Source organism: Globicatella sulfidifaciens DSM 15739, from assembly GCF_900167405.1.
Lineage (GTDB): Bacteria > Bacillota > Bacilli > Lactobacillales > Aerococcaceae > Globicatella > Globicatella sulfidifaciens.
In genome coordinates, this window is the sequence record NZ_FUWO01000001.1 from 1 (window position 1) to 115343 (window position 115343).

General features: G+C 36.3%; 103 protein-coding genes, 1 pseudogene and 1 riboswitch. Of the genes and pseudogenes, 19 read left to right on the top strand and 85 right to left on the bottom strand.

The features are described from left to right. Nucleotides 1–399: 399 nt before the first annotated feature. Nucleotides 400–1917, top strand: a complete 1518-nt coding sequence (locus tag B5D12_RS00005; protein WP_078754895.1) for a pyruvate kinase — start codon at nt 400–402, stop codon at nt 1915–1917. A gap of 138 nt (nt 1918–2055) precedes the next feature. Here the strand turns inward: B5D12_RS00005 and B5D12_RS00010 are convergent, their stop codons facing one another. The 10 genes from B5D12_RS00010 to folD form a co-directional block, all read right to left on the bottom strand. Continuing rightward, entirely contained in the window at nt 2056–3804 is a 1749-nt protein-coding gene (locus B5D12_RS00010) for an ABC transporter ATP-binding protein (protein ID WP_078754896.1), read from the bottom strand. After that, complete coding sequence (locus B5D12_RS00015; RefSeq protein WP_078754897.1) at nt 3797–5524, bottom strand: ABC transporter ATP-binding protein; 1728 nt, start codon at nt 5522–5524, stop codon at nt 3797–3799. Before B5D12_RS00015 ends, B5D12_RS00010 begins: the two co-directional genes overlap by 8 nt. Next, nucleotides 5521–6672 carry an A/G-specific adenine glycosylase gene (mutY, locus tag B5D12_RS00020; protein WP_078754898.1) on the bottom strand — a complete coding sequence of 384 codons (1152 nt, stop codon included), beginning with the start codon at nt 6670–6672 and terminating at the stop codon, nt 5521–5523. Before mutY ends, B5D12_RS00015 begins: the two co-directional genes overlap by 4 nt. A 106-nt stretch (nt 6673–6778) precedes the next feature. Further along, nucleotides 6779–7627, bottom strand: a complete 849-nt coding sequence (locus B5D12_RS00025) for a RecX family transcriptional regulator (protein WP_078754899.1) — start codon at nt 7625–7627, stop codon at nt 6779–6781. A gap of 422 nt (nt 7628–8049) precedes the next feature. Next, the gene (gene recN, locus B5D12_RS00030; RefSeq protein ID WP_078754900.1) at nt 8050–9792 is read right to left on the bottom strand and encodes a DNA repair protein RecN; all 1743 of its coding nucleotides are present in this window, start codon (nt 9790–9792) and stop codon (nt 8050–8052) included. Between the two features lie 12 nt (nt 9793–9804). Further along, nucleotides 9805–10617: a TlyA family RNA methyltransferase gene (locus B5D12_RS00035; RefSeq protein ID WP_078754901.1), complete on the bottom strand. Its 813-nt coding sequence runs from the start codon at nt 10615–10617 to the stop codon at nt 9805–9807. A 1-nt stretch (nt 10618) separates the two neighbouring features. After that, complete coding sequence (locus B5D12_RS00040) at nt 10619–11506, bottom strand: polyprenyl synthetase family protein (RefSeq protein ID WP_078754902.1); 888 nt, start codon at nt 11504–11506, stop codon at nt 10619–10621. Between the two features lie 664 nt (nt 11507–12170). Further along, complete coding sequence (gene xseB, locus B5D12_RS00045) at nt 12171–12410, bottom strand: exodeoxyribonuclease VII small subunit (RefSeq protein WP_078754903.1); 240 nt, start codon at nt 12408–12410, stop codon at nt 12171–12173. Continuing rightward, on the bottom strand, nt 12411–13760 hold the full coding sequence (gene xseA, locus B5D12_RS00050; RefSeq protein WP_078754904.1) for an exodeoxyribonuclease VII large subunit: 1350 nt from the start codon (nt 13758–13760) through the stop codon (nt 12411–12413). 15 nt (nt 13761–13775) lie between these two features. Then, entirely contained in the window at nt 13776–14645 is an 870-nt protein-coding gene (gene folD, locus B5D12_RS00055) for a bifunctional methylenetetrahydrofolate dehydrogenase/methenyltetrahydrofolate cyclohydrolase FolD (protein WP_078754905.1), read from the bottom strand. A gap of 153 nt (nt 14646–14798) precedes the next feature. On the opposite strand from folD, the gene B5D12_RS00060 reads away from it, so the two are divergent. Next, nucleotides 14799–15074, top strand: coding sequence for a hypothetical protein (locus B5D12_RS00060; RefSeq protein ID WP_078754906.1), 276 nt, complete (start codon nt 14799–14801; stop codon nt 15072–15074). A gap of 890 nt (nt 15075–15964) precedes the next feature. Here B5D12_RS00060 and B5D12_RS00065 read toward each other — a convergent pair. Then, nucleotides 15965–16768: an alpha/beta hydrolase gene (locus B5D12_RS00065; protein ID WP_078754907.1), complete on the bottom strand. Its 804-nt coding sequence runs from the start codon at nt 16766–16768 to the stop codon at nt 15965–15967. 168 nt (nt 16769–16936) lie between these two features. Between B5D12_RS00065 and B5D12_RS10145 the strand changes: the two genes are divergently transcribed. From B5D12_RS10145 to B5D12_RS00085, 5 genes are all read left to right on the top strand, one after another. After that, nucleotides 16937–17110, top strand: coding sequence for a hypothetical protein (locus B5D12_RS10145; protein ID WP_159443805.1), 174 nt, complete (start codon nt 16937–16939; stop codon nt 17108–17110). 99 nt (nt 17111–17209) lie between these two features. After that, nucleotides 17210–17521, top strand: coding sequence for a hypothetical protein (locus tag B5D12_RS00070; protein ID WP_143412002.1), 312 nt, complete (start codon nt 17210–17212; stop codon nt 17519–17521). A 144-nt stretch (nt 17522–17665) separates the two neighbouring features. Then, nucleotides 17666–18217: a Mu transposase domain-containing protein gene (locus B5D12_RS00075; protein ID WP_234982871.1), complete on the top strand. Its 552-nt coding sequence runs from the start codon at nt 17666–17668 to the stop codon at nt 18215–18217. After that, a complete protein-coding gene (gene istB / locus B5D12_RS00080) occupies nt 18201–18959 on the top strand; it encodes an IS21-like element helper ATPase IstB (protein ID WP_078754910.1) in 759 nt (252 codons plus the stop codon). Before B5D12_RS00075 ends, istB begins: the two co-directional genes overlap by 17 nt. Before the next feature lie 68 nt (nt 18960–19027). After that, nucleotides 19028–19384 carry a thioesterase family protein gene (locus tag B5D12_RS00085; protein ID WP_078754911.1) on the top strand — a complete coding sequence of 119 codons (357 nt, stop codon included), beginning with the start codon at nt 19028–19030 and terminating at the stop codon, nt 19382–19384. Between the two features lie 451 nt (nt 19385–19835). On the opposite strand, the gene B5D12_RS00090 is transcribed toward B5D12_RS00085, so the two are convergent. From B5D12_RS00090 to B5D12_RS00100, 3 genes are all read right to left on the bottom strand, one after another. Beyond that, nucleotides 19836–20510: an amino acid ABC transporter ATP-binding protein gene (locus B5D12_RS00090; protein WP_078754912.1), complete on the bottom strand. Its 675-nt coding sequence runs from the start codon at nt 20508–20510 to the stop codon at nt 19836–19838. Nucleotides 20511–20513: 3 nt separating this feature from the next. Then, nucleotides 20514–21143: an amino acid ABC transporter permease gene (locus B5D12_RS00095; RefSeq protein WP_078754913.1), complete on the bottom strand. Its 630-nt coding sequence runs from the start codon at nt 21141–21143 to the stop codon at nt 20514–20516. A gap of 347 nt (nt 21144–21490) precedes the next feature. Continuing rightward, nucleotides 21491–22279: an amino acid ABC transporter substrate-binding protein gene (locus tag B5D12_RS00100; RefSeq protein ID WP_200802965.1), complete on the bottom strand. Its 789-nt coding sequence runs from the start codon at nt 22277–22279 to the stop codon at nt 21491–21493. 419 nt (nt 22280–22698) lie between these two features. Here B5D12_RS00100 and serC point away from each other — a divergent pair, with 419 nt between their 5' ends. The 3 genes from serC to B5D12_RS00115 are packed head-to-tail and all read left to right on the top strand — an operon-like array spanning nt 22699 to nt 26117. After that, complete coding sequence (gene serC, locus B5D12_RS00105; RefSeq protein ID WP_078754914.1) at nt 22699–23781, top strand: 3-phosphoserine/phosphohydroxythreonine transaminase; 1083 nt, start codon at nt 22699–22701, stop codon at nt 23779–23781. Next, nucleotides 23744–24961 (top strand): 3-phosphoglycerate dehydrogenase family protein, encoded by a 1218-nt coding sequence (locus B5D12_RS00110; RefSeq protein ID WP_234982872.1) that lies wholly within the window; start codon nt 23744–23746, stop codon nt 24959–24961. Before serC ends, B5D12_RS00110 begins: the two co-directional genes overlap by 38 nt. Beyond that, nucleotides 24954–26117 carry a DUF1015 domain-containing protein gene (locus B5D12_RS00115; protein ID WP_159443807.1) on the top strand — a complete coding sequence of 388 codons (1164 nt, stop codon included), beginning with the start codon at nt 24954–24956 and terminating at the stop codon, nt 26115–26117. Before B5D12_RS00110 ends, B5D12_RS00115 begins: the two co-directional genes overlap by 8 nt. Nucleotides 26118–26486: 369 nt before the next feature. On the opposite strand, the gene B5D12_RS00120 is transcribed toward B5D12_RS00115, so the two are convergent. Together B5D12_RS00120 and B5D12_RS00125 are read right to left on the bottom strand one after the other, a co-directional pair. After that, on the bottom strand, nt 26487–27422 hold the full coding sequence (locus B5D12_RS00120) for a 2-keto-3-deoxygluconate permease (RefSeq protein ID WP_078754917.1): 936 nt from the start codon (nt 27420–27422) through the stop codon (nt 26487–26489). Nucleotides 27423–27432: 10 nt separating this feature from the next. After that, complete coding sequence (locus tag B5D12_RS00125; protein WP_078754918.1) at nt 27433–28617, bottom strand: amidohydrolase; 1185 nt, start codon at nt 28615–28617, stop codon at nt 27433–27435. Between the two features lie 173 nt (nt 28618–28790). Between B5D12_RS00125 and B5D12_RS00130 the strand changes: the two genes are divergently transcribed. After that, entirely contained in the window at nt 28791–31661 is a 2871-nt protein-coding gene (locus tag B5D12_RS00130) for a DEAD/DEAH box helicase (protein ID WP_078754919.1), read from the top strand. 51 nt (nt 31662–31712) lie between these two features. On the opposite strand, the gene B5D12_RS00135 is transcribed toward B5D12_RS00130, so the two are convergent. The 6 genes from B5D12_RS00135 to B5D12_RS00160 all read right to left on the bottom strand — a co-directional run bounded on the left by B5D12_RS00135 (nt 31713) and on the right by B5D12_RS00160 (nt 40119). Continuing rightward, entirely contained in the window at nt 31713–32120 is a 408-nt protein-coding gene (locus tag B5D12_RS00135; RefSeq protein WP_078754920.1) for a (deoxy)nucleoside triphosphate pyrophosphohydrolase, read from the bottom strand. A 10-nt stretch (nt 32121–32130) separates the two neighbouring features. Further along, nucleotides 32131–32412 carry a hypothetical protein gene (locus B5D12_RS00140; RefSeq protein WP_078754921.1) on the bottom strand — a complete coding sequence of 94 codons (282 nt, stop codon included), beginning with the start codon at nt 32410–32412 and terminating at the stop codon, nt 32131–32133. 2 nt (nt 32413–32414) lie between these two features. Continuing rightward, nucleotides 32415–33179: an exodeoxyribonuclease III gene (locus B5D12_RS00145; protein WP_078755096.1), complete on the bottom strand. Its 765-nt coding sequence runs from the start codon at nt 33177–33179 to the stop codon at nt 32415–32417. A 745-nt stretch (nt 33180–33924) separates the two neighbouring features. Then, a complete protein-coding gene (locus tag B5D12_RS00150; RefSeq protein WP_159443808.1) occupies nt 33925–38196 on the bottom strand; it encodes an ABC transporter permease in 4272 nt (1423 codons plus the stop codon). A gap of 9 nt (nt 38197–38205) precedes the next feature. Then, the gene (locus B5D12_RS00155) at nt 38206–38907 is read right to left on the bottom strand and encodes an ABC transporter ATP-binding protein (RefSeq protein ID WP_078754923.1); all 702 of its coding nucleotides are present in this window, start codon (nt 38905–38907) and stop codon (nt 38206–38208) included. A gap of 18 nt (nt 38908–38925) precedes the next feature. Beyond that, nucleotides 38926–40119: a class I SAM-dependent rRNA methyltransferase gene (locus B5D12_RS00160; RefSeq protein WP_078754924.1), complete on the bottom strand. Its 1194-nt coding sequence runs from the start codon at nt 40117–40119 to the stop codon at nt 38926–38928. Nucleotides 40120–40256: 137 nt separating this feature from the next. Here B5D12_RS00160 and B5D12_RS00165 point away from each other — a divergent pair, with 137 nt between their 5' ends. Then, the gene (locus B5D12_RS00165) at nt 40257–40817 is read left to right on the top strand and encodes a TetR/AcrR family transcriptional regulator (RefSeq protein ID WP_078754925.1); all 561 of its coding nucleotides are present in this window, start codon (nt 40257–40259) and stop codon (nt 40815–40817) included. 457 nt (nt 40818–41274) lie between these two features. On the opposite strand, the gene B5D12_RS00170 is transcribed toward B5D12_RS00165, so the two are convergent. Continuing rightward, nucleotides 41275–43269 (bottom strand): LysM peptidoglycan-binding domain-containing protein, encoded by a 1995-nt coding sequence (locus B5D12_RS00170; RefSeq protein WP_078754926.1) that lies wholly within the window; start codon nt 43267–43269, stop codon nt 41275–41277. A 128-nt stretch (nt 43270–43397) separates the two neighbouring features. Here B5D12_RS00170 and B5D12_RS00175 point away from each other — a divergent pair, with 128 nt between their 5' ends. Next, complete coding sequence (locus B5D12_RS00175) at nt 43398–43964, top strand: tRNA 5-(aminomethyl)-2-thiouridylate-methyltransferase MnmM (RefSeq protein ID WP_078754927.1); 567 nt, start codon at nt 43398–43400, stop codon at nt 43962–43964. Between the two features lie 55 nt (nt 43965–44019). On the opposite strand, the gene metK is transcribed toward B5D12_RS00175, so the two are convergent. After that, the gene (metK, locus tag B5D12_RS00180; protein WP_078754928.1) at nt 44020–45204 is read right to left on the bottom strand and encodes a methionine adenosyltransferase; all 1185 of its coding nucleotides are present in this window, start codon (nt 45202–45204) and stop codon (nt 44020–44022) included. Next, a riboswitch (SMK box riboswitch) is annotated at nt 45202–45294 on the bottom strand. Its footprint overlaps the gene before it by 3 nt. Before the next feature lie 77 nt (nt 45295–45371). Here metK and B5D12_RS00185 point away from each other — a divergent pair. Then, nucleotides 45372–46166, top strand: coding sequence for a hypothetical protein (locus B5D12_RS00185; protein ID WP_078754929.1), 795 nt, complete (start codon nt 45372–45374; stop codon nt 46164–46166). A gap of 972 nt (nt 46167–47138) precedes the next feature. Here the strand turns inward: B5D12_RS00185 and B5D12_RS00190 are convergent. The 8 genes from B5D12_RS00190 to B5D12_RS00225 all read right to left on the bottom strand — a co-directional run bounded on the left by B5D12_RS00190 (nt 47139) and on the right by B5D12_RS00225 (nt 55890). Then, a complete protein-coding gene (locus B5D12_RS00190; protein WP_078754930.1) occupies nt 47139–48497 on the bottom strand; it encodes an FAD-dependent oxidoreductase in 1359 nt (452 codons plus the stop codon). A 522-nt stretch (nt 48498–49019) separates the two neighbouring features. Next, nucleotides 49020–50057, bottom strand: coding sequence for a M42 family metallopeptidase (locus tag B5D12_RS00195; protein ID WP_078754931.1), 1038 nt, complete (start codon nt 50055–50057; stop codon nt 49020–49022). 24 nt (nt 50058–50081) lie between these two features. After that, on the bottom strand, nt 50082–51092 hold the full coding sequence (locus B5D12_RS00200) for an alpha/beta fold hydrolase (RefSeq protein WP_078754932.1): 1011 nt from the start codon (nt 51090–51092) through the stop codon (nt 50082–50084). A 227-nt stretch (nt 51093–51319) separates the two neighbouring features. Beyond that, complete coding sequence (gene mgtE, locus B5D12_RS00205; protein ID WP_078754933.1) at nt 51320–52681, bottom strand: magnesium transporter; 1362 nt, start codon at nt 52679–52681, stop codon at nt 51320–51322. Nucleotides 52682–52702: 21 nt separating this feature from the next. After that, on the bottom strand, nt 52703–53614 hold the full coding sequence (locus tag B5D12_RS00210; RefSeq protein WP_078754934.1) for an RluA family pseudouridine synthase: 912 nt from the start codon (nt 53612–53614) through the stop codon (nt 52703–52705). Between the two features lies 1 nt (nt 53615). Continuing rightward, entirely contained in the window at nt 53616–54371 is a 756-nt protein-coding gene (locus tag B5D12_RS00215; protein ID WP_078754935.1) for a TlpA family protein disulfide reductase, read from the bottom strand. A 13-nt stretch (nt 54372–54384) separates the two neighbouring features. After that, nucleotides 54385–55248, bottom strand: coding sequence for an NAD kinase (locus B5D12_RS00220; protein ID WP_078754936.1), 864 nt, complete (start codon nt 55246–55248; stop codon nt 54385–54387). A gap of 9 nt (nt 55249–55257) precedes the next feature. After that, nucleotides 55258–55890 (bottom strand): GTP pyrophosphokinase, encoded by a 633-nt coding sequence (locus B5D12_RS00225; RefSeq protein WP_327077572.1) that lies wholly within the window; start codon nt 55888–55890, stop codon nt 55258–55260. Nucleotides 55891–56017: 127 nt separating this feature from the next. Here B5D12_RS00225 and B5D12_RS00230 point away from each other — a divergent pair, with 127 nt between their 5' ends. Beyond that, the gene (locus B5D12_RS00230; RefSeq protein WP_078754937.1) at nt 56018–56614 is read left to right on the top strand and encodes a CYTH domain-containing protein; all 597 of its coding nucleotides are present in this window, start codon (nt 56018–56020) and stop codon (nt 56612–56614) included. A 73-nt stretch (nt 56615–56687) separates the two neighbouring features. Next, complete coding sequence (locus B5D12_RS00235; protein WP_159443809.1) at nt 56688–57365, top strand: DsbA family protein; 678 nt, start codon at nt 56688–56690, stop codon at nt 57363–57365. A 528-nt stretch (nt 57366–57893) separates the two neighbouring features. Here B5D12_RS00235 and B5D12_RS00240 read toward each other — a convergent pair. From B5D12_RS00240 to B5D12_RS00305, 14 genes are all read right to left on the bottom strand, one after another. Continuing rightward, on the bottom strand, nt 57894–58790 hold the full coding sequence (locus B5D12_RS00240) for a DMT family transporter (RefSeq protein ID WP_078754939.1): 897 nt from the start codon (nt 58788–58790) through the stop codon (nt 57894–57896). A 189-nt stretch (nt 58791–58979) separates the two neighbouring features. Then, nucleotides 58980–59159 carry a 50S ribosomal protein L32 gene (gene rpmF / locus B5D12_RS00245; RefSeq protein ID WP_078754940.1) on the bottom strand — a complete coding sequence of 60 codons (180 nt, stop codon included), beginning with the start codon at nt 59157–59159 and terminating at the stop codon, nt 58980–58982. Between the two features lie 28 nt (nt 59160–59187). Next, entirely contained in the window at nt 59188–59736 is a 549-nt protein-coding gene (locus B5D12_RS00250; RefSeq protein ID WP_078754941.1) for a YceD family protein, read from the bottom strand. A gap of 78 nt (nt 59737–59814) precedes the next feature. Further along, entirely contained in the window at nt 59815–60966 is a 1152-nt protein-coding gene (locus B5D12_RS00255; RefSeq protein WP_078754942.1) for a tRNA(Met) cytidine acetate ligase, read from the bottom strand. Continuing rightward, nucleotides 60963–61709, bottom strand: coding sequence for a class I SAM-dependent methyltransferase (locus B5D12_RS00260; protein WP_078754943.1), 747 nt, complete (start codon nt 61707–61709; stop codon nt 60963–60965). Before B5D12_RS00260 ends, B5D12_RS00255 begins: the two co-directional genes overlap by 4 nt. Next, on the bottom strand, nt 61699–62073 hold the full coding sequence (rsfS, locus tag B5D12_RS00265; protein ID WP_078754944.1) for a ribosome silencing factor: 375 nt from the start codon (nt 62071–62073) through the stop codon (nt 61699–61701). The genes B5D12_RS00260 and rsfS overlap by 11 nt, the downstream gene beginning before the upstream one ends. Then, entirely contained in the window at nt 62070–62663 is a 594-nt protein-coding gene (yqeK, locus tag B5D12_RS00270; protein WP_078754945.1) for a bis(5'-nucleosyl)-tetraphosphatase (symmetrical) YqeK, read from the bottom strand. The genes rsfS and yqeK overlap by 4 nt, the downstream gene beginning before the upstream one ends. Before the next feature lie 10 nt (nt 62664–62673). Further along, nucleotides 62674–63354, bottom strand: coding sequence for a nicotinate-nucleotide adenylyltransferase (locus B5D12_RS00275; protein ID WP_078754946.1), 681 nt, complete (start codon nt 63352–63354; stop codon nt 62674–62676). A gap of 20 nt (nt 63355–63374) precedes the next feature. Further along, on the bottom strand, nt 63375–63689 hold the full coding sequence (gene yhbY / locus B5D12_RS00280) for a ribosome assembly RNA-binding protein YhbY (RefSeq protein WP_078754947.1): 315 nt from the start codon (nt 63687–63689) through the stop codon (nt 63375–63377). Nucleotides 63690–63701: 12 nt separating this feature from the next. After that, nucleotides 63702–64814 (bottom strand): ribosome biogenesis GTPase YqeH, encoded by a 1113-nt coding sequence (gene yqeH / locus B5D12_RS00285; RefSeq protein ID WP_078754948.1) that lies wholly within the window; start codon nt 64812–64814, stop codon nt 63702–63704. A gap of 135 nt (nt 64815–64949) precedes the next feature. Next, a complete protein-coding gene (locus B5D12_RS00290) occupies nt 64950–65177 on the bottom strand; it encodes a YkuJ family protein (RefSeq protein WP_071409024.1) in 228 nt (75 codons plus the stop codon). A 140-nt stretch (nt 65178–65317) separates the two neighbouring features. Then, entirely contained in the window at nt 65318–66562 is a 1245-nt protein-coding gene (locus tag B5D12_RS00295; RefSeq protein ID WP_078754949.1) for a glycosyltransferase family 4 protein, read from the bottom strand. Between the two features lie 626 nt (nt 66563–67188). Then, the gene (ptsP, locus tag B5D12_RS00300) at nt 67189–68928 is read right to left on the bottom strand and encodes a phosphoenolpyruvate--protein phosphotransferase (RefSeq protein ID WP_078754950.1); all 1740 of its coding nucleotides are present in this window, start codon (nt 68926–68928) and stop codon (nt 67189–67191) included. 1 nt (nt 68929) lies between these two features. Then, the gene (locus B5D12_RS00305; protein ID WP_066126871.1) at nt 68930–69196 is read right to left on the bottom strand and encodes a phosphocarrier protein HPr; all 267 of its coding nucleotides are present in this window, start codon (nt 69194–69196) and stop codon (nt 68930–68932) included. A 349-nt stretch (nt 69197–69545) separates the two neighbouring features. On the opposite strand from B5D12_RS00305, the gene B5D12_RS00310 reads away from it, so the two are divergent. Then, a complete protein-coding gene (locus tag B5D12_RS00310; protein ID WP_066126872.1) occupies nt 69546–69824 on the top strand; it encodes a DUF1827 family protein in 279 nt (92 codons plus the stop codon). A gap of 101 nt (nt 69825–69925) precedes the next feature. Here the strand turns inward: B5D12_RS00310 and B5D12_RS00315 are convergent, their stop codons facing one another. From B5D12_RS00315 to B5D12_RS00345, 7 genes are all read right to left on the bottom strand, one after another. Further along, nucleotides 69926–71509, bottom strand: coding sequence for a peptide chain release factor 3 (locus tag B5D12_RS00315; RefSeq protein WP_078754951.1), 1584 nt, complete (start codon nt 71507–71509; stop codon nt 69926–69928). Between the two features lie 379 nt (nt 71510–71888). Continuing rightward, a complete protein-coding gene (locus tag B5D12_RS00320; protein WP_066126708.1) occupies nt 71889–72515 on the bottom strand; it encodes a DivIVA domain-containing protein in 627 nt (208 codons plus the stop codon). A gap of 147 nt (nt 72516–72662) precedes the next feature. Next, nucleotides 72663–73898, bottom strand: a complete 1236-nt coding sequence (locus B5D12_RS00325; protein WP_078754953.1) for an ABC transporter permease — start codon at nt 73896–73898, stop codon at nt 72663–72665. Next, nucleotides 73895–74626, bottom strand: coding sequence for an ABC transporter ATP-binding protein (locus B5D12_RS00330; protein ID WP_078754954.1), 732 nt, complete (start codon nt 74624–74626; stop codon nt 73895–73897). The genes B5D12_RS00325 and B5D12_RS00330 overlap by 4 nt, the downstream gene beginning before the upstream one ends. Next, nucleotides 74623–75129 carry a GNAT family N-acetyltransferase gene (locus tag B5D12_RS00335; protein WP_078754955.1) on the bottom strand — a complete coding sequence of 169 codons (507 nt, stop codon included), beginning with the start codon at nt 75127–75129 and terminating at the stop codon, nt 74623–74625. Before B5D12_RS00335 ends, B5D12_RS00330 begins: the two co-directional genes overlap by 4 nt. Nucleotides 75130–75137: 8 nt before the next feature. Continuing rightward, complete coding sequence (gene coaBC, locus B5D12_RS00340) at nt 75138–76340, bottom strand: bifunctional phosphopantothenoylcysteine decarboxylase/phosphopantothenate--cysteine ligase CoaBC (protein WP_078754956.1); 1203 nt, start codon at nt 76338–76340, stop codon at nt 75138–75140. A gap of 12 nt (nt 76341–76352) precedes the next feature. Then, complete coding sequence (locus tag B5D12_RS00345) at nt 76353–77717, bottom strand: TrkH family potassium uptake protein (protein ID WP_078754957.1); 1365 nt, start codon at nt 77715–77717, stop codon at nt 76353–76355. 149 nt (nt 77718–77866) lie between these two features. Between B5D12_RS00345 and B5D12_RS00350 the strand changes: the two genes are divergently transcribed. Continuing rightward, a complete protein-coding gene (locus B5D12_RS00350) occupies nt 77867–78415 on the top strand; it encodes a cysteine hydrolase family protein (protein WP_078754958.1) in 549 nt (182 codons plus the stop codon). A 478-nt stretch (nt 78416–78893) separates the two neighbouring features. On the opposite strand, the gene B5D12_RS00355 is transcribed toward B5D12_RS00350, so the two are convergent. From B5D12_RS00355 to pth, 28 genes are all read right to left on the bottom strand, one after another. Beyond that, on the bottom strand, nt 78894–79199 hold the full coding sequence (locus B5D12_RS00355; RefSeq protein ID WP_078754959.1) for a CsbD family protein: 306 nt from the start codon (nt 79197–79199) through the stop codon (nt 78894–78896). Nucleotides 79200–79259: 60 nt separating this feature from the next. Continuing rightward, entirely contained in the window at nt 79260–79586 is a 327-nt protein-coding gene (locus tag B5D12_RS00360) for a hypothetical protein (protein WP_078754960.1), read from the bottom strand. 14 nt (nt 79587–79600) lie between these two features. Then, complete coding sequence (locus B5D12_RS00365; RefSeq protein WP_078754961.1) at nt 79601–80446, bottom strand: HAD-IIB family hydrolase; 846 nt, start codon at nt 80444–80446, stop codon at nt 79601–79603. A gap of 18 nt (nt 80447–80464) precedes the next feature. Beyond that, the gene (locus tag B5D12_RS00370; protein ID WP_078754962.1) at nt 80465–81382 is read right to left on the bottom strand and encodes an aldo/keto reductase; all 918 of its coding nucleotides are present in this window, start codon (nt 81380–81382) and stop codon (nt 80465–80467) included. A 620-nt stretch (nt 81383–82002) separates the two neighbouring features. Then, nucleotides 82003–82818 carry a MetQ/NlpA family ABC transporter substrate-binding protein gene (locus B5D12_RS00375; protein WP_078754963.1) on the bottom strand — a complete coding sequence of 272 codons (816 nt, stop codon included), beginning with the start codon at nt 82816–82818 and terminating at the stop codon, nt 82003–82005. Nucleotides 82819–82832: 14 nt separating this feature from the next. Beyond that, nucleotides 82833–83513, bottom strand: coding sequence for a methionine ABC transporter permease (locus tag B5D12_RS00380; RefSeq protein ID WP_078754964.1), 681 nt, complete (start codon nt 83511–83513; stop codon nt 82833–82835). After that, nucleotides 83506–84243 carry a methionine ABC transporter ATP-binding protein gene (locus tag B5D12_RS00385; RefSeq protein ID WP_078754965.1) on the bottom strand — a complete coding sequence of 246 codons (738 nt, stop codon included), beginning with the start codon at nt 84241–84243 and terminating at the stop codon, nt 83506–83508. The genes B5D12_RS00380 and B5D12_RS00385 overlap by 8 nt, the downstream gene beginning before the upstream one ends. A gap of 425 nt (nt 84244–84668) precedes the next feature. Then, nucleotides 84669–85412 (bottom strand): alpha/beta hydrolase, encoded by a 744-nt coding sequence (locus B5D12_RS00390; RefSeq protein WP_078754966.1) that lies wholly within the window; start codon nt 85410–85412, stop codon nt 84669–84671. A 455-nt stretch (nt 85413–85867) separates the two neighbouring features. After that, the gene (locus B5D12_RS00395) at nt 85868–88144 is read right to left on the bottom strand and encodes a glycoside hydrolase family 31 protein (RefSeq protein ID WP_234982873.1); all 2277 of its coding nucleotides are present in this window, start codon (nt 88142–88144) and stop codon (nt 85868–85870) included. Between the two features lie 10 nt (nt 88145–88154). Further along, nucleotides 88155–89180 carry a LacI family DNA-binding transcriptional regulator gene (locus B5D12_RS00400; RefSeq protein WP_078754968.1) on the bottom strand — a complete coding sequence of 342 codons (1026 nt, stop codon included), beginning with the start codon at nt 89178–89180 and terminating at the stop codon, nt 88155–88157. A gap of 401 nt (nt 89181–89581) precedes the next feature. Further along, nucleotides 89582–91273, bottom strand: a complete 1692-nt coding sequence (gene argS, locus B5D12_RS00405; protein ID WP_078754969.1) for an arginine--tRNA ligase — start codon at nt 91271–91273, stop codon at nt 89582–89584. Between the two features lie 436 nt (nt 91274–91709). Continuing rightward, nucleotides 91710–92519: a phosphonate ABC transporter, permease protein PhnE gene (gene phnE / locus B5D12_RS00410; protein ID WP_078754970.1), complete on the bottom strand. Its 810-nt coding sequence runs from the start codon at nt 92517–92519 to the stop codon at nt 91710–91712. Nucleotides 92520–92529: 10 nt separating this feature from the next. After that, entirely contained in the window at nt 92530–93357 is an 828-nt protein-coding gene (gene phnE, locus B5D12_RS00415) for a phosphonate ABC transporter, permease protein PhnE (RefSeq protein WP_078754971.1), read from the bottom strand. Then, on the bottom strand, nt 93357–94115 hold the full coding sequence (phnC, locus tag B5D12_RS00420; RefSeq protein WP_066123730.1) for a phosphonate ABC transporter ATP-binding protein: 759 nt from the start codon (nt 94113–94115) through the stop codon (nt 93357–93359). The genes phnE (B5D12_RS00415) and phnC overlap by 1 nt, the downstream gene beginning before the upstream one ends. A gap of 741 nt (nt 94116–94856) precedes the next feature. Next, nucleotides 94857–95837: a phosphate acetyltransferase gene (pta, locus tag B5D12_RS00425; RefSeq protein ID WP_200802966.1), complete on the bottom strand. Its 981-nt coding sequence runs from the start codon at nt 95835–95837 to the stop codon at nt 94857–94859. A 128-nt stretch (nt 95838–95965) separates the two neighbouring features. Beyond that, complete coding sequence (locus tag B5D12_RS00430; RefSeq protein ID WP_234982874.1) at nt 95966–96442, bottom strand: S-ribosylhomocysteine lyase; 477 nt, start codon at nt 96440–96442, stop codon at nt 95966–95968. Between the two features lie 416 nt (nt 96443–96858). Next, on the bottom strand, nt 96859–98055 hold the full coding sequence (locus B5D12_RS00435) for a hypothetical protein (RefSeq protein WP_078754972.1): 1197 nt from the start codon (nt 98053–98055) through the stop codon (nt 96859–96861). After that, complete coding sequence (locus B5D12_RS00440; RefSeq protein ID WP_078754973.1) at nt 98045–98986, bottom strand: glycosyltransferase family 2 protein; 942 nt, start codon at nt 98984–98986, stop codon at nt 98045–98047. The genes B5D12_RS00435 and B5D12_RS00440 overlap by 11 nt, the downstream gene beginning before the upstream one ends. A 318-nt stretch (nt 98987–99304) precedes the next feature. Beyond that, nucleotides 99305–100348, bottom strand: a complete 1044-nt coding sequence (gene dusB, locus B5D12_RS00445; protein WP_078754974.1) for a tRNA dihydrouridine synthase DusB — start codon at nt 100346–100348, stop codon at nt 99305–99307. A 2-nt stretch (nt 100349–100350) separates the two neighbouring features. After that, nucleotides 100351–101229, bottom strand: a complete 879-nt coding sequence (hslO, locus tag B5D12_RS00450; RefSeq protein WP_078754975.1) for an Hsp33 family molecular chaperone HslO — start codon at nt 101227–101229, stop codon at nt 100351–100353. Nucleotides 101230–101489: 260 nt separating this feature from the next. Then, nucleotides 101490–103664: an ATP-dependent zinc metalloprotease FtsH gene (gene ftsH, locus B5D12_RS00455; protein WP_078754976.1), complete on the bottom strand. Its 2175-nt coding sequence runs from the start codon at nt 103662–103664 to the stop codon at nt 101490–101492. A 66-nt stretch (nt 103665–103730) separates the two neighbouring features. Continuing rightward, nucleotides 103731–104285: a hypoxanthine phosphoribosyltransferase gene (gene hpt / locus B5D12_RS00460; RefSeq protein WP_078754977.1), complete on the bottom strand. Its 555-nt coding sequence runs from the start codon at nt 104283–104285 to the stop codon at nt 103731–103733. 52 nt (nt 104286–104337) lie between these two features. Further along, nucleotides 104338–105789, bottom strand: coding sequence for a tRNA lysidine(34) synthetase TilS (gene tilS / locus B5D12_RS00465; RefSeq protein WP_078754978.1), 1452 nt, complete (start codon nt 105787–105789; stop codon nt 104338–104340). Nucleotides 105790–105869: 80 nt separating this feature from the next. After that, on the bottom strand, nt 105870–106385 hold the full coding sequence (locus tag B5D12_RS00470) for a S1 domain-containing RNA-binding protein (RefSeq protein WP_078754979.1): 516 nt from the start codon (nt 106383–106385) through the stop codon (nt 105870–105872). A 63-nt stretch (nt 106386–106448) separates the two neighbouring features. Continuing rightward, nucleotides 106449–106808, bottom strand: coding sequence for an FtsB family cell division protein (locus B5D12_RS00475; RefSeq protein ID WP_159443811.1), 360 nt, complete (start codon nt 106806–106808; stop codon nt 106449–106451). A gap of 131 nt (nt 106809–106939) precedes the next feature. Further along, nucleotides 106940–107230 (bottom strand): RNA-binding S4 domain-containing protein, encoded by a 291-nt coding sequence (locus B5D12_RS00480; protein ID WP_078754981.1) that lies wholly within the window; start codon nt 107228–107230, stop codon nt 106940–106942. Nucleotides 107231–107244: 14 nt separating this feature from the next. Further along, nucleotides 107245–110766, bottom strand: coding sequence for a transcription-repair coupling factor (gene mfd, locus B5D12_RS00485; protein ID WP_078754982.1), 3522 nt, complete (start codon nt 110764–110766; stop codon nt 107245–107247). Between the two features lie 223 nt (nt 110767–110989). Next, nucleotides 110990–111556, bottom strand: a complete 567-nt coding sequence (pth, locus tag B5D12_RS00490; protein WP_078754983.1) for an aminoacyl-tRNA hydrolase — start codon at nt 111554–111556, stop codon at nt 110990–110992. Nucleotides 111557–111771: 215 nt separating this feature from the next. Between pth and B5D12_RS00495 the strand changes: the two genes are divergently transcribed. Then, the gene (locus B5D12_RS00495; RefSeq protein ID WP_078754984.1) at nt 111772–112734 is read left to right on the top strand and encodes an L-lactate dehydrogenase; all 963 of its coding nucleotides are present in this window, start codon (nt 111772–111774) and stop codon (nt 112732–112734) included. A gap of 563 nt (nt 112735–113297) precedes the next feature. Here B5D12_RS00495 and B5D12_RS00500 read toward each other — a convergent pair. The 4 genes and pseudogenes from B5D12_RS00500 to B5D12_RS00510 all read right to left on the bottom strand — a co-directional run bounded on the left by B5D12_RS00500 (nt 113298) and on the right by B5D12_RS00510 (nt 115236). Then, complete coding sequence (locus tag B5D12_RS00500; RefSeq protein WP_268762593.1) at nt 113298–113834, bottom strand: VOC family protein; 537 nt, start codon at nt 113832–113834, stop codon at nt 113298–113300. Beyond that, nucleotides 113832–114146: pseudogene (locus tag B5D12_RS10530) on the bottom strand (VOC family protein); the annotation flags it as partial. The gene B5D12_RS00500 and the pseudogene B5D12_RS10530, both read right to left, overlap by 3 nt. Before the next feature lie 144 nt (nt 114147–114290). After that, nucleotides 114291–114968 carry a DUF1648 domain-containing protein gene (locus tag B5D12_RS00505; protein WP_078754985.1) on the bottom strand — a complete coding sequence of 226 codons (678 nt, stop codon included), beginning with the start codon at nt 114966–114968 and terminating at the stop codon, nt 114291–114293. Then, on the bottom strand, nt 114955–115236 hold the full coding sequence (locus B5D12_RS00510; protein WP_200802967.1) for an autorepressor SdpR family transcription factor: 282 nt from the start codon (nt 115234–115236) through the stop codon (nt 114955–114957). The genes B5D12_RS00505 and B5D12_RS00510 overlap by 14 nt, the downstream gene beginning before the upstream one ends. Between the last annotated feature and the right edge of the window lie 107 nt (nt 115237–115343).

A 115343-nucleotide genomic window follows, 5' to 3' on the forward strand; every position in this document is an offset into this window, starting at 1 on the left:
TAAACATAAAACAATATTCAGTAAGTGTCTACAGACCGCTTACTGATGGGGTGCCAGTCAACCATCCCTTAGTGTCTTTAAACGGTTGGAGATATGACATCGTTTGTACAACCACCATGTTTAGGACAAACTCTCGGTTTTAACGGAGAGTAGTTGATGAAATAGGTATGGCTTAACAGAATTTAAAAAATTACGCCCAGCCTCTACCCCTTTTAGATTAGCTAAGTTCTGATTGTCGGTCGGCCCCTAACTTTGATACAATCCTTCATCCCGACTGATCATATAATCCAAAAACATTGTAAGTGCTTACTATGGTTATTGTTGTCACATTCTGATATGATTAGAGTGAGACAAGGATCAATAAATTATTAAATCAATCAATGAGAAAAGAGGGATATTATGGTAAAAAATTCAAGAGAAAAGCTACAACAAATTTATCACGATGTAGACAAATTATATCAATATGTTTTAACGAATGGTCGACATTTTTATGACCGTTGGCAAGATAAAATTGAACGTCAAGAATTTATCGAACCTGCTAAAAACTTAGCCGCCTATCTTGCTTTACGACAAAAAGATTTAAGGCCTTTACAACAAAAATTAATTCCCTTAGGTTTATCGTCCATTGGTCGTTCGGAAGCTAAAACGATTGTAACGTTGCAAGCTTTAAGAGCTAGTCTAGCCAATTTATCTGGTCTTGAGACCAGTCATGACTATCCAACAGTCGAGCAATTCAATCAAGGTATCCAACTACTCGATCAACAAGCCGACAAAATTTTCGGACCTGCCCCGGATGACTATCGAACCCGTATTATGGTTACTTTACCGACTGAAGCGGCCACTGATGTTAAGCTAATCGATGAAATGCTACTGGCTGGGATGAATGTGGCCCGCATTAACTATTCTCATGATAACCCAGAAATCTGGCAACAAATGATTGAATTAGTTCGTGAACGCAGCAAAAAGCTCAATAAAACGGTTAAGATTCAAATGGATATTGCGGGTCCCAAATTAAGGGTCGATTGGGTATTTTCTTATTTTAAAAAGAATAAAGTTAAAGTAGGAGACCATGTTAAGTTACTGCCAGATATTAAACATATTGAAGCCAATTCGGACTTTGTCGTATATTTAGGTTGTCCCTTCCCTTGTGTTTACGAACAGATAAAAGAGGGCGATCGGGTATTTTTTGATGACGGAGCTTTTAGAGCTCATGTCATTGAAGTTCAAGAACATGGGGCTGTATTAAAAATTGACCAAGTAAAAGGTGGTTCTGGTCGTATTAAAGCTCAAAAAGGCATTAACTTCCCAGATACATTACTAAATATCGATATTATCGATCAAAAAGATGAGCAAGATATAGCCTTTGCAGCGAAATGGGCCGATATTATTAATCTTTCTTTTATTCGCAGTAAAAAAGATATTGAAGAGATTCAAGCTAAATTAAAAGAACTACTTGGCGATAAAGCGAATCAAATGCAATTAATGGTTAAAATTGAAAACAGCCAAGCCGTTGAAAATATTGTTGAAATTATTATGACCGCTGCCAGTAAAAACCCTACGGCGATCATGATTGCCCGTGGCGATTTGGCTGTCGAAGCAGGATATGTGCGCTTAGCAGAATTACAGCAAGAAATCATGTGGATTTGTGAAGCTGCTTCTGTTCCGGTGGTTTGGGCAACTGAAGTACTCGCTAACCACGTTGACAATGGTATTCCAGCTCGTGCAGAATTGACTGACGTGGTGGAAGGTGCTCGTAGTGAATGTGTGATGTTAAATAAAGGTGATTTTATTGTTCCGGCTATCAAATTATTAGCGAAGATATTGAAAAAAGTAGAGATTAATCAATTTAAGAAAACGCCTCAATTAAGAGCCTTGAACATTGCTAAACAAGCAGGCCAATATACTTTAGATGAATAACCGCAAAAAAACTCTCCCAGTGAAAACTTTCAGTTCATTGGGGGAGTTGTGTTTAGAATATGTCTATGTTATGTATCTAAAGACAATGATCTCAAATTAACTAATCTTACCGGGAGTTGTGTTTAGAATATATATACTTTATGCCTCTTCTACATTTCTTGTTTGTTGCATTTCATAGTATAATCCTTGTTGCTTCATCAGACTTTGATGATTACCTTGTTCCACTATTTGGCCATTTTGCATCACCAAGATTAAATCAGCTGTCTGAATGGTCGATAATCGGTGAGCAATAATAAAACTGGTACGTCCTTGCATTAATTGTTCAAAAGCACTTTGAATAAGTATTTCCGTACGGGTATCGATTGACGATGTCGCTTCATCCAAGATTAACAATTGTGGGACTCTAACAAATAAGCGAGCAATCGATAATAATTGTTGTTGCCCGATTGATAAGGCATCACCACCATTATCCAGATAGGTATCATAGCCCTGTGGTAACTGTTGAATAAAATGATCCGCATGGGCTGCTTTTGCTGCTTCTACTACTAACTCACGCGTGGCATTCGGATAACCAAAGGCGATATTTTCATGAACAGTGGCCGATTTAAGCCAAGTTTCTTGTAACACCATCCCAAAATTTTCACGATAAGATTGACGAGTATACTCCATGATAGGCGTTCCATCTAATAAAATGTGTCCTTGATTCACGTCGTAAAATCGCATTAATAAATTAATCAAGGTCGATTTACCTGCTCCGGTTGGTCCGACGATTGCTACTCTTTGACCAGCTTTTACTGCTAAATTCAAATCTTCAATTAACGGACGGTCTGGCACATAACTAAAGTCGACTTGTTGAAAGTCCACATGTCCTTCAACTGAATCGGCATTTAATTGTTGAGTACCCGTTTCTACTTCACTCGACTGGTCTAAAATTTCAAATAAGCGTTCAGCACAAGCAAAAGCACCTTGAATTTCAGCTAAGACACTCGAAATATCATTAAACGGTTTAGTGTATTGATTAACAAAATTTAAAAAGGTCGTTAACTCACCGACGGTGAAATTGCCTTTAATAATACGAGTGGCTCCTACAAAGGTTAACAATGCATAGATCGTTGCATTGATAAAGCGAGTCGCCGGATTGGTAATCGATGAATAAAAAATTGCTGATTGTGAATGATCGGCATATTGTTGATTGATCTGTTTAAAGCGTTCATTGGTTTCGGGTTGTGCATTAAATACACGTAAAATTTCAATTTGTTGAATACTTTCTTCGATCATCTGTGTTTGTTCACCACGAGATTCCGTTTGCTTTCTGAACAAGCGATAACTTTTTCCCGCAATAAACCGCGCTAAAATCAATGACAAAGGGGTTAAGGCAACGACCATTAACATCATCCGCCAATCAAGACTACCCATGGTAATAATAGTGACGACAATCGTTAGAACCCCCACAAAAAACTGATTAAAGACCATTAAAATACCGTCATTCAATTGTTCGACATCGGTTACGACACGACTCACTAAATCTCCTGTCGACAATCGATCCACATAAGCTAAAGGAAGATGGTGCAATTTTTCTAATACATGTTGTCGTAATGCGGTTGTCGTAGTATAAACTAGTCGATTATACAATAATGGAGCTAGCCACTGGATGATGGTATTCCCAATAATCACGATAGCCATTTGGAATAATATTACTTTTAATGGTTCAAATTGTACTTGTCCTGGACCTACAATCATATTAACCGCACGTCCTAATAATATCGGGATTAAAATTGAAAAAGCAACTTGTAAGACGGTCATTAATAACACCATCATTAATTGCCAACGATAGACGGTAAATAAACCTAGTAATCGTTTAAAGGTTGAAGTATTATTCTTATTCATCTTCCTTCACCTCCGCTACTTTTTGCGATTGATCAATTTCTCGATAAATCGGACACCCCACTAATAATTGAGAATGCGTTCCGAGTCCAATTTGTTTCCCCTCATTCAACACCAGAATTTGATTGGCTTTAAAAACACTGTGGGTCCGTTGTGAAATCATAATAATCGTCTTATCGGCAAAATGTTCTTGTAGTGCTTTTTGAAAATTAGCTTCTGTTAAATAATCCAAGGCAGAAGTTGAATCATCAAAAATATAGATTTCTGCTTCTTTAACTAAAGCCCGTGCTAATGTCAGACGTTGACGTTGACCACCAGAAAAATTACGTCCGAAGGCTTCTACTTTTGTATCGAGACCATTTTTCTCTTTAATAAATCCATCTGCTTGGGCAACTTTTAATGCCTGCCACATCGCTTCTTCGCTTGCATCCGGATTAGCTAATAATAAATTACTGCGTACGGTACCCTTAAACAATGTCGCCAATTGAGGAACTAAAGCAATCGATTCCCGTAATTCACTGCGGGTATCGGTCTTTAATAACTGTGAATTGACGCTAATTTGTCCAGCAGTTGGGTCATAATTTTTTGTCAATAATTCAATTAAGGTTGATTTTCCTGAACCGGTACTCCCAATAATACCAAAAAAGTCGCCTTTATTGATTGTAAAATTCAACTGTTCTAAAGCTGGGGCTTGGGTATTGGGATAATAAAATTGCACTTGATTAAATTCGTACAATGACTGCGGATTTGTAACGACATTGGATTCAAATGTTGTGGCTTCATCTTCTAAACTAAAGACTTCTACGGCTCGTTTAGCACTGGTCATTGCTTTATTCATGGTACTAATAACCATGGTTAATTTGATTAATTCTACTAAAATTTGTAATAGATAATTCACGAGTGCCACTAAGCCACCTTGCGTTAAACTACCGACATTCACCCACTGACTGCCTTGCCAAATAATCAGTACCAAGCAAATATTGACAATCACATAGGTCAATGGATTGGTTAGAACACTCCAATTCGCTGCTTTTAATTGTTCATGATTTAAGTGTTGGTTCGTACTCTTAAATTCTTCAATTTCCCTTACTTCTTGTCTAAATGCACGAATGACGCGCATCCCTTTTACTTGTTGTCGAGTCAATTGTACTAGATGATCCAGACGTTTTCTCACATTGTTAAACATCGGACTCGTTAATTTTAAGACACCTCCGACCACTACAAATAATAGGATAATCATTGTAGTAAATATTAAGGCCACGCGGCTTTCAATTTGCATCGCCATTACTAATGACCCAATGACAATAAAGGGAGAACGTAAAAATAACCTAAAAAAGATATTGACGCCGGTTTGCATTTGGAAAGTATCAGACGTCAAGCGGTTAACTAAACTGGCCGGTGAATTTTTATCCACTTCCGCTTGGGGTAATGACATAATTTTCTTAAAAAGATCATTGTTAAGCTGGCGAGTAAAACCAACCGCCGCTTTAGCCGAATAGTATTGAGCGGTGATAGCTAAAATAAATCCTACTAAGCCTACCACAATCATTAAGAATATGTATCTTAATACTTGCGAGGTCTCCCCTGAAGGAATCGCCTCATCTATGACGCGAGCGACAATCATCGGGACGGTTAATTCTAATAATGCTTCACATAGTTTAAATACAGGTCCTAAAATACTTTCTTTTTGATAGCCCTTAAAATATTGTAATAGTCGTTTCATCGATTCACCCCTTCCCATCTTGCTTGAAGTTTCTGCTGTAAAGTTGAAATAGGATGCTCTTGATCACTAGCAGTCGTTGTGAGTCCCTGACTACCTGCTATTAGAGCCTGTAAATCATCTTCTAATTGAACCGGCACCACTTGTAAGTTCCAGGTCCGATGTGAGAAAACATGCTTCACTTTCGGCAAAGCAACAATCATTTGGCTCGGGTTCATCATCAGCTTTAACTTGAGCGCCCCTAATCCTAATTGTTCAAAATAATCCTCTAAGGGTGTTAACAATTCATCTTCAGTCGCACTATCTAAAACAATATCATACTCAAAAATTGGATAATGCCATAACCCTGTTAAGAGTTCATCAGCTGTATGTTGACGGTACAACACTGAGCCTTTTAGGTCTTGAATACGATACGCCAACATTTGATGTTTAGTATTTTTGATTTTCTTTTTCTTGACCGGATATAGCGCAGCTGTTTCGTTAATAAACGATTGATCATAAGCCTTAATAGGACTGTCCTCTGGATAATAATTAGTCGGTGTCATCACCGTTGCGCCTAAATCCATCATCGCTTGATTAAAATCTCCGGGACGCTCTGGATCAATTAATTCATATAAAATTTCCGCAAAAATCTTTCTTGAACTTGGTTTTGAAATATCAGCATCTAATTCAAATATGCGGGCAGTCACTCTTAATAGATTACCATCAATTGCCGGCTCTACTAAGTCGAACGCCATGCTCCCAATCGCTGCTGCGGTATAGGGGCCAATTCCTTTTAATTTTAATAATTCCGGCATCGTTTGAGGCATCTGACCTTGATGATGTTCCATTATTTGTTGGGCGGCCACTTTTAAATTACGCGCACGAGAATAATACCCTAAACCTTGCCATAATAACAATAATTCCTGCTCATCAACATTAGCTAGTGCCTCAATTGTTGGTAATGCCTTAATAAATCGCTCAAAATAAGGAATAACAGTTGCTACTTGTGTCTGTTGTAACATAATTTCACTAATCCAAATATAATAAGGATTACGAGTGCGTCTCCATGGTAAATCACGTTTGTTTTGATCATACCAATCTAAGAGCGCGGCCCGAAATCCTTTAACTTTTTGATCATTCCATCCATATTTTGCTAAAACTTGAGTCACAAAACGCTCCTTCCTCTTGTTCAAAAAATCAAAGTGAGTGTCTGTCGAGTTATCATATCCTCTTTTTAAAGTAGCTTAGCTTCTCATTTTAAACACTCACTTAACTTTATTCTTCAATAAATGCTTCTTCATTTTCAGCCATCCACGCTTTAATTAAGTCATAATCAAAGCCCTTGCGCATCATACTTTCAGTCATTTTTTGCTTTAATTGAAACCCTGAATGTTTTCGACGCCATTTACGTAATTGCTTTTCAGCCTCTTTGGCTAATAAATCATCTTGTCGTTCTGCGCTAGCTGATAAATCCACTTCATGTATCACTTGTTGAATCAAATCATGATCATAGCCTTTGTTATGCAACATTTGTCGCGTCTTTTCAATCAGTTTTTTGGGTGGATATTGCTTTTTTATCCGCGCATATTTGTCAGCGAGTGCTTGAGCATTTTCCACTTCTAACTCAGTAGGATATTCTTGCATCGCCTCATCAATTAAATGCACTGCGACCCCTTTTTGTTGCAATTCACGCCTTAATAATGCTGGCCCTTTTTGATTTAAATTAGCATGCGTGCGCACATATGATTGACTATAAAATAAGTCATTTAAGTATTTTTGTTCCGTCAATTTCTCAATCGCTTGTTCAATATATAATGCTTCATTAGGATGCGGTTGCTCCTCTTGTTCCTTATGGCGATCGGCTAAATATTTTGTTAAATAGTCACGCGTTTCTTTTACCGTCTTCAAGCCATGGGCTAAAAATTTTATCGCTTGACTATAAATCGAATGTTGATATTCGGATTCAGCAATTTCATTTAAATCTTTAGCGGTGACCGTTTGTGCTTTAAACAAAGCAAATTTAACGAGGACGGCTTCGTTGACTCCCATCCAAAATTCATCATCCACATAAAGTGAATAGCGTTCGCTATTTTTCTTTTGCTTTTCAATTCTCGTGATTTTCATTGAAGCCACCTCCTTTAATTGTTTTTCTAGTAAAATTTAATTGATCTTGATTAACAATGACTGTTAAACTGAACATCCAAATTAGATATGGTTTTGGGGCAAGAAGCAGAAATTAGCTATTTTACTTTGCCTTCCACTATAAAAGCGGTTTTTAAAGAAATGGAATAAAACGGAATGATTTTCGCTTCGCCTGTCTATCCTCGCACAGTTGGGAGTGAACCAGAAGTAGAAAATGAAATAATTTTCGCTTCGTCTGTTCACTTTCAAACCAGTCTTTAAGACGTAGTTTGATGCCAATCAACCACTACACTTTTAATTATCTAACAATTACTTGACTGAATTAGCGACTTTTTGCCCGGTCTCCCTCAACACTAAGCTTGTCATTAACAGCCACTTACTTAACTGAATTTATCAATATTTACTTAGTTATTTTTAAAGCGAGCCATTTCAGTTAATAAATCATCCGCCATTTGTAATGATGAGTCCGTAATGGTCTTTCCGGACATCATTTGTGCTAAGATTTCGCGGCGCTCATTAGTCGTTAAAGTATTGACGACCGTTGAGGTCCGATTATTGGCGACTTGTTTTTGAATATATAATTGTTCATGGGCAATGGCCGCTACCTGTGCCAAGTGGGTAATACAAAGCACTTGATTATGAAAGGCAATTTGGGCAATTTTTTCAGCAATCGCTTGTGCTACCCGTCCCGATACACCGGTATCAATTTCATCAAAGACCATCGTATGTTCACTTAATTGGCGACTAAATACAGCTTTTAAAGCTAGCATAAAACGTGAGAGTTCGCCACCACTGGCTACTTTAACGAGTGGTTTGCTTGCTTCACCGACGTTGGTCATCGCATAAAACTCTGCCTCGTCTTGCCCTTCAATTGATAAATTAATCCACTCTACCGTTCCTAACTCATCTAATTCAATTTGTTCGGTTGCTAAAGTATTAAATCTTACTTCAAAGCGACTATGAGGCATATACAAATCTGCCAGTTCATGTTCAATCGCCGTAACTAACCCTTTGGCCAATTTTTGACGTTCGGCAGTTAATTGTTGTGCTAGTGTTAAGGCCTCTTGATAAGCTGTATTAAATTTTAAAGCTAAATCTTTTAAGTAAGCTTCGCGATTTCGAACTTGGTAAATTTCTTCAGAAATTTGATCATAATAATCCAAAATCTCGTCAATTTCCATGCCATACTTACGTTTCAATTGGCCTAACTCATTTAAACGGGCTTCGACCTCATCAATCGATTGATCCCCCGTATCAAAACTATCATTACTCATCGCCACTTGATGCGCGATTTCTTGTAAATCAATTCGAATGGATTTGACTTGGTCTAAAATCGCTGGGTATTGATCATCAAAATCTTTAATTTGATTCAATTCATCAATCACTTCACTTAAATTTCCCAAAATACTACTGTCACTATCTGACATTAAATAATTAATCGATTCCATCGCGTGGGTTATCTTTGTCGCATTTTGCAATTTGGCACTAATGGCCTCTAATTGTTCATATTCTTCTTTGACTAAATGCGCTGCCTCAATCTCATTCACTTGGAACTCTAAAAAACTCAAGCGTTGCATTTGCTCTTGTTCATTTTTTTGACTCTTAAACCATTGGCGACGAATCGCAGCATACTGTTCGTACGCGGTTTGATATTTTTCTTTTAATTGAATAAATCGTTGATCGCCTAATTGATCGACTAAACTTAAATGTTGCGTATTATCTAATAAGGCTTGGTGTTCATTTTGACCGTGTATGTCAACTAAATGACTACCGATTCTTTTAAGGGCAGTGACATTTAATAATTGACCATTCACCCGTATTAAATTTTTACCTTGATTGTTAATTTCACGGCGAATAATTAATCCATCTTCAAGTAAATGTTCCGTATCAATTGAAAGCTCTTCTAATAAATGAATAAGCGCAGTTGGTTGCTCATTAAAAGAGAATAACCCTTCGATCACCAACTTTTCACTATCTTGTCGAATGAATTCATTTGATCCACGTCCACCACATAAGATGCCTAAAGCATCAATAATAATGGATTTTCCGGCACCAGTTTCTCCTGATAAAACGGTCATTCCTTGTGAAAAATCAATCGTTACTTGATCAATTATCGCAAAAGACTCAATGGTTAAACTTTGTAGCATAGTACACCTCAATTAAAATGTTTCATGTGCTTGTTTGACTACTTCTTCAATCTTAATCTGTTGCCAACTTTGATTATTTAATTGTTTGGCATTTTTTAATTTAGCTAAAAACTCAATATTTCCTTCACCACCGGTAATCGGTGAAAAAGTTAAATCTTCAACTGTATATCCAATTGAACTAGCAAATTGTAATACTTCGGTGACCACATCAATATGCGTTTGTTGGTCTTTAACAATACCATTTTTTCCAACTCTCTCACGTCCAGCTTCAAACTGAGGTTTAATTAAGGTTAATACATAACCATCTTGCGCTAGAATATCAATCAGTGGTGGCAAAATTAGTCTTAAGGAAATAAACGAAACATCAATGCTGGCGATAGTAGGCTCTCCCCTAGTAAAATCGACTGGTGTAGAATAGCGAAAGTTTTGACGTTCCATGACTTCCACTCGTGGATCGACTCTCAATGAATAAGCGAGTTGATTGTAGCCAACATCGAGAGCATAACTCATTTCAGCGCCGAATTGTAACGCAGCATCAGTGAAACCACCAGTAGAAGCACCAATATCTAATAGCCGGTGACCGGCCATATCGATGTCAAATACCTTAATGGCCTTTTCTAATTTTAAGCCGCCTCGACTGACATAAGGCATAATTTTCCCTTTAATATGAAGTTCTGAGTCTACCGGTATTTTTTCACCGGGCTTGTCGTAGCGTTGATTATTTTGGTCGTAAATTTGTCCCGCCATAATTAAACGACGCGCTTGTTCTCTAGACTCGGTTAGACCTGCTTGGACAACTAGTTTATCTATTCTTTCTTTTTTCATTTTATTGCTCCAATGTCACAAATTGTAAGAAAACCTCAAGACTGTCGTATGGTTTTCTAGTAGTTTCAGTTAGCTCGTTCAATGCTGAGCGAGCCTTTTCTAAATCAGAATTCAAAGCCTCTTTTGCTCCCTCTAAAGTCAGTAAAGCCGGATAAGTAGCTTTATGTAATTCACTATCAGCTTGGGTTTTTTTACCCGTTTCAGTTGGCGTGCCAATTTCATCCATAATATCATTATGAATTTGGAAAGCTCGTCCAAAATGAGTAGCAAATGTTTCTAATAATTGACGTTCTGAAGCAGTTAGATTGGCAATAATAGCTGCCGCTTGCACTGCAAATAAAAAAAGTTTACCAGTTTTTAAAAAATGAATATTCGCTAGTTGTTCATGAGTAATTGTTTTATTTTCTGCTTGAATATCAAACACTTGTCCTGCCACCATACCAACAGAACCAGCCGCTTGACTTAATAAACTGATTAATTTTACTTTTTGCTCAGGCTTCAATTGGTCATCATCAGCAATCATGCCAAAGGCATCGGTTAATAAAGCGTCCCCAGCTAAAATAGCGGTCGCTTCATCAAATTTTTTGTGATTAGTCAACATACCACGGCGATAGTCATCATTATCCATCGCTGGTAAATCATCATGGATGAGCGAATAGGTATGAATGGCTTCTAAAGCATTGGCAGTGTTGAGACCTGCCTTTACCGCATCCATTGATTGAATCGCTAAGACCCATAATAACATGACGGGACGTACTCTTTTGCCGCCATTTAATAATGAATAGGTCATTGGTTCCATTAACTCTATCGGTGTCGTTTTATAACGTATATGTTGTTCTAATCCTTTTTCAAAAAACTCTGTAATGGTCTTTAATTTTAATATTTCCATTGTATTCTTTATCTTTAGCCTTATACATTAGGTACGTTAATAAAGCTAAAATCCTCCTTGTTAAAAATCGTTTGTTATCTTTTACAAACTTACAAACATGATGCTTTCGGTTATCTTGCTAAATTTGACTGTAAATATCTGTCAAAGCTAGTGATATTATAACATAATCCCCTAGTGTTCTCACACAATCAGTATATGAAATCGAAGGCATTAAAAATGTTTTTGTTTTAATATTGGAAGTTATTCCTTGATTAAGATTTATATCTTACGAAACCTAACTAGTCTCTTTATTTCGATACCATAATATTCAACAGCCATTATCGAAAATTGTTATTAAAAATGATGCTTTGTTATTTAATGACGATCTTTGAAATGAGAGGATAAGAAGTAGAAAATGGGTTTTTTCACTTCGTTTGCCGCCCTCTCACAGTCGAAGTGGGCCAAATGTAGATAATCAAAAGACTTTTGCTTCGTTTGCCCTCCCCGCATAGTTGGGCTTGAAGCAGAGTAGAAATACGAATCATTTTCGCTTCGTCTTGATCACTTCTCCAATGTATAAGGAAACTAACCTATTTATAATTAATCTTCCCCGGTCTTATACTATTTCTTTATAAAAAATAGCTAAGCAAAAAAACGATGTGCTTTTTGCCTAGCTTCAGGGAAATTATATCTCTTCTGCGTCTAAATTCACTTCACCTTGTGGTGTCATCATTTTAGCGACGGTTTGTTCTGCTTCAGTCAATGTTTTTTGACAATATTGACTCAATTCAATTCCTTCTTTAAAAGATGCCAAAGCTTCTTCTAAGGGTAATTCACCACGTTCTAATTGTTGCACAATTTGTTCTAATTGTGTTAATGCGGCTTCAAAATTTTCTGGTTGCTTTGCGGGTTTTTTAGTTGCCATTTATTTATCTCCTTTAAGTTTTTCAATAGAATTAACGGTTGCATTAATCTTGCCATCCAATAGTCGTATTTCAACGTCATCTTGCTGCTCTAAGCTCTCGACTGATTTAACGACATTTCCATCTTTAGACACAACCGAATAGCCTCTAGCTAAAATATTTAAGGGACTATAGGCTTCGAGTTGGACGACTGCTTGCTTAAACTGATGTTCTTTTTTATTTAATAAGAGTTGCATCGAATAAGCCATACGTTCAGTCATTCGCTCTACCAATTGACTTTGCTGATTGATGCGATTGGTTGGCGAAGCCGATCCTAATTTTTGACTCGCTAACTCTACTTGATGTCGTTGCTTTTGCAAATATTTTTGTTGATGTTGCCATAAAGCCGTTGTTAAATTATCCAGTTGTTGAGTGTAAGCTTGATATAACCTTTCTGGTTGGGTCAAAACATAAGATTGCTGGACATTTGATAAACGCTTTTGCTTTTGCTTAAATTGGGCATTAATAGCATAGATTAATCGTTCAGATTGACCATTTAAATAGGCTAAGATATCAGTCATAACGGGCACTGACATTTCCGCAGCTGCTGTTGGAGTGGGTGCTCTTAAATCAGCTACTAAATCAGCAATCGTCGTATCTGTTTCATGACCGATGGATGAAATGACCGGTATCGGACAATCTAATATGGCTTTTGCTACAACTTCTTCGTTAAACGGCCATAAATCTTCAATTGAGCCTCCACCACGCGCGAGAATCACCGTATCAAACTCACTGGCTAAGTTTTTGACTTTATCAAAGGCTGCCGCGATTTCACCGGCTGCTTCTTGTCCTTGTACCCTGGTTGGAAAGACAGTCACTTGAACAATCGGATAGCGCCGTTTGATCGTTGTTAAAATATCGCGAATGACCGCTCCGCTTGGACTCGTAATGACCGCAATTTTCTTAGGAAATTTTTCAATGGGTCGATTTAAAACATCAAATAAACCTTCTTTTCTAAATTTCTCTTTCAGCTGTTCTAGAGCTTGGTAAAGTGCTCCTACCCCATCAGGCTGCAAGTTTTCAATAGTGATTTGATATTGGCCACTTTTTTCATATAAACCGACTCGCCCGACCGCAAGGACTTTCATTCCTTCTTCTAGTTTGAACGGAAGTTTATTAAAGGCATGTTTGAACATGACCGCATTAATAACGGCACCATCGTCCTTTAAACTAAAATATTGATGGGCATTCGGTCGCATCCTGAAATTCGATACTTCTCCCACGACAAAAACTTTTTGTAAGTGAGGATCAACATCAAACTTTCGTTTTAAATATTGAGTGAGGGCTTTGACCGTTAAATATTTTTCGTTCAAAAGAACACCTACTTTCTAAAGCGTTTGATAATCAATATCATGTTGACGACAAGCACACTCCAATGTTTGTTCCATTAACATCGCAACCGTCATCGGTCCCACACCACCTGGAACGGGCGTAATGGCACTGACCATATCTTCAACTTCTTCAAAAGCAACATCTCCCGCTAAACGGCCATCTGGTAAACGATTAATCCCGACGTCAATGACAACAGCACCTGGTTGAATATGTTCCTTCGTTAAGAGACCCGGTTTACCGGCTGCCACGACGATAATATCTGCTTGCTTAGTATGTGCTTTTAAATCTCTCGTTTTAGTATGACAAACAGTAACGGTAGCATTCTCATGTGTTAGAAGCATTTGTAATGGTAAACCAACAATTAAGCTACGGCCAATGATAACAACATTTTTTCCTGACAAAGTAATATCATGGGCTTTTAATAAATTCAAAATCCCTTTAGGCGTGCACGGAATCACTGTCGCTTGATTGGCGATTAATTTTCCTAAATTATAAGGATGGAAACCATCGACATCTTTGTCTGGGCTAATGCGCTCGATCATCTTACGTTCATCTAAATGTTGAGGCAAAGGTAATTGAACAATCATCCCATTCACTTTTGAGTCGGCATTTAATTCATCAATCTTAGCGATTAATTCTGTTTCTGGTACCGTCTCAGGGAATTTTACCCATTCAAAATCAAAGCCGATTTGATGAGCTTTCTTTTCCTTTTGGCCGACGTAAACTTGGCTAGCTGGGTCTTCACCAACCGTTATTACTACCAATTTCGGCGTCACTTGATGATGATCTTTTAATTTTTGCGTTTTTTCTTGGAAGATGGTTAACAATTCTTTTGAACGTTTAGTTCCGCTTAGTAATTTGGTCAAATAAAGCACCTCTTTTTTATAATCATTAAGTCATATTATACACGATATAGGGAAATTTTTCATTTTTCAGTGTTGTCATTTTTAATAAAGCGCTTATTCTACTGGTTAGTTTGTGATATAATATACATACTAATAGTGAAAGGAAGTTTTTTTATGAAACAGTCAATCATTTCAATCCTTAAATACGAAACATTTATCTCACCGGGTGCTTTTTTCCATTTGAAAACCGATTGGTTCCAAACCGATCAAGAAATCAAAACCATCATTGTTGACCAAGATAATCTCTATTCGAAATTACTATCAATTTATCCTAAAGATTTTGTGATGTATTTAGAACAAGATAAAAACGGTTCACTTTATCGCACCAATATGCCTTTAACCCTATGTGAAGAAGAAGGTTATTATACGGTTGAATGGCCGAACGATTAGATAACAATCATTATTTCATCGTCTATAAAAGTTTGACTCTACTTCAAAAAACTCGTACCTTGTGCCTGCTTTTATTGCAAAACAAAGTACGAGTTTTTAATGATTGTTCGGTGATTATGACAAGGCATCAGCTCCATTAATTGCTTCTCAATAAAAGTATACAGCATGGGTTTGTTTTATTAATATACTTTGAAAATACAGAAATACGATTTTTTATTTGTTAAAATTCATCAAGTTTTTGCCCGGTCCTGACGTTGTCTGACAATCCAAAGAAAAGTCTTTTCACAAAGTTTCATTTTCAAAATGAGTTCAAATATTTTCATCTGAAACGTTATTGAACAATGTAAGCATTCCAAACGAAGTATAACATCAAAAAAGAGGCAAATTATCCAATTTTTTGTTTTCATCAATTTTCAAGGTGTCTCAAAATGAGACACGAAAACGACCCTTTTTGAGTGTTATTTTCATTTTCATAAAATTTAGAAAAATAATCCGCTAAACTTTATATATTCTTAATCATTAAGCAAAATATGTCTCAAAATGAGACACGAGCTTGTGAATGAAAATAATCTTAGCAAAATTCTCGGATGAAGGGAGTTTTCAAATTGATTTCACAAGCAATCACCATCATCAATCAAAAAAAAGCATCCGAAATTAGATTCGCATGCTAGTTGATTAATTCCTTGTTTTCTTAAGAGTATCACTTGCTTAGTTAAGTCTATTGGCTCGATAGTCAAATTTAAAATGCTATTGATGACAAACCAACACCTATCAACCGAATCATTATAAAACATCTCTTAAAGTTTTATTGTATGGACTAAAAAATCGTGGTGAATAAAAATTTTTCCGCCAATAAAAGCAAGCCTTCATATACAAAAAACAATTTTTTACTAATTGGCTGACATAAAATCGATAAATTCACCAAAATGTTGGGCCCAATATTGTTCATGATGTTTTTCTCCAACCATAATCCGTAACCAAGTATTTTCAATCGGTACACCTTGAGCCAATAAAGTCGCATAGTAATTTAAAGAACAATCTACATATTGTTGATTCCGCCTTTGTTCTAATTCAGGGTCAGCTAAACCATCGGTCTCCTCTGTTCCTACTTGAACATAAACTTTAGTATTTTTAGCTAAGGGATGGGCCTTGATAAACTCTAAAAATGCTCTTTCATTAAACCATGAAGCTAAAGAAAAAACACCTATTTTTCCAAAGACAGTTGGATATTTAGCTGCCATATAAGCAGTGATGAATCCACCCATTGAACTGCCCGCTAACCAGGTATGTTCTGCCGCTACTAAAGTGCGATATTGTTGGTCAATAAAAGGCTTCACCACCTTCACAAGCCATTCGCCATAATGGCTACCGTCTCCTCCTCCTGTTGTCATTTGACTGTGATGTGTTGGATCCAGCTGCCAAGGCGAATATTCATCCAGTCTTTTTTCAGGATGATTATCAATGCCGACAATGATCATTGGTGGGCGATGATGATACTCTTTGTACGCTTCTATCACTCGCCAAGAATGACCAACAAATGATTCCTCATCCAAAAAAACATTTTGCCCATCATGTAAATACAGTACCCCGAAGCGTTCGGTGACACTCGCTTGATATTCTTCTGGTAACCAGACACGAATGCGTCTATTTTCTTGATAATAAGCTTGATATAAATAATGTTCTTTTAAATCCATGATTCACTCCCCTTTTCTATTATTTTTAGTATACAATGGTTATAGTGAAACTGCATACTATAAAAGTTACAATAAGATTACCCAATTTGTTGCACGTAACTTTCCCCAGTTACAAAAACAATTGAGGTAATCTTTTTTGATATAATTATTCCATTAGGAGGAATGATTATGTCAGAGATTGCAAAGATCACAATAACATCATTAGATGATTTATCTAGGTTAAGTGAATGGTATCAGAAAGGAGAAATTAAATTGAATCTATCAAAGATTTCACGTGAATTAAACTGTGACCGAAAAACAGTTAAGAAGAGATTAGAAGGCGTAATACCAAAGACGACATGAAAGAGAAAAAAGTATTTAGATGATTTTAAACCACTGATGCTTTCCTACCTTTATGATTCACCGCGTCATTTCAGCTATATTGATCACCTTTTTTATTTTATGCAAAGAGAACATCATATCACCTGTGCCCGTTCTACTTTTTATCGCTATATTGTGAATGATGAAGACTTGCGTCTGTCATTCCAAAAACATAACAAAACGGAGTTCATACAACGATTTAAAAATCAACCGGGTCAACAAGCCCAATTCGATTTGAAAGAAAAAGTAAAATTAGTAACGGAAGAAGGGCAGACCATTACAGTTTATATTCCAACGTTAACTCTTTCATGGTCACGTTACAATGTTCGTCGACTGATATTAGATTTGACAACAGATAACTTACTATCATTTTTAGCAGAAGCATTTGAATAAATTGGCGGAGCACCACGAGAATTAGTCATTGATAATTTGAAAGCATTTGTCGAAAAGCCACGAACGAGCACGGGAGACAAAGCCATCCTAAACTCACGATTTTCAGAATTCTGTAAAAATTATGGTATTGAGCCACTACCTTGTATGCCGTATCGTCCTCAAACAAAAGGAAGAACGGAAACGCAAAACAAATGGGTAGAACAACTATATAACTATAACGGAACCTATGAAGGAATATTGGCAATGCATCATCGATTAAAACAACTGAATGAACAAGATAATAAAGCCGCTTCTCAAGCGACAAGGTTGCCACGGTGTTTCTTATTAGAAAAAGAAAAAGGTGATTTAGTCCCGCTACCCTCCTTGGCAGTCAGAAGACCTTATCACCTTCAACTTAAAAAAGTTCATGTTACCAACGACTCTCTCTTTCAATACCGGTACAATAAATATTCTGTTCCAAAAGAATTTATCGGTAAGCAAGTAGACATTATCGTTCAAAACAATAAACTTTATATTTATTATAACGGAAATATCATTGATAGTCATCCTATAACCAATCAACCGTTCAACATAAAACCAGAGCACCAATTGTATTATGCAAAACCACAAGAGGAAACAAGTAAAATAGAAGCAACGACAAAACCGAGTCTTATCTCAATGGAATTAGGAGAGATCCGTTATGACAATCTATCTTAAAGTACAAGAGCAATTACAGTATTTAAAATTTAAATCAGCACAGCACTATTTAGAACAATTATATCAAGAACATCAACTGAGCAATGCGGAATTATCTGGCTTATATAAAATACTAGCAAAAGAAGTGGAAGCAAAGGAAGAAAATAACCGTTTATATAATGTTAAAGTCGCTGCTTTCCCTTACTTAAAGACCATTGACGATTACGACTTCACGTTTCAACCGAGTATTGAAGAAGATCAAATAAGAACGATTATTGAATCAACCTTTTATAAAGAGGCAAAAAACGTCGTATTAGTAGGAAATCCAGGTACAGGAAAAACACATTTAGCGATAGCGATTAGCTATAGTGTCGCGATTAAACGTAATAGTGTTTATTTTATTAAATTTAATAAATTAATCCATGCCTTAAAGACAGCTTATCAGGAAGGAACGCTCGAACGAAAAATAAAGTTATTCTTCAAATATAAGTTGCTCGTGATTGATGAAGTAGGATTTAATGAAATAAGTCCCCTTGAAGCGAAATTATTCTTTCAATTAATCGATATGCGATATACAAAACGATCAACGATATTTACGAGTAACTTAACCTTCGATAAATGGCATACCATTATGGGACAAGATGAAATGTTAACAAAGGCGATTATCGATCGTATTTTACATCATTCTTTTCTAATTAATAAAACAGGACCTTCTTATCGAATTAAAGACAAACTATCTCCACGAAAAAGTGGGGAATCTTAAGTGAGACAAATTGGGATTTTTAAGTTGACTTTTATACATACAAATTGAATCGATTGGAGTGAATTAAAATGACACTTGAAAGATATTATTCAGTACTTGAGAAACATTCTGCCCACAATTTAGGTTCAGGCGGCCTGAATGTTTTAAGTACCCCGATGTTAGTGGCCTATTTAGAAAATATCAGTTATTTACATTGCCAAGAATTATTATTCGAAGACATGACGACTGTTGGTTCGCATATTGCCGTTGACCACCTTGCCCCTACCGTGATTGGAGATGAGGTTAGAATCACCATTACGGCTGTCAAAAAAACAAATCGTCGCTTTGAATTTGAACTGGAAGCTTTTGATTCAAAAAAGCAAATTGCCCGTGCAACGCATACGCGGGTCATTGTAAATAAAAATAAATTTATGGAGCGTCTGTAAATTAGTCCGGTCGAGGCTGGGCAAAAACTTTTTAAATTCTGTTCAGGCATATCTATTTAATTCAAAGCGCAGTGGTTGAGTGGCCTCAACCTTCGTCTTTCGACTTGTTTGAGACCTACTCAACTGTGCGGGGGTAGGCCTACGAAGCGAAAATTATTCAATTTTCTACTTCTGGCCAACTCCCCGCTTTTAACTATTAAATGAATAAGTCATCACTTTTAAATTATCCAGTCACTAAATCATGATGTTCAAATTAATATATTTAGCCCCTTACAAAAATTGAGTAACACTAAACAATCCCTTTTCAGACTTGTTTGATACTTACTCAATGGTAACAGGGAGGCATCATTATGGGGAGCTTTCAATAAACAATCTTTAACTTACTCAATGTAACAGAGGAGGCATACGAGCGACTCCTAATTTTTTCTATGTTAACTTTATGATAATCGCCTTAATTCGATTGGATAAATTCTTTATTAGTAATAATTTGTGCGTTTTCTTGCACTAACTCTACGAGTGTCATATCATGGGTCACGATTAACACCATAACACCTTCTCGTCGCAGTTCTTCAATGAGTTTCGAAAATTCTAGAGTATTCGCTGGATCTAAAGCCGAAGTCGGTTCATCAAAACATAATAATTGGGGGCGCATCATCATCGCGCGAATAATCGCTACTCGTTGTTTTTGTCCTCCCGATAAAGTTGAGGGATAAACATCGCACTTATCCGCTAAACCAAAGCGCTCTAGCCAGCTAATCGCTGCTGCTGTTAACTCTTTTTGGGGTGCTAACTTATTCACTCTGGGTGCAAATAATAAGTTTTCTAAGACGGTCATTTGTGGAAACAATTGGTAATCTTGAAATACTAACCCAATCGCCCGTTGATAATTTTTTTGTTCGGTTTTACTAGATTCACCATTTTCAGAAATTAAATCATAACCTGCTAACTCTATCGTGCCCTGATCCGCTGTTTCCAAAGCATTTAACATACGTAAGATGGTCGTTTTTCCACTCCCCGACTCGCCTACTAATAAAGTCAGGTCTCCCGGTTGCATCATTAAATTAAAATTTTGACAGATCAATTGGGTGCCAAAACTTTTACTTAAATTTTTTACAATTAATGTCATAGCTTACACCCCCATTTTCTTTTCGATTTGTTTTAAAATAACAGTCGTCACGCCGGTAAAGATTAAATAGATAAGCCCCACATAAACATATGGTAATAAGGATGCTTGTTGATTGGACAAAGCTTTACCGACTTTTAATAATTCTTCTAAACCTAAAACATAGATTAAAGAAGTATCTTTAATTAAAGTGATAACCTCATTTCCAATTGATGGCATCACGATGCGCCATACTTGCGGCAAAATGATTTTACGCCATCCAGCTAGTGGCGAAATCGAAAGAACTTTAATCGACTCAAATTGACCGATAGGCACTGTTTGAATGCCGCCGCGAAAGATTTCAATAAAATAAGCAGTATAATTTAAGACTAGCGTTAAAACGGCTGACTCAAAACGATCCAACACCAAACCTATTAAGGGAAGTCCAAAAAAGACAAACATCATTTGCAGTAATAAAGGTGTCCCTCTAAAAACATAAATATAGACTTGCATGAGTGCTTGTAACCACTTTGGTAAATAACGATTCAGCACCGCTAATAATAATCCTAAAGGTAAACTTAATACTAAAGTAATTACAAAAAATTGTAACGTCACACTAAAGCCTCGTCCTAGTGGCTCTAACCATTCTATCCCCATCTTAATTTCTCCTAGTCTTAAATTTTATATACTATTGACAATCATTGAAAACTGCAATCTAGTCTCCCTTGGGAAAGCAACTCTTCTCTTTTAATAATGAACGCTGTAGTCCAGCTAACCGTGCGAAAGTTCTTCCCCCGCGCTTCTCATTGATTATAATTGAACGTTGCAGTTCAGCCAACCAGTACTAATAATCATTCATTCGGCATCAACGAAACACCGAAAAAAGCTAGTTTAATCACCATATCTTTATCAAACCTATCTAGTCACTAAGCTAATCGTAATGTTCAAGATCGTGATTATATTGATACCGTTTTGGATAATGACTATTTGTTCAATGAACCTGATTATTCTTTAATCTCTACAAACCATTTAGCTTTAATTTCATCAAATGTTCCCTCTTCGGTTACTGATTTTAAAGCTGCATTGAATTCTTCTACAAATTCACTATCCGATTTTCTAAAACCAACGGCGTATTCTTCTTCACCGAAATTGTCTTCTAAAATACGGTAGCTATCGGCATTGTCTTTTTGGCTTAAATAATAAGTAGCGAGTGTTTCGTCAACGACAATCGCATCTGCTCGGCCATTGTCTAAATCAGCGAAAACTTCTACAAAAGTCGCATAGGTAATCGGTGTTGCACCATCGATGGTTTTGGTAAAGGCTTCATCTGCTAAAATTGCTTCTAAGGCGGAAGATTCTGCTTGAGTTGCGACCACTTTATCAGCTAAATCCGCTTTCGAATCAATACCATTATCAGCTTTAACAATAATGACTTGACGATTATCCATATAAGCATCAGAGAATGCAACTACTTTTTCACGTTCATCAGTAATTGTATAGCCATTCCAAATCATATCGATATTGCCGGTATTTAATTCGGTTTCTTTGGTACTCCAGTCAATCGGTTGAAATTCAAATTCCACACCCATTTTGTCAAAAACGACGCTTGCTAAATCAACATCAAAACCAACGATATTGCCTTTTTCATCTTTAAAGCCAAAGGGCGCAAAGGTATCATCAAAACCGACAACTACTTTATCTCCTTTATTAATCACGGGTTCTGCCGCCATTACAACGGGAGATGCAACCATTAAACCTAAAACCGCTACTAACATTTTTTTGATCTTTTTCATAATATATGCTCCTTTTTTCAAATTGATTGCGACAGTCGACTATCCTAAAAAAATACGCCCTCTACCCGAATATGGGTAAAGGACGTCTTAACGTGGTTCCACCTTTATTTATAATAAGCTCACACTTATTACCTCAATGAGAATACTTCTCGCGCTATAATGTTGCGACCATACATTTTATTACTGGCTGTGTCTTCATTCGTTCATCTATTTGCTCGCACCAACCGCAAACTCTCTTGAAAATATCCCGAATCTCTTTGTCCAAAAATGTTTTTATTAATTAATATGAGTTTATAATAAAATAAACATTCTATTTTGTCAACTATTTTAATCAATTTCTCATTTAAATAATAGTTTCCATTGAATTAACTGTTAGTTTACGTTATGATTATACAAAACATTATAAAGGAGTCGTCAGGATGAGAAAAACATTTAACTTTTCTGCTGGACCAGCGATGTTACCTGAAGAGGTATTGCAACAAGCGTCCCAAGAATTATTAGATTATCGAGGCAGTGGCCAATCGGTAATGGAGATGAGTCATCGCTCTTCCGTTTATAATGATATTTTTCAAGAAACAAAAACTAACTTAAAAAAATTAGTCAATATTCCAGATAATTATGAAATTATTTTTACACCTGGAGGAGCCAGTGCATTGTTTGGCATGATTGCTCAAAATTTAATGCCCAAAAAATCAGCCGACTATATCATAACCGGCAATTTTTCAAAGAAAGCTGCACAAGAAGCGAAAAAATTTGGTTATATCAATATTGTTGCTAGTTCTGAAGATAAAAATTTCACTTACATACCAGACGTTTCAAAAATTCAATTTAATGAAACAGCTGATTATGTCCACATTTGTGAAAACAATACCATTTTCGGTACTAAATTTAAACAATTACCTAACACTAACGGCATTCCATTAATTGCTGATATGTCTTCTTGTTATTTATCAGAACCGATTGATGTCACTCAATACGGCATGATATACGGTGGCGTACAAAAGAATATTGGACCTGCTGGCGTTGGATTATCCATTATTAATAAAGATATCATTCCAATTGAAATCAGTGACAATGTACCGACCATGAACCGATTCGATACTTATATTGACAATGATTCAATGTATAATACGCCACCAACTTATACGATTTATATGTGCGGACTTGTTTTTAAATGGTTGTTAGATCAAGGCGGTTTAAGCGCAATTCAACAGAAAAATATTAAAAAGGCACAATTATTATATGATTATATTGACCAGAGTGCATTATTTAGTAATCCGGTTAATAAGAACGATCGTTCATTAATGAATGTTCCGTTTGTGACTGGTGATCCACAGCTGGACAAAAAATTTATTAAAGAAGCGAGCGATCATCATTTAGTGAATTTAGCCGGTCACCGTTTAGTGGGTGGAATGCGCGCTAGTATTTATAATGCGATGCCTTTCGCAGGTGTTCAAGCATTAGTTGATTTTATGGAAAAATTTGAAAGAGAGAACCGATAGTATGTTTGATTATTATTTATTTAATCCCATTGGACAAAAAGGTCTGAACTTATTCGAAGAAGAATATCAAGAAACCACAGACTTAACAAAAGCAAAAGTAGCACTTATTCGTAGTGCTAATATTCATGATTTAGACTTTCCTGAAAAATTAGTGGCCATTGCGAGAGCCGGTGCTGGGGTCAATAATATCCCTTTAGATGAATGTACTAAAAAAGGGATTGTCGTCTTTAATACGCCCGGAGCGAATGCAAATAGTGTGAAAGAATTAGTACTCGGAGGCATGATTATCGCCTCTCGTAATGTATTGTCAAGTGTAGATTGGGTAAAAGCGTCAAAAGATGAAGCCGACATTGCCAAACTTGCTGAACAAACCAAAAAAGCTTTTACTGGCAATGAACTAGCTGGCAAAACACTTGGCGTCATCGGTTTAGGTTCTATCGGGGTTTTAGTAGCAAATGCTGCCTTAGCATTAGGGATGAGAGTCTTAGGCTACGATCCCTTTCTTTCAGTAAAATCCGCTTGGAACCTTTCACACGAAGTTGAACACATTTCAAATATTGAGGATATTTATATTCAATCGGACTATATTACCTTGCATTTACCTTTAGTCGATGCTACTGAAAAAATGATTGATGCAAGAGTGGTACAATTATTTAAAAAGGGTGTCGTATTATTAAATTATGCCCGCGATACCTTAATTGATGAAGAAGCCTTATGTCCTGCTTTAGAATCAGGGCATATTGCTAAATACGTTACTGATTTTCCTAATCCGACTTCTGCTAGTTTACCTAATACCATCATTACGCCACATATCGGCGCTACCACGACCGAATCGGAAGATAATTGTGCGAAAATGGCCGTTAGCCAATTAAGACAGTATGTTGAACATGGTAATATCGTTAATTCAGTGAATTTTCCTAATTGTTCACTCGGTCCGATTGGCGCTTATACGCGTTTATGTATTCTCCATGAGAACAAGCCTAATATGATTGGTCGTTTAACGACCTGGCTAGGCAATCGTGATATTAATATTGTGAATTTTATGAATCAAAGTAAAGATGGCTATGCCTATTCGATAATGGATATCGATGGTAATTCGATTGAACATTTTAAAGAAGACTTAGCCAATGGCGATGGTGTTTGTCGCATTCGTATTATTAAAGGAGGAGAACATGGTTAATATTTCACCCTTAAGTTTACACTTAGCACAACCTGAATTTGCTCAGCAATTGGCTTCCCTACCCTATGATGTCTTTAATGAACAAGAAGCGCGGTCCTATGTCCAACAGCATCCTTTAGCCTTTATTGGTATTGATCGACCGGAAACCTTCTTTGCTGAAGGGACTTCGCCTTATGATGCGAAAGTGTATCAAAAAGCTCATGATGAATTACAACAACGTGAATTGGCGTATTATCCTCTGCAACCAGCGCAATATTATTTATACCAATTAAAAACTAATACGCACCAACAAACCGGAATCATCGCTGGCTTTACGGCTGAAGATTATCAACATAATTTGATCAAAAAACACGAGTTAACACGTAAAGAAAAAGAAGACGATCGCGTACGCCATATCGAAAAACTAGGCGCCCAAACCGGTCCCATCTTTTTAGTTCATAAACGCAATCCCGGATTGAAAGCCGTCGTTGAAGAAATTCAAAAAACCACTCAGCCGATCATCGAGTTTAAAAGTGAAGAAGACGTCTATCAAACCATCACCATCGTTCCGCACGAATTTGAAGAGGCAATTAGCCAATATTTTGCTGAGATGCCCGCCATCTATATTGCCGACGGACATCATCGAACAGCTGCAGCCGTGAGAGCCAGCGCAACAGTCGGCAATGGCAAAGTAATGAGCGTCATTTTCCCTGAAGAAGAAATGGCGATTCTACCTTATCACCGAGTCATTAGTGATATATCGCCTTACAATCCAGAAGCACTCGTTGAAAAATTGAACCAAGAATTTAATTTGGTGTCTGTTGATGAACCTTTTCAACCGACTGAAAAAGGTACGGTGGGTTTATGGTTAAATCAACAATGGTATCAACTAGCATTAAAAACACAAGATCCACAAGCTTTAGACGCTACTTTATTGAGCCAACAAATTTTGGAGCCCATTCTTAACATTCAAGATATTAGGACCGATGAACGGATTGATTTTGTCGGTGGGAATCGTGCATTGCAAGAGTTAGAACAATACCCGCTTGCCTTTGCAATGCATCCTACTTCTATACAAGAACTCTTTAAGGTCGCTGATGAAGCAGGTATTATGCCCCCAAAAAGTACTTGGTTTGAACCTAAATTATATAGTGGCCTCTTTTACTTTAGAGGATAAAAGATTCCTCAACAAGACGTATAAAAGACACCGCCTGATAACGTTTCAGACGGTGTCTTTGTTTGTGAATCTTAAGTTCAATTGGGAATTCATTGTTATTTTAGCCGAATCTTCATTCACAAATTCAGTCTCAAATTTAGACAAAATAGACACAGATTGTGATAATAATGACGATCAGGCGAAAAAACTTCTGAAAACAACAACAGTCAAAACTCAGCAAAAAGCGTCTATAATTTAGAGAAAGCCGATAAATTATTCAAGCTCATTTCGCCATGTTTTGCTTAAAATTGGGACAGTGTGTGCAATTATGCCAAGCATAAAAACGACTGATTTTAACAAAAGAAAGTTGAATTTATAAAATTGTTTAACTTAAAACCCTTTAGTTGTTTGCTTATCTAACCAATTAATTAACATCGGTGAAATGATAGCCGTCCCGATCACGCCTAATGTCACCACCGCTGCCGCTTCCCCGCTATAGGGAATTAATTCAGGATTATTTTCAATCATCATCAGTGGCACACTCGCTGATAATCCGGCCATCGTTGAAATGGCGATACTCGAAATTCCTTTGCGCTTCAATACGGTTCTTTCAACTACAAACACTGGCAATACCGCTAACAGATAATATAAAATAACCATCAAGATACCAGGCAGTCCTGCTTTAGTGGCATCTAGCAAATTGATTTTAGCGCCAACAGACCACCCTAATAAAATAATAATGAGTCCCATGCCACTCGTTAAGAAAGCCCCTAACTCTTTATCTAAATTACCAATGGCGATGCCGATAATCAAAGGGATTACAATCGAAACCAACGACATATAATCTAATGGTGTTGGACTGATTAAACCATAAATAAACATAGGAACAATCGGGGTTGAAACAGCAGCTAAAAGCCCAAAGGCATTTTGATCAACTTCATCACCATAATCTTGAGACAATGCCAAAAAAAGTGAAGGGTTCATCGACGTAATGGCCACAATAAAGGCAATCGCACTTAAACCTAAGACACCATCAAGACCAAATAATTTAACAAACAAAATACCGGCTATTGTATTAAACAGAAGCCTTGCACTTAAAATAATGCCGTATCGCTTAAACACTTGGACGATAGAAGATAAATTCAAACTACAGCCCGATAACATCACAATCGACCCTAAAATAAAGTTTAAACCTTGACCTGAGAATAACGCTTCAGTCGGTCCGCCGATTAAAAATAATTTAGGAAAAAAAGTCCCAATTATTGATGAAATCAGCATTGGAATCAACAAGGTGCCGCCAGGAAATTTCTTCATTAACTTTAACATATGATACCTCTTACTGTTCTAAGCCTAAATAATTTAAAGTCGCAGCTCCCATTGCTTTAGCTGCAATTAACATCGAACCTTCTTCAATATCAAATTTAGGATGATGATGTGGATAGACTTCGCCTTTAGGACTCGCTCCAATATAAAAGAAACAACTAGGTCGCTCGATTGAATAATAAGCAAAGTCTTCTGATGGGTTTTGTTGACCACCATCTAATATTTCATTAACCTCTTGAATCTCAGCTTTTTGAATCGCTGCTACAACTTGTTTAGTTAACTGCGGATCATTCATCAAGACTGGATAATCATTTTGATAGTCAAGCTCGATTTCACAATGATACACTTTTGCTAGACCATCACATAAGCGTTGGATTTCTTGTTCAATCAGTTGACGATTCTCATCAGACATACAACGCACATCGCCTTCAAGTGTCACTGAATCTTTAATAATATTAAATTGACCTTTTCCATCAAAAGAACCAATTGAAATGGATGCCGCATCGAAAGGATTAATACGACGTGACACGATCGATTGTAAAGTCACTACTAATTGACTGGCAATTAAAATCGCATCATTGGCTTCATGTGGTGAGGAACCATGACCGCCAGTACCTTGAACTTTAATAATAAATTTTGCGCGAGCTTGTTGAGTTGGCCCTTCATGATAATAAATATTACCAAACTGCATTTTACTCATCACATGACAACCCAATACATTATCCACACCTTCTAAAATACCGTCGTTAATCATTTGAATCGCGCCACCCGGCGGCATTTCTTCTGCGGGTTGATGAATAATAATAATTTTTCCGGTTAGTTCTGATTTCATTTCTATTAAAGTATCAGCCAAACTTAACATATAAGCGGTATGAGCATCATGACCGCAAGCATGCATCACCCCAGGATTTTTAGAAGCAAACGGTAAACCAGTCGCTTCTTCAATCGGCAAGGCATCAAAATCCGCTCTTAAGGCTAAAGTTTTGCCGGGTTTACCTGAATCAATCGTTACCTTAACCCCATAGCCACCAATATTGCGCTCAACTTGGCAATCTTTTCCTTCATAGAACTTCGCAATATACTCGCTAGTTTCTTTCTCTTCAAAAGATAATTCTGGATGTTCATGTAACCAGCGACGATCTTGAATCATCTGTTCTTCTTTTTCTTCTAATAGTGTAAATAATTTATCTTTTAACATATTGCACCGCCTTCTTAAAGTTTCTATATCCTTATATTATCACAATATTTTAAGCGATTGTTGTAAGACTCCTTGGCGGAAAACTGTTATTGATGCAACGTTTTATTTGCTGCAAGTAAGTGTAATAAATTGTATAATGAATTTATATCTATGTGAATTGGGATGGTGCTTGTATGACGAATGATCAAAATTTATTTACTCAAGAACTGAGTTCTTCAATCCATTATGGATTTATTGACGCTAATCATTTTACTTCTGGAATCTATTCACCAAAATTAATTCTCAACAAACCTGAGATTGGTCAATATGTCTTAACAGACATCCAAGAAGAATTGGACAAATGCTTATCTTTTGCTTTTTCAGTCGCTTTTATTTCCAAAGCTGGAATAGCAATGTTAAAATCACAACTCGCAGATTTAGCTGATAAAAATATTAAAGGGAAATTATTAATCTCTCCTTATTTAGGTTTTAATGACCCTAATGCGATGCGTGAATTACTTAAACTTAAAAATGTACAGGTGCGAATAACTAAAGAAAGCAAAAATATGCATGCAAAATGTTATATTTTTAATCATGGTTTAGAACAAGTGGCGATGGTCGGAAGTAGTAATCTTACGCATACAGCTATGAAAATCAATTACGAATGGAATATCAAATTAACTTCTTCTGAAAATGGCGACTTACTCTATCAAACCCAACAAGAGTTCAACCAACTATGGGATGATTCTGTAGAATTAAATGAAGCGGTAATTGAACAATATAGTCAATTTAGAAACCAAGTTTTCACAACAAAACGCCCCGATCTTATCGAAGAAGAATTAGCGCCGTTTAAAACAGACATCACTCCTAATGCCATGCAAAATGCTGCCCTTCAAGGTTTGCGAAAAGTACGAATGGGCGGTGCAAAACGTGCTTTAGTGATTAGCGCGACCGGAACCGGAAAAACATATTTATCCGCTTTTGATGTCAAGCAATTTCAACCAGACCGCTTTTTATTTGTCGTTCATCGTGAACAAATATTGCAAAAAGCTTTAAAAGATTATCAAAAAGTTTTAGCTTTTGAGGATAATGATGCTACTATCTATCGTTCTGGTGATACATTGGGGTCTCATCGCTTTGTTTTCGCTACTATCCAAACGCTATCAAGAGATGAAAATCTTAATCGTTTTGCTAGCAATACCTTTGACTATATATTGATTGATGAAGTTCATAAAGCTGGTGCGCCAACCTATCAAAAAATAATAAATCACTTTGAACCTGATTTTTTACTAGGCATGACAGCCACACCTGAAAGAACAGATGAATTTAATATTTATGAATTATTTGATTATAATATTGCTTATGAAATAAGACTTCAAGAAGCTTTAGCTGAAAATATGTTATGTCCATTTATGTATTATGGTGTTAAAGATATTTATGTCGATGGTGAGTTAATCAATGATAAAACCAATACGAATATTCTTATTAGTGACCAACGTGTTGAACATATTTTGGACAAAATAAATTACTACTCTATTGCAGGTGTCGCGACAAAAGGTCTAATCTTCTGTTCAAATAAATTTGAAGCGCATGAACTTTCGAATAAATTAAACCTTAAGGGAAAGCGGACCATCGCCTTAACCGGTGAAAATACACAAGAAGAACGACAAGCAGCAGTCGAAAAATTGGAACAGGGTGTTTATGAATATATTTTAACGGTGGATATTTTTAATGAAGGGATCGATATTCCGAGCGTCAATCAAGTGGTAATGCTTCGCAACACTCAATCGAGTATTATTTTCGTACAACAATTAGGACGAGGTTTAAGAAAATATCCTGAGAAAGAATTTGTCACGGTGATAGACTTTATTGGGAACTATTCAAATAACTTTCTGATCCCAATTGCTTTATTCGGTGATCAATCAATGAATAAAGACAATTATCAACGTAAACTGATTAATCGTAATCAAGTAAGTGGGATTACTACCATTAATTTTGAAGAAGTTGCTAAAGAACAAGTCTTTAACTCAATTCAAAAAACTAACTTATCCAAACTCGGTATACTAAGAGAAAAATATATTGAAATGAAGCAAAAATTAGGACGCATTCCTAGACTAAATGATTTTATCTATTATGATTCTATTGACCCAATTGTCTTTTTTGAACGATTCAAGCATTTTGTAGAAGCAATTAATAAATTTGAAAAAGAGGATATTATCTCATTAACAGCCAATGAAGATAATTTTTTATGTTTTTTAAGTTTAGAATTGGCTAATGGAAAACGGAAAGATGAGTTGCTGTTAATTAAGAGTCTAATGGACCACCAGCAAGTAACTTTCGAACAGTTTGCTGATTTATTAGCTGAACATGGCATAGAATGGAATTCAAAAAGAAAAAAATCAATCGAACGTATTTTAACACTTCAGTTTTATAAATCGAATAAAAGTGCTAAATATGGCCATCCTATTATTGAAGTGCACCCGACCGGCTACCAATTGACCGAGAGAATAACCCAAGTAATAAGTAATATGGATGTGCTTCAACAAGTTCAAGATATTATTGATACAGGTTTAATGAGAAATGACCGATACTTACCAGGTGAATTAAAAATTGGCGAAAAATACTCTAGAGCTGATGTTTGCCGACTCCTTTATTGGGACTCCGATGATTCATCCACCATGTATGGCTATTTAGCAAAGCATCAAACTTGCCCGATTTTTGTCACCTATCATAAAGACGAAATCACTAACAAAACAACACTTTACCACGATGCTTTTATCAATGAACAAAAGTTTCACTGGTATACCAGAGCAGATAGAACACTACGTTCACCCGAAGTCCAAAAAATAATTGAAAGTCAACAACGTCAAATCGCTTTGCACTTATTTGTAAAAAAAGAAGATGCTGAAGGCTCAGACTTCTATTATTTAGGACCCGTGCAATATGAAAAAGGGTCTGCCCAAGAAACTAAAATGCCTCTAACTAATAAATCAGTGGTCACCATGACTTTAAACTTAGATCAAAAAGTGAGTTATGCACTCTATCGATATCTCATTCATAAATAAAAATAACAGTAAGTGAATCTGAATTATTTGTCAGTCACTTACTGTTTTTTGCTAATAATTGTCTTCTAATATTTTTGCAGTAGGAATATCGACGGGTGCCCACTGCACACTCATCACTTCCTTTGTTGATAACCAACGATATTGTGCATGTTCTTTTAATACAAAATGCTCGGATTTCATCTTAGCTCGATAAGTACTCATTTTGACAATCCCAAAATCATATTCATATGCTGTCGTGGTAATATTTTCTTCTACTTCAATCTCGAGTGCTAATTCTTCTTGAATTTCACGAATTAACGCTTCTTTTTCAGATTCCCCTTTTTCAATTTTGCCTCCGGGGAACTCCCATAATCCAGGTAGAGTCATTTTTTCACTACGTTGCATTGCTAAAAGTTTTCCATCGTGAATAATGGCCGCTCCAACTACTTCAATAACTCTTTTATCTGAGACATTATCCATTATACTTCCCTCAATCTCTTGGGGTTAATGAACAAGAGGTGCCGTTTAAGTCAATTAACTCAAAAATAATGCGATTATTGGGTAATAAGACTGCTGGCAATCCAGATTGTCCCCATTGTCTAAAGGGTTCAAATTCCATACGACGCGCTTTAAAGGCTTCAAACTCTTGGCGATTAGCTTCTGACTCACTGACATCTATTTTTTCATATTCAACGCCTTGTGCTTCTAATTCATCAATGAATTTTTGTGAAACGGCATCTTTTGAATCATAATATAATTTATAAACTGACATAATTATTCTCCTATCTCTATTTCGATTGGGCAATGGTCACTGCCCATTACTTCAGGTCTTATTTTGACATCATGAATACGGTCAATAATGTTTGGTGAGACGACAAAATAATCAATTCTCCATCCAACATTACGTTGACGGGCTTTATTCATATAACTCCACCATGTATAAGCACCGGTCACTTCTGGGTTACGATAACGGAACACATCAACATATCCTGCTTCAATAACTTGAGAGAATTTAGTGCGTTCTTCAATCGTGAATCCAGCATTTTTAGTATTCGTTTTAGGATTTGCCAGGTCAATCTCTTGGTGAGCAACATTTAAATCCCCACAAAACATAATCGGTTTAACGGAGTTTAACGTATTTAAATAAGCAAGGAAATCATCTTCCCAAACTTGGCGATACTCTAGCCGAGTCAAGTCCCGTTTCGCATTAGGTGTATAAACCGTTACTAAATAATAATCGGCAAACTCTAAGGTTATCACACGCCCTTCTTGGTCATGATCTTCAATGCCAATGCCATATGTCACCGATAATGGTTTTATCTTAGTAAAGATAGCGGTGCCTGAATATCCTTTGCGCACAGCTGAATTCCAATACTCATAATATCCTAACTCACCGAAGTCAAAATCCACTTGATCTTCTTGGGCTTTAGTCTCTTGTAAGCAAATAATATCAGGATTCGACTCATCCAGATAACTTTGTAAGGCGCCTTTATTTAATACTGAACGAATGCCATTGACATTCCATGATGCTAATTTGATTGACATAACTTCACTCCTTACTCTTTAGTATAATTCGCTTTTGCTTTTTATGCCAATATTTTGGACCGTGGCTTGGCATAAGCTTGATAAACTCAATCAAGTTATTGCTCATTAATTAAAAGCGTAGTGGTTGAGTGGCCTCAACCTGCGTCTTAAATAGTTTAGGCATAAAGTCGATAAAATCCATCGAGTTATTAGTCATTATTAAAAGCGCAGTGGTTGAGTGGCCTCAATCTTCGTCTTAACGACTTGTTTGAGTCCTACTCAACTGTGCGGGGGTGAACAGACGAAGCGAAAATCATTCATTTTCTACTTCTGGTTCACTCCCAACTGTCCGGGGTGGACAGACAAAGCGAAAATCATTTGATTTTCTACTTTTGGTCCACTCCCAGTATTTTACTTATCTACGCAAAATTTTAAGTTACTTTTAACTTTCCGTCCTATAATAAAGACAAGCTTGTGATAGGGGCAAACTTCTCTCTCCTAAATATTTAAACTTTATTATCCTATCACAGACTTAATAAATAATATATTGCACAACGTTTAATTTTAAGACTCCCTAGTCAAGTAAAGAAGATTATTTTGTGCAGGATGAGAAAGTTAATTGAAAAACAGTACTTTCACTTAACTTTCTATCCAATCCCTATCTATTAGAACCGGTATTTCTCCGGTTCTTTTTTCATAAAAAATCAGTTAGGTCACTGAATCATCTTCAGCTTTCCTAACTGTTTTTTATTTTCTGCGACTATTCTACTGCTTTTAAGGCTTCTACCATATCGATTTTCTTCAATTTTTGATGCATTACGAGCATGACGATCGAAGAGAATAAGAAGGTCATTGCGGCCGAAATCAAATGACTTGGCCAATTAATGATTGGATAGAAGAGTAAATTAGGCATTTGAATTGTTTTTAAAATATATTGATTGAGGATAACACCAAGGCCCAATCCAATAACAGAACCAATCGCGGTTAAAATCAATACTTCATCATAAATATACATACTAACTTCACGATTATAAAATCCTAATACTTTAATCGTCGATAATTCTCTTAATCGCTCTGAAACATTGATATTCGTTAAATTATACAAGACGACAAAGGCTAAAGCGGCAGCCGAAATAATCAATACTAATGTAATGACATTTAAACTTCCCATTGTTTCTTGGACATTGTTTTCTATCGAATCTAAACTTAAGTATGTTAACACGGCTTCTTTATCCGAAAAATCTTGTTCTAATTGATGACTATTCGCATTCGCGCCATATTGCATCAATAAAGCATTAAAGGTCGGTTCTTCATCAAAGATTGTTTGATAATTTTTCGGTGAAAGATAAACATAATGTTCGATATAATTTTCTACAATTTTGCTGACGGGAATATCCACTTCATTACCATCATTATCGACTAAATGCAGCATATCACCAACATCGACATTGACATATTCGGATAATCTTTCAGAAATAACAGCACCCTGTTCTTGATTTAAATCAATCAATTGCTCTGGTGTTTGTCTTTCATGAATATCTAAGAACCCTTGATAATCATCTAAAGGCACGATGACCGAAACGCTTTGCACTGCTTGATTAGTGTCGGTTTGCCAATTAGCTGAATGGATTTCTAACGTTTTGTCTAGTTCAGAATGGTGTGATACTTCATCTATGACTTGATCTTTTTTCGCTTGTTCAGCATCCTCATCTAAATATAACACCGCATCATAACGTTGTAATTGCTTGAATTGTGTTTCCACTAATCCATCAATCGTGTCACTAATACCAAATCCGGTGACAATCAACATCGTACAGCCAGCAACGCCTACTAGTGTCATGGCATTTCGTCCTTTATAACGCAACAGATTTCGAATGGTCATTTTACGATTAAAGGAGAGTCGATTCCAGATGGGTCCGATGCGTTCAATCATCGTTTTCTTACCTGCTTTTGGTGGTTCTGGTCGTAATAAACGAGCCGGTTGTTCTCTTAAATATTGTAATGGCGTCCAAATCGCTGGAATCAAGGCACACGCTAAAGCAATAATGGCTACTAACCCATTCAATTCATGCGAACGTACGGTAACCGCACTATCGAAGTGGAACAAACTATTATAAGCATTCATAATCACCGGTGGGAAAATACGATAACCCAATTCAATCCCAATGACTGTCCCAATGACCGTGGCTAATAAGGCGTACATTACAAATTTACTTAGGATGACATGGTTAGGATAACCCATTTGTTTCATCGTTCCCATGTAATTACGTTGTTCACTAACCATTCGTTTAATCGTTGTAAAGGTCACTAACACCGCAATCGCAAAGAAGAAGAGTGGAAAGACGGTACTGATCTGCTTAATTTGATTCGCATTATCATACAAACTATCATAAGAGTCAAAGCTATCACGTTGATTTAAATAATAATTCGGTTCTTTTAAGTCATCGACTTCTTTTTGGCCATCTGCCAAATCGGCTTCGGCTTTTTTCAATTCTTTTAAAGCATCTTTTTTCTCTGACTTAAATTTTGCGAGATTTTCTTCATACTCTTTTTGGCCATCTTCTAATTCTTTTTTAGCGTCTGCTAGTTCTTTTTGGCTATCATCAAGTTCGGTTAAGCCATCGGCTAATTCAATCTCCCCGTCTTCAATTTCTTGTAGGGCAGTGGCTAATTTTTCGCGTCCAGTAGCTAATTCATTGAAGGATGAAGCTAATTGTTCTTTACCCGCATTTAGTTGACTCCAACCATTGTCTAGTTTTTCTCTGGCTGTTGCTAACTCCGATTTGGCATTGTCAAGTTCGGTCTGACCTGCTTGCTTTTCTTCATCAAATTGAGCTGTACCTTCTTGATAGGCTTTAAGACCTGCTGCGTACTCACTCCAACCTTGTTCATAAGCTTTTTGCCCTTCGTTTAAAGTCGCTTCGTTCGTTGCGATTTCTGCTTGAGCAGTAGTAAATTCTTGAAGTCCTGCTTGTAAACTTTCTATTTGAGTTTGTAATGAAGCTATGGCCCCAGTTAATTGTTCAACTTGTTTAGCTGTTTCTGGACTAATTAATTGATTAAGTCCCGCCAATTGTTCTGCTAACGTTGCTTGTTGACTTTCTAGCTCTGCCACTTGATTAGTTAACGCTGTTTTTCGCTCTGAAATGGTGCTTAGTTGAGCTGACAGTTCATCGCGAGTAGCCGTAAGAGGTGCTAATGTTGCTTGTTCAGCCGTCAGCGTATTATGAGTCTGCGTCACCAATGCTTCAGCTTCTTGTAATTGTGCTTCAACCGTCGCATACTCTGTTGATTCTGGATCTAAATTTTCTAATTGAGTCGCCTTTTCATCGCGCGCTTGCACTGCTTCGTTATAAGCCACTTGTGCCTGTTCAACGATCGCTTGTTGTTCTGTGACTGTTGCTTCCACTGTTAATAACTCTTCGGTTAAGCTACTTTCAGATTCGGCTAATGGTGTTAAATGCTCATTAAGCTCTGCTAATCCTGCTTCCACTTCAGCTATACCAGCATTGACTTGTTTAATTTGTTCAGGAGCGGCTTTAATTTGCGATTCTAGAGTGGTCTTTTGATTAGTCAACTGTGTCAGTTGTTGTTGTAAATAAATAACAGTTAACTCCGCTTGGGACGTCGATTCAGCCAATATTTTCTGATTCGTTGGCTCATCAAATTGTCCTTGTTGGGCTTGTGTTTTTAAGTTGGTTAAATTTTCTGCCAAGTTTGGAATATTTTGCTGTAATTCGCTAGCCATTTGTTCTTGGCCTTTCGTTAATTCAGCTTTACCACTTTCTAATGCTGCCCAACCTTCATCTAATTGTGCTTTTGAAGCATCTAGTTGCTCTTTAGCTTCATCTAATTTTGCTTTATTAAGTGACAATTCACTTTGAGCACTACTGATTTTTTCATTAAAGGTTTTTACTCCTGACTGATATTCTGCCAGACCTGCTTGATACTCTGCTTCACCATTATTTAGGGTTTCTTCTTGTGTTTTAATTTCTTCCAATCCTGATTGATAAGCCGCTTCACCACTTTCAAGTTCTGCTAAGCCATCATGGTATTCATTGCGTCCGTCGGCTAATTTTATCGAGGCCGAAGTCCATTCGTCATAGCCTTTGGCCAGTTCTTCGCTCCCTGATTCATATTGAGATTGGCCTTCTGAAAGTTCTTCTTTGGCTGATTCTAACTCTTTTTCAGCACTCGCTAATTCAGCATAGCCTTCATCAATTTCTTTCGCTCCATCTGATAAGGTTAAATTCAAGTCATCTTTTAATTGTTGTAGACGAATTTCTGGACGTTGGGCAAATGCCGCTTCTAACTCACTTTGGACCTCATCCATCACTTGATTGTATTGGTCAGAATAGGCGCGATAGCGACCGGCTTCTGTTGACCAATAAAGGACTTCAGTATAAATATCACCTGCCACTGCTTCTGGCATCACTAAAACATAGCCATTAATATTGCTGACCCCACGACTAATTTTTGAAAAATACAATGGCGTATCAACAAAACCAGTCACCTTAAATTGGGTACGGGTTAAATAGGGTGCTTGTAACCCCTCCAAATTGGTATCTTCATCTTCTTTAGGAGCGGCAGTGACTTGTTCTAATTCAATGACATCCCCAATTTTTATATCTGATTGACGGTATTTAATATCCAAGGCTATCTCATCCGCTTTTTGAGGCAATGCGCCTTCCACTGCAAAGAAATAATCTTTATTATTATTAGGATAGACTTTGACTCGTTCAGATAATGGGTTTAAGGTGGTCTCTAAGGCTTTTAAGGGGTCTACCGTAAGTCCTTTTTCTTCAATTAATTGAATATCATCCTCATTTAAACCTAAAGTCGATAAAATTTGGCCATCGGGCAAATGATACTGCTCATAAAATTGACGTGCAGTTTCTACCATAGCAGGACTCGTAGCTCGAATACCGACAAAAAAAGCGACTCCTAATAACATAATAAGTAAAATGGATAGAAATCTCGGCCAAGATTTTTTTATTTCTGTTAAGTTATCTTTCCATAAAACTTTATTCATCATTCTCACCTACCATGTAATATCTGCTACTAATTTGGGTTGTTCATTGGATCGTTCTGATTTAACTTTTCCGTTACGAATTTCAATGACGCGATCGGCCATTTGCGCAATTGCCGTGTTATGAGTAATGACAATCACGGTTGTATCGGAGTTACGCGATGTATCTTGCAATAATTGTAAGATTTGTTTCCCCGTCTCATAATCCAAGGCACCGGTTGGTTCATCACATAATAATAATTTGGGTTGTCCCGCAATCGCTCTAGCAATCGAAACTCTCTGTTGTTCCCCACCTGATAATTGCGCCGGAAAATTGTCTAAACGATGCCCCAGTCCGCAATCTTCTAATACTTTTTGAGCATTCATACCTGATTTTGCAATTTGGATCATTAACTCGACATTTTCTTTAGCGGTCAAATTTGGGACTAAGTTGTAATTTTGAAAAACAAAGCCAACAGAATTGCGTCTATAAGTGGTTAATTTGCGTTCACTATATTGCGCAATATCCTCGCCGTCAATCAAAACTTGGCCACTGGTCGCTTGATCCATTCCACCTAAAATATTCAAGGTTGTCGATTTGCCGGCACCTGATGGGCCTAAAATGACAACAAATTCTCCTCGTTCAATCGTAAAGTCAATACCATCATTGGCTCTAGTCACCACTTCTCCAGTGTGATATTCTTTGACCACATCTTTAAATTCAATATAACTCACTTTTACACCTCATTTGTGCTACTGCGCTCGGTAATAAACCAAGACTTTTAAATATTGACTCGCTTCATCAGCAGAGGTTGGATAGTCATCCGGTAAACCAAATGATTGAATTAAATAATATTCTCCTGCTGCTGCTTGAGCCACTTGGTTCATATCATCCATAAATAGTTCTTTAGGGTAAGCACTATGATTGGTACTTAATACACAAAAACCACCGGGAGTCGTTAATTCAAACAAATCTGCAGCTAATTGACGATAATCGGTTTCTGCTCTAAATAAGTAATCTTTCGTGCGAGCAAAACTAGGTGGATCACAAACAATCCAATCAAAAGTTCGTTGATGACGTTTTGCATATTGAATATAGTCAAAGACATCCATTACTCGAATCTCATGATTTTCCGTTGGCGCTTCTATCTGATTCAAGGCAAACTGTTCAGTCGTTTTTTCTAAACTGCGATTCGCTACATCCACACTGATTGTATGCTTAGCTCCTCCCACAGCAGCCGCGACCGAAAAGCCACCGGTATAGCTAAATAGATTTAATAAACTCGCTCCGGCTACTTGACTTTGAATAAACTGACGCACTTCACGTTGATCCAAAAATAATCCGGTCATCCATTCTGAACCTAAATAAATTGCATAACGAATATTATTTTCTAAAATTTCAATCGGTTGTGGCGCTAGCTCGCCATAAGTATGTTCAATCGGTTGTTCTGCTTCAACCAGTTTGAAACGTTTGGTTTCATATACGCCTTTAATTTGCGGTAAAAAGTATAATAAGACTTTTATAAAGGTTGCTCGTTCGGCAAAGACTGCGCGATTATACCAGTTAATTTGAATAAAACCATCATACCAATCGATGGTGAGGCCACCTAAACCATCGCCTTCACCATTAAACAGACGAAAAGCCGTCGTTTCTTCACTATCAAAAAATGATTGGCGTTTTTCAATCGCATCTTCAATGACATTTTCGATAAAATCTTGATTAAAATAAATGCGCTCATGATCAGTAAAGACCCACGCAATACCCTTATTTTGATGACCGACTATAGCTTTCGCAATAAATTTTTTATCATTATCTACTAGTTGTAAAATAGTGCCGTCACTTTGACCCGCAGCTGCTTCTTGATTGACGAAATCTTCAGCTTGTAATAAACATTCGCCACGCTCAATCCTATCAATCGCTTGCTGGGTTAATTTATGTAATCTCATATAGTTCTCCTCTATACATTTATTCATCTTGATGTTACAATAGTAACACCTAGTCGATTTTTGTGCAATAAATTTTAATTGTGTTGTGACAGATTATAAAAAAATGATACATCTTTACCTAAAGGGAGGTAAACTTTATGAAAAACAACAATCAAGAGTTAAATCAATTAACAAAAGATTCTTTAAAGACAGCCTTAATGCAACTTTTAGCTGAAAATTCTGTCGAAGAAATTAAAGTCACTTCCTTAACTAAAAGAGCCGGTGTCTCACGCATGGCTTATTATCGTAACTATCCATCCATCACTGCCTTGTACCATGAACTCTATGATGATTATTTCAGACAATTCTTCCAGTCAAATCTCAAATACTTAATCGATAATCAACAACAAACATTTTGGGTGGCACTCTTTGAATTTATCTTTGAACACCAAAAGGCCGCTAAAATATTATTGTCAACCAAAGAAAATCCCCATTTTTTAGACTATTTAAATCAAGTTTTTTGTAATCCGATAGAACATATCACTGATCGCTATCTGATACGTGGCGTGGTTGGTAATGTGTTTAATGTGTTAACTGAATGGGTTCAAAATGAATTTGATTTAACACCGTCTGAAATTGCCCCCTTATGTGTTAATTTAACTGAAAATATAAAAATTGAATCCCAACCTTTTACAACCATACAAAAATATGGGGAATAAGCGACGTACTCATTTTAAAGAAATAAAAAAATACGGAGAATAAGCGCCATACTCGTTAAAAAAAGACTCTATACTTTTTGGTGTGGGTAAACAGAAATGGCTCTGTTTATTCGTATCGATATTCTTGAAGTGACAGGCAGAAATTGGTCTGTCATGCGCATCGGCTAATAGACAGAAAGTTCTCTGTTCATTCGTATCGATACTCTTGGCCTAATAGACAGAAATTTCTCTGTTGATTCGGATTGGAACTTTTGGGAGATAGGCAGAAGTTGCTTAGTCATTCGCATCGATACGCTTGAGGTGTAGGCAGAAATGACTCTGTTATTTGTATTAGTTCTCTTGTGCTAATAGACAAAAATGACTCTGTCCTTCACAAATTTTTATCAATAGAAAAAAAGACAATATCTTTAGCGTTCATGCTTAAAGGATATTGTCTTTTAAATTGCTTAAAATTTTATTAATAATGAATGACTTGACCGACAGCAATAATCGTTGAGCCACCATTAGCCGCAATTAATGTATTCACATCGATGCCTAGTCGTCTTGATACGCTATAAAGCGTATCACCGGCTTCCACTGTATAACTACCATTGGTTTGCGTTGCAGTTGTGGTTGGTGCTGGTGTTTCCGTTACGGTCGCAGTGCTTGTTGTATTTGTTGTGCTTGTTGACGTCGTCGGTTCATTGATGTTACTATTATTAGCTACTATTGATCCACTAACTACTAAACTTCGCCCTGGATGTAACACCGTTCCTTCAGCTAGTCCATTGGCACTTAAGATTTGACCAACAGTTGTTTGGTGACGGCTAGCGATTGACCATAAGGTATCTCCTGCTACAACGGTATAATTGCCATTAGAAGTGGTAACTGGTGCAGTCGTTGCTTCTTCTTTTTCTGTAACTGGCGTAGAAGCTGTTTGAGTAGTCGTTACATTTGGTATTGTAATAACTTTACCGGCTTTTAAATTTTGTCCATTCTCAGCAATTAAACTTTCAACAGAAACATTGTATTGACGAGCTAATGCCCAATACGTATCGCCTGCTTTTACAGTATAGTTCCCTTTAGTATTGGTTGGATTTGAGTTAGTTGACTCTTCTTTAGGACTGTTATTTTCAGTTGATGCTTGAGTCGATTGACCCGGAATAACTAATTTTTGTCCGACATATAAACTAGATGAACTAGTATTATTTAATCGTTGTAATTCACCCGCACTAACACCCAATCGACGTGCCAATGACCAATAGGTGTCCCCCTCTTGAATGGTATATTGTCCTTGTTGAGTTGGGGTTGTTGGCGTTTCTGGTTTAGACGTTTCTGGTTTTTCAGCAGGTTTTTCAGTTGACTTTTGTCCAGGAACAACTAATGAATGACCTACAGATAAATGGGCTGAGGTCGTGTTGTTTAATTTTTGTAATTCTGCTACACTCACACCAAATTTTTTAGCTAACTGCCAATATGAATCACCAGCCACTACTTTATAACTACCATTAGCTGTTGATTCCGGACTAGATGGTGTTGGCGATTCAACGGTGGTTTCTTTTTCAGTTTCATTTTTTTCTGTATTCGCTACTCCAGGAATACGAATCGCTTGACCTACAAATAAATTGCCATTCGTCACATTATTCGCATTTTGTAATGATTTAACATCCACACCGAATTTACGCGCTAATGACCAGTACGTGTCTCCAGCTTCAACCACATAATTGGTGGTCGTACCATTGGTAGTCGTGTTTTCTTCAGTACCACCTTGGTTGTTATTATTATTTTGATTATTATTTGACTGATTACCTACTGTATCATAGGCAATTAAATTGTTTTGTTGAATAATCGCGTTTAACTTCGATGCGTAAGAAGTATCCGTCGCATAACGACCCGTTAAATGGCGAGTGGCATCTTGATAGCTATTTGTTTGGCTAACACGTGCTCCTAAATAATAATTATAGCGCCAACTATTGGCACCATTATCCCCTGTTAAAATATTAGCATAGTCTTGTAATGATCCGGCATAATCATCATAACGTTTGAAAGCTTCATTGGCTACATAATAATTGCCAGTGCCATCATCTTCTAAAGTATCCATATTAACTGTATTATCAGATGAACTTCCTTTAATTCCAAATAAATTATGATATGGCGCGCTTGCTAAGGTAGAATTTCCCCACCCAGATTCTAATACAGCCTGAGCAATCATAACAGATGCATATAAATCATTAGAAGCGGCAATTTTCTTAGCACTATCTGTGACAAGGTTTAAAAATTCACTCTTGCTTAATCGTGTATTGGATGTCGTTTGAGCCATAACATTAGATGGCTTCGTTGTGGATTCAATAAATGCTGCCGTTGAAAACATAATTAATCCAGTATTAAAAGCTTTACGAATTTTTTTCATTCGTTCAACTTGTTTATTTCTCTGTTGTTTCTTTACTGTAACGCGTCTAGATTGAACTGGCACTCGATCCGCCTCCTAAATTGTATTCATGTTTAATTCTAACCCAAATTAAGTTATAATTATAGAGATTCCGATTATTTATAGCTAAAGCTTAATGATTGTAATATAATTGAAACACGAGGAGAGTTGTTATGAAAAATGCTTTACACTTTTGCCATCAACTTTTAGCAGATTTAATCCAACGTTTCCCTAATGGAACTTTTATTGATGCCACCTTAGGTAATGGCAATGATACTCATTTTATTATCAATCAACCTCATTTTAAAGGACATGTTTATGGATTTGACATTCAAAAACAAGCGATTCTGAATTCCGTTGAGAAGCTGCAGGCTCATCCGAAGTTTAACCAAGTGAGTTTGATTGAAAAAAGTCATGACCAAATTGAAAAGGTCGTAACCGAACCTACGATTGCTGGCGCTATCTTTAATCTGGGCTATTTACCGGGTGGTGACCATGAAATTACTACACGTTTCAATAGTACAATAGCGGCTATCAAACAAATAGCAGAAAAATTAGTCAAACGCGGCCAAATTTTATTAGTGATTTATTCTGGTCATCCAGCCGGTATGATTGAAAAGCAAAAATTATTCGACACCTTATCGACATGGTCTCAAAAAGAATACCAAGTCCTTCAATATGAATTTATTAATCAACAAAATCAGCCACCTATGTTATTAATAATCGAAAAGATTAAATAAAAAATAAACGTAGACTATGATAAAGGACTGTTCCCTATCTAGTCTACGTTTTATGTTATGCGTTAATAGCTGCTTTTAAAGCCTCTACTTTATCTGTTTGTTCCCAAGGTAATTCAATATCACGACGACCAAAATGTCCATAGGCTGCGGTTTGAGCATAAATTGGTCGTAATAAGTCTAACATTTCGATGATGCCTTTCGGCGTTAAGCGGAACGTTGAGCGAACAGCAGCAATTAATTTACTTTCTGTTATCTCACTGGTATTAAAGGTATCAATTGAAATCGAAACCGGTTCGGCCACCCCAATCGCATAAGCCAGTTGGACTTCACAACGCTTAGCTAAACCAGCTGCTACAATATTTTTCGCAATATAGCGAGCGGCATAACTGGCTGAACGGTCGACCTTCGTAGCATCTTTCCCTGAGAAAGCTCCCCCACCATGTCGAGCATAACCACCATAAGTATCGACGATAATCTTACGTCCCGTTAAGCCTGAGTCGCCTACAGGACCTCCAATAATAAATTTACCAGTTGGATTGATAAAATATTTCGTTTCATCATCTAATAACTCATCTGGAATAATTGGTTTGACTACATGTTCAATCACATCATCATGGATTTGTTGTAAAGTCACGTCTTCTGTATGTTGCGTTGAAATGACAATAGTATCGACTCTTTGCGCTACTCCTGCTTCATCATACTCAATGGTGACTTGTGTTTTGCCATCTGGTCCTAAATAATTTAACTCGCCTGACTTACGAACTTCAGCTAATTTTAATGCTAATTGGTGACTAAGTGAAATCGGAAGTGGCATTAATTCTGGTGTTTCATCGGTAGCATAACCAAACATCAATCCTTGGTCACCGGCACCAATTTCTGCTTCTGAATCCTGATCACGAGTTTCAATCGCATTATTGACTCCTTGAGCAATATCCGGTGATTGCTCATCTAATGAGACCAATACCGCGACGTTCTTCGCATCGAACCCATATTGTTGTTTATTATATCCTATCTCATCAATTTTTTGACGAACGATTTGTTGGATATCAACATACGCAGAAGTAGTAATTTCTCCAAACACTAATACTAAACCGGTATTAACCGCAGTCTCGCAAGCAACCCGAGCATTTGGATCTTGCTCTAAAATGGCATCCAAAATCGCATCACTAATTTGATCGGCAATTTTATCTGGATGTCCCTCGGTTACTGATTCTGACGTAAATAATCTTTTTTCTGTCATTTTTCTTTCCCCCATTGTTTCATTTTGGTTACAAGGCATTTTCACTTTGAAGAAAGTGAACCCTATCGGGAATTTTGAGTTGTAACATTATCGATTATAACTTAAAATAGAGATAATGAATAGCTTTTTATAAAATTATGTCGATATTCAGAAGGGATTTGTTACTTATGACTACTTTTATTAAGTTGTTACAAAACCCCCTTGTCAAGATTTTTTTAGCACCATTTGCTTTGATTGGTGTTGGGACAATCGTGGGGTTGAGTTCAGCTGCATCACCAAACTGGATAAATGCTCTTTTACTATTTGTGATAGTTGTCAGTACACAATTAATTGATCACTATTTTCACCAACGAAATGTACAACGGAATCACAAAAGTACACCTGAATTTATCTTATATGTTTGTGAAAGTATTTTAATCATCACATCGGTTATTTTTATTTTAAGAAATAACTGGATTATTAATTTACTGTTACTTTTATATATTGCCTATATTCATTTTCAATATATACCTTTTCCAATTGTGAATACATTTTATCAATATATTTTAACCATCTTTTTTAATGCTTTTATTTTAAATACGGTAGCATACTATAGTCAAACGACGAGTATCACTACCAATTTTTTACTGTTATTGATTCCTCTTGCTTTAATTACAGCAGGCATCACGATTGAAATCAATCACTTACGCTATTTATTAATTACTAGAAAGAAACAATCGACACTGTATCATTGGACTGGCATTGGATTAGCGATTGTAGCCATATTTGCTGGCGTTTATTTCACTTTACCAAGCCAATCTTACTTTTTAGCACAAATTGCTTATGTTTTCATTACATTATTCAGTATTATTCCCGCTATTGTACAAGTAGACAATGAAAAACAACGTCAAAATAAAATTAATTATTTAAGCACAGCATTATTAATTTTTAGTATTTTTTATAGTCTAGCGATTATTTTCTAAATTATTTAGGAATGGGCAATAAGTAGATATTCAAATGAACTTTGCTTCGTCTGCCTCCCCCGCAAAGTTGGGAGTAGACCAGAAGTAGAAAATCGAATGATTTTCGCTTCGTCGGCCTACCCCCGCACAGTTGAGTAGGCCTCAAACAAGTCGAAAGACGCAGTTTGAGACCACTCAACCACTGCGCTTTTAATTATCGAGCAATAATTTGAGTGAATTGGTCAAGATTATTCTCAGCCTCGTTAAGACGCATTTTGAGGCAACTCAACCATTGCGCTATCACTTATCGAGCAATAATTTGAGTAAATTGGTCAAGATTATTCTCAGCCTCGTTAAGACGCAGTTTGAGACCACTCAACCATTGCGCTATCACTTATCGAGCAATAACTTAATTGATTTTATCAAGTTAAGGCCTAATCTCTAACGACAATCGCTATGCCGTTTAAACTACACGCTTTTAAAAAAACAGGCAACCGTTACTTTTTCGGTTGCCTGTTTATTTGCTTTAGAAAACTAAATTGGGAGTGGGCAAGAAGTAGAAAATTGAATAATTTTCGCTTCGTCGGCCTCCCCCGCACAGTTGGGAGTAGGTCAGAAGTAGAAAATTGAATGATTTTCGCTTCGTCTGTTCACCCCCGCACAGTTGGGAGTAGGTCAGAAGTAGAAAATTGAATGATTTTCGCTTCGTCGGCCTACCCCCGCACAGTTGAGTAGGCCTCAAACAAGTCGAAAGACGCAGTTTGAGGCCACTCAACCACTGCGCTTATAATTAACGAAAAATAATTTTGACTAAATTTATCAAGTTTATGCCCTGCCTTTCACTCCGCTAGTTCCGCCAGAATGAGTAGAAACTATATAAACTATTTTAATTTGGTTGTTTCCTTTCACGATACTTATCTTCAGTCAATATAAAAAGACTAGGCAGACACGCAATCATTCTACCTAGTCTAATAATTATTTTAATGTGTTAGATTAGTTTTCTTCTGCTAATTTACGTTCTTGTTCTACTGCTGCTTGAGCTAAGATGTTTAAGTAGTTCCAAGGGCGATCGAATACTGGTTGGAAGAAGAAGTCAACATAAGCTAAGTCTTCGATAGTCATTTTGTTTTGGATTGCTAATGACAATGTGTTAGCTGATGCTGTACAGTCGTATTTAGACATGATTTGTCCACCGACGATACGGCCAGTTCCTACTTCATACACTAATTTCATGTATAATTTTTCATTAGTTGGCATAAATTCTGGACGGTAGTTATCTTCAACATATACTGAACGTGTTTCTAAACCAAAATGTTTTGCTGATCCTTCGTTTACCCCGGTTGAACCAATGTTCCATCCGAATAAATGTAATCCCGAAGTAGATTGAGTTCCACGGTAAGCTACTTTATCACCGTTAATATTTTTACCTACTAATGATCCCATACGTACAGCATTAGTTGCTAATGGAATATATGCATGTCCACCATTTGGATTGTAGTTAACCGCTGTAGAGTCACCTGCAGCAAATACATCAGGATGAGAAGTTTTCATGTAGTTATCGACAATAATAGCACCATTTGGTAATGTTTCTAATTGGTCTTTTACTAAATCGGTATTTGGACGGAAACCAACACACACAACCACCATGTCTGCATCGTATTCAGCGCTGTCGGTAATAACTTTACTAACTTTACCATTTTCGCCCTCGAAGCCTTTAACCATTTGGTTTAATTGAACATTAACATTACGATCGCGTAAGTCTTGTTCTAAAACATCAGTAAATTCAGCATCTAAATATTTATTTAAGATTCGATCTAAACCGTCGATTAAAGTAACTTCTTTACCTTCTAAAGCAAATGCTTCTACTAATTCAATACCGATATAGCCTCCACCGATAACGACAACTTTTTTAGCATCTGTTTTACGAGTAAAGATTTCTTGTGCTTGACGATAGTTTTTACATAATTGAACATTTTCTAAATCGAAGCCTGTGAATGGAGGTAAAATTGGCCATGAACCCGTTGTTAACACTAATTTATCGAATGTTGTTTCAAATTCTTCTCCAGAATTTAAATTTTTAACATTTAATTTTTTAGCCTCTAAATCAACATTTGTTACATCATGTTCCATGTTTACATCCGCACCTAAAGATTCTAATTCTTCAGGATCTGAGTAGAATAATCCTTGAGGGTCTTTAACAACGCCACCAATGTATAATGCAATTCCACAAGATAAGAAGGATACATTATCATTACGTTCATAAACAACAACCTCTGCACCTGGATTTTCATTTAAAATTGTTTTTACTGCTGCTGTACCTGCGTGAGTACATCCAATAACAACTACTTTCATCATATACCTCCTACTTTTTACACACAATGATATGATTACATTTTTTATCATAACACATATTTCACAAAAAAAAAGCTTATTAGTTATTAAATTTTTTTATTAATAAAAAACTGGAAATATTGTTATATCAATATTTGAAATCCTTTTCTTACAATTTCACTAATGTTTATTATTTTAAATTTAAAATTTAATAGTCGTAGTTTTCACAAACTTTTCGTTTGGATTGCGTTATTTCTTATTTCCTTTTGTGCAATAACTGCTAAAAAACAGTTAAAAATTGCATATTAGAATGATTATCAATAATAAAGATTATTGCATTTCACAAACTAAAGCATTTTTAACTGTTCATTATCTATTATAATATTGGCTGATGCCAATTCGTAATTTTTATTAAAATTTACTGCTTAAGTTAATTAGCTATTTTTAACTAGCATACTTTTAATAAGCAAAGTCTCTAATTGACTAGTCCACTTCTAAAGTCCGCGACCTCTATTGACCAACTCACTTTAATAGCAACCGCTCTTATTTAACTAACTCACTTCTCAAATACGCATCCACTAATTTTTCGGTTGCTTCAATCGAATCCATATGTGTTCTTTCATACGAATGACTCGATTCAATTCCCGCACCTAATAAGGCATGTTTAATATCCGTTCCTGCGCGCACGGCTGCTGAAGCATCACTACCATAATAAGGATAAATATCTAATTTGTATGGGATATCTTGGGCTTTGGCCAAGGCTACTAAATATTGACGGAAATTATAATGATAAGGGCCAGAAGCATCTTTAACACAGATTGAAACGGTATACTCATCTGTTTGTTGATCGTCTCCCATTGCTCCCATATCAACCGCTAAAAACTCAACAGTCTTAGGATCAATGCTACTATTCGCCCCATGTCCAACTTCTTCAAAGACACTGAACATAAAATGGGTCGTATGAGGTAAAACAATTTTATCTTCTGCATAAACTTTTAACAGTTTTAATAAAATAGCTGCAGAGACCTTATCATCTAAGAAACGTGATTTAACAAAGCCATCTTCCGTAATAATAGTCCGCGGATCAAATGAAACAAAGTCACCAACTTCAATTCCTAGAGCCCGTGTTTCGTCTTCATTCGTCACTTTTGCATCGAGACGCACTTCCATATTATCTTGGGTACGTTCGGCTGTTCCGGCATCACGGTAAACATGGGTACTTGTTTGATGAATTAAAATAGTCCCACTGACTGTTTGTTGGTTACTGGCCATATGAACGATGCAATTTTCCCCTTCAATCATATTCCAAGGGAAGCCACCTATTTTATCTAGTTTCAAACGACCGTCTGGTTTAACCGCACGTACAATGGCTCCTAAAGTATCAACGTGTGCCGTTATTGTACGATGCTCTTGGGTATTTTGTCCCTCAACCGTCACGATTAAGTTTCCTTTTGGTGTTCGTCGATAGTCATAGCCTAATTCTGTCACTGTCTTGGCTAGATAATCCACTACTTCATTGGTATAACCTGTCGGTGAAGGGATTGCTAATAAGTCTTCTAAATATTGAATAGTTTGTTTCATACGTTATCTTACTCCTTACATCAATCAATTCGTTTTTCGGTAAAACGAAAGTATATCTTCAAACACAGTATCGGCATCTTTTTCATGAATGATTTCATGCTTCATATTCGGATATTGTTTTAATACTAAATGACGGTATCCTGCTTTCGTTAGACGGCGTGCTGAATCATCAATCCCGTCTGAGCCGCCGGTAATGAGCGTATCGTCGGCTCCATTTAATACTAGAATTGGCAAATCTGAGTGTTTCGCTTTAAACTTCTTCGGATAATTTAAGAGACGATTCAACTCAAACATCGTTAAATTACCCCCATTGGTAAATTGTTCCATTCCTAAAGGATCATTCGCAATCGTTTGTAAATGTTGCTGGTTATAAGCAATCCAATCGAGTTCCTTAGGTAATACATTCAAGATTGAACTTGAAGCTTTTTCGCCACGATAAAAGCCAATTAGTTTCGCCAGTGTAATACCAGCACCAACCATTGGATTATAAGGCGGTACACCTGTCAAAATTAACTTGTCAATCCGCTGATCATTTTCCAATAAATAAGCTCTAGCTAGCATTGAGCCCATCGAATGTCCAAACATATAGACTGGTACTTCTGGATACAATTGATTAATAAAATCGGTCACTAGTACTAAATCATTTAAGAGTTCTTGAGTACCATTCATAAATCCTTTAGGATATTTATCCGTTACCGAACGCCCATGGCCACGATGGTCATTAGCCACCACGGCATAACCTTGTTGATTTAATTTTTTGATTAAATTAAAATAGCGTCCTTGATGTTCCATCGCACCGTGTACCAGTTGAACGACAGCTTTAGGTTTTTCAACACGATGCACTTTAGTAAATAATGGAAAATTACCGTTCGCTAATAAAAAATATTCCGTCTGATTCGTCGCTACTTGATAACTGGTAATAATTTGAACCCCTTTGGTCGCCTTTTTGTTATGATGTTTACCTAAGAAATATAAATGTGGTAACACGCCGGCCATCATGGTACTAGCTCCTAATACTTTTGCGGTTTTCTTCATGGTTTACCCTCCTCATAAAATATATATAGAAGGTCATTTCACCCCCTTCTGAGTGTCACTGTTTCTCTTGATTTTAGCGAATATTAAGTCATGGATAAGGGCCTATCCGTTGTCAGACTTTAACTAAAAAATAAGAGTCAGCAAGGGATGAGCGAGAAGTTGACAATCGACTGATTGTTGTTTCATTTGCCATACTTCATTGCCTACTCTTAAGAAAAATCATACGCTTAACTTAAATAACTCATAAAAGCTGATGCAATTGTAAAATAAATAAACACGGAAGTTAAGTCACTAAGCGTTGAGATGAACGGTCCACTGGCAACCGCTGGATCAAAGCCAATTTTATTCATTAGTTTCGGAATTAAAGCGCCGGCTAAATTCGCAACAAAGATTGCACAAGCCATCGATATACCAATAATACCACCTAAAATAATATTTTGCTTCCATATTCCTGCTACAACCGCAATGGTAACACCAACAATGATACCTTTAATTAAACCCGTTAAAATTTCAAACATTAAATTATTTTTGGTGTCTTCTTCTGTTTTGTTAGTCAACTTACGCACGGCGACCGCTAATGATTGGGTGCCGGCATTTCCTGCAGTACCAGTAATTAAGGTCACGAACGCTGATAATACACTAGCAGACTCAATTAAGCCTTCATACTGACTAATTAATGTAGCGGTCCCCATTCCTAAGAATAATAACGTAATTAACCACGGCAAACGACTTTTAGCCGCAGACCAAGGTGTTTCGTGGTCAACATTAACATCAACCGCAGCCAAACCAGAGTAGTCACTGTCCGCTTCGTCTTGAATAATATCCAAAATATCATCGACCGTAATAATCCCTAAAAGTTCGTGGTCAAAGCCCACAACAGGTAAAGCAAGTAAATCATAGTCTTGAACCATTTTAGCGACTTCCACTTGGTCATCACTCACTTGCACCGAAATCACGCGTGTATTCATGACGTCTTTCACTAAACGACTATCTTCATTAATGATTAAATCTCGAAGTGAAATAACCCCAGTTAAACGTTCATGCTCATCCATCACATAAACATAATAAATCGTTTCAGCTTGTACCGCTACCGTTTTTAAATACTCGTAAGCTTCTCTTAAGGTCAGATTTTCATCAATCCAAACAAATTCGGTGGTCATAATGGAGCCCGCTGTTTCTGGTAAGTAATTGATCAATTGACTAATTTCACGAGCACTTTCTGGTTTCATTAATTGCATGTAAACTTTGACTTTCTTTAAGTCTTTTAAGTGGTTCAAGAAGTCAACGGCGTTATCGGCATACATTTCAGCTAATACACTGGCCGCATAGTTGTCATTCATTTCGTAGAAATAATCATCAATCGGGACTTCATCAACTTCAAAAGCATCAAAGATGCTGGCTAATTCTGATGGTGAAAGGTATTGATAAACTTTATCACGTTCTTCTGGTGATATTTGCTCAAATATTTTGGCTTGATCGTATTGATGCATTGCTAAAAATTCTGCACGAAAACGCGTCATACGATTATTATTTAGTAATTGTTTGATGACTTTTACGTTTTCTTCGAAGTTTCTTTCAAACACTTCCATATTATCCCTCCATAATGATTATTATTGATTTTCTATCTTAAACGTTGTTTCTTTAAGGATCCATTGTCGCATATCATCCGGCAATGGTTGTTGAATTTTAAGTGGTTCTCCTGTAAAAGGTTGGAAAAAATGCAATTCTGCACAATGTAAGGCTTGACGGTCCAGTATTTTAGTTAAGGGGCCGCCATATAAATCATCCCCAATTAAGGGGCCACCTACATGGGTTAAATGAACGCGAATTTGATGCGTCCGTCCGGTATGTAATTGTAATTTTAATAAAGAGCTATGTTGAAACTGTTCTTGAACCCAGTACTCCGTTTGAGCACTTTTACCACTAGGATTAACGACCCGCGTAATTAACGATTGATCATTCCTGGCGATTGGCGCATCAATGATTCCATGCAAATTCTGCCAATTAGTCTTCGTCGTTAATGCCTGGTAATATTTATGTATTTGACCATTTTGTATTTGTCGATCCATCAAGGCGTGGGCTAATCGATGCTTAGCGATTAACATCAGTCCCGTCGTATCCCGGTCCAATCGCGTCACAATATGAATCACTTGATTATGATAATCTTGAGCGACATAATAACCTTTGATACGATTGGCCATCGCCGAATCAGGATCTTTAATCGATGGAATAGAGACCACATCAGCTGGTTTATTGACAACTAATAAATCTCGATCTTCATAAACAATCTCGATTGGTTCGAATGATGGAATAACCGTATCATGTCCTTTTTCATCAGGTGCGACCATGATTAACTCATCACCAGGATTAATCATCGCCCTAACTGAAACTGGTTGATCATTTAATAATATTTCGCCATTAAACTTTACTGCGGTCGTAAAGCCACGTGGTAATTCTAAATGATGCAAAAAATACTTAATCTGCATGGGTTCAGTTAATTCACTAATAAATTTAAATTCCATCTTATTTATTTAGCTCAACTACTTCCCTTAAGAAGTTTTCCATCTCCTGCATAGTATTTTGGTTATTGATACGCGCTTTAATTTCGCCCTTTTGCAAAATAAAAGCATGTGGGACTGTTTCGATATTTAAAAATTGAATGACATCATTAAAATTACGATCATCTGCTCGACGATTGGTATTGTAATAATGTAAAGTCACATCCAATTCTTTTGCTAAATGGTTTAATTTCGGTATAAAAGCACGACAATAAGGACATTCATCGAAACCTAAATATAACACGACTGCTTCATCCATGCTTTTTTCCATTAATTCATTATACTCTTCTTCGCTAGCAACCTCTTCAACCTGTGAAAAATCAAGAGCCGCCACTTCAGTTAAAGTATTTTTATTGATATGATCGTATTCAGCATATCGTGCGGCTTTTTCTGCTGGTTCCATTGCTAAAAATTGGAGATTATCATCAATAATGACTTCACCATCGATTAAATCTTCCTCTGCAATGACATTACTTTCATTGTCACTATTAGCGGTCGTGGACGCTTCACTTGAATTTTCAGCTCGTTCTTCACTTGATTGTACTGACGTGTCGGTCACGCCCACTACGGTTGTTTCAATGGTTGTTTCTTGGATGGTAGTCTCCTCAGCAGTCGTTGATGCTTGAGTGGTTGTCGTGACTTCCTTTTCTGTGGTGGAACAACCTGCTAAAGTTGATATTGCAACCATACTGGTCAAAAATAGAGAATAAAATTGTTTCATATCATTGCTCCTTTTATTTTAATAGATTATTGATTTGATTGATATTGTTTTGTTGTTGTTTTAAGCCAATAAAAGATGCTTCCACTCGATTCCAAAAATGAGTATGACGGATATTGGCAAAGCGTATCCGGCTATCAGAAATTTTTAAAACTAATGATTGAATCTCAATATCGCTAATATACTTGTTATCAAACATTAGCATAAAGGTCGTTTCTTTGCCATGAATGGTAGGATAAATCTTCAACCATTCATCTTTGGAGATAATCATCGGTGAAGCTAATGAACGGTAAACACGATTATTTAATGACGCAATCTCTGTTAATTGTAACGCATCTAAACGCGGATGAATCACGGCGCCACCTAATGATTTATTAAGACCAGTGGATCCGGTCGGTGTCGCGATACACAAGCCATCCCCGCGAAGTGTTTCAAAAAATTCTTCTTTTACGTAAATATCACTGACCATCGTGCCAAAATTTGAACGAATCGAACATTCATTTAATGCTAAGAATTTACTATTATTGCCAATGGTATCTTCCATGGTAATCTCTAATAATGGATAGGTCACCGGTGGTTTATCCACACAATCTAACAAACCTTCGACCAGATTTTCAATTTCATATGATTGCCAATCAGCATAGAAACCTAAATGGCCGGTATGAATCCCAATAAACTGTATCGAATCCACACGATTTTGTAGTCGTTGAAAGGCGGATAATAAAGTGCCATCACCGCCGATTGTAATAATATAATCGAATGATTGCTCTTCATCGACCACTTCAATATTCGATTTTGCTAATTGTTTTAATAATTTCGCTTTAATTGACTGTGATTCTTTTTTTTGACTTGCATAAATATAAACACGAATTGACATCATGTCGGCCTCCTATTTGCGATCAAAGATACGAATAGCTTCTCTAATTTCATCTCTAATCTCAGACATTTCTTCATCTAACATAAAAGCAGCTTCCGATGCTCTTTCCAATCTTCTAAGGATTTCTTCGGGGTATTCTCCTCGGTATTTATAATTTAGTGAATGTTCAATTGTTGCCCAAAAATTCATCGCCAGTGTACGGATTTGAATTTCAACAATGACATTAATAGTTTCATTTGCTCGTTGAACCGGGTACTCGATTACCATATGGTAAGAACGATAACCACTCGCTTTCCGATTTTTGATATAATCACGGACTAATAACACTTTAAAATCCTGCCGATTTTTCAACAGATGAGCGACCTCATAGATATCTTCAACAAACTGGCACATAATCCGAATCCCTGCAATATCTTGAACTCCAATTAATAAGTCTTCTGGTTCAATATTACGGATAGCCATTTTTTCTAAAATACTTTCTTTTGACTTTACCCGTCCAGTTACAAATTCTATAGGTGTATGGCGATGATTATCTATATATTCACCGCGAATATTTTTTAATTTTAGCTTCAATTCTTCTACCGCTTGATTATAAGGCGCTAAAAATTGTTTCCAATCTTCAATAAAATTATCTTCTATTTGCATCGTCAATCACCTCATTTGGAATTGGTCACACTAACATTTCCATTTTACCACAACTTGAGTAAAATTTATTGGGATATGCGAGAAAAATTTGATATAATCAAAAACGGATTAATGAAAGAGGGATATCATGAGTTATTCAATTGAACAAGAAATAAAAGCAATGTTAACCGCTAATGAATTCACAAAACTATTAAGTCATTTTGAACTGGCTTTTGATCAATATCAAACTCAACAAAATAATTACTATGATTCAGCTGATCAAAAACTAAAAAAAGCGCAGGCAGCTTTAAGATTACGCAATTTTAATACCCGTAGTGAATGGACCTTTAAACAAAAACAAGACCAACACCGTTCACTTGAGTTATCTGAAACTAAGAGCTATCCTGTCCTGCCCCTCCCTCAAACAATAACTCTCGACCAACTTCATGATCCCGTCATAAAGGATCAATTGCGTTATTTATTTAAAGACGATGACACTTTGGAGCTTTTTTTACAAATAAAAACAGACCGTTATCTTTACCATAACGAATACGGCGAATGGGCTATTGACCGAACTTATTATGGTGATACCGTCGACTATGAAATAGAATTAGAAACCCATGACTTAGAACCAGCAAAAGTAGCATTTGAAAACTTACTCACCGCCTTAGCAATCGACTTTCGGCCAGCTGATAAGAAGATTGCTCGAGCTTTGCATTATCTAAAACAATCAAATGATCATTAAAGCTTATGATTGGTATTAGATATTTAGTTTTGGTAAGATAACATTACTAGGGAGATTAGAAGGAGGAATTACTGTGAAATCTGAATATCAAATTGAATACAGAACGAATGGGATTCCTAAAGTTTTTGAATTTTACTTATTTGTCAATCCATTAGGACGCCAATGTTTTAACTGTGAACGAGAATTAACCAAAACAATAGACTTAATTTCTGCTAAAACTGACGTCCACATTTTATGTTTCCACAACCAAAGTATTGTAACAGAATTTATGAATCGTTTTGGAATACCGTCTACCGATTTGACTTCACGTAACCATATTTATCGTAGTGTTTATCTAGCCTCATTAGCTTATAAAGCCGCTTCAATGCAAGGCAAAAAGAAGGGCCGCCGTTTCCTAATGGAAATGCAGTCCCGAATTGTCGGGCAGTTAGAAAGATTTTCAGATGAATTTATTTTAGATTTGGCTGAAGAGATTGGCCTAGACTTGCAAACCTTTGTCGATGATTTGGAATCTGATTATGTCAAACATTTATTGCAAAAAGATCAACAAATCGCTCGTGATATGAATGTCGAGAGCACACCAGCTTTAGTGATGTTTGAACACAGACTTGGTGAACGTGGTGTGTTATTAGAAGGGTCGTTTAAAGCGCAAAATATTTTATCACATCTAGATTTCTTAATTGAGTTAGATTACTTAAATGATTTAAATAAACCAAAGCTATCACTTATTGCTAAAAGAAAGACTGATTAAAACTATTCGGCCTTGCATAACTGTCATCCCAATGGTTGGGATGGCAGTTCTTTTTTTAAAAGGCTGACTCACATAGACTGAACAATCGCCACCGATTTGACAAACGATGCTCTAACTAATAGTATGCTTTAAATGATGTTACTTTAAATATCGGACGCGATAGCTTCCACTTAACTGTCAAAACAGCATAAAATATAAAAGAGCCTTGAGGCTGGGCATAAACTTGATAAATTTAGTTAAGGTTATTGTTCATAAATTAATAGCGCAGTGGTTGAGTGGTCTCAAACTGCATCTTTCGACTTGTTTGAGGCCTACTCAACTGTGCGGGGGTGGGCAGACGAAGCGAAAATTTATTTAATTTTCTACTTCTTGCCCACTCCCAGTCTCTTTTTAAATGTTAATTGTAGTTGACAAACACTTAAAAAATCGTTTGGTTCCAACTGTTTATTTATAGCGTAGGGGGTGAATGGTCCCAAACCGTGTGGGGTAACAGACGAAGCGAAAATCATTCGATTTTCTACTTCTTGCCTACCCCTCTTTTTTCATTTGATTTAACAAGTAACGATTATATTGGAATGATAAGATACCCGCCAACATAATCATGGCATAACCTAATAAACTATAACGGTCAGGCACTTGCTTTAAAAATATAAAACCCCATAAACCAGTGAAAATAATATTCGTGTAATCAAAAACCGATATTTCAGATGCCGGAGCAAATTTATAGGCAAAGGTAATACCAAATTGACCCACGGTTGCCATTAAACCAACAGTTAACAAAATTAAAATTTGTTGTCCACTCATCGGTGCATAATTAAAAATGAGCTGTGGTAAACTGATAATCGTAGAAAAAGCCGAGAAAAAAGCAATAATAAATGCTGGGGTGACACCCATGGAATTCAGTTTTCTAACACAAGTATAAGCCGCACCCGCGCTAACTCCACCTAAAATACCGATTAAATAAGGGAACATCGTTGTTGACGCTAATGTTGGTTTTACGACAAATAATACACCCGTAAAAGCAAAAGCCAACACTACTAAATGGAATTTCTTCATCGGTTCCTTTAAAAACAAAAACGAGAAGATTAAGGTTGCGAATGGCGATAATTTATTTAATACCGAGGCATCAGAAATCATAAGATGGTCCATCGCATAAAAATTACACCATAAACCAACCGTTCCAATAAATGATCTCATAATTAGCATTGCCCATGGAATTGATTTTGGTTTTTCAAGTTCTTTAACCGGCACCTTCTTATGTTCATTGAATAAAACAATGATTGCTACAATCATTGCTATTAAATTTCTAAAAAAACTTTTTTGAATGGTCGGAATATCACCTGCCAATGGAATAAATAAGTTCATTAATGAAAATCCTAATGCTGAAAATAAAATGGCGATAATTCCTTTACTTCGTAATGACATACTTCACTTCCTTTTCAAATTAATCCACTTTCTAGTGTAACATATTTCCCATAAGTAAAAGCATCAAATGATCACTAACTGATGCTAGTCAGAATAGTTTCTACAAATAGATGCAATTGTTTATGAACTTAACTCAATATTCAATAAAAAAAGAGCTAGGAAATTATTATCCTAACTCCATATTTTTAATTATTCAGCATCTTTTGCTGTGTTTTTGCCATCGTAGAAACCACATGATGGACATACACGGTGACTTAATTTTAATTCACCACATTCCGGACATGTGTTCATTCCTGGAACTTCTAATTTAAAGTGTGTACGACGTTTTCTTTTTGATGCTTTTGATGTTTTACGTTTTGGTACTGCCATGTTTTACACCTCCTGATAGTGACTGAGTTTACTCAGTTTCATTGTCTTCGTTTAATAGGGATTGCAACTTCGCTAGGCGTGGATCAATTTCCGGCTTAGCTTCATCTTGTTGCTGGTGGTATTCATCTTCGGTCAAGACTGCCCAGTGATTACCTTTCGGTAAATCCTCTTCAACTTCATCAGGTCCTACCACTCGTTGCGGTAAACTTAATAATAGAGTCTCCAGTACAGCCTGTTCGAGGTCGATATAATCGTGTTCAAGAACGATAGTTGTCTCCTCATAATCGTCTGCATTTACATCATCCTCAGGATAGACGTAACGTTCCTTAATTGGGAAGGTTAAATCCACTTCCACAGGTTTTAAACTGCGCGTTGATGGTAATGTAATAACTACATCCGCATTACAGTGTAATATAATATCTGGTTCTCGAACAACAAAATAACCTGATACGTGAACGGGTTCTAAATGAATAATTGAATCATCTCGTGAAATTGCTTGTTCTTTGATATCCAAATCGACTTCGATTGGTACCAATTCATCTCTACTATCACGTAACTTTCGAATTGTCCATTTCATATTATCACCTCTAAAACGACAGTATGTATTATACCCTATTTTTGGCTATACTGTCAATTCTCTCTTATATTTTTTAATTTATCTTTTTATCGGATATAGCGTTAAATTCTGTTCTTGAAGGCTTTTTATCGGATTTAGCTGATATACTTGATCGATACGCCATTGTAAATGATAACGATCAGCGTAATCTTTTTTCCAATTAGCTATAATCTCCACGCTTTGATGACGCAAATCTTTTAAATAGTGACTATGACTCTCGCGATAAGCTAATAACCTGATAACGGGTTGTTTGGCATAATTCGTTTTATAATCCTGCCATTGTTGGTCAGTAATATTGCCTAACACTGCAATTAAGATTCGATTCACTGAAGCAGCTGTCCATCTCTTCGACGTCAAGCGATTAACGAAGTCATCCCAGCTCATAGCCCAACGTAATTGATTTAAAATCGCTACTTCAAATCCTTCTTTAATGCCAAAAATATGCTTTAAACTTTCAGCATTATGAGTCGTTAATTGATATTTCAATAATGGCCAATAATCATTCATCAACACCGGAGCATTAGCTTGGATTGCTTGCCACGTAAATAATGGTACTTCCGCTGACTGCAATTGTCCTTGAGTGATTTTCTCACGAACACTGGTAGCACTGTATAAACCATCTTCATTTTTTATACGCTTAATCGTTTGTAATATCATCGCGTGTTTCAGCTGTCGATTGGCTTTAATATATTGAATACCCAGTTGATGATTGGGTAAACTACTATCGAAATCGGATTCACCGAGAACCGATACGATGGCTTGTTGATAGCTTGCTGCATAAGATAGCCCCGTTTTCAAGGCCGCTTTTATTTCGATGTCTAAAGCCGCTCGGTGAGCTTCTACCGTTTCGACAAATTGCGTCAATGTTTGAATATCTGCTTGTTCACTGCCAAAATAAACTTCACTGCAATTTAACAATGCTAATAATTCAATGCCTACTTTAGCAAAATAATCTGCCGATTGTAAACTGGCTAGCAGGGGTAACTCAAAGACAAAATCAGCACCACTGTCGATTGCGATTTGCGCGCGTTGCCATTTATCTAGAACAGCAAATTGGCCTCTTTGAACGACATTCCCACTCATCACGACCACTAATACATCGCATTGACTGCTTCGTCTAATCTGCTTCAATTGATATTGATGGCCTTTGTGTAAAGGATTATATTCTGCAATTAGCCCGACTATTTTCATTTTTTTACCACTCTAAAGAACCAACGTTCCGTTGTTGAATGGCGTTTTGGTCGATATTCATCCTCGCCAAAATCAACTAATACTTCTATCGATTGAGTGGGTAATTTCGCTAAAATACTTTGATAAAAATCAAGTGGATAAGTCCTTTCGGTCAAGACAGTATCGAACCGTTGATAAAGCCCATCTGAGGACATTTGATCAAAGACCGTTAAGTAATGTTCCACTTGTAAGTGCTGTTCATCGACCTCACTATCCCACATAATAGCCCCTTTTTCATCGCTATCAAAATAGCTGAAATCTTTAAAACCGTTGGTTACTTGATAAGGGGTCCAGACATCAAAAAGCAAAGTTCCCCCAGATTCAAGCGCATTGAACATTTGTTGAATTGCTGTTGTTACTTGGGTCTCATTGTCCAAAAAACAAAGTGAGTCAGCAAAACAAGTGACTAAATCATACTGATTAGCATAATCTTCTAAGGCCAACATATCCGCTTGTCGATATATAATTTGCGAATTAGGGTCTTCTTTTTTGGCAATTTTTAACATCTCTTCATCAATATCAATTGCGGTCATTTCGCCAACAAAAGCTTGTAACATGACAGGAAACCAACCGGTCCCACAGGCAACGTCTAACGCTTTTTGAGGTTGTTCACTTAATGAGTTTAAAGTAAAGTCAAGCCAATCTTCATAGCTGGAAATATCATTGAACCGGTCGTAAACCCGGGCAATCTTACTAAAGCTCATTATTCTCACTCACCCAGGCTGAGATATCAACTAGAGGTGCATCTTGCCAAATTTTTTCTAAATTATAATGACTTCTTTCAGAATAATAGAATACATGGACAACAATATCGATTAAATCGATTAAAACCCATCGTCCTCCATCTTTACCTTCAACTTGTTTTACTTCAATCTCATTTTTTGCCGCAGCTTCTAACACGGAATCGACTACCGCATCCATTTGACGTTCATTTCTAGCGTGCATAATCACAAAATAATCAGCTAAGGGGGTCACTTCTCTGACATCCAAGGCCATAATATCTTGTGCCATACGATCATCGGCAGCACGCACAATTACTTCTAGTTTTTCTAAATTTGTTTTTGTCATACATTTCTCCTTAAAATCCATTGATTATAAAATTCGATGGTTGGTAAAAAAATTGCAACTTCTTCACTAGCTAAATGTTTGATTGTTTCAACCATTTTATAAGTGACCGCTGCATTAATATCTTTATACGCTAATTTTCTAGCTTTTTTTACACCAGGAAAATCCCTACCTGGCTCCATGTAATCGGCAATAAATACCACTTTTACTAATGGAGACATTTCAGTCCAACCGATGGTATGTGCTGAAATGGCAGTTAAGATATCTTCATCTTCAATGTGGTACCAATCTTTGGCGATTGTAGCGGCTGCAAAGCCATGCCAAACATTATCATTTGCTTCTTTTAATGTTGGTTCATCCCAACGTTTTTGTGCTAATGCTAACATTTCCTCTTCTGGATAATCCTTCGCGTAATCATGCATTAGAGCAGCTATACTGGCTTTTTCAGGGTCTACACCGTATTGCTTGGCTAATTCGATTGCCGTCGCTTCTACGCGTAATACATGCTGATAACGTTTGGGTTTGATTTTGGTTGCTAAATCACTTAGTAATTGCTCACGGGTAACATTTATTAATTCATTTGAAAATTCCATATTTTCACCTTTAATCTTCCAGATATAAGCGATGCTTTTTAATGTATTCTTCAACTGCTGGCGGTACTTGATATTTGATAGATTGTTCTAAGAAAACTCTTAATCGAATTTCGGTTGAACTTAAATCTACTAAAGGCGAATCAACCCATAAAATCGGATACGGTCCCATATAAGGTTTTTCTCCTGGACGACGTACTGCCACGAATTGTACGAGTTGAACCAATTCATCGATTTCACGCCATGTTGATAAATCATTCGCGCTGTCACCGCCGATAATAAAGTAAAAATCAGCTTCAGGATATTCTTCTACAAAGTGGCGCATCGTATCAATGGTGTAATTTTTCCCACCACGATTTACCTCATACGGTTGCAATTTGAACATCGGATTACCCGCAATGGCTTTTTGAACCATTTGCAGACGATGTTGTGAGGCAATCGTTTTTTTACCTGGTGCATGTGGTGGCTTAGCCGTTGGCATAAACCATACTTCATCCAAATCTAATTGATGACCCACTTGTTCAGCCATTAATAAATGTCCCAAGTGAGGTGGATTAAAAGTTCCACCCATAATCCCTATACGGTAACGTCCTTGGCGATTCGGTTGTAAGGCTTCTTGTGAATTTGCTAAAAAATCAATTGCTTCTGCCAGTGCACGTTCAAAATCCGTTTCTGTCTCTGTTTGTAACGTCATCCACTTCACCTCAATTCAAATTAATCTAGTTCTAAAATTTGCAATGAATAATCACGATATTTTTCTGTTTCTGATTCACGATAAAGGGTAGCCGTATGACCAACAGTCTGAACGACTTCGGCATTAATTGCATCCGCTACTTTAGCCGCAGCCTCTTTAATTGTTTCATCAGAATTTTGTAAAATATTAAATTTCACTAGTTCGTGACGCTCAATCGCTAAATCGATTTGTTCAATAAAATTATCGGTTAAACCTAGTTTACCTACTTGATAAATTGATTTGATGGCATGAGATTCTTTCTTTAAATATTTTTTCTGTGCTTTATTCAGTGACATCTTTTTCTCCTTTTAAATAATTGACTCGCGAACGGTTAAAGCAACGGCTTTCGGTGCCCAAATTGTTAAATCAACTGGCTGATTGACTGTTAACCATCCTAACCCCGATAAGGCAATGTCTTGATTTTTTTCTAAATGAATTTTTTTGGCAACTAATGGTGGATAGTTTTCGATACTATTAGGACCTGGTGGGCTTAGTAATTCACCACGATGCTTCTGATAAAGGGTGTCAGCTTCTGATAGTTTGGTACGGTGAATATAGATATCATTTGATACGTAAAAAGTAAAAGCCGCTCTTGGTCCCGCATTAAAGTCCATGCGCATTAAGCCACCTAAGAAAATGGTTTGCTCTGGATTTAGTTGATACGTTTTGGGTTTTAATGGTTTAGTCGGTAACACTTGTTTGATTTCTGTACGTGATAAATAGTGGGCCAGTTGAGAGCGCCGTACAATTCCTGGTGTATCAATAATCGAGTGATCATCTGTTAAGGGGATTTCAATCATATCGAGTGTCGTCCCAGGATGATTAGAAGTCGTGACGATTGATTTAGCGCCACCATAATGATTAATCAACTGATTAATTAAGGTAGATTTTCCGACATTGGTTACTCCTACAATATAAACATTTTTATGATCAATATTCGCTTCAATCACATTAATAACTTCCGCTAAAGTATGTTGCTTCGTTGCACTGGCTAACAATACTTCTTCAGGAAACAGTTTATTTTGATTCATTACCACTTTAACCCAATGTTTTAATTTTCTAAGATTGGTTACTTTGGGTAATAAATCGACTTTGTTCGCTAATACGACAAATGGTTGGCGACCAATAAAGCGTGATAAGCCATGAATGATACTCCCTTCAATATCGAAAATATCAACGACATAAATAACAAAAGCATCATCTTCCGCGATTTGATTTAATTTATCCAAAAAGACATCATCATCGATGGCGACATCTTGTAATTCATTATAATTGCGCAAACGAAAACATCTTTGACAGTAAAATTCACCTTTTTCAATTCCTTTTTGTAAGGCACTATTAGGTAAATAACCGATTGCTTCTTCTTGTTCAGTTTGAATCGTAGCGCCACACCCGATACATTGGTATGTTTGTTCAGCCAAATGCTTTCCTCCTTGGTTCTTCTAATAATTGACTTGGTTATTTCTTATTATAGCACAACCGTGCCCTAAGAAAGTAGTAAATGGTAATAAAAAAAGGAACTAGAATATCTTCCAGTCCCGAAAAATGCTCTTTAATTAAGCCAATAATTCAAAAATTTCAATTGCTACTAAATCTATATCATCAAATTGATAAGTCGTATCATTTTCACGATCGGTCATTTCAAAAGAATCATTTTCTTTTGTATATTTTACGATGCACTTTTCAACGCCTTCAACTTCAAATCGACGAACTTCTTCATTATTTTCTGATGCCATCATCGAATTTAATCGTTGAATTATTCCTATTAATACCGAAGGTTTCATGGAAACATTCCTTTCTTCGTTTAAGATGTGTAAACAGCTTATTGGCTAAATAACATCAGCCCAAAACTCCACATACACTATGTTAACAAAATATGTTCAAATTGCAAGAAAAAGCAAAGCGAATTTTCAATTATTTTTCGCTAGTTATTTGTAAATTCTTGACCATTTTCCTTATCTGGGCCTAATACAACATCACGGATTAAGTTTTTAATTCGTGGAATCACAATATCCGGAATATTAAAGCGCGAGCGACATTTATGTTGGATCGCATATTCGTAAAACGCTTCTGCCGATTGACCAAAAGTTTCTACTGAAATAGCCGATAAGGCTTTCGTATCAATTGTTTGAATTTCACCACATTCCATTTGTTTTAAAAAGTTAATGGCCGTTTGCGATAAACTCACTTGTTCATCAAATAATTGACCAAAACACGCTTGTGGCATTAAAGATTCTAAATAAGGATTGCGTTTTGCGATAATCGGTAAACAATTGGCAAAGGCTTCTAAATAAGTCAATCCTTGCGTTTCAGATTCAGAAGCATTTAAATACAAATCACATAACTGATAATAATGGGGTACTTCGTCATAGCTAGCCTCTCCAATAAAATCAATTCTAGCTGTTTTTTTGGCAGCTTGATTTTCTAATTCCTCTCGTGCTGGTCCGTCGCCTACAATTAATAGTCGCGAATTAGGATATTCTTTAGCAATTAACTCATATTCATCGATTACTTTATCAATACTTTTTTCTTTGGATAAACGTGATAAAGATAAAAAAACTTTTTCATCTGAAGCGATTGCTAACTTTGATTTTAACTCCGCTACTTTTTCTTTATTTGGTTCAGGAATTTTAACCCCCGTTGGGATAACGCGAATCTCATTTTGGATACCATATTCTCTCAATTTTTCAAAGGTCATCTTACTTGGAGCGATAATCCCTTCTACTTGTTCACAAAACAATCGGGTTAATGTGCCAACATGTTTGGCTTGAATCAAGTCGCCATCTAAAATATAATGCGTATATTTCTCGTACAATGTATGATAAGTATGAATGACTGGAATTTTTAATCTTCCCGCCACATATAAACCAGTTAAACCTAAAGAAAATTCTGTATGCGTATGAATCACATCCAATTTAAACCGACGAGCTATTCTCAATGCTTTATCAAAACCACTATATGCAATACGCCGCTCTTCAAAACTTACAAATGGAATACTAGGCAGCCTCACGATAGTCCCATCTTCATCATCATCGGCATGAGGGTCCGTTGTTGTAAAGATAATAACGAAATGTCCTCTTTTAACCAATTCGTCCCTTAATGATTTGATAGAAGTCGAAACCCCACTGACCTGAGGAAAATAAGTATCTGTAAATAGCCCGATATTCATATTGTCACCACTCTCTCGCCATAATATTTACACTTTGGTAATTCTATTATAGAAAATTTTGACTACAAATGAAAGAACAACTCATCAATCTAGTATAAATTCAGACTTTTGGTCCAGATGGGAGTAGACCAGAAGTAGAAAATTGAATAATTTTCGCTTCGTCGGCCTACCCCCGCACAGTTGGGAGTGGACCAACCTCTTTAAGACGCAGGTTGAGACCACTCAACCACTGCGCTCTGAATTAAATAGACATGCCTGAACAGAATTTAAAAAGTTTTTGCCCACTCCCTTTTTATATGGTGAAAGTGAACATGATAGCAATCTCGCTTATGCACTCATACGCTCCAGTAGCTTGTAGAAGCCAATTCAGGTAAATCAACATGGTTTTTGTTATGACAAAATTAGATAACGATACGTACTAAAAAATGCCTCTATACTTTTAGCTATAGGTGAATAGAGAAATTTTCATGCCCCACAACATTTGACAAAGAGACACAAAACATTCATTCACTGTTGCAAGATCACCCCGATATTACGTCCGGTTTTTTCGTACTTTAAAATGCAAAAAAGAGGTCAAGATGAAATCCAGTGAATTTCTCCTAACCTCTTAGTTATTTAATTACAAATTAGTTGTTTTGAGCAGCTTCAACCGCAGCATTAACTAACTCTACTACTTCTTCAGCAGTTGAACATTCGTTAATCGCTTTGTCAGCTAGTGCTTGCATATCCGTTAAGTTTAATTTACTAATTAAGCTACGAGTTTTTAATACGCTGGTAGCACTCATAGAGAATTCATCTAAGCCCATACCTAATAATAATGGAACAGCGATTTGGTCGCCGGCCATTTCCCCACACATACCAGTCCATTTACCTTCTTTATGTGAAGATTCGATAACGTGTTTAATTAACGTCAAGATTGATGGATTATATGGTTGGTATAAGTATGAAACTTGTTCATTCATACGGTCTGCAGCCATTGTATATTGAATTAAGTCATTCGTACCAATACTGAAGAAGTCTACTTCTTTAGCAAATTGGTGCGCTAAAACAGCAGCCGCTGGAATTTCGATCATAATCCCTACTTGGATTGAATCTGAAACTTCTATTCCTTCTGCTACTAACTCAGCTTTAGTTTCATCTAAAATCGCTTTAGCGGCACGGAATTCTTGTAACGTTGCAATCATCGGGAACATGATACGTAAATCACCATGAACAGACGCTCTTAATAAAGCACGTAATTGTGTTTTAAACATTTCTTTACGGTCTAATGAGATACGAATCGCACGGTAACCTAAGAATGGGTTCATTTCTTCTGGTAAAGTTAAATAAGGTAATTCTTTATCTCCACCAATATCCATTGTACGAACAACAACACCCTTACCGTCCATTGACTCTAATACTGTTTTATACGCTTCGTATTGATCATCTTCGGTTGGGAAGTCTGGAGAATCCATATATAAGAATTCAGTACGGTATAAACCAACACCTTCGGCTCCATTTTCTAAGACACCTTTAACGTCTTTTGGTGTTCCGATGTTAGCCGCTAATTCAACATGATGACCATCTTTAGTTACAGATGGTGCTGCAACTAATTTTTCCCATTCTGCTTTTTGGGCAGCATAAGCATCTGCTTTAGCTTGGTACTCTTTAATTTCGTCTTCTGTTGGATTTAATAATACAATGCCTTCTAACGCATCAACAATTAATAAATCGCCATCTTTTACTGTTTCAGTAATTGATTTTGTTCCAACGATAGCTGGAATTTCTAAAGAACGCGCCATAATTGCTGAGTGAGAAGTACGTCCACCAATGTTGGTTACGAACGCTTTTACAAAATCTTTGTTTAATTGCGCTGTATCACTTGGTGTTAAGTCGTGTGCAATCACAACGACTTCCTCATCGATGGTTGCAGGACTTGGTAATTTAACGCCTAATAATGCAGCTAAGACACGTTCGCTAACATCTTTAATATCAGCTGCACGTTCTTGCATATAAGGATTATCTTCCATTCCAGCAAACATGTTAATAAAGAATGTTGAAACTTCATGTAACGCAGCTTCAGCATTCACATTTTCATCTTTAATTTTCATTTTTACTTGATCCGTAAATTCAGGATCTTGTAAGACCATCAAGTGCGCATCAAAGACTTGTGCCTCTTCCGCACCTAAAGATTCTTTGGCAATATCTCTAATTTTTGAAACTTCTGCAATAGCTTGCCCATAAGCAGCATCTAAACGAGCAACCTCTGCATCTGCATCTTCAACACGTTTTGTTTCAAAAGAAAGGTTTGGTTCTGTTAAAAGATAAACAGGAGCGATAGCAATGCCATCGCTCGCTGCAATCCCAGTTAATTTAACTGTTGTCATATTAGTTAGCTAAACCTTCGTTTTTCATGGTTTCAGCAACTGCTGCGATTGCTTCAACTTCATCGGCACCTTCAGCTGTAATCACGACATCAGCTCCTTGGCCAACACCTAGTGACATTACACCCATGATAGATTTAAGGTTAACTGATTTACCTTTATATTCTAAGTTTAAATCTGAAGAAAATTTGCTCGCAGTTTGAACTAATAAAGTTGCTGGACGAGCGTGGATTCCTGTTTCAGCTACTACATGAAATTCTTTCTTTTCCATAATACAATACCCCTTTAAGATAATTTATTAAGAGCCGTTTTGAGATTTATCAAAACTGAACCCTATCATAGTAAGAATACCATTTTTTTAAGGTTCTAACAACTATTTATGCTGATTTTCTTAAATAAAACCCCTTTTAGCCCTTTTTGTCGCTATTTTTGTGAAGCGCCAACACTATTGTACTACTTTTCACAAGTTTTGAAAACCCTTTTACATATTTTATTTAATATAGGCTTGCGTTACTCTTTTCATAGATATTGTATTAATTATTTTTATTTTATCAGCTTTTTTACTGTTATTTTCATTAAAATAAGATTATAATAGTAAACAAAAGCAGAGGAGGTTCTACATGAAATTAATCGATGTTACCAATAGCCACTCAGATTTAGTAACTCGCCAACTAGAAAACACCGACTCTCACTCAGTTCGTGTCTATTCTGTTGGTCCTTGTACAGTTATTTATACTATCGCCAATACACATCAAAATATTATTATCATTAATAAAACTAGACCGGTTCGTCAAAGAGAAATCGACTTTGTTTTAGGTAAATTACTCCCTGACACAAATGTAGATGAATTGGAGACAATAAAAGGTGATAACTTCATTCAATTTGAGTTAAAGAATTAAATAATTACCACTAAGTTTTACCAGTAATCATCAAGGCTTATCTTAATCAGCCAGCAAAGATGAATTAGGTTTAACTTAGTGGTTTTTTATCGATTTTTTAATTAAAGTAACTGCAATAATGTCACATCAGGATATTTATCTTTAAACCAATTTTCAGCGAATTGATTTTCAAATAAAAATACTGGATTTCCGAAACGGTCACGCGTTAATAAATTACGGCTACTTGACATGTTCGGGTTTAAATCTTTCTCGTCGATCCAACGAGCAATTTTGTTCCCCATTGGGGTCATTACAACTTCAGCATTATACTCATGTAATAAACGGTATTGGAAAACTTCAAATTGTAATTGCCCCACAGCTCCAATAATATATTCTTCAGTATGATAAGTCTTATATAATTGAATCGCCCCTTCTTGAACTAATTGTTCAATTCCTTTATGAAAAGATTTTTGTTTCATCACATTTTTAGGTGTCACTTTCATAAATAATTCAGGGGTAAATTGTGGTAATGGTTTAAACTCAACATTGCTTTTTCCTGAAAAAATCGTATCGCCGATTTGTAAATTACCAGTATCATACAAACCAATAATATCACCTGCTACGGCTTCTTGCGTTTCTTCACGTGAATCAGCCATAAACTGCGTTGTATGAGCTAAACGCAATACCTTACCGGTTCTCTTTAAGGTGACATTCATCCCTTTTTCAAACGATCCGGAACAAATGCGGATAAAAGCAATACGATCGCGGTGAGCCGGGTTCATATTGGCTTGGATTTTGAAAATAAAGCCTGTAAATTGTTCATCCGTCGGATCGACGACTATCGACTCATCTTTGGTCTCTACTTTAGATGGGGCCGGTGCTAAGTCAACAAAGGCATCAAAGAAAGTTTGAACACCAAATCCGGTTAAGGCCGATCCAAAGAAGACTGGGGTTAATTTACCTGTATTGATTAACTCGCGGTCAAATTCATTACCTGCTTCCGCTAATAATTGTGCATCTTCTAGCGCTTGAGTATAGATGGAAGATTCTTTAAATGGATGTTCTCCTACGGCTTCGCCCTCTTCGTCTAGTGGGATATATGTTTCTTCACCTTCTTGGGAACCTTTTAATTCAACTCGTTTATTATATAAATCATATAAACCTAGCAAACCTTTTCCCATCCCCATTGGCCAATTCATTGGATAGGCATCAATGCCTAAGACTTCTTCTAATTCCGCAACTAATTCTAATGGTTCGCGCCCATCACGGTCTAATTTATTCATAAAGGTAAAAATGGGAATGCCACGCATGCTACAGACTTCAAATAATTTTTTCGTTTGTGGCTCAATCCCTTTACCTGAATCCACCACCATCACGGCTGCGTCAACGGCCATTAATGTTCGATACGTATCTTCTGAGAAGTCCTCGTGCCCTGGTGTATCGACAATATTCACTTGGAACCCATCATAATCCACTTGCATCACTGAACTCGTTACCGAAATCCCTCTTTGTTTTTCGATTTCCATCCAATCAGATTTTGCAAATTTGTTTGATTTTTTACCTTTTGCTTTTACCGTTCCCGCTTCACGAATTGCACCACTAAACAACAAGAATTGTTCTGTAATCGTCGTTTTCCCTGCATCTGGATGGGAAATAATCGCAAAAGTTCGGCGTTTATTTACTTCTTTTTTTAAGTTGATTGCCATTAGAAACTCCTATCTTTATTAATTTATTATTTAAAAAAATCAAAGGAGTGAACAAGATGTAGAAAATCGTTTGATTTTCACTACGTCTGCCCACCCCCGCACTGTTGAATAACAATAAAACAATCTCTCACTAGACACGTTTTATGCCATTCAACTGCTGCGACATTATAGAACGCCACAAAACAAGGGAGTGGGCAAGAAGTAGAAAATTAAATAATTTTCGCTACGTCTGCCCACCCCCCGCACAGTTGAGTAGGTCTCAAACAAGTTGTTAAGACGTAGATTGAGACCACTCAACCACTGCGCTTTTAATTAACGAACAATAATCTTAACTAACTTTATCAAGTTTATGCCCAGCCTCTCGTCTGTTCATCTTTTACTACATCTTAGCAAATTTAACTAATTTTGATTCTGAAGCTGAAGCCGGTTCTTGCTTTTCATTGGCAATCACTTCATGAATTAATTTTTCTAATTCTTTCTTTTCTTCTTCAGTAATACTCGTATTGTCCCATAATTTTTTCTTCTGTTGACGTGGAGTTGAAATCTCCATATTTTCATAGGCTTCAATTTGTCCACTGAATCGACTAATTTGATCTTCTGGATATAACGAATCAAAATCTGTATTTTCTAACATCTCTTGATAAGTTGCTACCACATCTTGCATTTCTTTTTGCATTTTCTTCATCATCTCACGCATTCCCATCCCTGAATTGACGAGTTCATGACTATGATGTGCAAATTCTTCTTTATATTGCGTCACTTGTTCATTGGTACGCTTTAAAATCTTCTCTGCTTCATCATTAGATTCCGCTACGATTTTATTTCCAGTCATTCGAGCATCTACAATCCCATCTTTTAAAGCTTGTTCCATTTCAATATATTCATTTAATTGTGTTTGAATTTCTGAAATTTGTTTATTTAACGCTTCTATTTGGGCATCTTTTTCTTGTAATGCACGATCTACTTCGGTTTTATTGTAGCCAAATAAACTGCTCGATAATTGCATTATTGCCACCTCTATCCTCTCCATTTCGCACTGATTGCGAAGTATCATCTTATATTTTAGCAAATAATTTTGTAACTTTCACTAACAAAAATCGTTTAATACCGTTTTTATCATTTCAATTTGATTACAATATCCTATACGTTGGCTCTATTCTTGTTTATGCAACCAAAATGGAATATATAAATAAACCATTAACATAATCAGTACTAGCCATAAAATACTAATCATTAAAAAAGTTTGTCCAAAACCAATTGTTATAACGGTGGCGATATTAAAAGCCAACCATTGAATGAGCAATATAATCACGGAAACTTTTTGTAACGCACCGATTAAGTGACTTTGATTCTTTGGATAAATGCATTGAAAGGGATTCGCATCATAATAATGAACCATTGGCAAAATCTGCACTAAAGTTAAATAGAAGCCAATTAACCCCAATCCTACGATTAAATAAATATTTTCTGTTAATAATAACATCACAAAAATAAAAATTAGCAATCTCAACCAAATACCACTAAATGTGTTATTTCTAAATAATAGCCTTAAAAATAAGTAATAATCTCGATTTGGGTTTTTTCCAGTTAATAAATCGACTAATTTATCTAAATAAGCACGTCTTTTAACTACTACTTGCGTTTGTGGTACATCAGCAAAGAAGCTAATCCATTTATAAAAAACATTCGTTCTTTCTGCATCTACTTCGATAGTATAATCAAAGTCCAACCATGCTTGTCGATTTTGATAACAAACAAAGAGATAATAACCAATTGCGAGAGCTAATAAGGCATTCATCACTAATATTCCCCATTGCCCTAATAGCACTAAAGAAACCACCAACAGGCCACCATATAAAATGACTTGATAATTTTTACCTATTGTGCGAATAGCAAAAATACGACTAAACATTTGCATATGATATAAAACAACTGCTAATAATTGCATTAATACCCACAGATAGATAAACTGACGATCCCAATTGAGTCCAGTCGCAGCAAATGGAAAAATTAAACTCGCTAACAAGCCATTTAAGACTAGAGGTATTATCAAGCCTAATAATGTCCCCTTGAGCCAATAACGACGCCATTCTGCCCCTCTTGGATAGACATAACTGCGATCGGCTGCTTTCATCAACCATATGGGACGCCCATAAGTACTCAGTACCCCTAGCATTATCCCCATAAACAAGATGAGTGGTGTTTTTAATACCGTAGTGTGATCACCTTGAAGTACGACTAATTGTTCACGATAGAAAAACATGAAAAATCCGAGGATAACAAATAAGATGACAGAAAAATGATCATTAAAAATCAAGCGACCATATTTGCCCATTTCTTTGATTAATGATTGTAATCTCTTTTGCCTTAATTCTGTTAAATTTTTCATTGAGAGGCCTCCGTCATCTGAACATATAGTTCATCAAGCGTTGCCTCCGGTTGTCCAAATTGTTCTTGTATAGTCTTTAGGTCACCTTTTGCGATAATTTCTCCTGCTTGTAACATTAAATACTGGTCACATAATTGTTCTGCAATCATTAAAACATGCGTGGTAAAAATAATGGCAGTACCCTGTAGCGCTCTTTGTTTTAATAATTCAGTGAAATGTTTAATGGCTAATGGGTCTAAGCCTAAAAACGGTTCGTCTATAATCATGACTTTCGCATCGGTTACCATTGCACAAATAATCATCACTTTCTGTTTCATTCCTTTTGAGAAATGAATCGGAAACCAATTTAAATGATTATCTAAACGGAATAATTTTAATAATGGCATTGCTCGTTCCATGACTGTTTCAATTGGTAATTCATAGCCTAACGCCGTCATTTCTAAATGTTCCTTTAAGGTCAATTCTTCATACAAAACAGGTGTTTCTGGAATATAGGCTAATTGTTGAGAGAATTGCGATTGGTGTTCATTGATCGTTTGATTACCAATCGTAATCTGCCCTTCAATAGGTTTGATTAAGCCTAAAATTGTTTTAAGTAAGGTTGACTTACCAGCACCATTTAGCCCTATTAAACCCACTATTTCTCCATAAGGGATGGTAAAATTAATCTTTTTTAATACGGGAATCCCTCGATAACCGCTACTCATATTTTTTACTACTAAACTCATATTGTCATCCTATCTTCCTGGTAATATTGATACGCTAAGCGTGTGCGTCCATCTGGTAAATAAATAATACCACAATATTGAAATCCTAATTTGGTTAATAATTGTCGCATCGGTTGATTTAATTCATGGGTATCGATTTTTATATTTGGATATTGGTTCATTACCCACTTAATACATTGTTGGCCGACACCTTTTTTGTCATATTTTGAAACGATTCGGTGAATCGTGACATAGGGCAAATCATTTAACCATTGACCTTCTTCGATAACCTGATAGGTCGGATCCTCTCCCATTAATAGGTAAAAGGCCCCTACCATTTCCTCTGCATCATCAAAGCATACATAGGACGTACCGCTATTGATATCAGCGGTCAATTGTTCGATACTCGGGTACCCTGGCATCCACTGATTAGGATTACCCGTTGCTATTTGTTTTTGGCGTCCAATCTCAAATATCTCTTTCATCGCTGGTATATCAGCTAAAGTTGCTGGTCGTATTTTCATCTATTAATCTACCCCATTATTGTTTGCCAAATTTGGTAAGCTAATTCTTTTTTAGTTCCGTATTCTAAAGCTATCACACGGTTATCGTTGCCCAATAATGTTACTTGATTATGATCTGAACTAAAGCCGGCATCTTTTCTAGAGACATCATTCGCCACAATCCAATCCGCTTTTTTACGTTCTAGTTTACCTTTGGCGAATTCTAGTACATTATGTGTTTCAGCTGCAAAGCCAACTACAATCTGTCCAGGCTGCTTATGCTGTCCTAAATAAGCCAAAATATCAGGGTTTTCAACTAAATCCAAGGTTAACCCTTCTTGATTGGCTTGTTTTTTAATCTTTTGGGACACTTGATTTTTAACTCGATAATCGCTCACTGCAGCGGTCATAATGGCAATGTCATGCTCCTTTAACGCTTGTTGCATTACTTCAAACAATGATTGAGCACTCTCAACGTATTGGATGTCAACGCCTGTTGGCACTGTTAAATTGCGAACGGTCGAAACGAGTGTTACCTTTGCGCCAAGATGTACGGCTGCTTCTGCCAATGCATACCCCATCTTACCGCTAGAATCATTCGTTATATAACGTACCGGATCAATGCGCTCACGCGTCCCTCCAGCAGAAATCACCACTTTCTTATCTTTTAAAAGTTGAGTTAATTCGTTTTGAGCAACTAATTTTTCTAATTCAGAGACGATAGCAGTTAATTCTGGTAAGCGACCGACTCCTTCATATCCTTCTGCTAAGAATCCTTTATCTGGAAACATCACTTGGTGACCATCTTGTTTTAATTGATTGATATTACGTTGGGTTGCTGGATTATAAAACATATTGGTATTCATCGCTGGCACTATTAGACGCGGACAATGCACTGCTAATAAAGTAGTTGAAACAATTTCGTCTGCTAAACCATGCGCCATTTTCGCTAAAACATTGGCTGTAGCCGGTGCTACCACAACATAATCACACCAGTCAGCCATGTGGATATGTTGAACAATCGACGGATCTTTTTCATCAAAAGTATCAAGTAAAACTGGATTTTTAGTTAAAGTTTGCATCGTTAATGGCGTAATAAACTCCGTTGCTGACTGGCTCATCACTACGCGTACTTCGGCGCCCTTTTTGATTAATTGACGACTTAGTTCTGCCATCTTATAACTCGCGATGCCACCAGTAATAAACAATCCAATTTTCTTGTTTGTTAACATGCTAATCCCTTCCTATCCGATATAAATATCTGCATTTGCATAATGAATGTTGCGTTTTGGTTTAGACATTATACTTAATAAAATCGTCGCTGGCCCGACGCGACCAATAAACATTAAACACATGATAATAATACGACCGAACGTATCTAATTCTGACGTTAAATTCATCGTGACTCCCACCGTTGCAAGCGCACTGGCTACTTCAAACAAAAGACTAAAAGGATCTAAATGTGTTTGTGTCGTAAGTAATAATGCCCAACCTAACATAAAGGCTGTAAAGAAAAAAGTTAAGACGACAATCGTTTGTTTGATTACTTCATTGCGAATCGTACGACGTCTAAATTGAATCTCTTTTTGCCCATTTAATTCGGCTTTAAATAATAAAACTAAAATTGCGGCAGTGGTAATTTTAAAACCGCCAGCCGTACCACCAGGTGCGCCCCCAATCACCATTTGTATAATATAAAGCAGATTGGTAATCGGACGAGTTAGCGTATAATCCAAAGTAGAAAAACCAGCCGTTCTCATCGATACTGTTTGAAAAAAACTAATCAATAGTTGCTGGGGTAAACTATATTTAGCCAATGTATTCGTATTGCCATATTCCGTTAACCATGTTAGAAATGTCCCTAAGGTTAGTAAAATACCCGTTGATAAAAGAACCAAGCGTGCATGTGTACTTAATTTTTTAAAAGCGATGCGAAACACTTTTGTACTAGATTTAAAATATTCCTTAACGATATTGGTGACTTCAAACCAAACAATAAAACCAACACCACCGGCAATAATTAAACTCGCAATGGTTAAATTTAAAACAACATTAGTCACTTCTCCTTGTAAACTAATACTGCCTAAGTTATCAAAACCCGCATTGCAAAAAGCTGATACGGCAATAAAAACCGAGTTAAAAATCCCTTTAAACCAACCATAACGTGGCACAAATATAAACGTTAAAATAAAAGCGGCTATTGCCTCTAAAGAGAAAGTAAACAAATAGATAGATTTTAGTAATGGTTTTAATTCTAGATTGTGCTCATTACTAAAACTCGCCTGTAATGTATATTGTTCTTTTAACGTCAATTTTTTCTTCAAATACAAGGCACTCGCAGATAACATAGTAATCAGGCCTAAACCACCAATTTGCATCAGAATGATACAAATGATTTGCCCATAGGTATTATAGACATCACCGACAGTCAAAACCGTCAACCCCGTTACACAGACCATCGATACGGTGGTAAACAAATGATCTAAATAGACCGTTTGTACTCCTGACTGATGCATTATAGGTAATGATAATAAAATACTTCCTACAACTACCACTAATGCAAAACTCAAAGTTAATCTTTGAGGGGTGGTCAACTTCTCAATAAACATTCAATTTCCCTACTCTTTCTCATTCAAATAATATTGTTTTTGATAAGGTATATGATACAAGAAATAATATGAATTATCAAACTGGATCCTTGCCAATAAATTCGCTTTCAGTTATAGTTGAATTAAAAACATTAAGGAGTTAATCGACGATGAAAAAAGCTTTATTAAACATTGATTATACCTATGATTTTGTTGCTACCGAAGGAAAATTAACTTGTGGAGAACCTGGTCAAGTTCTCCATGATTATATTCTAAATTTAACAAAAGAATTTGTTGAGCAAGATGATTATGTTGTTTTCCCGATTGATTTACACTATGAAAATGATCCTTATCACCCAGAAACTCAATTATTCCCACCACATAATATTGATGGAACAAAGGGGCGTTTATTATACGGCGATTTAGAAGCTTATTATCAATCCGTTAAGGATCGAGAAAACGTCTATTATATTGATAAAACACGCTATTCTGCTTTTGCAGGAACTGATTTAGAGTTACGCCTTCGTGAAAGAAACATTGAAGAAATCCATTTAGTGGGGGTTTGTACTGATATTTGCATCTTGCATACAGCAGTCGACGCTTATAATAAAGGTTTCAAAATTGTCATTCACGAACAAGGGGTCGCAAGCTTCAATCACGCAGGACATCAATGGGCCTTAGGCCATTTTAAAGATTCATTAGGCGCTACCATAGTTTAAGGTGCCTAACTTTACCTTACGTTGAAAAAAATTTTCCCCAAAAAGAGCCTAGCTTGAAACTTTGATTGATAGGGAAATTGGGCACGAAGTAGAAAATCGAATGAGTTTCGCTTCGTTTGTCCACTTCAGGACAGTTGAGTAGGTCTCAAACAAGTCGTTAAGACACAGTATGAGACCACTCAAACACTGCGCTATAAAGCAATTTGATGGAAACAAACTGAACTTTTAAAGTTTTTCTCAATATTAAGCAAAAAACAAAATTGATTATTTTCCATTTCAATCGCTCCTGTGCGTTATAGAATAGCGATTATCAAAACATAAAATGCCGGTTAATAGTGCCTAGCTATTGTTACAATCGATAAAAAAGACTGGAAAGAAATCATTGAGATACTCCCCATAAAGTAGACTTACTATTGATAGTAGCTACTGAACGGGGGCATTCACATTGACTTTCTAACCAGTCTTATCTTTTATTTAATTATTTTTTGTCTAAGATGTTTTTGACTCCGTCTACAGTGCCTTTAACAACATCCTTTACTTCTTCTGCAGCATGCGTTACGGATTCAACTGCTTCTGCCGCTTCATGTTTTAAATCAGTAGAAGTAGCCTCCACTTTAGCTTCAACGTCTTCTTTTTTCGCTTCTGCTTTATCCATCGCATCATGGGCTTTATTTTTTAAATTAGCTCCAGTTGCTTCAACTTTACCTTCAACTTCTGTTTTTTTGTCGCCTGTCACTCGTCCAAATAATTCTTTTGCTTTTCCTGCTAATTCTTCTAATGACATAAAAAACACTCCTTTTAATGTGATTAACTCTATTATAACGGATTTTAAATAAAATACCTACTAATTAAAATAGTGTTCGATAAATTTATCCATCTGATCTTTATCACGGGCTTTTTGTGCAGCCGAAATATTCGTTGGATTAAGGTATATACGCAAAGCCTCTTGTGACGTTTCAGTAAAAGCTACAATCGCCTCACCTTCATCTTCATCGGTCATACGTTTAACTTCCGGATATTGTTTAGACAGTTCTTCAATCAAATCTTCTGCTACTGCCTCTCTTAAAACACGATACATTTCCGCTTGCGGAGCCGGTATCATATAGGCATCCACCTTTACAAAATCCTCGGCATCCTTATTTTTTTGTTTTTTCACTTTTTTACTAACCATTAATTTATTTCCACCTAACGATTCATTTCATATTGATCCATAAATTGAGCATCGGGTTCCTTGACTAATCGCTCCAAAATATCGATAACTGCTTGTTCTTCATTCGATCCAATTTTATATTGACAGTGCAAGGCTAAGTCAATATCCGCATTACTCATAGCTACACTATATTTAACTTCCTTCATCATCGACTCATCATTTAAACTATCACCAAAAGCCATCACTTCTTCCGGTTTAAGTTGGTAACGTTCTTTGAAAAATTGGATAGCACTTCCTTTGCCACCTTCGTAATGATAAGCATCAACCCAATCGTCACCACTTGTTACCACTGATAAGTCTGCAAATTGACCACTTAATTCTTTCGCAATGACTTTATTACGAGCTAATGAACGAGGACTAAAAATAGCAATTTTAGTTGCCACTTGGTCTTCCGGAATTTCTAAAAAATCTTGAACAATTTTATATTCATTATTATATTTCAATATTTTTTCAAAACCGATTCCCTCAGAGACATTCATATAGGAAATCTCGCCAGTACTGATACAAATAAAGAAATTTTCTTTTCCTTCAAAGTAATCACAAAGCTTTAAAAAAGTTTGACGTTCGATGCCGATTACTTGCTCAACTTCATGATCACACATTATAAAGTTGCCATTATCACCAGCTAAATGAAGACTTTCTAAAACAGATGCAGAGAAAAACTCTACAATCTTATGATAAGAATTGCCGGTGGCGATACAAACCATCACGCCTTGTTGCGTTAATTGTTCCACTACCGCTTCAAATCGTTCGACATCATAAGTCTTATCAGCTCTCAATAATGTTTGATCCAAATCAATTGCTACTAATTTAATCGACATTCATAATCCTACTTTCTTCTATGGTAATTCATTGCCAGCACTCAAATAAATATCATACCATTCTGGTCTAGATAACGCTACTTCGGTTCCGGCCGCCATCTTCGTAATTCTATCAGGGTTCATTGAACCAACAATGGGTTGCATATTAGCTGGATGACGTAAAATCCAGGCCATGACCATTGCTTCAAATGACACACCTTTTTGCTCAGCATACATTCCTAAAGTGGTCGTTAATTTTTGGTATTTTGGATGGTTCATAAATAATCCTTGCCCTAAGTCCACTTGGAATGGTGACCACGGTTGAATCGTCATTTGTTGTAAACGACTGAACTCCAATAATCCGCCTGTATGATTAACTGATGGTTCATTTAACATATTGACATTGAATCCTTCATCGATGAGCGGTGTATGTGCCGGCCCAAATTGTAATTGATTCACATCGAGTGCTTGATCAACGTAATGTTGTAATAATTCAATTTGAGCACGATTTTGATTACTTACTCCAAAATAACGGACCTTACCACTTTCATATAGATGATTGAACGCTTCAGCTACTTCTAATGGTTCCATTAATGTATCAGGACGATGTAATAATAAAAAGTCCAAATAATCCGTATCAAGGCGTTTTAAAATGCCCTCTACTGATTCTAAAATATGTTCTTTCGAAAAGTCAAAATACCCTTTACGAATCCCCACTTTTGATTGTAAAATAATATCCTCACGTTTAATGCCGGCTGCTTTTAATCCTGTCGCAAATACTTCTTCCGATTGTCCTCCACCATAAATATCAGCATGGTCAAAGAAATTGATACCCGCTTCATAAGCAGCTTGAATGACCGAGGCCGCTTCTTTTGTAGATAAACTTGCCATACGCATACATCCATGAGCTAATTGACTTGCCTCTAATGATGATGAGCCGATTTTAATCTTTTTCATAAACTTGTCTCCTCAATTAATCTGATAATATTAGTTTAACACATCACTTTTTAAATATCTTTAAATTAGCGTGAAAATCATGCCAAAAAATTAGGTGAACTGATACAGAAATATGAGGCTGGGCAAAATCTTTTTAAATTCTGTTCAGACATATCTATTTAATTCAAAGCGCAGTGGTTGAGTGGTCTCAAACTGCGTCTTAATGAGGTTAAAGATAAATTTGGTAAACTCAATCAAGTTATTGTTATTAAATTAAAAGCGCAGTGGTTGAGTGGCCTCAACCTGCGTCTTTTGACTTGTTTGAGTCCTACTCAACTGTGCGGGGGTGGGCAGACGAAGCGAAAATCAACTGATTTTCTACTTCTTGCCCACTCCCTTCATTTTAGAACTAAACTCGCTGACAACAACTTACATTAATCCTATATTTTATAAAAAGCCAAAAACAATTACCAAACAAAAAAGAGCACGACGATATAGCAGTCTTTTGTGCTATACCGTCTTTGCTCTCGTTAAATTGTTTAAGATAGCGGTCAATAATCTTACTTAAATATTTTCTGCCTTATTAAGAGATTCAGCATTCATAAGTAAGTATTAATGTATCTAAATTTTACTGACAATACTTATTCTGCTACTTCAAAAGCCGGAATTAAATGTCCTTCCTTAGATAAATCGTCAACGAAATCATAAACTTCTTGTGAAGTAAAAGCTTTAACTAATGCTTTAGTAGCATCAGAATCTTTGTCTTGTTCACGGACAACCACTTGTAAAGCAAAGGTATTCTCTGGATCTTTTTCTAACATTAAAGCATCACTTGTTTTTAATCCAATTTTCGCAATATATGTTGGATAGTTGAAAACTAAATCTACTCCATCTTCGTAAGCTGCAGTTAAGTTTAATAAATCAATTTCAGTAAATGTTAAATTCTTTGGATTTTCTTCAATGTCATCAAGCGTTGCGGTATGATCGGTTCCTTCTTTTAATTTGATAACATCATAAGAATCTAAAATTAATAATGCACGTGCCATATTGGTTGCATCAGAAGGAATCGCAACTTCTGCTCCATCTTCAATGTCTTCAATCGATTGATACTCTGGCGCATAAAAACCTACAACTGGATTGTAAATTGTTTGCACCGCTACTAAATCAGCATCATTAGCCTCATTATACATTTCCATAAAAGGGGCATGTTGCGCAAAGTTTGCATCCACTTCATCATGGAATAAAGCTTCATTGTATTGGATATTGTCTGACACTTCGACTAATTCAAATTTATAAGGTGCCTCAATAACTTCTCCTACAATTTCGACAATATCAGTCATCGGTGGTAAGTGAGAAGCAACTTTAATAACCACTTCATCCTCAGCCTTTACCGCTGGTAAATTAAATAAACTTAACGCACCCATTGTTGCTAAAAATAATTTGAACTGTTTTTTCATTTTTTATCCCCCTCTTAATTTGTACGCTTATCAAAATGTTTGGCTAATTTAAATCCAGCCCATTGAATTATTTGCACTAATAAAATCATGACTACAATCGCAATATACATAATATCAGTCTCATATCGTTGATAGCCATAACGAATCGCAAAATCTCCAATGCCACCACCACCAACTACTCCCATAATGGTTGAATACGAAAGAAAACTTACAAAAGCTGTCGTAAATCCAATCACTAGAGAACTCTTGGTTTCTGGTATTAAAAAATATCTTACTAATTGAAATGTCGTTGCTCCCATTGACCGTGCTGTCTCAATTATCTCTGGACCTAACTCCAATAATGATTGCTCGACAAAACGGGCATATAAAGCAACTGCAATTAACATTAATGGAAACGAAGCTGCAATGGGATCACCTGTTGCGCGTCCATATACTTTTCTAACAATCGGTTGTAAAGCGACAACAAGTAACAGAAATGGAAACGAACGGACAATATTAACAAAAGCATTTAATATATTATTGATTAATTGATTTTCGAGTGGTTTACGTTTGGCAGTTAAATAAAGATAAATCCCCAAAGGTAAGCCTAAGACGATGGCTGCAGCACAAGCTAACAACATCATCGTTCCCGTCTCAAATAACGACTCAATAAGTTTCGGTAAATATTTCGTCATTCTCGCTAAAAATTCATCCATCTGCTAACACCTCTTTAACATATTGTGAATAGTTGGAATGAGGTGAAACTTCATTGTTCGGTTGATTTTCAATAATTTCTATCAATCGTCCCTTTTCCATGATACCAATACGTTGACAAATCGACTTCATGATGGATAATTGATGCGTCACTAAGACCATCGTAATGGCATATAGTTGATTAATGTCTTTTAAAATACGCACAATTTCCTGAGCCGTCATTTCATCCAACGCACTGGTAGGTTCATCAAGTAAAATTATTTTAGGATTAATGATTAAGGCTCTAGCAATTCCTACTCGTTGCTTTTGCCCACCTGACAATTGACTTGGATAATGATGTCTTTTATCACTAAGCCCCACCGCTTCCAACACCTGATCGATGGTCAAAGGGTTGTCAAAAGCGTGAAGTTTTAATGGTAATAAAATATTTTCTTCTACTGTTAAATTATCCAGCAAATTGAATTGTTGAAAGACCATAGCGATATCTTTACGCACCGTACGCAGTGAGGCCTCTGATAACTGATTAATCCGATTACCATCGACCATCACTTGCCCTTCATCCGGTTGTAATAATCCATTAATAAATCGAAGCACAGTTGATTTACCTGCACCACTTTGCCCGATTAAACCAAAGATTTCGGATTGATTAATCGTTAAATTTAAATCAGACACCGCTGTAAGGGTCCTGTGGTTCGTATTAAAACGTTTCGTAACACCCTCAAATTGAATCAATTAATCACCCTATTTCTTTATTTTGAATTAGCTAACTCATTTGTTATTATAGCCCATTTATAACTAAAATACAAACTAGAAATATAACAGATTATAGTAAAAATAAAACAGAATGATTTGTGAAGCAATTCTTAAAATAAAACGTTTATCTAACTTATACATAGCGATTATGATTAAACTAAAATTCGTGAATTCAAAAGAGTTTGTAAACAGAACGTGGTCATCATTGATACAAATAACACAAGAGATTAACAAGTAGCCACTGTTGTTTATTTCGTCTTAATCCCCACTGTTTACTCCAACTCAAAATAACCTGTCGCTTGCTACAAAAGATAACTTCACAGACGCGGCCAACCAACATCTATTGAGTATCAATAACTAACACCTTCACTCAATGATACTTCTAGATGGCTTGCTTTTGACGATTATTCAGCTATTAATTGTTGAATTACTGGCTCAATCACTTGATTCCAATAATCCCAATTATGATCACCTTCTGCTTCATAAAAGTTAACTGTTGAACATTTTTGCTTTAACCAGTGGTAGAAGTTTTTGTTATCTTGATAAAAATCGTCTTCTCTACCACAATATAATTCTATTTTAGGCCATTGTTTAACACGCTTTGCCAAGACGCACAAATCTAACTCTTGTTCAATTTCACTAGGTGTTTTACGAATAAAAATATTTTTGAGTGTTGGTGGTAGTTGGTGATAATCTTGATAATCAAGATCGTCCATCCCTTTCGCAATAATACGACTCGACATACCCGTAATTTTACTAAAGATATGCGCGTATAAAAATCCTAATCGTAAAGCTCCATAACCTCCCATCGATAAACCAGCTATCCAGGTATCTTCTCGCTTATCCGATAGATTGAATAGTTGCCTAGTTTCAGCAACTAGGTCTTCAGCTACCATCTTACCGTATGATTCTGCATCACTAAAATCAACATAAAAACTATTTTCACCATTGGGAAAAATGATTGCGATATGATATTTTTCTGCTAACTCAAGCACTCGCGTGCGCTTAATCCAATCATCATGACTCCCACTCCAGCCATGAAGAAGATATAAAGTTGGTAATGAATGTTGAGTAGTGGGTATCATCGCATTGTAATAAACCTGTCTATTTAAGTTTTTAGAAAAGAAACTCGCTTGAACTAACGTCATAAAATAACCCCTTTCAAAAGTTGTAATTCTGTTCCACTCTATTTTATAAAATCTCTCGTTAAATAGATAGAAAAAGAGTCGACCTAGGGGATCGACTCTGGTAGTTTGCTACAACTTGTTATCACTATCGCTTGGCTTAACCTCTTCAATTTCGATAGAATTCTAAATATTTGTTAGGAGTTTGGCATTAAATTTCGCTAAAATAACGAAGCCAATTAAAACAAAAATAGAAAGCGAAATATAGAACCCTAAATAAGTCGTTACTGAAAGAAATAAGCATAAAAAATTAATGAAAAGTAGAAATACTACTTTCAAAGGAAAATTTGTCATCAAGAAAAGAGAGACGCTCAATAAATCCTTATTCTCAAGTTGTAACTTTCCATTGGTTAATGGCATTAAAAGGATAAACATAACTTGAATAAAGTTTTTGATTATAAGTCAAATCTTTTTAGTTTTTATGAATTTAAAATATAAATTAATTCAAACACTGCTGCTTTTAAATCTTCTGAATCGATGGATTGAATAATTGATAAGTATTGTAAGTCTGATTTATTCTCATGGAATTTAAACCATAATTTTTCTTTATCCCAATACTTTACTTGGGCTTGGTTCAAGATTTCAAATAGACGTTTCTCAATATCTTGCTTCTCAATTTTCTCAAAGCCTAACAGTTCAATTTTTGCTGAATCTGTCATTGAAACAGTCACCGTATTCAGTTGTTCATCTGCTATCGCTGGATAACCTTCAACTTCAAATGCCTCTGTTGCTGAGAATACTAAATGATGTTGACGCCCTTCAGGTAAAATGTTTTCTGGATCATCAATCGTTAAACTTAAAACACCATCTTCCACCACAACAGTTGTAACAGCACGGTGATGATCTACTTCTTCAATAAGTTCAAATTGATTATTTGGTCCTGGGTAGATTTTCCAAGTAATATCCGTAGGTAAATCATTGCGCATATTCTCAACCGGTTCTAAATCCATTGGTATAATAGCCCCTGCTTTCGCAAACACTGGCATTTCAGACAATCCACGGTAAATATCTAATGAAGCGCCACCTTTATATCTTAAGTTTGTATGAACATCGTACCATTCACCTTCAGGGAAATAGATTTTTTCCTTACTCATTTTGACATCAGGTAATAATTTAGATGTAATAGGTAACACTAACAATTCTGTCCCAAAATAGTATTCATTGTCATATTGATAAACTTCAAGATTATCAGATTCCTCATAATACAATGGTCGAATTAAAGGAATGCCCTCTTCAGCCGTTAATACATTAAATGTATAGAGGTAGGGTAATAATTCATGACGTTTTCTTAAATAATCCGCAATAATCATCTCTTCCATTAATGGATAACTCCAAGGCTCTTTACCCGTAAATAGACTGTTTGAACTATGAAGACGATTAATGGGACTGAACACGCCATACTGTACCCAACGCACCATCAATTCATCATCACGGTAACCATTCATATGCCCACCAATGTCATGGCTCCACCAAGTATAGCCAATATTGGTTGCTGTTGAAGTCATATACGGTTGAAACTGTAATGAATCCCAAGTAATAAACGAATCGCCTGAAAATCCTATTGGATAACGATGACTACCAGGTCCTGCATAGCGCGATAGAATTAACGGTTCTTTTCCTCGATCTTCCATATCTTTAAAATGATAATGATTCAATAGTAATAACGGATCTAAACCATTTATTTCAGTTCCTTGTTGCCAATCAATCCAGAAGAAATCAACGCCTTGCTCTTCTAATGGATGCATCACATCTTTAAAGTATGCCTCTCTAAACGCCTCATCTGTAAAATCAAAAATAGCCGGTTCTTCAATCTCGGTATTTAATTTTAATCTTTTAGCAACAGCGGGATAACAATCTTCATAAGCGCGTATCCCATCAGCCGGATGAAGATTAATGGAAATGGCTAGCCCTTCATCATGAAGCCACTTTAAGAATCGTTCGGGATTTGGGAAATAGTCTTTATTCCAAGTATAGCCTGTCCAAGAACTGCCAAAGCGTTCCGGAATTTGTGTCAAATGCCAATCCATGTCAATGACGGCCACAGATAATGGAATATTCTTCGCTTTAAAAGTCTCGACCAATTCTTTGTAAGATTCTTCAGTATACTTCCAATAACGACTCCACCAGTTTCCTAATGCATAACGTGGTAATTTTGGTGAGAAACCTGTTAATTTAAAGTAGGTTTGCAGACCTTGATTATAATCATGCCCAAATGCCAACGCATAAATATCAATCGAGTCAAAATCCCTACGAACAATATCCCCCACTTCATTAATAAATTGTGAGTTGGAATCATCTAAAATGGTAAATCCTTTAAAACTCATTACGCCGTCTTCTAAAGGTATCGCACCATCCACTTCGTCTAAAGTACGGGTTGTGCCTTTTAAATTAATAAATTCATCGCCATAATACCAACGATTGCCATGTGGGTAGAAAGCAAAATTAAAATCGATGTATAAACTTTTCTTAGAGAATGGCTGTTCTTTTTGGTAATAAAGATGGAATTTAGGTGAGTAAATTTCCAAAATCTCCTCAGTTTCAACTACATCATATTCAATCTTCTCTATCTGTTCGATTTCACGATTAATCACACTTTGAGTTTTTGAATCTACAAACGTTCCTGTTTCTGAAAATTCTAAACGGACAACTTCATTACTTAATAATGAAATACGATATTTTTCGCCAATAAATTGCATTTTCAACCTCCTACATTTGTTTAACACTTTCTCTTACTTCTAATTCGCCATCCATAATAATGGTCTGTTGAATATTTTCTTTCGGTGTGCCTTTGATAGGCACCATAATTTGCCCAAGGGCGACCTCGCCTTTTACATTTTGAAAAAGATTCATCGTTGTTAACTTAGGTGAGATCAGTTCTGAAAATTGAATATTATCAAAACTAATGACCGAACAATCATCCGGTACAGAAAAGCCTTGTTCTTTTAATTGAGAAATTAGCTGAATTGCTAGTAAATCAGCTGTCACAATAATCGCAGAATAGTGATTGATATTCTCAATTACTTGGTCCAATTGATCATTATAAAAGACAAGCTTAGAATCAAACCCTAAATCATGTGCGACTAGGCCATCTCGATAACCTGCTAAACGTTCCTGAATAACACCATGTTCCTTTAAATTGACACGATAAGTTAGGAATGCAATGTCACGATGTCCTCTGTCTACTAAATGACTGACTAAATCATGTGCTATTTTTTTATCATCAGAACGTACAAAATAGAGATTTTCTTTATCCTTAAATTCTTTTAGTTTAATTTCATCATAATAGGTATCGATAAAGGTAATGGGTTCTTGAATAATTTCCATAGCCTCGAGCATGGTCTGCTGTTTAAACCCCACTCCTATAAACCCACTAAATTGCCAATTATTTCTGATGACCCCAATATCGTCCACTGAGTTAATAGTTTGAATTAAAACAAAATAATTTTCTTTACGACTAATTGTTTCGATTCCTTCTAACAACTGTCCGGCAAAAGGATCGTTAAAATTGTAAATTTCTTGCTCAGTATAAAATAACAAGCCGATTAATTTAGAAGATGAATTGACTAATGCTTTTGCATTCATATTCGGAGTATAGTTATATTCTTTAATAATGTTATTAATCTTATCAATTGTCTCTTGAGACACTTTATTCGTGCGGTTATTCATGACATTTGAAACGGTCGTCATACTCACATTCGCTAATTTCGCTATTTCTTTGATGGTGATCTTCACTTTGTCACACCCTTTCTAAATTTCTCAGGTTGAACGTAAAACCTTCGCTGATAAAAGATGGGAGTTGACCAAAAGCAGAAAATGAATGCATTTTGCTTCGTACATCCCTTCCAAGTTTTCAAGTTGAACGTTAAACCTTTTGCTATAAAATATAGCACTTAATAAATATTAAGCACTTTTACGTTTTTAGTTTAACGTTAAACGTTAACTTTCAATTACATGTTAACGGTTTCTTTTTGTTTTGTCAATAGTTTTTTTGATTAATTTGAAAGACTTTCCGAATTTAATAAAAAATAATGGTGTAAGAAAAACGAAAGTATCATGCTCTCGCTTCTTACACCACTAATTTTGTGAGTGATTCTTTTTATGAAACTATCGTAATAGGTTCGTTAGCCCCTCGATTACATTTCCTCAGGAGCTGCAATGCCCAATAAATTCAAAGCATCTTTAATAACAATTGTTGTAGCTTTAACTAAGGCCATACGAGCTGGTCTTTGTGCATCGTCATCTAATAAACGGGTATTGCCGTAATATTTATTAAATAATTGTGCTAATTGAACAGCGTATTTAGCAATAACAGAAGGTTCGTATTTTTCCATCGCTTGTGTTACTACTTGAGGGTATGCTAATAACTTTTTAGCCACTTCCCAACTGTAGTCATCTTCTAATTGATAATCAACATCCGCATCGATTATTTGGCCATATTTACGCATTAAGCTCATCGCTCTGGCATAAGTATATTGCACATATGGACCTGTTTCTCCTTCAAATTGAACGATTTCTTCTAATTTAAAGTCAAAGCTATTCATGCGGTCTGTCTTCAAGTCATGGAATATAACCGCTCCAACCCCGACCTCTTTAGCGACTGCTTCTTTATTCGCTAATGTCGGATTTTTCTCATTAATTTGTTGGAAGGCTAAATTGATTGCATCATTTAGCACCACTTCTAATAAGATGATTTTGCCTTTACGTGTCGATAATTTTTTACCGTTTAAAGTGATTAAACCAAATGGCACATGAATCATATCTTCTGCCCAGTCACGTCCCATGCGTTTTAAGACAGCACGTAATTGTTTAAAGTGACCTGACTGTTCATTACCAACGACATAAACGTTCTTAGCAAAATCATAAGTGTCTTTACGATACTGTGCCGCAGCTAAGTCACGGGTCGCATATAATGTGGCTCCATCAGACTTTTTAATTAAGGCTGGTGGTAAATCTTCCTCGTCCAATTTTACAATTGTGGCACCATTATCAACGGTCGTAATCCCTTTTTCTTCTAATTCATCAATAATCGGTTGCATTTTATCGTTGTAAAAAGCTTCACCATTATAAGAGTCAAAGGTAATTCCCAATAAATCATAAACTTTATTGAATTCTTTCAATGATTCATCTTTGAACCAAGTCCATAAACGAATCATTTCTTCGTCACCATCTTCTAAAGCTTTAAAAGCGGCACGTGCTTGTTCTTCAAGTTCTGGTCTTGTTTCTGCTGCTTCATGGAAATCTACATATAATTTTACCAATTCTTTAACAGGATCCGCTTCAATTACCTTATCGTCGCCCCACATTTTATAGGCAACGATTAATTTACCAAATTGCGTTCCCCAATCCCCTAAGTGATTAATACGAATAGGTTGATAGTTGGTTTTTTTCGCAATGTTAGCAATCGCATTACCGATAACGGTTGAACGTAAATGCCCCATTGACATTGGTTTCGCGATATTAGGTGAAGACATGTCAACTGTCATTGTTGCGCCTTTTCCTAAATCAACTGCACCATATTGTTCCCCTTTTTCGATAACGTCTTTAACAATCTCAAAAGCAGTAGCTGAACGTTTTAAACGAATATTAATATAAGGTCCTACTGCCTCAACGGTTTGAAAAGCTGAAGTGTCCATTTGTGCCACGATATCTTGGGCAATTTGTGGGGGTGCTTTTCTTAAAACTCTTGCTAATGTGAAAACAGGAAAAGCCAAATCTCCCATTGATGAATCTTTTGGGATTTCAATTAATGCTTTTACTTCATCGACTGCTAAATGTTCTGCTAAAACTTGTTGTAATTTTTCGGCAAATAATAATTTATTATCCATTTCTTCCTCCTAAATAGATTAAAAAAACCTCTAACAATGCCAAATTTAACATCGTTAGAGGCGAGTATTTATTAAAATATCGCGGTACCACTCTAATTCCACTATCAAATAGTGCTCTTCTAGTTGTTAACGAAGTCTGGCTCCGAATTAGACAGTTAATCTAATTAAACTAGAAGTGCGGTTCGTTTTTGTGAAATCATTGGCTCTCAACAACCCAACTTGCTGTATCTTTCATTTTAAAACTACTCTCTTCTAGAGTTTGCTCTAAACCTAAAAGTATTTTACCAAAGACTAGAATATTTGTCTACATAAAGCTGAAAGTCATGGCGACTATTAAAACCTAGCTTATTAGTACCATATAAAACACATTTTTTAGTGCTAAATGATAATGACAACATCACTAAGTCTATTATTACCATCATGCTGAAACGCGAACTTAACCTCTTGCTAAACGTTCACGGATACGGTTAGATAAGTATTCAACAATTAAAATTAAAACAACTAACCCAATTAAGATAGAACCGACTTCATTCCAACGATAAGCGGACATCGCAAAAACCAATGGTGCTCCGATACCGCCCGCGCCAACTAACCCCAAGATTGTAGCGTCACGTAGGTTCATATCAAAACGGAAGATTAGCGTTGATAATAAGCTTGATCCCAATTGAGGTAAAATGCCACAACGGATTTTTTCAAACGTGTTACATCCTGAAGCTTCCATTGCTTCTAAAATATTGGTATCGATATCATCAATTGTTTCGTTGAATAATTTTGTTAACATCCCAATGGATGTCACTGATAAAGTCATTAAACCAGCAAACGCCCCTGGTCCGGTCACACGAATAAACATTAAACCATAAACAAAACTTGGTATCGTACGAATCGCCACGACGAATAAACGTACAATCACCACGATCGGCATTGGCATAATCTTTTGTGAAGCGAGAAACGCAATAGGCAGTGAGAAGACTGCTCCGACTAAAGTTCCTAGAAAAGCAATTGCCATGGTTTCTAATAATAAATAAGGTACTGATTGTTTAGTTAAATTAAACAGAATTTCGGTATTGGGTGAAAAAATCCCTTTAATAATATTAGCAGCGATAGAGCTCCCATTTTTAGTTACAGAAACTTCACCTACGGTGGTAGAAGACCAAATTAATAAAGCAACCACTAATATCGTCCAAAAATATTGTGCTGCACGACTACGATCTCTACTCTCATACATTTCATTTATACGATCGATCATCTTGGTCCTCCTATGATAATTTCTTACGTAAGTAGCCACTAATAAATTCAATAATTGCTACTGTAATAAATAAACAAAATAATATCATCCCGACATTTTGGTATTCACGCCAAGAAAGGTTTTCATTTAAAATAATTCCAATCCCACCGGCACCAACATATCCTAAAATAGCTGCATGACGCACATTCCCTTCGAAGGTATACAAACTGGTCGATAAATAGGATGGTAAAACCTGCGGTTGAATGGCTGCCACAAAGCTCTTGATTTTATTGGCTCCAGCCGCTTCCATCGCTTCATAAGGTAACATATCAACTGTTTCGATTGTTTCATATAATTGTTTTCCTACGAATGAGAAGGTAAAGAGTGCAATCGCTAATGTCCCTGAGAAGGTTCCTAGACCGAAAATGTAAGTTAAGATTAATGCAGATACTAAAGTCGGCATAGTACGAATCATACTGAGAATGAATTTCATAATACCCGATAATACTTTATTATTGGTTAGGTTAATGGAAGCTACCATCGCAAAAGGAATCGCTAAAAAGGCTCCGATAACAGTCCCTAATACTGACATCTTAATTGTATCGACTAAGGGTCCGAGAACGCCATTAAAAAAACTCCAATTTGGCGGCACCATCCGTCCTAAAATAACAAAGAATTGTTGTCCTCGTTTCATTAAAGTCGACAAATTAAAACCTGTTAATTGCACTGAATAATACATTGCGATTAACACCAAAATCACCACGAAAGGCGCTATTGAGCGAGGCTTTTTAACTACTTTCCCATTCGTTAAGGTGATTTCTTTAGGAGGTAAAATATTATCTCTTAAAGATTTAACCATTAGTTACCACCCATTTCTTCTGTTTGGCCTTTATAGATTAAATTCAATATTTCCGCATCTACATTGCTTGATGGTCCGTCATAAACCACTTCTCCATCACGAATCCCAATGATACGATCACAAAATTCTAATGCAAGCTCGACATGGTGAATATTAATCAAAACAGTAATATCAAACTCTTGATTAATACGTTGAAAGTCTTTCATCACTACATTAGCGGTCACTGGATCCAATGCTGCAACAGGTTCGTCCGCTAAAATAATACTTGGATCTTGTGCTAAAGTACGAGCTAAAGCTACACGCTGTTGTTGACCCCCAGATAATTGGTCCACACGTGTATATGCTTTATCTAAAATCCCCACACGGTCCAATGCTTCCAAAGCTTTTAACTCTTCTTCTTTTTTATAATGGCCCACTAAAACACGCCAAAAGGGAATATCCGGCACTAAAGCATTTAGTACATTCGTAATAACTTTGGCACGTGTTACTAAGTTAAATGATTGGAAAATCATCCCAATTTGACGTCTAAATTTGCGTAGGCTATCACCTTTTAAAGTCGCTACTTCAACACCATTTACAGTTAAATTTCCTTCGCTAATAGGATGCATTTTATTGATTGTCCGAATTAAAGTTGACTTGCCGGCACCAGATAATCCGATTATCCCAACAAACTCACCTTGTTCGATTTTCAAGTTAATATCTTTTAGTGCCGTAACACCATTATCATAACGTTTATAAACGTTTTTGAATTCAATCATTCTAGAACCTCTTTCTTTATTTCACTTTCTCCATTGTACCGAATTTATCTTATTTTTTAAAGTGGTTTTTATCTTTTCATTCAATCTTTACATAAAGTTAATTTAGCTGAATACGGTCTGTCCTATGATAACGTTTAAAAATAAATCATGTATGTAAATTGAGCTTTTAGCTATAAACTGAACTGGTAACAAGGATGCTTTATATTATATCCTTAAGCACCCTCTAATAGATATTGTTCCAGCATTTTGAAGGTGGGCCTAAACTTGGTAAATTCAGTCGAGTTATGGTTCATTATTATCAACGGTGCGATTGCGAGGTGAAACAAAGGCGAAATGAAAAATTATTCACTTTCTATTTCTGATCTACTCCCTACTGTGAGGGGGGGCAGGCTAAACGACAATTATCTAACTTTCAACTTCTTAACCATACCCTACTGTGCGAGAGCGAGCAGCCAAAACAAAATTCTTCTAACTTTTAAACTTTATTGTCCACTTCTATTTAACAACTATTAAAACCAATAAAAATACCATGCATAATCATCATTACACATGGTATCTAATATTAAACTTTATCAATCACCTTGACTCTTGACAGGTCATTCATTGTGATTGCGGCTCGTGTTCCAAATACTGATGTATTGTTAAAGACGGGAGTCGGCTACAAGGAGATAGAGACGAAGCGAAAGGGTTATCTACTTCTACTTTACCCACTTGTAATACTTTTTACAAAAAATCGATTCATTAAACCAATGTTTGATTAGCGGTAATGATGGATACTTTATAAACATCTTCTTCTACACATCCACGTGATAAGTCAGATACAGGTTTGTTTAAACCTTGTAAGATTGGCCCAACTGCTTGGTAATTTCCTAAACGTTGCGCAATCTTATAACCGATATTACCTGATTGGATTTCTGGGAAGATATAAACCGTTGCTTGACCTGCTACTTTTGATTCAGGTGCTTTTTGATTGGCTACAACAGTTGAATAAGCAGTATCAAATTGTAATTCACCATCTAATTCTAATTCTGGTGCTAACTCATGAGCAATGCGTGTTGCTTCGATAACTTTATCGACATCTTCTGATTTAGCTGAACCTTTAGTTGAGAAACTTAACATCGCCACACGTGGATCAATGCCGAAGATTTTAGCTGTGTTAGCAGACTCAACAGCAATTTCAGCTAATGCTTGTGCGTCTGGATTAATGTTGATGGCACAGTCAGCAAAAACTAATTTTTGACCATCCATTTGCGGTGGAATCATAACAAACGCACCACTGGTACGGGTCACGCCTGGTTTTGTTTTAATAATCTGTAAAGCTGGTCGAACGGTATCACCTGTTGAGTAAACAGCACCACAAACCATCGCATCCGCCTGGTCCATTTGCACTAACATTGTACCAAAATATGCTCTATCTAATAAGATAGTGCGCGCTTGTTCTTCAGTTGCTTTACCTTTACGAACTTTGACAAATTCATCAACCATTGCATCAAATTCATCATAGTGATTAGGGTCTATAATGGTTAAGCCCTCAATATTCCACAAATTCTTTTTAGCTAATGCTTGAACTGCTGTTGGTTCACCTAATAATATCGGTTCAACTAAATTATCTGACTTTAGGCGGACCGCTGCACCTAATACACGTACATCATCAGCTTCTGGGAATACAATTCGAATGCCTTTACCTTCGATTTTATGACTTAATTCTGCAAACATATCCATGTTTTTACTCGCCTCCAAAATTTTTGCTGAACATTTGATTGTTTCATAACCAAATAATTCTCTAACTACCATGTTACACTTTTTATAGCAAATAATAAACCCTTTTCATAAGTTTTACGCATTATTAATTAATAACTATAGGTAAAATCCTCATGTTGACGGATGACGCCAACATATTTTTTTGCATAATAGCGGGCCATTGGTAAATTTTGGTCTAAGTAATTACCGCAATCACGAGCACTTGCTCCTGGAATTTCACCTTCATAATTGGCAATAAATTCAAAACAACGTAATAATAAATCTTTCACCGCTTCAGGTGCCACCTGTTCTGTTAAGATTAAATAAAAGCCAGTACGGCATCCCATTGGGCCAAAATAAATCACTTCTTGTTTATATTGGGCATCATTACGTAAAAACGTTGCGGCTAAATGTTCAATGGTGTGAATTTCAGCGGTATTCATCACCGGTTCAAAATTTGGTGCTGTAAATCGTAAATCATAAGATTTTAAAGTAGTCCCACCTACTTGGTCCTCTCTTGATAAATAAATACCCGGTTTTAAATTTAAATGATCGACAGTAAAGCTAGGAATCTTTTCCATTTCCATCATCTTTTCCTCCTCTAGCATTATATTCTTGAATATTATAACAAACTCTTTAATATTTATATACTATTACGCAAGGTTATCGGTACCACATCAAAAAAACAGTTGCTAGGCATAAACTTGATAAATTTAGTCAAGTTTATTATTCTTTAATTAATAGCGCAGTGGTTGAGTGGCCTCAAACTGCGTCTTTCGACTTGTTTGAGGCCTACTCAACTGTGCGGGGGTAGGCCGACGAAGCGAAAATTATTCGATTTTCTACTTCTGGTCTACTCCCAATTGTGCGGGGGTAGGCCAACGAAGCGAAAATTATTCAATTTTCTACTTCTGGTCTACTCCCAACTGTGCGGGGGTGAACCGACGAAGCGAAAATCATTTGATTTTCTACTTCTGGTCCGCTCCCACTGTTGGTCTTCACGCTATTCATTTCGTTGCTTTAAATTTAGATAGAGATAAGTATACACTGAAAACAATGTTATGATAAATAAACGATAGGTAAAATAAGCATGATGAAAATTGTGATTTTTCAAAATAAACACCCATACAAATGGCACTAAAGCGACCATCAATAATGGGGTTGTGCTTAACCAATGTTGATAACTCTTGACCCCTTTAAAAGACTGTACTAATAAAATGATAAGCCATATGACTAAAATAATCATAGCGGTTTTAGGTAATAAAATTTTCCACATATTTTTAATAATCTCGATCGCATCTAATACTTCATCCGTTTTACCGCTTGTTCTTAAAGCGATTTGATTCGCAACATTAGCAAATGAATTCTCTTTTAATATCACTGATCCGATAGACCATTTACTAGCCCAAGTTAAACCATAGCCCATGAACCAAGTCCAGCCTAATATCACCGTTTCACTTAAATTATGCTTAAAGTGACGCCGATGATGTTGATTCACTAATACAAAATAAATCATCCACGGAAACGCAAAGGTCAACAATGGCACAGTCAATAAATCGAAAAAGTTCGTCACAGAACCGATAGTGAAAAATAACAGCACCATTTTGGAGAGTCGATAACCATAGCGTTGATGAATTGCTATCACTGCCACAATTCCCAATAAACTGATAATAAAAACCGGTGTATATTGAAGCGAAAGTGGAAAAATCCAAAAATGAATTAATAATAACATCGTCATCAAGAGATACGCATAGGTACGACTAATTGCTTTTTCAACTTTAGTCATTGAAAAATAGAAAACAATAAAAACTAAGAAAATATTTAAATAACGAATATGCTTATAGCTTATAAAAATCAGCAAAGGTCTTAAAACCGCAATATCACCGAGCCAATAACGTTCATAACCATTATTCCACATCGCAGCTTGGATGGCCGACAGTTCTTCTTGATTAGTTAACTTGTTAAAAATTAAATTATCGGTAAAAGTATCCAGTTTGGTACCTTTGAACTCCCCCATCACACTCCAACGCTTAGTTTCACTCGCAATTGTTTCTAATGAATAGTGTAAATTCACTGCAATTTTTTCAATTGGAATCGTATAACTTAATACCATTAAACTAAAATAAAATGCCACTAATAAAACAAAAAGTAATGTTAATTGCCAGAGTATTTGACCTAAATTAGTATGTTTATGCTTCATCTTTTAGCCCTCTTTGGCTCTTTTTATTTTTAAACTCCATTTCAAAGCGTTGTTGGAAATGATAACATTGAACATCTAAAATAATCCCCGCTATAAAGACAATCATAGCAGCTAAGAAAAAAAATCCCGATACAAACAATGTTGGAAATCGTTCGACCGTCCCCGTTTGACGAAATTCAATCCAGACTGGCAAAAATAACAAAGCCGAAATTAAACTTAGCACAAACGCAATAGCAGTAAAATAGCGAAATGGACGATAATTCTTTATTAAGCGCCCAATCGTTTTAATCACTCTAAAACCATCTTTGTAGGTATTTAATTTTGAAACACTTCCTTCAGGACGATCACGATAAGTCACAATCACATTTTTTATTGGTAAATGCTTATCTAAAGAATGAATCGTCATTTCTGTTTCAATTTCAAAACCAGTCGATTGAATCGAAAAAGTCTTAACAAAAGCATAACTAAAAGCACGGTACCCAGTCATAATATCACGAATATCACTATTAAACATTTGGTTAATGATTTGACGGACTAAGACATTGCCAAAATTATGGAAAGAACGTTTATTTTCTTCAAAATAAGTAGAACTTAGACGATCGCCAATCACCATTTCTGCTTCTCCACTTAAAATAGCCGCTACCATCTCTGGTGCATACTCTGCAGGATAAGTATCATCGCCATCAATCATGACATAAGCCTCTGCTTCAATATCACGAAACATGGCACGAATCACATTACCTTTTCCTTGTTTCGTTACTCTACGAACAACTGCTCCAGCTTGACTGGCAATTTGGACGGTATCATCAGTTGAATTATTATCATAAACGTAAATGGTCGTTTCGGGTAAAACCGTTATAAAATCAGCCATGACCTTTCCAATTGTTACTGCTTCATTATAGCAAGGGATTAATACAGCTATTTTATCCATTATTTTCCTCTTTTCATTTTCAAGTAGCATTATCATACTACAAAAATTATTTCATTTCACTAAAAAAAGAGAGATGAAAACATATTTTCTTGCGAAAATGTTTACTTCTCTCTAATATGATTGATTATGTTGTTCCTCAGGTCTTAATCCCAACAACTCATTAAGAATTATAGCCAAAGCCATTGCCTTTAAAGCCACTGTTTGAAACTATACCAAGCCATTTAATGGCGTATCACTACCAAACAGTTAGAAGCGCAACACTACCGAGCCACTTCGTTCCTCTTCTAAAACGCGCAGCTTCACTATCTCAATTCAACACTACTCATTCGCTGCTTCTTCACGATTAGCTAAACGTTCTAAGCGACGTTCTGCTTGTTTTGCTTCATGCATCTCAGCTACTTCTACAAAATCTAATAATAATTTTTTCACCGTATCCGATTCTTCGGTCTCATTAATCGCTACTTTAACTTTTGATGACCGAGGAATTCCTTTTAAATAATAATGTGCTTGTGAACGGAATTCTTTAGTGGCGGTTCTATCCCCTTTTAATGCTACTAAACGATCTAAATGGTCAATCGCTGTATCGATTTTCTCACGAGCATTCATTGGCGGTAAAATTTCACCGGTTTCTAGATAGTGTACCATTTGTTTAATTACCCATGGATTTCCTAGGGCAGCTCGACCTACCATTATCCCATCAACACCCGTTGTTTCTAATAGATGTTTGGCTTGTTCAGGAGTTCTAACATCACCATTACCGATAAAAGGAATGGTTTTCAGCTCCTTTTTAACGGCTTTTAAAATATCCCAATTCGCTTTTCCTTCATACATTTGTACACGTGTACGGCCATGCATCGCGACCATTGAAGCACCCGCACGTTCAGCCGCTAAGGCATTTTCAATCGCATATAGATGTTCATCATCCCAACCGGTACGCATTTTTACTGTGACAGGCTTATCGACTGCATCCACTACAGATGATACCATTTCATAAACTTTGTTAGGGTCTAATAACCAACGAGCACCCGCTTCCGCTTTAATAACCTTATTAACCGGACAGCCCATATTAATATCAATAATGGCACATTCCGTATTTTCAGCCACATATTTTGCTGCTTCAACCAATGTTTCGCGATTACCACCCATAATTTGAATGCTTAAAGGATATTCATTTTCAGCGATATGCAACATACTTAAGGTCTTTTCATTACGGAATTGAATCCCTTTGTCGCTAATCATTTCACAGACTACTAATCCAGCTCCGAATTGTTTGACAATCGTTCTAAATGCCGAATTTGATACTCCAGCCATCGGTGCCACCACAATTGGATTATCAATTTGTATATTACCTATTTTAAACATAACTATCCCTCAACTACTAATGCCTTTAATTCATCTTCAGTAAATTGATAATGTTCATTACAATAATGACACACTAGTTCTGCTCCATGATCTTCTTCGATCATTGCATTAATCTCATCATTACCAATCATTTTTAAACTTTTAGCAAAACGTTCTTTGCTACATGGACAGTAGAACGCAACTTCATGCTTGTCTAAAATTTTAGAATTATTTTCACCTACTAAGATATCTAATAATTCTTCTAATGGTTTCTTTTGATCTAACAAATCAGAGAAGCGACCAATTGAATTAATACGCGCCTCTAAATTATCGATTGTTTCTTCAGTCGCACCTGGCATCACTTGAATCATAAAACCACCCGCCGCTGCTACGGATTCATCAGGGTTCACTAACACACTTAGTCCAATCGAAGAAGGTGTTTGTTCTGATATCGCCATATAATAAGTGAAGTCTTCTGCTAATTCCCCGCTAATTAATGGTACTTGACCCGAGAATGGTTCATCTGCACCGGTAATATACTTTCTAACGGTTAAGGTTCCCGGTAATCCTACCGCACCCGCTACATCTAATTTTCCTTTGCCATTTAATTCTAAAGCCACATGGGGATTTTGGATATACCCGCGTACATTACCAACTGAATCACCATCCGTGACAATTCGCCCAGCGGGACCTTCACCCAACACTTCCACACTGATACGGTCCTCTCCTTTTAAGTTGGATCCTAATAAACTTGTTGCTATTAAAGTTCGTCCTAAAGCCGCAGTGGATGTATGCCATGTATCATGACGACGATGTGCTTCATCAACCGTTTTAGTAAAGTCTAATACAAACACACGTACTTGCCCATCATAGGCAACAGCTTTTAAAATTTGATCTGTCATATTCTTTTTCCTTTCATCGAATCATTTTATTTATAATGTTATTTTCTCTCTCAGTTGTTAATAACCTTTCATAGTTTAACAAAAAGTTTTTTAAATTGAAAGTTCTTTGACTCAAATAGACAATTGAACGTTTAGCTTTTTAATAAAGTCAATCGCTCGTCATAATTCATTAAATTTTTTAAGCGCAATTTGAGTAAAAAAAATGGAGGCCGGGAAAATTTTAGCATTTACCCAGCCTCTTTGATACTAATTAATGATGATTATTCTTCGTCTAAATTAGTTTCGGTTGAATCTGATTCTGAAGATATTTCTTCAAATTCACCGTCGACTTCTGAATTCAGCTTGTTAGAATCCTTTGAACTATCAGTAGCATGTGGATGATGTTTGGCTGCATCTTCAGCTAAATTAGTTTCTAAATCACGATCCGCTTTTTCTTTAGCTTCTTCAAAAGTTCTCACTTCTTCCTCTGGTTCTTCACCATTACTATAAGGTGTTGGCATTTCACCTGTTTCAAAAAGTGATTTAATTTGACGTTTATCTAAGGTTTCAACTTCTAATAATTTTTCAGCGATGACATTTAATTGTTCACGATGTTCGTTAATAATACGATGCGCTTCTTCATGGGCTTCATTCATAATACGACGAATTTCTAAGTCGATTTCGTAAGAAACCTGCTCTGAATAATGGGCACTTTGTCCGTATTGACGACCAACGAAAACAGATTCATTGCCTTCAAATTGAACCGTACCTAATTTATCTGACATTCCGTATTGGGTTACCATGGCACGGACAATGTTAGTCGCTTGTTCAAAGTCATTACTTGCTCCAGTAGATTGTGAGTTAAAGACAATTTCTTCAGCCACACGTCCACCTAATAAGCCAACAACTTGTTCATATAATTCTTTCTTGGTCACGATAAAGCGATCTTCTTTAGGTAACATAATGGCATATCCACCTGCTCGACCACGTGGTACAATGGTTACTTTATGAACCACTCGTGCATCACTTAAGACCATTCCGACAACCGTATGACCTGCTTCATGATAAGCAATGGTTCTTCTTTGTACAGCAGAAATGACACGGTCTTGTTTAGCCGGTCCAGCTACCACACGGTCTTGCGCTTCATCTAAGTCACCCATCGTAATTTCTTTACGATTGAAGCGGGCTGCTATTAATGCGGCTTCGTTTAATAAGTTTTCTAACTCCGCCCCTGATGAACCTGGTGTTTGTTGGGCAATTACTTTTAAATCCACATCTGGTGCGAACTTCTTATTGCGGGCATGAACTTTCAGAATCGCTTCACGACCTTTTACATCTGGATTACCAACTAAAATTTGGCGGTCAAAACGTCCTGGACGTAATAAAGCCGGGTCTAACACATCTGAACGGTTCGTTGCAGCAATCACAATTACGGCTTCATTTCCTTCAAAACCATCCATCTCAACTAATAATTGGTTAAGGGTTTGTTCACGTTCATCGTGGCCACCACCCATACCAGCTCCACGTTGACGACCTACAGCATCAATCTCATCAATAAAGATAATTGCAGGTGCTGCTTTTTTTGCATTTTCAAATAAATCACGTACACGGCTCGCTCCGACCCCAACGAACATCTCAACGAATTCTGACGCTGAAATACTAAAGAATGGGACGCCAGCTTCACCCGCTACGGCTTTTGCTAATAAGGTTTTACCTGTCCCTGGAGGACCTTCTAATAACACCCCTGAAGGAATACGTGCCCCTAATTCAGCATATTTTTTAGGATTTTTTAAGAAATCCACAATCTCAACTAATTCTTGTTTTTCTTCCTCAGCACCGGCAACATCAGAGAAGCGTACTTTGACTTTCTCTTTATTGACTTCACGTGATTTGGTTTTACCAAAGTTCATCACATTACGGCCACCGCCACCGCCACTTTGTTGGAAAATCGAAAACATTAAGAAGAAAGCCGGAATCATTAAAATCACAAATGGGATTATCGATATCCACATTTCTAAGTTCGATTCTGAAATCGTCTTAATTTCTGTTTCTGAGTTTTGTGCTAATTCGGTTATTTGTCTAATGGTTGAATCGTTACCCAACACTTTGGTGGTAAAACGATTCGAGGTACTCGAATTTTGTAAAACTTCAATAAAAGTATCCCGGTCAGTGGTTTGAGCTTCAGTGGTCGAATTAAATTGACCATTAATATTATAAACTCCAGCCCCTGCCTGGATTTCAAAGGACTTGATCTGTCCATCTTCTAATTTTTGTACAAATTCACTGGCACTTATTTCATTTGATTTATTACCTGAAAATAAATCACCCGTAAATAATTGGAAAATCCCCATAAACGCTAAGAAAAGCAATAAATAAAAGAATGGGCCTTTCATCATATTACGATTCGGTTTTTGATTATTGGGATTATTGGGATTATTACGTTTTGGATTTTTCATATAATCTTTTATCCTCCGATCCGATTTAATATCTTGACTATAATACCATATTAAATTCGAAAAGTCTTATTTTTTGCCTTTAGTATAGATTTCTGGTTTTAGGACTCCAATGTAAGGTAGGTTACGATATTTTTGTTCGTAATCCAAGCCATATCCTACTAAAAACTCATTAGGAACTTCAATCCCCACATAGTCCGCTTTGACATCTTTAACGACACGTCCTTCTGGTTTGTCAGTTAAAGCGCACACTTTGACTGAGGCTGCTTTACGATATTTTAATAAATCTATGATGTAACGTAGTGTACGACCTGTATCAATAATGTCTTCTACAATTAAAATATGACGCCCTTCAACGCGAGAGTCTAAGTCTTTAATAATCTTAACTTCACCTGATGAAGAAGTCCCACCATGATAACTTGAAACATCCATAAAATCCATTTCAAGATGGCAATCCATTTCTCTAATAATATCCATCATGAATAAAGCAGCGCCTCGTAAGATTCCTACAACCAGCACATCTTTACCTTGATAATCTTCTGTTAATTGTTTTCCTAATTTTTCACATGCAGCTTTTATTTCTTCACGACTGACTACTACACGTTCAATATCTTGTTCTAACATATAAGTCTCCTTTAACCATTCGATAACCTTCATTTTAACATAATCTTTTCTATTAGTCTTGCATTTTTCGGTATAAAAATAAGTAACTTTCAGCCGCAGGATGACGATGACGATAATTTCTTGATGATATATGACCGATAATCGCAATCACTTCTTCTTGTCGATCACACAGCAACCACATCTGATTACGATCATTCAAGGGAATTTTATTATCTATCATATAACGACTTACTTTTTTATGAAAAATATCGCCATGCCCATCATTTAGGGCTAAGCGGTCACCATCTTTGCGATGACGCACATAAAAGCCCCGCAACTGATCAGGCTTTAAATATAAGCGTAAAGAATAGTCCATCTCCAATACTTGAGAGGTTGAAAAATAACGTTCATCAAATAATCCAATTTGTTCGTTCTCACTGATTATATGCCAGTGATTGAGGTGCTTTATTTGAACACTCAACTTTTGATCAATTTGATTTTCCTCTTCTTTCGGTTGGATATAGATAAAATCATATTCTCGTCGCACCACCCAATTTTCATTTAATTGAAAACTACTATTCGGTAGCCGATCATTCATAATCACTTGTTCAACCCGATCAATCGCCTCTTTTGTATAGGTAGGAATATCTTCCACTAAACGTTCTTCAAAAAAGAGCGCTAAAAATACTTTTCGTTGATTTTCTTCTAATTCGACAAATGCTGGCACATATAAAACCCAACGCATTTTTTCTGAGTACATTAACAACATTGGCTCATGCTTTAAATAATTCGCGTAATGTACCGAATAACTTGCTTGTAGTTGCTCTTGAAGGGCTAACATATTTTCTAAAAAACTAGGGTTTTCTTGTTCGAACACTGGCAAAACTTGATGACGAATTCGATTTCGGAAATATTTAGTATCTTGATTAGAAACATCTTCTACATACCCTAAGTCATTATCTGCTGCATAATCATATAGTTCTGTTTTGGGTATCGTTAATAACGGGCGCATCATTTGAACATAGACTGGTCTTTTGTCAACAGTCATTAACAAGCGACGATAATTTGCTTCGATACCTCGTAATCCTTTTAACGAAGTACCACGTGTTAAGCGCATCAGTACGGTCTCAGCTAAATCATTTAAATGATGTCCGGTTAATAAGATATCTACTGCTTCATTTTCAATTACTTCTGCAAAAAATTGGTATCGCGCGTCTCTTGCTGCTGCTTCGACATTTTTAGTTGCTGGATTATCCCAACTTTTTACATAATAAATAATTTGATGTTTTTCGGCTAATGTTTTAGCAAGATTCGCATCAATGTCACTTTCTGGTCGAAGGTGATGATTAAAATGAGCTAGGACGATTTTTTTAGGTTGCTCTAGTTTTTGGTTTAATTTATAAATGATATCAAATAACACGACTGAATCGACGCCACCTGAAACGGCTAGTAAGACCACTTTCGCTTGTTGCCATTCTCTCCAAGCATCGAGTTGATTTTCCACTTTCATAATCGTTTTTTCCATCTATACACACCTATCTTTCACATAAAACAAGCACTTGCTTATAACCTGCGGTCAAAAACAAGTGCTTTGTCTAAATGTTATTAGCTACGACGTCCGCCGCGGCCACCACGTTTGCCTTCTGTATTACGTTTAATTGAAGTTAATCGTTCTTCACTATCTTTAAGGAAATTACTCATCAGTTGATCAAAATCACTTGTTTGACGATTGTTATTGTGATTCGTATTTTGGTTTCCAAATTTATTGGGGAAATTACGATTCTCATTACTTACGCCATCAAAGTTCTTTTTAAATCTTGGTTCTGATGACTGATTATCTGACCCTTTTCTAAAACCTTGACGTTGAGGTCTCTCCTCTGTTTTATTTTCATTAGCTTGACGGATTGATAAACTAATCTTTCCATCGTTGGCGATAGTCAATACCTTTACTTCCACTTCTTGTCCTACCGAAAGAACGGAATTGATATCTTTTACGAATCCATCGGATACCTCACTAATATGAACTAATCCAGATTGATTCTCTGGCAATTCGACGAAAGCACCAAAATGTGTAATTCCGGTTACTTTCCCTGTAACTTTCTGCCCCACTTCAACTGACATAAAATGCTTTTTCCTCCTTAAAAATTGTCTTTAATAATAAGACATTGTAAAACATTAAATAAGTTATTCTGGAAGGATGGTTGTTTCCTCTGAAACAGTTTCCGTCTCTCCAAGGTCGAAAATAATTTCGCCTTCTTTTGAGTAATAGTAATCTCGGCGTGCGACTTGTTCTAAATATTCACTATCTTGTACTTGATTGTATTCTTGTTGCGCTTGTCGATTTTTTTCGACCGCTTGATTATGTTTTGCTTGGACTTGAGTCAATTGCTCAAGTGTCGCTTGCTTTTTTCCAATATTGTTCATTAAGGAAAAGCAAGCTACCCCTATCAAAAGTAAACAAACTACAGTAAAAAAGAAATTAAACTGCTTTTGGTATTTTCCTTTGATAGTTTTCTTAGATTTATTTCTATTATATTGAGCCATTGTCTCACCTCCAATACTCATACATCATGAGTATATCATTGAAAGAACATAATTACCATAAAAGGCTAATTTTTTCTTTTAAAATTTTCTTAATTATTCGTCTGAAACTTTGGTTGCATGATGATTTAAGTTTAACTTAAAAATTCATCAATAATTGGAATCTCTTTTTCAATTCTTTCTTCTGAGATAATCTTATATAACTCGACTGCTTCATTTTTCTTCGTGGTATCACGAATATCTAAAATCTCGACTGTCATAATACGATTACCAAAACGAATCTCTAAGGTATCACCAATCTTAACGGTTGAACTCGATTTAGCAACAGTATCGTTAATCTTAATACGTCCTTGGTCAGCTACTTCTTTCGCAACAGTACGACGTTTAATCAATCGTGATACTTTTAAAAACTTATCTAATCTCATCTGCTATTGCTCCTTTACTTTTTTCTTTCAGCAATGGCTTGGGTTAAGTTTTTCAAATAACCTAACCATTGATAACTTGGTATACCTCGTACTTGCAAGGTTACCTTCAGCTGTTCTTTTTCAACTGCTACTTTAATTTTCACCGGAATATCTTGCAATAATTCGAAAATGGTTGCCCCTTGTAATTTCCGCGTCATGCGCGGATTAAAAGTCACTTCCACTTGATCATTTTTCTGCTTAATTTGTTCAACGCCAGCTAGTAAACCATAATGCTTAATTAAGGCAATCTCTAATAAATCACTCACTTCATCAGGAAATTCACCAAAACGGTCAATCAACTGATCTTGTAATTGTCGATAAGATTCTTCAGAATCCACTTGTTGAATCGATTTATAAATAGCAATTTTTTGACGTTCATCACTAATATAAGAAGAGGGTAAATAAGCATCGATCATTAAGTCCCACTCAATACTTTCTGAAGTTTCTTCTGAGACGGGTTTCTTCAAGCCACGTTTAACATCCACGGCTTCTTTTAACATTTGAGAATACATATCAAAACCAACAGAATCGATAAAGCCGGATTGTTGCTTCCCTAATAAATTACCAGCACCCCGAATCGATAAGTCACGCATTGCAATTTTAAAGCCACTCCCCAATTCAGTAAATTCTTGAATGGCTTGCAATCGTTTAGCACTGACTTCACTTAATTGTTTAAACGGCTCATACATTAAGTAGGCATAGGCCACCCGGTTCGTTCGACCTACCCGTCCTCTTAATTGATACAAGGTTGACAGCCCCATATGATCAGCCATGTCAACAAATAAAGTATTCGCATTGGGAATGTCCACACCGGTTTCAATAATCGTGGTTGTGACTAATATATCATACGCACCATTGATAAAATCAATTAAGATGGTCTCTAATTGCACTTCTGTCATTTGACCATGCGCAACAGCGACACGAGCTTCCGGTACTAATTCTTGTAATTCTTGGGCACGTTGATCAATGGTGGCGACCCGATTATATAAATAGAAACACTGTCCACCACGGGCCATTTCACGTTCAATGGCCGATTTAATCGCTGCTTCATTTCGCTCCATCACATAGGTTTGCACTGGAAAACGATCATTTGGTGGCGTCTCAATAACCGATAAGTCACGCACACCAATCATCGACATATGCAAGGTTCGTGGTATCGGCGTTGCCGTTAAAGTTAAGACATCGACTTGAGATTTTAATTGTTTCAAGCGTTCTTTATGTTTTACCCCAAAACGTTGCTCTTCATCGACGACTAATAGGCCTAAATCAGCAAATTCAATATCTTTCGATAAAACTCTATGCGTACCAACGACAATATCTATTTTACCTAAGGCTAATCCTGTTATCGTTTCTTTCTGTTGCTTTTGCGTAACAAAGCGACTTAAAAGACCTATATTAACAGGAAAGTCAACGAAACGTTCTATTAAAGAATTATAATGTTGTTGCGCTAAAATAGTAGTCGGCACCAGAAAGGCCACTTGTTTACCATCCATTACAGCCTTAAAGGCCGCTCGCATCGCGACTTCGGTCTTACCATAGCCTACATCTCCCACTAATAAGCGGTCCATTGGTCGTTCTTTTTCCATATCGGCTTTAATTTCAGCCGTAGAACGTAATTGATCCTCTGTTTCCACATAACTAAAGGCATTTTCAAACGCTGCTTGCTCTGGAGTATCGGGTCCAAATGCATAACCTTTTTGATTTTCACGCTTGGCATATAACTCAATCAATTCATCCGCAATGTCTTCAATTTTAGTCGCTATCTTGGCTTTGGTCTTCTGCCATTCAGCGCCCCCTAATTTATTTAACTTAGGTACTTTGGACTCAGATGCAACATATTTTTGTAAAAGTTGAATTTGATCAACAGGTAATAAAATGCGCGAGTTGTCTTGGTATACGACCGATACCATATCGCGATGGACGCCATTAATTTCAATGGTTTCTACCCCGGTATACTGCCCAATCCCATGGTTAATATGAACGACATAATCACCAATTTCAAGTTCTGAATAGCTTTTAATACGCTCAGCATTAGATAAAGTTTGCTTGCGTACGCTACGTCGCTTAACCTGATTGAATAATTCTTTACCAGTTAGCACTACCCATTTAGCAACCGGCAATTCAAATCCATTGGTTAAATTGCCTACTACGATATTGACCGCTTGCGGACTAAAGGTGGCTGTATCTTGAATGATAACCGGTTGAATGCCATATTCTTCAAAACGCGCCTGAGCTTTTCTTGCTTCTTCAAGTGTAGGTAAAACGACTTGTACAATATTTTCTTGTTTCAACCAATGGTCGATTTCTGTTTTAACCAATGGCATTTGATTAAAGAATTGATTCATACTGCGATAATGGATATGATGAATGGCTCTAAACGTTAATTTACCTAATCCACGTTGAATGACCGAACAATAAATTTTAGGCTGTTTGGCATTTTTAATTTGTTCTGTCGCTTCCACTTTAATAGAAAGACCGGGTAATAAATTCCCTTTAGTCATTTCTTGTTCAATCCAAAATAAATCTTCCTCAATCGATTGACGTTCACGATTTTGAATCCGATCTAATTCATTAATAATAAGGGTACCATCATCGGCTAAATAATCTACAAGGGTGGTTCCCTTGGTATCACGGTATTCTAAGTAAGCCAAATGATATTGCATCGGCTCCCCATGTTGAAGACGTTCAAGATGATCAGTCATCCCTTTCATAACTTGTTCTTGAGTCTCATCATCTTTGATTTTTTTCACTCTTTTTTCTAAATCAGCCTGAATTTGAGGTAAGACTGCTTGTTGCTCTTCTAAACTGAACAAAACATCTTTAACAGGTAATAATTGAATAGACTCAACATTGTCAATTGATTCTTGGGTTTCCGCATCAAAGAAACGGATGGAATCTAGTTCTGTATCAAAGAAATCTAAGCGAACTGGATATTCATAATTTAATGGATAGAAGTCAATAATACTACCACGAATACTATATTCTCCCGGAGATTGTACCATTGACTCACGCGTATAGCCTAAGTAGTTTAAACGCTTTTCCAGTGCTAATCGTTCAATATCATCGCCTAAACTTAATGTTACTTGGGCCTCTTTCCAAATAGATACCGGCGTTAATCTTTTTCTTAATGCCAACCCAGATGCGACAATCACACAAGGTTCACCACTGGCTAAAGCCGTTAAGGCTTCAACGCGCATCGCTTGATTATCAAATGAAGCCACTGAAAATTCAATCGGCATGGCTTCTTCTACCGGAAATAAATGAACCGGATAATCGGGTAATAACTGCTGTAAATCATCAACTAATTGTGTTAAATGAGTCGCAACGGGTTCAACGATTAATAATTGTCTTGGTTGTTCATTGAATAATTGTGCCCACAAAACAGCCCGAGCGCTGTCATCAACCCCCGTTACTAATTGTTGGCTTCCCGAAGCTTGAAACTTAATCAGCTCCTGAACAACCTTTGAAAATGGCTCTTTATTTAAATAATTTATCATTAATATAATTCTCCTAACAACACACAAAGGGGAGTGAGTAACAAGTAGAAAATAAGATTATCTCTGCTTCGTCTCCCACCCCCGCACCATTGAGTAGTTAATAAACAAGTCTGTATGGACGATGTTTATTAGCTACTCAATCACTGCGCAAATACTAAAATTTTACTGGTTTGGAAAGAATATTCATATCTATCCAAGCCAATTTTTATTTAAATTTTACTGGTTATTTTTGATTGTAAATATTCATGGTTGCTGAAAAATCATCATGTTCGATCCAATGTTCTATCGCTTCAACCACTCGATCAATGGTCGCGTCAATCGTAACTCGATCTTCTGGGGAAAATGGTGCTAAAACATGATCCACAACTTTCCAGCCACCTGATGGTCTACCAATTCCGACTTTGATACGGTTAAATTCTTGACTACCTAGCATCTCAATAATACTCTTCATCCCATTATGGCCGCCCGAACTCCCATTGCGACGTAAACGAATACGACCCGGTTCCAAATCTAAGTCATCATAAATAACCAAAATATCTTCCATGCCAATCCCAAAATAACTCATTAGAGGAAGCACTGCTTCTCCTGATAAGTTCATATACGTATAAGGTTTCATAAAATAAATTCGCTCACCATTATGATGCCAGCTCGTATAATCAGCTCTAAACTTTTGATCCGTCATTGATAAAGAATGTTTGTCCAAAAATCGATCAACGACATCAAAACCAATATTATGACGTGTCCCATCATATTTACTTCCTGGGTTGCCTAATCCAATAATTAATTTCATTGTGTACCACCTATTTTTTATCTGTAGACTTATTATAGCATAACTATTTTGAAAAGTCGTTTTATATAAATCTGTATTAGTACCATTTGAAAACTGTTACATTGTAAATAAAGCGTTAGCATTATTTTTCTTTGATAAAATACTTTTTTTAGCTTTAATTTTATATAATTATTTGTTATACTATAAAAAACAATATAATATAGGAGGTTTGCTAAATGTCACAAAAATCATCAAAAAGCAAAATTATCTTAGTTGGAGATGGCGCTGTTGGTTCAAGTTTTGCATTTGCAACTGTTACACAAAATATTGGTCGTGAGTTAGGTATTATCGATATTAACACAGAGAAAACAGAAGGGGATGCCTTAGACTTATCGAGTGCATTAGCATTTACCTCGCCTAAAAAAATCTATGCTGCAACATACGCAGACTGTCATGATGCAGATATTGTCGTAATCACTGCTGGTGCTGCTCAAAAACCAGGTGAAACACGTTTAGACTTAGTACACAAAAACTTAAAAATCTTCAAAGGAATTATCGGTGAAATCGTCGCATCTGGTTTCGATGGCATCTTCTTAATCGCTTCAAATCCAGTTGATGTTTTAACTTATGCTACTTGGAAATTCAGTGGGTTCCCTAAAGAACGTGTTATTGGAACAGGTACTTCATTAGATACAGCACGTTTCCGTCAACGTATTGCTGACTTGGTTAGCGTTGATGCGCGTAACGTTCACGGTTATATCTTAGGGGAACACGGTGATACAGAATTCCCTGTTTGGTCACACGCTAACATCGGTGGATTACAAATCGCTGACTGGGTTAAAATTCACCCAGAAGTTGATGAAGAAGAATTAGTTAACATCTTCTTTAAAGTACGTGATGCTGCTTATGAAATTATCGCTAAAAAAGGTGCAACTTACTATGGTATCGCTGTTGCCTTAGCAAGTATTTGTAAAGCTATCTTAGACGATAATAAAGCGGTCTTTCCATTATCAGTATATTTAAATGGTGAATATGGTCAAAAAGATATCTTTATCGGAGCTCCAGCCGTGATTGGTCGTCAAGGTATCGAGACTGTTATCGAAATCCCATTAAACGATGCTGAAACTGAAAAAATGAATTTATCATCTACCACATTGAAAAATGTTATCGATGAAGGTTTTGCTTTATTAGAACAATAAGATAAATAATGAACACCACTCGTTTTCAAATGAGTGGTGTTTTTGTTTTATTTGCAGAAAATTGAAGCGACCAAAATCTACTGCGTAAGAGTTTTAACACGTACCTCTGTCAATTCCATCAGTTTGTAAGATGCAACGCAAAAAATCTACTGCATGATAATTTTTAACTGTGTTGTAACAAGATGAAGTAAATTGCGCACCCTACTCTCTTCTTTCCTACACACAATTTTTCGATTAATTACTTCACTTCACGTATGGCAAAATAGTTTTCTTCGTGATCGGTGTATTATAAACTCAATATGGCACAAATTCTAACTTGGTCAATCAAGTTTATGCTTTATTATATATATAAAATGGTTACCTGAATAGAGAGAACAAAAATAAATTATTGACTAATATATTTGGTACCACGACCATTCCTTTTCTAATAACATAGCCGTTTTCCATTAAAATTCTGCTATTGTAATACAAACCCCACGCAAAATCAAACGATAATTTTTGCGTTTGGTTTTGCGTGGGTTAATTCGTATGTACTTATTTTTGGTTTGGCAACACTACGGCAATTAGTCTTTTGCACTTTCAAATGCCGCTTGCATTGCAGCTAAATCTAATTTTTTCATTTTTAATACGGCTTGATTCACAGCTTTGATTCCTTCGAGGTTATCTGATTGATATGAAGTCATTAACCAGCTTGGCACTACTTGCCAAGAAACCCCAAATTGGTCTTTACACCAGCCACATTGAGCAGCTGCTGGTACGTGGTTTAACGCCTCCCAATAGGTATCCACTTCTTCTTGTGTGTCACAGTAAACCATTAATGAGACAGCTTCAGAAAACACTTTGTCTCCAGTATAACCATGGTCCATCGCAATAATGGCAGTATCCTCCATCACAATTTTTCCATAATTAATTTTGGCACGGTCATCATGTGCTTCCCCTGGTTGATATTCATTAACATCCAAAACTGGCGTATTAAATAATTGTCCATAATATTCAAGAGCTGGTTTGGCTAAGCCAACTAATTTATCTGCAAATAATAAGCAATATTCTAACTTATATGGTTGGCTTAGTGAGTCATCGGTAAATAATTGCCAGGTCATGCCATATTTATCTTTTACCCACGTATAATGTGGATTAAATGGATATTCGCCTAAGGGCATCATCACTTGGCCATCTGCTAAAAATGCTTCCGTTAAGCGACTAACCTCTTCTTTAGAGTCACAACTCAACATGAAGGAGATGCTTTCGTCTAATTGAAAATAGGGACCTCCTGAAATGGCCGCTATTGTTTTACCTGCAATTTCAAATTCTAATAAATCACAATCTCCTGATGGTGTGTCGGTGATGGTATAAAGCCAATTAACTTTTGAGCCTTTAATTAAACTTGTATAAAATTCGACCGCTTCTTTTGCATTATCATCAAACTATAAATGGGGCACTATTTTTACCATACTGATCCTCTTCTGTCTTTTATTGACGGTTAATTTGTAAGGTGATTCTTTCGAAATCAAACTATGATTTTATTATATAGGTCAATGCGCTATTATGTAAGCCAATTAATACTTTTTAGCCAACCAATATGAATAAATACTCACACCAATTGCAAAGCTTAAAAGCGTCACTAAAATAACAATTGGCATCCATTGAGCTTTTACAAAAAATGACGAAATGATTAACATCAATCCTGCAATGACAGAAACATAACCGCTAGCCATTTGTGTACGGCGCCATGTTTCTTCATTTTTCTTACTCCAAGGTGTTCTAAAACCAATATTGATCCAGCTATTTTTATTTAATTTGGCTTTAGGTGAAAGGTTACCAATAAAGATTAATAAAGAGCCTAATATAATACCTGTAAATCTGCCTAAAGGTACGGGAACATCATTTAAATCGGCAATGCCATTCACGGTCGCATAGAGGGTATAGCCAAACATTAAATTTAACAAAACTAAGGTCGCATAAGTCACTTTAACTGATAATTTTTGATTGTTGGTTCCGGTTTGCTCTTTCTCAGCTAATCTTTTGGTAATGTATTGCATTGACAACCCTATTACCACTAGCAAAGCTGGAAATAGAAAGATTTCGTTTTTACTTCCCCAACGATCGACTTGATTATTCATTCCATAGTGCATGGGAATTTTCTCAGGTAAATTAGGATAGAAAATGATTGCTAATAATAGTGGCATAATCATTAAGATACCTAATATTAGTTTATTGGTTTTATTTATTTTCATTATGATTTCCTCCCATCAATTGATTCATCCACATAATCGCATCATCTAATACCGTTAAATTCAGCTCATAATAAATGAAATTTTTATATTTCGTTTCATATATTAAGTCCGCCTCTCTTAATTTTTTCAAATGATAGGATAAGGCTTGCGGTGTCATTTCTAAATTTTCAGCAATCTCGCCTGAACTAATTTTTCCTTTACGTAACAACATTAAAATATTTCGTCGTGTTTCGTCGGCCAATGCTGACAAGATTTGATTCACACCCAACACCATCACACCTTTCTATTTCAAATTTTATTTAAATAGAGTATACTCCATTTTTCTGTCAAATACAATAGTTATTTAAAAATATTTTTAAATAGAATTCATTTTTC

What these genes read in the sequence shown, in the direction of transcription:
- B5D12_RS00005 (WP_078754895.1), top strand. Translation starts at nt 400, where the DNA reads ATGGTAAAAAATTCAAGAGAAAAGCTACAACAAATTTATCACGATGTA.
- B5D12_RS00010 (WP_078754896.1), bottom strand. Translation starts at nt 3,804, where the DNA reads ATGAATAAGAATAATACTTCAACCTTTAAACGATTACTAGGTTTATTT.
- B5D12_RS00015 (WP_078754897.1), bottom strand. Translation starts at nt 5,524, where the DNA reads ATGAAACGACTATTACAATATTTTAAGGGCTATCAAAAAGAAAGTATT.
- B5D12_RS00025 (WP_078754899.1), bottom strand. Translation starts at nt 7,627, where the DNA reads ATGAAAATCACGAGAATTGAAAAGCAAAAGAAAAATAGCGAACGCTAT.
- recN (WP_078754900.1), bottom strand. Translation starts at nt 9,792, where the DNA reads ATGCTACAAAGTTTAACCATTGAGTCTTTTGCGATAATTGATCAAGTA.
- B5D12_RS00035 (WP_078754901.1), bottom strand. Translation starts at nt 10,617, where the DNA reads ATGAAAAAAGAAAGAATAGATAAACTAGTTGTCCAAGCAGGTCTAACC.
- B5D12_RS00040 (WP_078754902.1), bottom strand. Translation starts at nt 11,506, where the DNA reads ATGGAAATATTAAAATTAAAGACCATTACAGAGTTTTTTGAAAAAGGA.
- xseB (WP_078754903.1), bottom strand. Translation starts at nt 12,410, where the DNA reads ATGGCAACTAAAAAACCCGCAAAGCAACCAGAAAATTTTGAAGCCGCA.
- B5D12_RS00060 (WP_078754906.1), top strand. Translation starts at nt 14,799, where the DNA reads ATGAAACAGTCAATCATTTCAATCCTTAAATACGAAACATTTATCTCA.
- B5D12_RS00065 (WP_078754907.1), bottom strand. Translation starts at nt 16,768, where the DNA reads ATGGATTTAAAAGAACATTATTTATATCAAGCTTATTATCAAGAAAAT.
- B5D12_RS10145 (WP_159443805.1), top strand. Translation starts at nt 16,937, where the DNA reads ATGTCAGAGATTGCAAAGATCACAATAACATCATTAGATGATTTATCT.
- B5D12_RS00070 (WP_143412002.1), top strand. Translation starts at nt 17,210, where the DNA reads ATGCAAAGAGAACATCATATCACCTGTGCCCGTTCTACTTTTTATCGC.
- B5D12_RS00075 (WP_234982871.1), top strand. Translation starts at nt 17,666, where the DNA reads ATGCCGTATCGTCCTCAAACAAAAGGAAGAACGGAAACGCAAAACAAA.
- istB (WP_078754910.1), top strand. Translation starts at nt 18,201, where the DNA reads ATGACAATCTATCTTAAAGTACAAGAGCAATTACAGTATTTAAAATTT.
- B5D12_RS00085 (WP_078754911.1), top strand. Translation starts at nt 19,028, where the DNA reads ATGACACTTGAAAGATATTATTCAGTACTTGAGAAACATTCTGCCCAC.
- B5D12_RS00090 (WP_078754912.1), bottom strand. Translation starts at nt 20,510, where the DNA reads ATGACATTAATTGTAAAAAATTTAAGTAAAAGTTTTGGCACCCAATTG.
- B5D12_RS00095 (WP_078754913.1), bottom strand. Translation starts at nt 21,143, where the DNA reads ATGGGGATAGAATGGTTAGAGCCACTAGGACGAGGCTTTAGTGTGACG.
- B5D12_RS00100 (WP_200802965.1), bottom strand. Translation starts at nt 22,279, where the DNA reads ATGAAAAAGATCAAAAAAATGTTAGTAGCGGTTTTAGGTTTAATGGTT.
- serC (WP_078754914.1), top strand. Translation starts at nt 22,699, where the DNA reads ATGAGAAAAACATTTAACTTTTCTGCTGGACCAGCGATGTTACCTGAA.
- B5D12_RS00115 (WP_159443807.1), top strand. Translation starts at nt 24,954, where the DNA reads ATGGTTAATATTTCACCCTTAAGTTTACACTTAGCACAACCTGAATTT.
- B5D12_RS00120 (WP_078754917.1), bottom strand. Translation starts at nt 27,422, where the DNA reads ATGTTAAAGTTAATGAAGAAATTTCCTGGCGGCACCTTGTTGATTCCA.
- B5D12_RS00125 (WP_078754918.1), bottom strand. Translation starts at nt 28,617, where the DNA reads ATGTTAAAAGATAAATTATTTACACTATTAGAAGAAAAAGAAGAACAG.
- B5D12_RS00130 (WP_078754919.1), top strand. Translation starts at nt 28,791, where the DNA reads ATGACGAATGATCAAAATTTATTTACTCAAGAACTGAGTTCTTCAATC.
- B5D12_RS00135 (WP_078754920.1), bottom strand. Translation starts at nt 32,120, where the DNA reads ATGGATAATGTCTCAGATAAAAGAGTTATTGAAGTAGTTGGAGCGGCC.
- B5D12_RS00140 (WP_078754921.1), bottom strand. Translation starts at nt 32,412, where the DNA reads ATGTCAGTTTATAAATTATATTATGATTCAAAAGATGCCGTTTCACAA.
- B5D12_RS00150 (WP_159443808.1), bottom strand. Translation starts at nt 38,196, where the DNA reads ATGAATAAAGTTTTATGGAAAGATAACTTAACAGAAATAAAAAAATCT.
- B5D12_RS00160 (WP_078754924.1), bottom strand. Translation starts at nt 40,119, where the DNA reads ATGAGATTACATAAATTAACCCAGCAAGCGATTGATAGGATTGAGCGT.
- B5D12_RS00165 (WP_078754925.1), top strand. Translation starts at nt 40,257, where the DNA reads ATGAAAAACAACAATCAAGAGTTAAATCAATTAACAAAAGATTCTTTA.
- B5D12_RS00175 (WP_078754927.1), top strand. Translation starts at nt 43,398, where the DNA reads ATGAAAAATGCTTTACACTTTTGCCATCAACTTTTAGCAGATTTAATC.
- metK (WP_078754928.1), bottom strand. Translation starts at nt 45,204, where the DNA reads ATGACAGAAAAAAGATTATTTACGTCAGAATCAGTAACCGAGGGACAT.
- B5D12_RS00185 (WP_078754929.1), top strand. Translation starts at nt 45,372, where the DNA reads ATGACTACTTTTATTAAGTTGTTACAAAACCCCCTTGTCAAGATTTTT.
- B5D12_RS00190 (WP_078754930.1), bottom strand. Translation starts at nt 48,497, where the DNA reads ATGAAAGTAGTTGTTATTGGATGTACTCACGCAGGTACAGCAGCAGTA.
- B5D12_RS00195 (WP_078754931.1), bottom strand. Translation starts at nt 50,057, where the DNA reads ATGAAACAAACTATTCAATATTTAGAAGACTTATTAGCAATCCCTTCA.
- B5D12_RS00200 (WP_078754932.1), bottom strand. Translation starts at nt 51,092, where the DNA reads ATGAAGAAAACCGCAAAAGTATTAGGAGCTAGTACCATGATGGCCGGC.
- mgtE (WP_078754933.1), bottom strand. Translation starts at nt 52,681, where the DNA reads ATGGAAGTGTTTGAAAGAAACTTCGAAGAAAACGTAAAAGTCATCAAA.
- B5D12_RS00210 (WP_078754934.1), bottom strand. Translation starts at nt 53,614, where the DNA reads ATGGAATTTAAATTTATTAGTGAATTAACTGAACCCATGCAGATTAAG.
- B5D12_RS00215 (WP_078754935.1), bottom strand. Translation starts at nt 54,371, where the DNA reads ATGAAACAATTTTATTCTCTATTTTTGACCAGTATGGTTGCAATATCA.
- B5D12_RS00220 (WP_078754936.1), bottom strand. Translation starts at nt 55,248, where the DNA reads ATGATGTCAATTCGTGTTTATATTTATGCAAGTCAAAAAAAAGAATCA.
- B5D12_RS00225 (WP_327077572.1), bottom strand. Translation starts at nt 55,890, where the DNA reads ATGCAAATAGAAGATAATTTTATTGAAGATTGGAAACAATTTTTAGCG.
- B5D12_RS00230 (WP_078754937.1), top strand. Translation starts at nt 56,018, where the DNA reads ATGAGTTATTCAATTGAACAAGAAATAAAAGCAATGTTAACCGCTAAT.
- B5D12_RS00240 (WP_078754939.1), bottom strand. Translation starts at nt 58,790, where the DNA reads ATGTCATTACGAAGTAAAGGAATTATCGCCATTTTATTTTCAGCATTA.
- rpmF (WP_078754940.1), bottom strand. Translation starts at nt 59,159, where the DNA reads ATGGCAGTACCAAAACGTAAAACATCAAAAGCATCAAAAAGAAAACGT.
- B5D12_RS00250 (WP_078754941.1), bottom strand. Translation starts at nt 59,736, where the DNA reads ATGAAATGGACAATTCGAAAGTTACGTGATAGTAGAGATGAATTGGTA.
- B5D12_RS00255 (WP_078754942.1), bottom strand. Translation starts at nt 60,966, where the DNA reads ATGAAAATAGTCGGGCTAATTGCAGAATATAATCCTTTACACAAAGGC.
- B5D12_RS00260 (WP_078754943.1), bottom strand. Translation starts at nt 61,709, where the DNA reads ATGAGCTTTAGTAAGATTGCCCGGGTTTACGACCGGTTCAATGATATT.
- rsfS (WP_078754944.1), bottom strand. Translation starts at nt 62,073, where the DNA reads ATGACAAAAACAAATTTAGAAAAACTAGAAGTAATTGTGCGTGCTGCC.
- yqeK (WP_078754945.1), bottom strand. Translation starts at nt 62,663, where the DNA reads ATGGAATTTTCAAATGAATTAATAAATGTTACCCGTGAGCAATTACTA.
- B5D12_RS00275 (WP_078754946.1), bottom strand. Translation starts at nt 63,354, where the DNA reads ATGACGTTACAAACAGAGACAGAAACGGATTTTGAACGTGCACTGGCA.
- yhbY (WP_078754947.1), bottom strand. Translation starts at nt 63,689, where the DNA reads ATGTCACTGAATAAAGCACAGAAAAAATATTTAAAGAAAGAATCTCAT.
- B5D12_RS00290 (WP_071409024.1), bottom strand. Translation starts at nt 65,177, where the DNA reads ATGAAACCTTCGGTATTAATAGGAATAATTCAACGATTAAATTCGATG.
- B5D12_RS00295 (WP_078754949.1), bottom strand. Translation starts at nt 66,562, where the DNA reads ATGAATATCGGGCTATTTACAGATACTTATTTTCCTCAGGTCAGTGGG.
- ptsP (WP_078754950.1), bottom strand. Translation starts at nt 68,928, where the DNA reads ATGACAACAGTTAAATTAACTGGGATTGCAGCGAGCGATGGCATTGCT.
- B5D12_RS00305 (WP_066126871.1), bottom strand. Translation starts at nt 69,196, where the DNA reads ATGGAAAAGAAAGAATTTCATGTAGTAGCTGAAACAGGAATCCACGCT.
- B5D12_RS00310 (WP_066126872.1), top strand. Translation starts at nt 69,546, where the DNA reads ATGAAATTAATCGATGTTACCAATAGCCACTCAGATTTAGTAACTCGC.
- B5D12_RS00315 (WP_078754951.1), bottom strand. Translation starts at nt 71,509, where the DNA reads ATGGCAATCAACTTAAAAAAAGAAGTAAATAAACGCCGAACTTTTGCG.
- B5D12_RS00320 (WP_066126708.1), bottom strand. Translation starts at nt 72,515, where the DNA reads ATGCAATTATCGAGCAGTTTATTTGGCTACAATAAAACCGAAGTAGAT.
- B5D12_RS00325 (WP_078754953.1), bottom strand. Translation starts at nt 73,898, where the DNA reads ATGAAAAATTTAACAGAATTAAGGCAAAAGAGATTACAATCATTAATC.
- B5D12_RS00330 (WP_078754954.1), bottom strand. Translation starts at nt 74,626, where the DNA reads ATGAGTTTAGTAGTAAAAAATATGAGTAGCGGTTATCGAGGGATTCCC.
- B5D12_RS00335 (WP_078754955.1), bottom strand. Translation starts at nt 75,129, where the DNA reads ATGAAAATACGACCAGCAACTTTAGCTGATATACCAGCGATGAAAGAG.
- coaBC (WP_078754956.1), bottom strand. Translation starts at nt 76,340, where the DNA reads ATGTTAACAAACAAGAAAATTGGATTGTTTATTACTGGTGGCATCGCG.
- B5D12_RS00345 (WP_078754957.1), bottom strand. Translation starts at nt 77,717, where the DNA reads ATGTTTATTGAGAAGTTGACCACCCCTCAAAGATTAACTTTGAGTTTT.
- B5D12_RS00350 (WP_078754958.1), top strand. Translation starts at nt 77,867, where the DNA reads ATGAAAAAAGCTTTATTAAACATTGATTATACCTATGATTTTGTTGCT.
- B5D12_RS00355 (WP_078754959.1), bottom strand. Translation starts at nt 79,199, where the DNA reads ATGTCATTAGAAGAATTAGCAGGAAAAGCAAAAGAATTATTTGGACGA.
- B5D12_RS00360 (WP_078754960.1), bottom strand. Translation starts at nt 79,586, where the DNA reads ATGGTTAGTAAAAAAGTGAAAAAACAAAAAAATAAGGATGCCGAGGAT.
- B5D12_RS00365 (WP_078754961.1), bottom strand. Translation starts at nt 80,446, where the DNA reads ATGTCGATTAAATTAGTAGCAATTGATTTGGATCAAACATTATTGAGA.
- B5D12_RS00370 (WP_078754962.1), bottom strand. Translation starts at nt 81,382, where the DNA reads ATGAAAAAGATTAAAATCGGCTCATCATCATTAGAGGCAAGTCAATTA.
- B5D12_RS00375 (WP_078754963.1), bottom strand. Translation starts at nt 82,818, where the DNA reads ATGAAAAAACAGTTCAAATTATTTTTAGCAACAATGGGTGCGTTAAGT.
- B5D12_RS00380 (WP_078754964.1), bottom strand. Translation starts at nt 83,513, where the DNA reads ATGGATGAATTTTTAGCGAGAATGACGAAATATTTACCGAAACTTATT.
- B5D12_RS00390 (WP_078754966.1), bottom strand. Translation starts at nt 85,412, where the DNA reads ATGACGTTAGTTCAAGCGAGTTTCTTTTCTAAAAACTTAAATAGACAG.
- B5D12_RS00395 (WP_234982873.1), bottom strand. Translation starts at nt 88,144, where the DNA reads ATGCAATTTATTGGCGAAAAATATCGTATTTCATTATTAAGTAATGAA.
- argS (WP_078754969.1), bottom strand. Translation starts at nt 91,273, where the DNA reads ATGGATAATAAATTATTATTTGCCGAAAAATTACAACAAGTTTTAGCA.
- phnE (WP_078754970.1), bottom strand. Translation starts at nt 92,519, where the DNA reads ATGATCGATCGTATAAATGAAATGTATGAGAGTAGAGATCGTAGTCGT.
- phnE (WP_078754971.1), bottom strand. Translation starts at nt 93,357, where the DNA reads ATGGTTAAATCTTTAAGAGATAATATTTTACCTCCTAAAGAAATCACC.
- phnC (WP_066123730.1), bottom strand. Translation starts at nt 94,115, where the DNA reads ATGATTGAATTCAAAAACGTTTATAAACGTTATGATAATGGTGTTACG.
- pta (WP_200802966.1), bottom strand. Translation starts at nt 95,837, where the DNA reads ATGGATATGTTTGCAGAATTAAGTCATAAAATCGAAGGTAAAGGCATT.
- B5D12_RS00430 (WP_234982874.1), bottom strand. Translation starts at nt 96,442, where the DNA reads ATGGAAATGGAAAAGATTCCTAGCTTTACTGTCGATCATTTAAATTTA.
- B5D12_RS00435 (WP_078754972.1), bottom strand. Translation starts at nt 98,055, where the DNA reads ATGAAGCATAAACATACTAATTTAGGTCAAATACTCTGGCAATTAACA.
- B5D12_RS00440 (WP_078754973.1), bottom strand. Translation starts at nt 98,986, where the DNA reads ATGGATAAAATAGCTGTATTAATCCCTTGCTATAATGAAGCAGTAACA.
- dusB (WP_078754974.1), bottom strand. Translation starts at nt 100,348, where the DNA reads ATGTTTAAAATAGGTAATATACAAATTGATAATCCAATTGTGGTGGCA.
- hslO (WP_078754975.1), bottom strand. Translation starts at nt 101,229, where the DNA reads ATGACAGATCAAATTTTAAAAGCTGTTGCCTATGATGGGCAAGTACGT.
- ftsH (WP_078754976.1), bottom strand. Translation starts at nt 103,664, where the DNA reads ATGAAAAATCCAAAACGTAATAATCCCAATAATCCCAATAATCAAAAA.
- hpt (WP_078754977.1), bottom strand. Translation starts at nt 104,285, where the DNA reads ATGTTAGAACAAGATATTGAACGTGTAGTAGTCAGTCGTGAAGAAATA.
- tilS (WP_078754978.1), bottom strand. Translation starts at nt 105,789, where the DNA reads ATGGAAAAAACGATTATGAAAGTGGAAAATCAACTCGATGCTTGGAGA.
- B5D12_RS00470 (WP_078754979.1), bottom strand. Translation starts at nt 106,385, where the DNA reads ATGTCAGTTGAAGTGGGGCAGAAAGTTACAGGGAAAGTAACCGGAATT.
- B5D12_RS00475 (WP_159443811.1), bottom strand. Translation starts at nt 106,808, where the DNA reads ATGGCTCAATATAATAGAAATAAATCTAAGAAAACTATCAAAGGAAAA.
- B5D12_RS00480 (WP_078754981.1), bottom strand. Translation starts at nt 107,230, where the DNA reads ATGAGATTAGATAAGTTTTTAAAAGTATCACGATTGATTAAACGTCGT.
- mfd (WP_078754982.1), bottom strand. Translation starts at nt 110,766, where the DNA reads ATGATAAATTATTTAAATAAAGAGCCATTTTCAAAGGTTGTTCAGGAG.
- pth (WP_078754983.1), bottom strand. Translation starts at nt 111,556, where the DNA reads ATGAAATTAATTATTGGATTAGGCAACCCAGGAAGTAAATATGATGGG.
- B5D12_RS00495 (WP_078754984.1), top strand. Translation starts at nt 111,772, where the DNA reads ATGTCACAAAAATCATCAAAAAGCAAAATTATCTTAGTTGGAGATGGC.
- B5D12_RS00500 (WP_268762593.1), bottom strand. Translation starts at nt 113,834, where the DNA reads ATGACCTGGCAATTATTTACCGATGACTCACTAAGCCAACCATATAAG.
- B5D12_RS00505 (WP_078754985.1), bottom strand. Translation starts at nt 114,968, where the DNA reads ATGAAAATAAATAAAACCAATAAACTAATATTAGGTATCTTAATGATT.